Raw genomic sequence first — 108,784 nt, 5'->3', positions numbered from 1 at the left:
CGGTGCCCGAGGAGGACTGGTTGACGCCCTGGCTGTAGCAGGTGACGACGTTTTCCGTCGTTTCGAACAGGCGGAAGAAGGCGGTGATTTCCGACGGTTCGAGCCCGGTCGATTGTGCCAAGGCGGACTCGTCAAGCGCGCTCGCCGCTGCGAAGGCTTCGGCGAAGCCGCTGGTATGGGCAGCGATAAAGGACCGGTCGTTAGTGGGGCTGGCGGCCAGATGGGCGAAAAGGCCGTTGAACAGCGCCGCGTCGCCATCCGGCCGGATGGCAAGATGCATGTCGGCGATATCGGCGGTCATCGTGCGGCGCGGATCGATCACCACCACCCGCATCTCGGGCCGCGCCGCCTTTGCCGCGGCAAGGCGCTGGTAGAGCACCGGGTGGCACCAGGCGAGATTGGAGCCCGTCAGCACCACGAGATCGGCAAGCTCCAGATCCTCGTAGCAGCCCGGCACCGTGTCCGAGCCGAAGGCGCGGCGATGACCGGCGACCGAGGAGGACATGCAGAGCCGCGAATTGGTGTCGATGTTGCCCGAGCCGATGAAGCCCTTCATCAGCTTGTTGGCGACGTAATAGTCTTCGGTCAGCAACTGCCCGGAGACATAGAAGGCAACCGAATCCGGCCCATGTTCTGCGATCGTCTGAGCGAAACGTGTGGCGACGATATCGAGCGCCTCGTCCCAGCCGGCCTGCTTGCCGTCGACCTCGGGGTAAAGAAGCCTGCCGTCTAGATCGAGGGTCTCGGCCAACGCCGAGCCCTTGGAGCACAGCCTGCCGAAATTGGCAGGATGCTCGACGTCGCCGCGAACGGAGACGGCGCCGTCCTCGGCCACCGTCGCGATAACACCACAGCCGACACCGCAATAGGGACAGGTGGTTCTCGTCTCAGAGGGCATTGCCTGTCCTCCTCCGGCATCGAGGCGCTGTTGAACCGGCGCCCTGAAGCCCTTCCTCCGTCATTCCTGTGCTTGTGACAGGAATCCAATCACGCGAAATCTTTCGCGTGATGGGTCCCCTTCGCGCCGTGGACGCGGCGCTGCTGGATCCCTGTGACAAGCACAAGGATGAGGAAGAGCGTGAGGTAGCGCGCAAGAGAACAGAACGGGGAACGCAATCATCCATGCGATTACTCCGCCGCGATCAGCAGGCTTTCGAGTGCGATGAACAGCGCGCCGCCGTCGTTGCGCACCGGGATCGTGCGCACTGCGCCGTCGTCGGCGCCGAGCGCCTTGCCGGTTTCGAGCGAGATCACCCAATTGTGCAAGGGGCAGGTCACCGCCGTGCCGTGCACGATGCCTTGCGACAGCGGTCCACCCTTGTGCGGGCAATGATCCTCGATGGCGAACACCTCGTTTTCGCCCGTGCGGAACACGGCGATCTTGCCCTGGGGTGTCTTCACGCAACGCGCGCCCCTCAGCGGAATGTCGGAGATGTCGCCGATTGAGATCCAGTTCATATCCATCCCCTCACTCCGCGGCTTCTGAAAAACCGACCGTCGCCATCGGCCGGAACTCGTGCTTGTCCTTGCCGGAGACGCGCTCCGACCAGGGATCGACCTGGGCGAATTTCTGGCTGAAGACGAAGCGGTCGAAATAGGCCTTGCGCTTGTCGGCATCGCCCATGATCTGGCGGCGGATTTCGTCTAGGCCGACGCGTTTCGCCCATTTGTAGATGCGCTCGAGATAGCGGGCCTGTTCGCGGTACATCTGCGTCAGCGCCACGATATGCTCCAGCGCCTCGTCTTCGGTCTTCACCAGCCCGAGCACCTCCGTACCCTTGATGTCGAGCCCGGCAGCACCGGCGAAATGGATCTCGAAGCCGCTGTCGACGCAGACGACGCCGATGTCCTTGCAGGTGGCTTCCGCGCAATTGCGCGGACAGCCGGAGACCGCCATCTTCAGCTTGGCCGGCGTCCACGAGCCCCACATGAACTTTTCGATGCGGATGCCGAGCCCCGTCGAATCCTGGGTACCGAAGCGGCACCAGTCGGAGCCGACGCAGGTCTTCACCGTGCGCAGCCCCTTGGCATAGGCCTGACCGGAGACGAAGCCGGCCTTGCCGAGATCCGCCCAGACCGCCGGCAGGTCTTCCTTCTCGATGCCGAGCAGGTCGATGCGCTGGCCTCCCGTCACCTTGACCAGGGGGATATCGAACTTGTCGACCACGTCGGCGATCGCCCGCAATTCCCCGGAATTGGTGACGCCGCCCCACATGCGCGGCACCACCGAATAGGTGCCGTCCTTCTGGATATTGGCGTGGACGCGCTCGTTGATGAAGCGCGACTGGTAATCGTCGGCATATTCGTCCGGCCAGTCGCAGACGAGATAGTAGTTGAGCGCCGGGCGGCACTTGGCGCAGCCGCAGGAGGTCTTCCACTCCAGCTCCTGCATCACGGCGGGAATGGTCTTCAGCCCCTTGGCCTTGATCAGCCGGCGCACGTCGTCATGGCCGAGCTCGGTGCAGGTGCACATCGGCTGGACGGCAGCGGGATTGTAGGTGTCTCCGAGCGTCAGCGACATCAGTTGCTCGACGAGGCCGGTACAGGAGCCGCATGAGGCGGACGCCTTGGTATGGGCGCGCACGTCGTCGAGCGAGGTCAGGCTCTTGGTCGCGATCGTCGAGACAATCTTGCCCTTGCAGACGCCGTTGCAGCCGCAGATTTCCGCATCATCCGGCAAGGCTGCAACGGCCGCCATAGGGTCCAGCGGCGACCCTCCCTGATAGGCCTGGCCAAAGATCAGCGTGTCGCGCATTTCGGTAATGTCGGTGCCACGCTTCATCAGATCGTTGAACCAGGCGCCGTCGCCGGTCTCGCCGTAGAGCACCGTGCCGATGATGCGGTTCTCCTTGAGCACCAGCCGCTTGTAGATGCCGGCGGTAGCATCGCGAAGGACGATCTCCTCGCGTCCGTCGCCGTCGGCGAAATCGCCGACCGAATAGAGGTTGATGCCGGTCACCTTCAGTTTTGTCGGCGTATCGGAATGGACAAAGGCGGCGCTGCGATCGCCGGCCAGGTGACGCGCGGCAACCCGCGCCATCTCATACAGCGGCGCCACCAGGCCATAGACCATGCCGCCGACCTCGGCGCATTCGCCGAGCGCCATGATGTGGCCGTCGGACGTCTGCATACCGGCGTCGACGACGATGCCGCGGTTGGTGGCAAGCCCCGCCTCCTTGGCAAGGCCGACATTCGGTCGGATGCCGACCGCCATCACGACCAGTGTCGCCGGGATGATCCGGCCGTCGTCGAGTTCAATGCCCTCGACCTTCTCGTCGCCGACGATCCGCTTGGTATTCGCTTTGGTGATGACCTTGATGCCACGCTCTTCGACCGCCCTCTGCAGCAGGTAGCCGGCGGACGGGTCGAGCTGCCGCTCCATCAGCGTCGGCATGACGTGCAGGACGGTGACGTCCATGCCGCGTGCATTGAGACCGGCTGCCGCTTCGAGGCCGAGAAGACCGCCACCGATGACGACAGCCTTTTCGCGCGACTGGGCCGCAAGCAGCATCGCCTGCACATCGTCGAGATCGCGATAGGTGATGACACCGCGCAGGTCCTTGCCCGGTACCGGAATGATGAATGGCACCGAACCGGTCGCGATCACGAGCTTGTCGTAACTCTCGGTGACGCCATGGTCGGAGGTGACGGTCTTGGCGTCACGGTCGATGGCGATGATCTTGTGGCCCTTGTAGAGCGTGATCTCGTGCTTGATGTACCATCCGTCGCCGTGGATGATGATCTGCTCGTAGTCCTTCTCGCCCGAAAGCACCGGCGACAGCATGATGCGGTCGTAGTTGACGCGCGGCTCGGCGTTGAAGATCGTCACCGCGTATCGGCCCGAGGCCTTCTCGAAGAGTTCTTCCAGCATGCGGCCCGGCGCCATGCCGTTGCCGATGATCACGAGCTTTTCAGTGGTGTGTTCAGCCATGGGATCACTCCGCAGCTTCGACGAAGCGGTGGCGCTCGTAGAGGAACTTGAGCACGGCTTCGCGGCATTTGAGGTAGGTTCGGTCACCGGCAAGCTCGATGCGGCGGCGCGGGCGGGCGAGCGGCACGTCGAGGATCTCGCCGATGCGGGCCGATGGGCCGTTGGTCATCATGACGATGCGATCGGAAAGCAGCACCGCCTCATCCACGTCATGGGTGATCATCAGCACCGTGTTGCCGAGCTCGGCATGGATCTGCATCACCTGGTCCTGCAGATGCGCGCGGGTCAGCGCGTCCAGCGCACCGAAAGGCTCGTCGAGCAGCAGCACCTTCGGCTCCATGGCAAGCGCGCGGGCGATGCCGACGCGCTGCTTCATGCCGCCGGAGATTTCGGACGGGCGCTTGTCCGTCGCATGCGCCATCTGCACGAGTTCAAGATTGCGCATCGTCCAGTCGTGGCGCTCGGCCTTGCTCTTGGTGCGCGAGAAGACCTTGTCGACGCCGAGGCGGACGTTCTCGTAGACGGTCAGCCAGGGCAGCAACGAGTGGTTCTGGAAGACGACGGCGCGGTCCGGCCCCGGCTCGTCAGCGACCCGGCCGTCGAGCAGCACGACGCCGGTCGTCGCCAGCGTCAGGCCGGCAACGATGTTGAGCAAGGTCGACTTGCCGCAACCGGAATGGCCGATGATCGAGATGAACTCGCCCCTGTCCACAGAGAGCGACACCTGTTTCAGCACTTCTGTGCGCACGCCGCCGCGTTCAAAACTCTTGTCGATCAGTTCCAGCGAAAGATAGCTCTTGGTCATGGCTTTCCCCTCTCTCAAGCGGTTGCGGTGCCGCGGGTGACAACGCGGCCGACGAGGGCGATGAGGCGATCGAGCAGGAAACCGACGATGCCGACATAGATCAGCGCGACGATGATGTCGCTGATCAGCGAGGAGTTCCAAGCGTCCCAGATGAAGAAACCGATGCCGACGCCGCCGATCAGCATTTCAGCCGCGACGATCGCCAGCCAGGAGAGGCCGATGCCGATGCGCAGCCCCGTGAAGATGTAGGGGGCGGCGGCCGGCAACATGATCTTCGAAAAGTACTCAAAGGCGTTGAGGCGCAGCACCCTGGCGACGTTCTGATAATCCTGCGGGATGTTGCGGATGCCCACAGCGGTATTGATGATGATCGGCCAGATGGCGGTGATGAAGATCACGAAGATCGCCGAGGGGTTGCCGTCTTGGAAAGCAGCCAGTGACAAAGGCAGCCATGCAAGCGGCGGCACAGTGCGCAGCACCTGGAAGATCGGATCGAGCCCGCGCATGGCAAGCTGGCTCTGGCCAACCAGCGCGCCGAGCGCGATGCCGACGACCGCTGCGAGCGCATAGCCGACCGCGACGCGCTGAAGGCTCGCCGCGATATGCCAGAAGAGACCCTGGTCGACGCCCTGGCCGATATAGAAGGGATGGGCGATGAGCTCCCAGCTTTCCTCCAGCACCCGCGCCGGCGACGGCAGGCTGGAATCGGGCGCCGAACAGACAACCTGCCAGGTGATGAGGATCAGCGACAGCGTGACGATGAGCGGCGCGATGTTCGCGGCACCGGCGGCGAGCCTTTCGAGCAGCGGACGGCTGCTTCCGGGTTTCGCCGAGCGGGTAAAGGCGATCACGCGCGCGGCAGGTCGCGGCGCCGACTGGCCCTTGAGTTTGAGGTTGGTGACGGTCATGCCGTTCTCCTTGGTATTCGAAAGCGGATGCTGGCGGGCCATGCCGGCCAGCATCGGCGATGGCTCAGGCGACGCGCGAGATCGAAAGGCTCTTGAGGTAGGCTTGCGGATCCGCGGGATCGAAGATCTTGCCGTCAAAGAATTTTTCGACGCCACGCGAGGTGGAAGCCGGCACGTCGGTGACGCCCAGATCCTTGGCGGCCTCACGCCAGATATCCTCGCGGTTGACCTTGGCGACGAGCGCCTTGACGTCGGTATCGGGCGCAAACTTGCCCCAGCGGATATTCTCGGTGAGGAACCAGGTATCGTGGCTCTGGAAGGGATAGGAGGCGTGATCGCGCCAGAACTTCATGAAGTGCGGGCTCTGTTCGACGACCTTGCCATTGCCGTAGTCGTACTCGCCCTTGAGGCGATCAACGATGTCCTTCGGCGGCACGTTGAACCAGCTACGCTTGCCGACGATCTTCGCCAGTTCGTCCTTGTTCGCCATGTCGTCGCACCATTGCGCCGCCTCCTGGATCGCCATGGTAAGCGCCCTGGCAGCACGCGGATTCTTCTCCACCCAGTCGGCGCGCATGGCGAAGGACTTTTCCGGATGCTCGTTCCAGATTTCGGCGGTGTTGACGGCGGTGTAGCCGATCTTCTGGTTGACGAGCTGCTCGTTCCAGGGCTCGCCGACGCAGAAACAGTCCATGGTGCCGACCTTCATGTTGGCGACCATCTGCGGCGGCGGCACGACGATGGTTTCGACATCGCTATCGGGATCAATGCCACTGGCGGCGAGCCAGTAGCGGATCCAGAGATCGTGGGTGCCGCCGGGGAAGGTCATAGCCACCTTGGCGGCGGCACCTTCGGCCTTCTTTTTGGCGAAAGCTTCCTTGAGCGCGGATGCATCGAGGCCGACCTTGAGGTCGGCATAGGCCTGGCCGACCGAGATTGCCTGGGCATCGAGGTTGAGGCGCGCAAGGATCGCCATCGGCAGCGGCTGGTTGTTCTGAGTGACCTTGCCGGTCGAGATCAGATAGGGCATCGGCGTCAGGATATGGGCGCCGTCGATGCCGGCGCCGGCGGAGCCGAGCACCAGGTTGTCGCGGGTCGTGCCCCAGGAGGCCTGCTTGACCACCTCGACTTCGGTCATGCCGTATTTGTCGAAGAGGCCCTTCTCCTTGGCGATGATCAGCGGTGCCGAGTCGGTGAGCGCGATGAAGCCGAGCACGGCCTTGGTGGTTTCCGGCCCGGAGCCTTGCGCAAAGGCACCGGATGGGAAGGCCGACTTGACCGCGCCGAAGAGCGCAACGGTCGCGGTGGTCTTCAGCAGGCTTCGGCGGGTCAGACCGCCGGTCGAAAACTTGGTCATGCGCAGGTTCCTCTGCTGGCCGGATAACGGACATAAAAAAACGCCGCTCGGTGCTTGCGTCCGGGATCGGGAGGAACCCTCGGAAAACAAAAACCTTGCGACGTCGGTGTCGTTGGCAAACGCGATCTGGCGTTTGAGATAGCTTCAATCGCCGTTGACCGAAGCATTTCTAGAAAAGCAAGGGCCGTGCCAGTTCGCCGCCACGCCCCTTAGTGGTTTGAATTCAAATCGTAATTTCCGGATGCAGATGCGGCGCCCATAAATGCGCCTATTGTAGACTCTGCTGAATTATTGTGCGGTGCACACATTCCGCATCGGGATTCTGCACAAACATGGTGCGCCATCCTCAACCCTCCTGCTCGACCGAAACGCTCTCCGCCAAAGCGCGAACGGGGAAAGTGCGAACATAGGCCCCGATATCTGCGGGATCGAAAACGTGCCCATCCATGAAGCGTTCGCCCGGCCTCTCGCCTTCGACACGAATAGCGGGAGCGGCGGGAGCGGCGGCCTCGCCGAGCGCGTGGCGATAGAGGTCGGGGCGATAGGCGGCAGCCGCCAGCGCCTGCATCTCGGGCGATAGCCGCACCTGTCCCCAGCGCGCCATCTGGCTATAGATCCAGAGCGCCTGGCCGGGACGGGGGTAGTTGGCGTGGTCGCGATGAAAGACGAAGTAATCATCGATCACACGCCTGTTGCCGGCCGCGTCGATGGCGAACTCTCCGGCGAGAACCCGGCGGATGATTTCGATCGGGGCACCGATGTAACGGGGGGCGGCAAGCAGTTCGGCAAGCGTGCCGCGATTGTCCGGCTCATCACACCAGCGCGCCGCCTGGTCGAGCGCCAGAAGCAGGCGCGATACGGTCTCGGCGTTGCTCTCCGCCCATTCGGGCCGCATGCCGATCACCTTTTCCGGCGCCAATGGCCAAATGTCCTGCTTGGCGGCGACGATGCGCCCGAGTCCACGCTCGGAGGCCACCATGTTCCAGGGCGCGCCGACGCAGAAACCATCGATGGCGCCGGCGGCAAGGGCATCCGAGGTCAACGGCGGCGGTACCACCACAAGCTTGACGTCGCGGTCCGGATCGATGCCGCCTGCGGCAAGCCAGTAGCGGACCTCGTAATTGTGTGAGGAGAAGGGATAGGTGACGCCGAGCCTTGGCGCCGCCTCGCCGCTTTGGCGCATGCGGGCAAGCACCGCGGCGAGCGCACGCGCATGGGCGAGCGCATCCTCTACTTCGCCAAGGGCGCCTTCCTCCTGCATGCGGGCGAAGAGCCGGTTGGAAAGCGTGATCGCATTGCCGCCGCGCCCGAGCGAGAAAGGGGCGATCGTCGGCGAAGGATTGGAGCCGAGGCCGAGCATGGCGGCGACCGGCATCGGCGAGAGCATATGGGCGATATCGAACTGACGAAAGGCGAGGCGGTCGCGTACATTGGCCCAGGAGACATCCTTGACGAGATCAAGCGTCAGCCCCTCCTTGCGCGCGAAGCCAAGTTCCGCCGCCACGATCAGCACGGCGGCATCGACCAGCGGAATGAAGCCGGCGCGGATCGTCCGTGCCCCCTCGCCGCCCAGTCTCACCGGCGCCGGCAGCCCGTCACCCATCGCCGCTCCGGGTCGCGAATTGTCGATGGTCGTCATGATGTTCACTCCGGTGTCTCCTTCCGACAGCATCGGAAACCGCGCTCTCACATCAGCAGGCCCGCGGCCGTCACCACGCTCTGCGCGATCTCCGACATCTTCTTCTTTTCGTTCATCGCCGTCTGGCGCAGCAGTGCGAAGGCCTCGTCCTCTGAAAGCCCGCGCATCTTCATCAGGATGCCCTTGGCGCGCTCGATCACCTTTCGCTCTTCCAGCGCCGATTTCGCATCGGCGAGCTCGCGCTGCAGCCGGCTGAAGGCATTAAAGCGGCTGACGGCCATGTCGAGGATCGGTTTGACGCGTTCCTTCTTCAGCCCGTCGACCACATAGGCGGAGACGCCCGCCTCCACCGCCGCCTCTATCGACGCCGTATCGGAGCGGTCGACGAACATGGCGATCGGCCGCCCGACGGTGCGGGTGAGCTGGAACAGATGCTCCATCATGTCGCGGTTGGGGTTTTCGATATCGATGACGATGACATCGGGCCTGAGCGTGTCGATGGCGCGCGCGACGCCCTGGACCTCGTGAATGACTGTGACCTTGCGATGACCGGCCTCATGCAAGCCTTCCTCGATGATCGAGGCGCGGATGGCGTTCTCGTCAATCACGAGAATGGTGAGGTCCCGGTGCGTCATCGCTCGATCATGATGCAGCGCAGCATTTTTCGCAACAGGATTTGCCTAATGTTTTGACATTTGTATTAGATGCATAAAATTTAGGCGAAACGCCAATCGATTGGGCGAGGTTGAGGACGATAGCGGGATGCGGTCGGACGATGTAAAAGACGTCGTAGTAAAAGGAGCGGCGCGCGGATGGCAAAGGGTCAGTTCAGGATGCTGCGCAGCGCTACCGCGGGCATTGACGCGGTGGAGGCGGAAACGCGCCATTCCTTCGCCCGCCATACCCACGACCAGTTCGGCATCGGCCTCATCTACCAGGGCGCACAGAAATCGCTCAGCGGCCGCGGCATGGTCGAGGCCGGCGCCGGCGACATGATCACCGTCAACCCCGGCGAGGTGCACGACGGCGCACCGATCGGTGACGCCGGCCGTTCCTGGCGCATACTCTATTTCGATCCTTCCGTCATTGCCACCGCCGCCGCGGATATCAGCCAGGGCCGCTCGGACGCTGGAGAATTTGCCTCACCGGCTTTTAAGGACGCCGAAGCGGCAAACCAGTTCCGGGCACTGTTCACGGCGATCACCGGTCCCGAAGCAGAGGATGAGACGATCCGGCGCGAGGAGCAGCTTCTGCTGCTGCTTGCGAACGTTCTTGGCACCGGGAAACCCCAGCATCACGAAAGGCCGGCAACCGTCACCGCTGCAAAAACGATGATCGACGACGATCCGACGGCGACGATCACGCTTACCGACCTCGCCGCCGAGGCGAGGCTCAGCCGCTTCCAGCTGGTGCGCAACTTCGCGAAAGCGGTCGGCCTGACGCCGCATGCCTATATCGTCCAGCGCCGCATCGATCTCGCCCGCCGACTGATCGGCGCAGGCACACCGCTGGCAGAGGCCGCATTCGCGGCCGGCTTTGCCGACCAGAGCCACATGACGCGCGTCTTCGTCAGCAAATACGGCCTCTCGCCCGGCACCTATGCCGAGGCCAGGAAGTAACACCCGCAATTCCGTTCAAGACCCGTCTCCCCCTCCGGCGCATTGCTCAACCTGCGCATCGACAGCGCGGCACTGCAACGGAGAACGGACATGTCGGAAAAATTTCAGGGCTATCTCTATCTGTCGCTGGCGATGATCCTCGTCGGCAGCACGGTGATCGCCAGCAAGATCATTGCCGCCGGGCTTGCGCCCTTCACCGCGACAGCTCTGCGCTTCGCCATCGCCTTCCCGCTGTTCCTGCTCTTGATGCGACTGACCAAGACGCCCTGGCCGAAACTCGGGTGGCGCGACTGGCTGATCCTCATCGCCCAGGCGGGTGCCGGTAGCGTCGGCTACACCACCCTGCTGATCGCCGGCCTGAGCCTGACGTCCGCAACCGACGCAGGCGTGGTGATCGGGACCCTGCCGATCGTTTCCGCCGCAATCGCCATCCTGCTTCTCGGCGAGCGCCCCGACCGCCGGATGCTTGCGGCGATCGTGCTCGCCGCTGCCGGCGTGCTTACCATCGTCTTCAAGCCCGGCGAAGGCGCCGCGCACTCCCCGTTCGGCATCGCCCTCATCTTCGGCGCCGTCATCTGCGAGGGCCTGTTCATCCTCATCAACAAGCGCGTCAGGGCCGAGATCTCTCCGCTTGCCCTTTCGACGCTGATGGCAGGTCTCGGCCTCGCCGTCGCCCTCATCCCCGCGCTCTTCGAGGCACCTTCGGCCGCACGGATCGACAAGGGCGCGATCGTTGCGGTTCTCTACTATGCGCTCATTCCGACGGTGGTGGGCTTCGTGCTCTGGTATGCCGGCTCCGCAAGGGTGAGCGGCACCGAGGCTTCCGTCTTCACGGCGCTGGCGCCTGTCTCTGCCGTGCTCTTTGCCTTTCTTCTGCTCGGCGAACCGGTCGGCACCCATCAGTTGCTTGGGATCGGCTGCGTGCTCGCCGCCGTACTTGGCCTGACCGTGCCCCAGATCCGCGCCAGCCGAAGGACAGCGCGCGCCTTTCAGGCAGGGAAGGCTTGAGCCAGAATGAACGCATCTAATCCGAGGGCCTCCATGCACTTCCAACACGCAGACGATATCTGGCGCGACTTCCCGGAGCTCAACGTCGGCGCACTCTTCATCGACAACGTACGCAGCGAAGTTTCGGTCGAGGACCATGTTCGCCGCTTCCAGGCGATCGCAGAGGACCGCCTCGGCGCCGGATCGGAAAGCGATCTGCCGGAAATCCAGGCATGGCGCCGAACCTTTGCCAGGATGGGGCTGAAGCCGACACAGTATCGCTCCGCCTCCGAGGCGCTGCTCCGGCGCTTCCGGAAAGAAGGCAGCCTGCCGGCGATCCATCCGCTGATCGATCTGTGCAACGCCGCCTCGCTCGCCTCCGCGATTCCCATCGCGGTCTTCGACCTTTCGAACGTCAGCGATTTTCTGCACGTCCGCCGCGCGGTCGGCAACGAGACCTATCTGACCTTCGCAGACGAAACGGAAAACCCGGAACCCGGCGAAGTGATCTTCGCGGATGCCGAAGGACGGGCCCATGCCCGGCGCTGGACCAACCGGCAGAGCGGCCATTCGGCGATCCGGCCGCAGACGGCGCATGCGCTGATCGTTGCCGAAGCCATGCACGAAACGGCGCGAGAGGACGTCGCGCGTTTGATGACTGCGCTTTCGGAAGCGATCTCTGCAGCTTGGAGCACTCGCCCGAGCATGGCCATGCTGGATCGCTCGTCACCGCGTTTCGATTTTTCGATTTAGGGAAGTCGTTCCGACACGGCGCGGCAGGCGCCGGAAAACCGGCCGATGCCTCAGGCACCGGCCGGACGAGAAATCGATCACGCCGCCTTGGCGACGTGATACTCCTTGATCGCGACCATCTTAATCGCCGGATAGCGTTCCGCCTCGTAGCGCAGCGAGAAGCTGTCCTGCGCCAGGAACACCGGGTCGCCATCGAGGTCGCGGGCGATGTCGCCGCGACGGGCCGTGACGAACTTGTCGAGTTCGGCAGGCTGATCAGCCGAGATCCAGCGGCAGACCGAGAAGCGCGACATTTCGAAGGAAACCGGCAGGCCGTATTCGGCGCTGAGGCGCTCCTTCAACACGTCGAGCTGCAGCGCGCCGACGACGCCGACGATTGCCGGCGAGCCGTCTTCGGGCGAGAAGAGCTGCACGACGCCCTCTTCCGCCATCTGCTGCAGCGCTTCCTTCAGCTTCTTGGCCTTCATTGCATCTTCCAGACGCACGCGGCGCAGGATTTCCGGCGAAAAATTCGGCACGCCCTGGAACACCAGCGACTCGCCCTCGGTCAGCGTGTCGCCGATCCGGAGCGTGCCGTGGTTGGGGATACCGACGACGTCGCCGGCATAGGCGGTGTCGGCGAGCTGGCGCTGCGACGCGAAGAAGAACTGCGGGGCACTGAGGCCCAACTGCTTGCCGGTGCGCGACAGCCGCGCCTTCATGCCGCGCTCCAGCTTGCCGGAGCAGACGCGGGCAAAGGCGATACGGTCGCGATGGTTCGGGTCCATGTTGGCCTGGATCTTGAAGACGAAGGCCGTCATCTTGTCGTCGGTGGCGTGCACGGTGCGGATATCGGCCACCTGGTCACGCGGCGGCGGTGCGATGTCGCCGAGCGCGTTGATGAGATCGCGCACACCGAAGTTGCGCAGCGCCGAACCGAAGAACACCGGCGTCAGGTGACCTTCGAGGAAAGCCTTCTTGTCGAAGGGCTTGCAGGCCTCGATCGCCAGCGTCAGCTCGTCGGTGAAGACGTCGCGCTCGTTTTCCGGCAGGCGATGGGAGGCCATCTCCGGACCGTTGACTTTGGTCGGGATTTCCTGCGTGTCGGAGCCGCGCACGGTGTCGTGGGCGAGATTGTAGGAGCCGCAGAAGGTCTTCGAGCGGCCGATCGGCCAGGTGACGGGCGCGCAGTCGAGCGCCAGCTTTTCCTCGACCTCGTCCAGGATCTCGAAGGGATCGCGGCTTTCGCGGTCCATCTTGTTGACGAAGGTGATGATCGGAATATCGCGCATGCGGCAGACTTCGAAAAGCTTCAGCGTGCGCGGCTCGATACCCTTGGCGGCGTCGATGACCATGACCGCGGCATCCACCGCCGTCAGCGTGCGGTAGGTGTCGTCGGCGAAGTCTTCGTGACCGGGCGTATCGAGAATGTTGAAGACGTTGCCGCCATATTCGAAGGTCATCACCGAGGTGACGACCGAGATGCCGCGCTCGCGCTCGATCTTCATCCAGTCCGAACGGGTCTGGATCCGATCCTTCTTGGCCTTGACCTCGCCGGCGAGCTGGATGGCGCCGCCGAACAGCAGCAATTTTTCGGTGAGCGTGGTCTTACCGGCGTCCGGGTGGGCGATAATCGCAAATGTGCGGCGGCGGGAGACCGCCTCGGCGAGAGTTTCAGCCATGTCGTAGAATCCTGTGAGTTGCCGCGTCCTTTACAGGCTCGGCCCCGATTATGCAATTGACCGAGGCGCCCGCCGCCCGGCTTATGCGGTCATGAGCACGCACCCATCCGAATCCCGCCCGACCCTCAACCTTGTTCGCCTGCCGCATGGCGAAGGCCTCGAGTTGCCCGCCTATGAGACGGCAGGCGCCGCCGGCATGGATCTGCGCGCAGCCGTTCCCGGCGATCGGCCGCTCATGCTCACCCCGGGCAAACGCGCCCTCGTTCCGACCGGCTTCATCTTCGAGGTTCCCGTGGGCTATGAAGCGCAGATCCGCCCGCGCTCGGGCCTCGCCTTCAAGCACGGCATCACCTGCCTCAACACACCCGGCACCATCGACAGCGACTATCGCGGCGAGGTGAAGGTGCTGCTCATCAATCTCGCTGACGAAGACTTCATCATCGAGCGCGGCATGCGCATTGCCCAGATGGTGATCGCGCCGGTCACGCAGGTGACTGTCCGCGAGAGCGACAATGCCAGCGAGACGACGCGCGGCGCCGGCGGCTTCGGCTCGACCGGGGTTTAATCTACGCAATTCCGGACGGAAAACCGCCTCACACTTTTCCTGGAATTGCTCTCGTCTACGCAATTCCGGACGGAAAACCGCTTCACACTTTTCCTGGAATTGCTCTCTTAAATTAACGGCGGCAAGCGGCGCTTGACCGGCGACGACTTGACGATCGAAGTGTTGGTCTGCGCCTTCTCGGCGATCCGGTCGAGGATCGTGTCGAGCTGCGCCATGTCGCGCACGAAGAGCTTGGCGATGAAGCAATCGTCGCCGGTGACCTTGTCGCATTCTACGATTTCGGGCGTGTCCTGGATCAGCCGCTCAACGATGTGCAGCATGCCCGGCATCGGCCGCACGCGGATGACCGCCTGCAGGGGATAGCCGACCTTCTGGGGATTGAGGGCGATGGTGAAGCCATCGAGAACGCCGCGCTCTTCCAGCTTGCGCAGACGATCCGCAGCACTCGGCGAGGAAAGGCCTGCCTCCTGCGCCAGCTCCTTCAGCGATACCCGGGCATTGGCTGCCAGAATGTCTAGGATCCGTCGGTCAATCTCGTCCAGCATCACGGCACCATAAGTCATAGTAACGAACAGAACTTCGATAATTAGGCAATATAACACAATTGCCTTCGTTCATCCATGGGAAAGGCTGCAAGCACCGGCTATTCTCCGATCACCAACATGGAGCGGCGAACATGAATACCGAACTCAAACGCGGCAGCATCGAGATGACAGCCGCGATGCTGATTTCCGGAACCATCGGCTGGTTCGTGCTGAAGTCGGGGCAGCCGGTGACGAGCGTCGTCTTCTGGCGCTGTGTCTTCGGCGCCGTGACACTCGTCGGCATTGCCTGGTTTCTCGGTCTGTTCGATCGCCGCCACTTCAGCCGACGGATGCTGCTGCTTTCGATCGTCGGCGGCGTCGCGATCGTCGTCAACTGGCTGCTGCTCTTCGCCGCCTATTCCCACGCCTCGATCTCGATCGCGACGATGGTCTACAACACCCAGCCCTTCATGCTCTTGGGGCTCGGTGCGCTCTTCCTCGGCGAGAAGATCACGGCCACCAAGATCTTCTGGCTGTCGGTCTCGTTTGCCGGCATGCTGGCGATCATTTCGGCCAAACCCGGCCACGGCTTCGCGCCGGAAAGCTATCTGACGGGTGTTGCGCTGGCGATCGGCGCGGCCTTCTTCTACGCGATCGCAGCGATCGCGACGAAGCTGCTCAAGGGTACGCCGCCGCATCTGATCGCGCTGATCCAGGTGATCACAGGCACCTTGATGCTGGCGCCGATGGCGCTCGCGGCGCCCGCCCCGTCTGGTGCCGCGCAATGGTCGATCCTGGTCACGGTCGGCATCGTCCACACGGGGCTGATGTATGTGCTGCTCTATGGCGCGATCCAGCGACTGCCGACGCATATGACCGGCGCGCTCTCCTTCGTCTACCCGATCGCCGCCATCGTCGTCGATCGCATCGCCTTCGGCCATCAGTTGCAACCGATCCAGATCCTCGGCTCGATCGCCATCCTCATTGCCGCCGCCGGCATGAATCTCGGCTGGAAACTTCGCCTGCCCTCTTCTATCAAGCGGGAGCGCGAAGGGAGAACCGCATGATCACCTGCTACCTGAAATACGTCATCGACCCCTACAAGGCCGCCGAGTTCGAGCACTATGCCAAGCTCTGGATTCCGCTCGTCAACCGTCTCGGCGGCACGCATCACGGCTATTTCATGCCGCATGAAGGGGCAAACAACATCGCGCTCGCGCTCTTCAGCTTTCCGAGCCTTGCGGCCTATGAAAGCTACCGCCAGGAAATGGCCGCGGATCCGGAATGCCAGGAAGCCTTCGCCTATGCCGAGAAGACGCGCTGCATCGTCAGCTATGAGCGCAGCTTCATGCGGCCGGTCTTCGAATAGTCCCTGGTCGATAAAGCGCGGATTAACGCCGCGCCTCCGATGCCATGCTCAGCGCGAAGCCGAAAAGCGCCGTACCCATGGCCCAGCGCTGCACCACCATGAACAGCGGTCGCCCGGCGAGGAAGGCCGCGATGCCGCTGGCGGCAAGCGCGATCATCGCGTTGACGGTAACGCTGGTCATGATCTGAATCGACCCGAAGACCAGCGACTGGCCGAGCACATTGCCGAGTTCCGGCCGGATGAACTGCGGCAGCAACGAGAGATAGAGCACCGCCACCTTGGGATTGAGCAGGCTCGTCAGAAACCCCATGACGAACAGCTTCTTCGGCCCATCCTTCGGCAGATGGCGGACCTGAAACGGCGAACGCCCGCCAGGCCGCACAGCCTGCCAGGCGAGATAGAGAAGGTAGCCGGCGCCGGCAATTCTCAGCGCATCATAGGCAAAGGGAACGGCGAGAAGCAGCGCGGTGATGCCGAGTGCGGCCGAAATCATGTAGACGACGAAACCGAGCGCAACGCCGCCGAGCGAGATCAATCCGGCGCCCGGCCCCTGGCTGATCGAACGCGAGATCAGGTAGATCATGTTCGGCCCCGGCGTCAGCACCATGCCGAGAGCAAGGAGGGCAAAGCCGATCATATCTTTCAACTCGGGCATGGAGAGGCGCCTTTCGCTCGTTTTCTGCAAGCTCTACCGATCCCGCGTCGGCGGACAACGCCAGACTTGTCACCCGATCAATTTTGTCGTCAGGCGCCTATCGGTCGTCGTTCCTTGATTTCCCTTTTTTGTCCGTCTGCGCTAGAAATCGGCATCACCATCGGAAGGAATGTCCATGACGCTCGCGGCTCTCGTTGCCTATAGCGGCGCACTCTTCATCGCTGCGGCCATACCGGGTCCCGGCGTGACGGCGCTCGTCGCCCGTGCGCTCGGCTCCGGTTTCCGCGAAACCTTCTTCATGGGTCTTGGCATCGTACTCGGCGACATTATCTACCTGACGGCTGTCGTGCTCGGGCTGGCGCTGATCGCCCAGACCTTCACCACGGTCTTCCTGGTCGTGAAATTTGCAGGCGTCCTCTATCTCGGCTACATCGCCTGGAAACTCTGGACCGCGGGGCTGCTGCCCGAGGATATCAAAGCGAAGCCGTCGACGAGTCCGGTGATGTCCTTCCTGTCCGGCCTGCTCGTCACCCTCGGCAACCCGAAGACGATGCTGTTCTATGTGGCGCTGGTGCCGACGCTGATCGACATCGCAGACATCGGCCCCCGCGACTACGGCCTTTTGCTGACGGCAACCTTCCTGGTGCTGTTGGCCGTGCTGGTTCCCTATATGCTGCTCGCGGCGCGCGCACGTCTGCTGCTCAAGCAGCCAAAGGCGCTCCGAACACTGAACCGGGTCGCAGCCAGCGTGTTGGCGGGAACGGCCGCCTATATCGCCGTCCGCGCGAGCTGAAAAAACTTTTCCTGAACAACAACTTCGCCGGTGCTTTTTCCTCCGGCGAATCGTCGCTGCGTGTTTGTCGTTCTGGAATTGAGCAGTCATTGTTCCTATTCTCATAGCTGACAGTTCACGCCCAAGGGAGAAACCCATGTCCGACACACGCAAGCCCGGCCGCGGCCGCGTCTATTCCTCGATCACGGAGACGATCGGCGATACACCCATCGTGCGGCTGGACAAGCTTGCCAAGGAGAAGGGCGTCAAGGCGAACCTGCTCGCCAAGCTCGAATTCTTCAACCCGATCGCCTCGGTCAAGGACCGCATCGGCGTGGCGATGATCGAGAGCCTGGAAGCCCAGGGCAAGATTACTCCCGGCCGCACGACCCTGATCGAGCCAACCTCGGGCAACACCGGCATCGCGCTCGCCTTCGTCGCCGCCGCCAAGGGCTACAAGCTGATCCTCACCATGCCGGAAACGATGTCGGTCGAGCGCCGCAAGATGCTGGCCCTCTTTGGCGCCGAGCTGGTGCTGACGGAAGGTGCCAAGGGCATGAAGGGCGCGATCGCCAAGGCGCAGGAACTGGTCGAGACGCTGCCCGACGCCATCATTCCGCAGCAGTTCGAGAACCCGGCCAACCCGGAAATCCACCGCAAGACGACCGCCGAGGAAATCTGGAACGACACCGAAGGTGCTGTCGACATCTTCGTGTCCGGCATCGGCACCGGCGGCACGATTACCGGTGCCGGCCAGGTGCTGAAGGCGCGCAAACCCTCGATCAAGGTGATCGCGGTCGAGCCGGAAGAGTCCCCTGTGCTTTCCGGCGGCAACCCGGGCCCGCACAAGATCCAGGGCATCGGCGCGGGCTTTGCGCCGGCGATCCTCGACACCTCCGTTTATGACGAGATCGTCACCGTCAACAGCGGCGAAGCGATCGAGGCTGCTCGCCTCGTCGCCAGGCTCGAAGGCGTGCCGGTCGGCATCTCCGCCGGCGCAGCACTGACGGCGGCGATCGAGGTTGGCCAGCGCGAAGAAAACGCCGGCAAGACCATCGTCGTCATCATCCCGTCGTTTGCCGAACGCTATCTCTCGACCGCGCTGTTTGAAGGCCTCGGCGGCTGATCGACAAGCCTTCTCCCACGAAAGGAAAGGGCGCCTCGCGGCGCCCTTTTGTTTCGAACCGACCTCTACGCCGCCGCCTGCAGCCTCTCGCCGGCAATGCGGTAGGAAATCGCTTCGGCCAGATGGATGCGGCCGACCGTCTGCGCGCCATCGAGATCGGCGAGCGTGCGTGCGACCTTCAGCACACGATGATAGCCGCGCGCAGAAAATTTCATCTTCTCGGCGGCATCCCGGAGGAGTTGCAGGCCGGCCGCGTCGGGCTCGGCGATCTTCTCGATCATCGATGTCGAACACCGGGCGTTGCTCGTCAACTCCGGATGACCGAGGGCAGCGAAGCGGTCGGTCTGCAGGGCACGGGCGCGGGCAACCCGACGGGCGACGACCTCACTGCTTTCGGCTGCAGCCGGCTTCAACAGATCGGCGGCACTGACGGCAGGCACGTCGATGCGGATATCGATGCGGTCCATCAGCGGGCCGGAGATGCGCGCCTGGTAATCGGTCATGCAGCGCGGGCCGCGGGCGCAGCTGCGTCCGGGCTCGCCGGCCATGCCACAGCGACAGGGGTTCATGGCGGCGACGAGCTGGATGGCGGCGGGATAGCTCACCCGGTGATTGGCGCGGGCGATGATGCATTCCGCGGTTTCGAGCGGCTGGCGCAGTGCGTCGAGCACCTGCGGCGTGAACTCCGGAAACTCGTCCAGGAACAAGACGCCATGATGGGCGAGCGAGGCCTCGCCGGGCTTGGCGCGCAAGCCGCCACCGACCATGGCGGCCATGGTTGCGGAATGGTGCGGCGTGCGGAACGGCCGCCGGTCCGAGAGTTTGCCGCCCGGCAACTGCCCGGCGATCGAGTGGATCATCGACACTTCGAGCAGCTCGGCCGGATTGAGCGGCGGCAGGATCGACGGCAGCCGTGCGGCGAGCATCGATTTCCCCGATCCCGGCGGTCCCACCATCAACAGATTGTGGTTGCCAGCAGCAGCCACCTCCAGCGCCCGCTTGGCGCTTTCCTGTCCCTTGATGTCGGCGAGATCGGGCAGGTTGGCAGCGCCCGAGCGGATCGCGGCCTGGGGCCGCGACAGCACCTGCGTGCCGCGGAAATGATTGGCGATCGCGATCAGGCTGCGCGGCGCGAGAATGTCGATCTCCGCACCTGCCCAGGCCGCCTCCGCCCCGCTTTCGGCCGGGCAGATCAGCCCCTTGCCGAGCGCATTGGCGCCGATGGCGGCGGGAAGCGCGCCGGCAACGGCGGCAATGCTGCCGTCGAGATTGAGCTCGCCGATCACGACATAGGGCGCCAGCGCATCGCCGGGGATGGCCCCGAGCGCCGCCATCAGGCCGAGCGCGATCGCAAGATCGAAGTGGCTGCCCTCCTTCGGCAGATCGGCGGGGGCGAGATTGACGGTGACGCGCTTGGCCGGCAGCGCCAGACCCGAAGCATGAAGCGCTGCCTGCACCCGCTCGCGGCTTTCGGCCACCGCCTTGTCCGGCAGGCCGACGATCTGCATGCCGACTTTGCCCGGCGCGATCATCACCTGAACGTCGACCGGCAGACCCTCGATACCCTGAAATGCGACCGTGCTGACGCGCGCGACCATGGTTGCTCCCTCGCCCCGGGCGTCCCGTCATTACGGGCGCCGCAACCGCCTTGGGTTGCAAGACGGAGCCTTGCACGGTTCACGCACAAAAACAAGAACAATTACGGAACATCTGAGGCAAGACCTACGCGCTGCCGTTGGCAAGGGCGCACCCCCGCAGCCGCGGGCGGAAGCCGCGGCAATCTCCGTCATCCGGAGACAGGTTCTACCGGAAGCGCCGGATCAGGCGCGTTTGCGCTCGATCGCGTCCCAGAGCAGGCTCGCAACATCGGCGCCGCCAAACTTCTTGACTTCGCGGATGCCGGTCGGCGACGTGACGTTGATCTCGGTCATGTAGTCGCCGATGACGTCGATGCCGACGAAGAGGAAGCCGCGGGCTTTCAGCGCCGGAGCGATGCGGGCGCAGATTTCCCTTTCGCGCGCCGTAAGCTCGGTCGCCTCCGGCCGACCGCCGGCATGCATGTTGGAGCGCGCATCATGTTCGGCCGGAACGCGGTTGATGGCGCCGACCGGCTCACCGTCGACGAGCAGGATGCGCTTGTCGCCCTTGCGTACCGCCGGCAGGTATTCCTGGGCGATGAAGGGCTCACGGAACATCTGGCCGAACATTTCCAGAAGGGAAGACAGGTTGCGGTCGTCACGGGTCGAATGGAAGACACCGGCGCCGCCATTGCCGTAGAGCGGCTTCAGGATGATGTCGCCCATCTCCTGGCGGAAGCTGGCGATCTCCTGGGGGTCGCGGGTGATCAGCGTCTTCGGCATCAGGTCGGCGAATTCGGTGACGAAGATCTTCTCCGGCGAATTGCGCACCCAGGCCGGATCGTTGACAACCAGCGTCTTCGGATGCAGGCGTTCCAGAAGATGCGTCGAGGTGATGTAGCCCATGTCAAAGGGCGGATCTTGGCGGAGCAGGATGACGTCCATGGTCGACAGATCGACGCGTTCGGCTTCGCCAAGCGTGAAGTGATCGCCCTTGACGTCGCGCAGCGTCATCTGCTGCACGCTCGCATAGACCTTGCCGTCGCGCAGCGACAGTTTTTCGGGCGTGTAGTGGAAAAGGCGGTAGCCGCGCGACTGTGCCTCGAGGCTCATGGCGAAGGTAGAATCACCCGCAATATTGATGCCCGACACATGGTCCATCTGGACCCCGACATTGACGATTTTCGCCATCTTCCCGTCCCCTGTGGATCACGCCAAGCGTGATCGATTTCAAATCGTCAGAACGGAAGAGGACGAGAAAACCGCTGCCCTCTCCCGCACTGGAAAAGCCCTCGACATGTAGAATGCGGGCGTGCCTTAGGCAAGGAGAGCTGAGCCTATTCGAAGCCTTCGACCACGCAGGTGATGAGATCGTGATCCGAAAGCGGCCGGCCGGTTTCATCGAGCGAGGGAATGATCCTGGTTTCGCCGATCTTCAGGCCGCGCGCGAGGAACCAGTCGAGCTTCATCGCGCGCTCCGGCCAACGGGTGATCAGGCTCGGCCGGGTGGTCATCACCTCAAGTGGTCCACCGTGACGGGTGAAGCCGCGGGCAGCGCTCATCGCAAAGAGCCCTTCGGCTTCGAAGTCGCCGCCAGCATGGTTGCCGGTGTTGAGATCGCCGCCGATCAGCACCGGCAGACCGGGAAAGGCTTCGTCGAGCGCATCGATCAATTCCCTGACCTGGCGTTCGCGGTAGGCCGCGGTCGTCGCGCTTTCAAGATGGGTGGAGACGGCGACGAAGGGGCCTGACTCGGTCTCGATAACGGCACCGATCGCGAAACGCTCGCCGAGACGCGGCTGTTCGCCATCGGTGAACCAGAGACGCTCGCCCCAGAGGCGCAGCATGAAGGGCCGGCCGAGCGGCACCGAAGCCATCAGCGCATTGCCGTGAAAGCCCCTGGCGTTGAAATCATCCTCGCAGAACGCGCGCTCGGTATCGGAGCCGAGGCCCATCTCAATGAATTCGATGCCATAGGCATATTGCATGCCGAGTATAGCAGCGACTTCGGCGGTCGGATGGCGCTGGCCGGTGCGGGCCATGCCGTTGTCCATTTCCGATAGCAGCACGACTGGGGCCTTGGTTGCTGCGAGATGTCCAGCACTTTCCGGTGCGAACAGGCAGCGCTCCAGGTTCCAGGCAGCGACGGTGAAGGGAAAGGCGAGCGGCGCGGTCGAGGACGGCGCGGCGCCGACCTCGATGCTGTTCATTTCCGGTCGCGCGGCCATGGCGGCGTCATGGGCCGCAATGGTGCGCAGCATCGAAGCAAATCCTGCACGCAGTTCGAGCGATGGAACGGCAAGCTGCTCAACGGCTTCATGGATCACGATGCCGTCTCCAGCCGAAGGTTCTGCGCCGGTGCATCACCGGCAAAAGACGTGCCCCGTTCCAGCCGCTTGCCGGTTTCGGGCGAGAAGAAGTGCAGGCGGTCGACGGCAATCGTCACGGCGAGATCACCGGAAAGCGGCATTTCCGGAGAGAGCGCTATCGTCAGAGGTTGGCCCTCGATGGTGCCGTGCACGAGCCGCTGAGCACCGAGCTCCTCGACATAGTCGACCTGGAACAGCATCGCATCCTCGCCGACACCGGCAAGCCGGAGGTCCTCGGCGCGCAGGCCGACGGTCACAGCGCCTTCGACCGGGGCGCGGCTGCCAAGCTCAATCCTGTAGAGGCCGATCTGCAGGCTGCCGCCCTCGATCTGGCCCTTGATCAGGTTCATCGCCGGCGAGCCGATGAAGCTCGCGACGAAGGTCGAGGCCGGACGGTGGTAGACGTCGAGCGGACGGCCGATCTGCTCGATCCGGCCGCCGTTCAGCACCACCAGCCGGTCGGCGAGCGTCATCGCTTCGAGCTGGTCGTGGGTGACGTAGAGCGAGGTCGTGCCGAGGCGCTTCTGCAGGCGCTTGATCTCGCCGCGCATCGAGACGCGCAGCTTGGCGTCGAGGTTGGAGAGCGGCTCGTCGAACAGGAAGGCCGCCGGCTTGCGCACGATCGCGCGGCCCATGGCGACGCGCTGACGCTGGCCACCGGAAAGGGCGCGCGGCTTGCGCGCGAGATAGGGCTCGATTTCCAGCATCCGCGCGGCTTCGGCGACGCGGGCATCGATCTCGGCCTTGGGCGTCTTGCGGTTCTTCAGGCCATAGGCGAGGTTGTCGTAGACGGTCATGTGCGGATAGAGCGCATAGTTCTGGAAGACCATGGCGATGTCGCGCTCGGCCGGATCGACGTCGTTGATGACGCGCGAACCGATGGTCACCGTGCCCTTCGAAATCGTCTCGAGCCCGGCGACCATGCGCAAAAGCGTGGACTTGCCGCAGCCGGACGGGCCGACCAGCACGATGAACTCGCCGTCCTCGATATCGATCGAGACGGATTTCACCGCCTCGACATTGCCGTGATAGATCTTCGAGACCTCGGCGATGGTAATGGCCGCCATGGCTGCCTCCGTTAAAATGGTACCGTTTCAGAAGCGGGCGGGACAGTTGTCCCGCCTCCACTCCGCTTACTTGTCGCTTTCGGTCAGGCCCTTGATGAACCAGCGCTGGAAGATCACGACGATCATCACAGGCGGCAGCATGGCGAGGATCGCCAGTGCAAAGGCCTCGTTGTAGTCGGGGATGTTCGAGCCGACCCAGACAAGCAGGATCTGCTTGATGCCGCGAACCAGGGTGAAGAAGCCTTCGTCGGTGGTCATCAATGTGGGCCAGAGGTACTGGTTCCAGCCGTAGACGAACATGATGATGAAGATCGCCGCCATCATGGTGCGCGACAGTGGCACGAGCACGTCGATGAAGAACTTGAACGGCCCGGCGCCATCGATGCGCGCCGCCTCAAGCAGCTCGTCCGGCACCGACTTGAAGAACTGCCGGAAGTAGAACGTACCCGTCGCCGAGGCGAGCAGCGGCACGATCAGGCCGGTGTAGGTGTTGGTCAGCTTCAGCGTGTTCATCACTTCGTAGGACGGAAGGATGCGCACTTCGAGCGGAAGCAACAGCGTGGTGAAGATTACCCAGAAGAAGAAGGTCGCCAGCGGAAAGCGGAAATAGACCAGCGCATAGGCCGCGAGCATCGAGAGCACGATCTTGCCGACGGCGAAACCTAAGCCGAGGATCATCGAGTTCAGCATCATGTTGAAGCCGGTGATCTTGCCGGTGAAGCCGCCTTGACGGGTCAAGACCGTCTGGTAGGTCTCGACGAAATGGCCGCCCCAGGTGAGGCTGAGGCCATTGCGGTGGATATCGGCTGCCTCGTGCGTCGAGGTCATGAAGGCGACGACGACCGGCGCCACCATGATGAAGACGCCGAAGAGCAGGATGACGTGGTCGAAAATCTTGGTGCGATACATCGGCGCCGCCTCAGTTGTAGTGCACGCGCCGCTCGATGAAGCGGAACTGGAAGATGGTGAGAACGAAGACGATCAGCATCAGGATCACCGACTGGGCCGAAGAGCCGCCGAGATCGTTGCCGCGGAAACCGTCCATGTAGACCTTGTAGACAAGGGTGATCGGGTTGTTGGCGGCCTTGTCCTTCACCATCACGTCGATGACGCCGAAGGTATCGAACAGCGCATAGGTGACATTGATGATCAACAGGAAGAAGGCGGTCGGCGCCAAGAGCGGCAGGATCACCGTCCAGAAGCGGCGGAAGCCGGAGCGGCAATCGATCGCCGCCGCCTCGCGCACCGAGACCGGGATGCCCTGCAGGCCCGAGAGGAAGAAGATGAAGTTATACGGGATCTGCTTCCAGACGGAGACGACCACCATGGAAAAGGCGGTGTCGAAGTAATTCAGACCGACCTTGATGTCCCAGCCGAACCAGCGGGCGAGTTCGACGATCGGGCCGATATGCTGGTCGAAGAACATCATGCCGATGAGGCCGGCGACCGGCGGCGCGATGGCATAGACCCATATGAGCAGCGTCTTGTAGGCGGCGTTGCCGCGGATGACGCCATCGGCCTTGACGGCGAGCAGCAAGCCGATCGACAGCGCGAAGAAGGTGACGAGCGCCGTGAAGACGGCAGTGAAGCGGGCGATTCCGAGATACTCGCCCGATTTCAGCACGTCGGTATAGTTCGTCATGCCGACGAAGGTCGAGCCGAAGCCGAAGGGGTCTTCCAGATAGAAGGACGACTGGATCGCCTGAACCGACGGCCAGTAGAAGAAGATGAAGATGATCGCGAGCTGTGGCGCGAGGAAGAGGTAGGGCAGGAACGGCGAGGAGAACTGAACGCGCTTGGCAACGCCTTCTCCTCCGCTCTTCGACTGGCCACCGAAAAACCGGAAGGCGCCGAAGCGACGCCCGCCGGTTTGGGTTCCGGTTCCTCCCCGCGAGGCGGGGAGGAGATCTGTCGCGGTCGACATGGAGATCAGCCGGCCGTCTTGGCGAAGCGAGCGAGCAGCTCGTTGCCTTCCTTTTCGATCGTGTCGAAAGCGTCCTTGACGGTCGTTTCGCCCGAGAAGATGCGGCCGTATTCGCGTTCCATGATTTCGCGGATCTGCGGGTAGAAGCCGAGGCGGTAGCCCTTCGACCAGTCACCGGCCGGCAGCAGCAGCTGCTTGATGCCGACTTCAGCAACCGGCTTTTCCTTGTAGTAGCCGTCCTTCTGGGCGAGCTCGTAGGCTGCCTTGGTGATGGCAACGTAACCGGTGGCCTTGTGGTAGAAGTACTGGATTTCCGGCGAGGTCAGGAACTGGAAGAAGTCGGCAACGCAGTTGTTCTCTTCATCCGACTTGCCGGACATGGCAAACAGTGCCGCGCCGCCGATGAAAGAATTGGTGCCGGCACCCTTGATCGAGCCCCAATAGGGCAGGAAGGTTGCCGAGAACGGCATCTGCGCCGTCTTCTGCAGGCCGCCGAAGGAGCCCGACGAACCGATCCAGAACGCAGCCTTGCCTTCTTCGAAGACCTTCTGGTTGTCGTTCCAGCCGGCGCCGTAGAAAGCGAAGTAGCCTTCGTCCTTCCAGGCCTTGAGCTTGTCGAACATCATGATGAGGTTCGGGTCGGTGACCTTCAGCTGCGTGTCGACGACGGCGTCATAGCCGTTGTTGTTGGTGGCGAACTGGATGTTGTTGCGGGAGAAGAAGTTCTCCGTGAACTGCCAGGTGAGCTGCGACTGGACGAGCGGGATGTAGCCGGCTTCCTTCAGCTTCGGGGCAACCGCTTCAAACTCTTCCCAGGTCTTCGGCGCTTCGACGCCGGCCTTCTTCAGGGCCTCGTCGTTGATGTACATGATCGGCGCGGAGGAATTGAACGGCATGCCGACGAACTTGCCCTCGCTGTCGGCGTAAAAGTAGCGCACGCCGTCAATGAAGGCGTTGCGGTCGAAGTTGTGGCCAGCCTTGATGATCAGGTCTTCGGCCGGAATGACCGCGCCCTTGGCGTTGATGATCGTGGCGGCGCCGGCGTCGAAGACCTGCAGGATGTTCGGCTGTTCGCCCGAACGGAATGCGGCGATGCCGGAAGCGAGCGCTTCCTCGTAAGTGCCCTTGGAAACCGGGGTCAGCGCGCAGGCGCTTTGGGCTTCGTTGAACTTCTTGGAAACTTCATTGATGACTTCGCCGTTGCGGCCGGCCATGCCGTGCCACCAGGTGATATTGGTCGCGGCAAATGATGACGTCGCGGAAAAAGCGAAGCTAAGGGCTGCGAATGAAAACTTCTTGAACATGACTTGGTCCCTCTCCACCGGGTTGCGGATGGCTTGGACTAGTGACGTTCAATGACAGGCCCGTAACGCTTTTATGTCGGAACGATTACAAATTCGCGATTTTGTTCCAAGGCGGGATGCGGGCGGAACACCGCAATCATTTTCCCTCATCCCGCGCCGGTTCAGAAGGCATCCGGCAGATGCCGCGGCCAGCCCCAAGGGGTCACCGTGATGATGTCGTAGCGCACGGAAAGCCTGTTGAAGTCCGGTTGCCTGGCCAGCCAGAGATCGCTCGCAGCGCGAATGCGTTTTTGCGCCGTGGCCGTCACCGCGAATACGCCGTCCTCGGCCGAGCGGCGCGCCTTGACCTCGACGCAGGCAATGAGATCGCCGCGCCGGGCGATGATGTCGATCTCGCCGAGCTTGGTGCGATGGCGCATGGCGACGATGCGGTAGCCCTTCAGCAGCAGGCAGAGCGCCGCGCGGTATTCGGCGAGTTGCCCCCGCCTCAGCGCTTTCAGCTTCCGCCGGTCGCTGCCGTCAGCCGTCATGGCGCTTCTTCAGCTGCAGCAGCCGGTCATAGAGCTCCTTGCGCGGCACGCCCGTCTGGCGGGCGGCTTCGGTCGCCGCCTTGCCGGCCGGCATGTCGGCGACAAGGCTCAGCAGCAGGGCGTCGACATCGGCCGCTTCCGGCTCGGGTGCGGCATCCGGCGGCCCGATGACGAGCACGATCTCGCCTTTGACGGCGCCAGCTTCTCCATAATGTGCAGCAAGCTCGCCGAGCGTGCCGCGGCGGAACTCCTCGAAGGTCTTGGTGAGCTCGCGGCAGACGGCAGCCCGCCTACCCTCGCCCAGCACCTCGGCTGCGGCCGCCACTGTCGCGGCGATGCGGTGCGGCGATTCAAAGAACATGATTGTCGCCGGCACGGCCGCTAATTCCCTGAGGCGATCGCGTTTCGCCTTGTCCTTGGTCGGCAGGAAACCGGCAAAGAGGAAGGCATCGTTTGGCAGGCCGGAGCCGACGAGTGCTGCAAGCGGCGCCGAGGCGCCCGGGATCGGCACGACGCGATGACCGGCTTCGATCGCAAGCTGCCCCAGCCGGTAGCCCGGGTCGGAAACCAGCGGTGTTCCGGCGTCGGAAACGAGCGCCACCGATCGCCCTTCGGCGAGTGCTGCAAGCAGCCGGGGGCCGGCTTCGTCGGCATTGTGCTCGTGATAGGCGTAGGGCCGGTTCACGATGCCATAGCGGTCGAGCAGCACGCGCGTAACCCTCGTGTCCTCGCAGGCGAGCACATCGGCGCCGGCAAGCGTTTCCAGTGCGCGCAGCGTAATGTCGCCGAGATTGCCGATCGGGGTCGCCACCAGATAGAGCGCCGCATCGAGGGGCCGGGCCGGAACGCTGACATTGTGCAGGCGATAGCTACGCTCTCTCTGCCCGCCCGATGCTTCCGATGTCTTCTGCTTTTCCACCTGTAACGTCCTGATCGTGCTCACCGATGCGTCGGTCCGGTCTTTATGAGTGAGCCGGCAGGGCAGGGCAAGGGCAAGGCAATGGTCCAGCGCGCTGCATCTGGGGACAGAAGCCCTTAAACCCCTTGCGTTCCGGGCGCTGTTTCTGCCATTTTGCCGGTCCACATATTTCCGGTCGGTCGGCCGGGACACTCGCAGTTGACGCTCAGGCGGACGCCTCGTCTGCCGGGCAATGGTTGAAAGCGGCATCCCATGCGCATTACTCTCGAGCGGTCCAACCTCCTGAAATCGCTGAACCACGTGCACCGCGTGGTCGAGCGGCGAAACACGATCCCGATCCTCTCGAACGTGCTCTTGCGTTCCGACGGTGCGAGCCTCGAAATGAAGGCGACCGACCTCGACCTCGAAATCACCGAGGCGACACCGGCGCAGGTGGAACAGTCGGGCGCGACCACGGTGCCGGCGCATCTGCTCTACGACATCGTGCGCAAGCTGCCTGACGGTTCGGAAGTGCTGCTCGCCACCAATGCCGAGGGCACGGCGATGACCGTTGCCTCGGGCCGTTCGAAATTCTCGCTGCAGTGCCTGCCGCAGTCCGACTTCCCGGATCTCACCGCCGGCAGCTTCTCGCACTCCTTCCGCCTCAAGGCGACCGACCTCAAGATGTTGATCGATCGCACCCAGTTTGCGATCTCAACCGAGGAAACCCGCTACTATCTCAACGGCATTTTCGTGCACACCGTCGAGAGCAAGGGCGAACTGAAGCTGCGCGCCGTCGCCACGGACGGTCACCGCCTCGCCCGCGCTGACGTTGAAGCCCCGTCCGGCTCCGAAGGCATGCCGGGCATCATCATCCCGCGCAAGACCGTCAGCGAACTGCAGAAGCTGCTCGACAACCCGGACCTCGTCGTCACCGTCGAAGTCTCGGACGCCAAGATCCGACTGACGATGGGTTCGATCGTCATGACCTCGAAGCTGATCGACGGCACCTTCCCGGATTACCAGCGCGTGATCCCGGCCAACAACGACAAGGAACTGCGCGTCGATTGCCAGTCCTTCGCCCAGGCCGTCGACCGCGTTTCGACGATCTCGTCGGAGCGCGGCCGCGCCGTCAAGCTGGCGCTGAACGAAGGCCAGATGACGCTGACGGTCAACAATCCGGATTCGGGTAGCGCCACGGAAGAACTGCCCGTCGGCTACGACCACGACCCGCTCGAAATCGGCTTCAACGCCAAGTATCTGCTCGACATCACCTCGCAGCTGACCGGCACCGATGCGATTTTCATGCTGGCCGATCCGGGCTCGCCGACGCTCGTTCGCGATCTTGCTGCCGAGGATGCACTTTACGTGCTCATGCCGATGCGCGTGTAACCGGGCCTGACGCGGCGCGAAATGCCAACCCGTCACGCCCGCTCGTGACGGGTTTTTTGTTGATCGATCCATCCGGCGGCTGTTGATAAGCCGACGCTTTCAGGCGCAGACAGACTTGTTTTTGCCGCAGATGGGGACACATTATGATTGCCGCCGCCCGGACCGGCTCGAATCAGCGAGCCGGGATTACAGCGGGCGGCCCGTATGAGGAGAGGACGACGGTTTTGAGGGGTTCAATGAATTTGCGCGTGAAGGTGAAGGAACGGCTCGGACGGAAGTTCGATGAGGAAATTCGCTTTTTCAAGGGATGGATGAGCAATGCCAAGGCTGTCGGCGCAATCCTGCCGACCTCTTCCATAACCGCGCGCCGAATGGCGAGCGTCATCAATCCCGCTTCGGGCCTGCCGGTTCTTGAGCTGGGCCCGGGCACGGGTGTCATCACGAAGGCAATTCTGGAACGCGGCCTGCCCGCATCGAGCCTTGTCTCGGTCGAATATTCGACCGACTTCTATAACCAGCTCAGGGCCAACTTCGCCGGCGTCAATTTCGTCAATGGCGATGCTTTCGATCTGGAACATACGCTCGGCGAGCTGAAGGGACAGACCTTCGACAGTGTCGTCTCGGCAGTGCCGCTCTTGAACTTCCCGATGCATCGGCGCGTCGAGCTGATCGACGACCTGCTCTCGCGCATTCCGGCCGGCCGGCCGGTCGTGCAGATTTCCTATGGGCCGCTCTCGCCCGTCGTCGCCATGCCGGACCGCTACAGCATCCAGCATCTCGACTTCGTCGTGCGCAACATCCCGCCGGCACAGCTTTGGGTCTATCGTCGGGCGCACTGACGGGATGTTCGGCGTCTACGTCACCCATCCGCAGGTCTGGATCGATCCGGACGTGCCCGTCCCGCAATGGGGACTTTCCGCTGTTGGCCGCGATCGTGCGGCCCTGACGGCGGCGTTGCCGTGGGTGCGCTCGCTCGGGAGGATCGTCTCGAGCGACGAAACCAAGGCGATCGAAACGGCCCAGCTGCTTGCCGATGCCGCCGGCCTGACGGTCGAAATTCACCATGACATGGGCGAGAACGATCGCTCCGCCACCGGCTTCCTACCGCCGCCGGAATTCGAGAAGGCGGCCGACTGGTTCTTCGCCCATCCGGCGGAAAGTTTTAAGGGCTGGGAGCGCGCGATCGACGCCCAGACGCGGATCTCGGACGCAGTGTTCCGTGTCCTCGAAGGGCACGACACCAAGATCCCAATCGCCTTCGTCGGCCATGGCGGCGTCGGCACCCTTTTGAAGTGCCGGCTGCTCGGCGCGCCGATTGCCCGCAGTTCCGACCAGAAGGGCGGTGGCGGCGGCAACGTCTTCGCTTTCCGCCTTGCGGATCGCGCCGTCGCATGCGACTGGACCCCGATGGAAAACTGGCAGGGGATCTAGACGATGACCGAAACCGCGCGCGACAGATTGATCGTAGGCCTCGACCTTCCGACGATCGCCGATGCCCAGAGGATCGTGTCGACGCTCGGGAACGACGTCTCCTTCTACAAGATCGGCTATCAGCTGGTCTTTGCCGGCGGGCTCGAATTCGCGCGCGACCTTGCCGCCAGCGGCAAGAACGTCTTCCTCGACATGAAGCTGCTCGATATCGACAACACGGTTGCCAAGGGTGTCGAGAACATCGTCAAGATGGGCATGTCGATGTTGACCCTGCACGCCTATCCGAAGGCGATGAAGGCGGCCGTCGAAGCCGCTAGAGGTTCCGATCTCTGCCTCCTCGGCGTCACCGTGCTCACCTCGATGGACGAGCAGGACGTGATCGATGCCGGCTACGAATACGACCCGCACACGCTGGTGCTGCGCCGGGCCGAACAGGCGCGCGCCGCCGGCATGGGCGGCATCGTCTGCTCGGCGGAAGAATCCGCAGCGGTCCGCAAGATCATCGGACCGAACATGGCGCTGGTGACGCCGGGTATCCGCCCTGCCGGCGCCGACAAGGGCGACCAGAAGCGGGTGATGACGCCGGCCGAAGCCTTGAAGGCCGGATCCAGCCACCTCGTCGTCGCGCGCCCAATCGTCGCAGCCGCGGAGCCGCTTGCGGCCGCCCGCGCCATTCTCGCGGAAATGAACGGCGCGCTTGCCCGCTGATGCGGGCGGCGCCAGGAACCCATCGCGATCCGCTTGACCTCAATCAAAATTTGCCGGAAGTAAGTCTCGCGTCAGCCTTCAGCGGTGCAAGACGAGGAGCTCACTATGGCCAAGGGATACTGGATCGCACGGGTCGATGTCCGCGACCCCGAGCGCTACAAGGATTATGTGACGGCAGCAAAGCCGGCCTTCGAGAAATACGGCGCGAATTTTCTCGCGCGCGGCGGCGAACATCATCGCCTTGAGGGCGGCGTGCGCGCGCGCAACGTCGTCATCGAATTTCCGTCGCTGCAGGCAGCGGTCGACTGTTACAACTCGCCCGAATACCAGATTGCCGCCGCGATCCGCCAGGAAGTCGCCGACGCGGAGATGGTCGTCGTCGAAGGCGTCTGACGACCCGGCATCCCCATCTTCCGACAGACCCGACAAGCCGCGTGGATTGGCCTTCACCTCTCGCGGCTGTTGGGCTATGTAGCAATCAATTCTTTCCTCTGCGATCAGGAGTGCGTTTCCCATGACCTTGTCCAACCTTCCGCCGCTGGTGACGATTTTCGGCGGATCCGGGTTCGTCGGCCGTCATGTCGTGCGCGCACTCGCCAAGCGCGGCTACCGCATTCGCGTTGCCGTTCGCCGGCCCGACCTTGCCGGCCACCTGCAGCCGCTCGGCAATGTCGGCCAGATCTCCTTTGTCCAGGCGAACTTGCGGTACCGGAAATCCGTCGATCGCGCCGTCGAAGGCTCCGACCACGTCATCAACTGCGTCGGCGTGCTGTTTGAAAAAGGCCGCAACACGTTTGACGCCGTCCAGGATTTCGGCGCGCGCGCGGTGGCAGAAGCGGCACGTAGCGTCGGCGCCACGCTGACGCACATTTCGGCGATCGGCGCGGACGCTTCCTCGCCGTCGCAATACGCCCGCAGCAAGGGCCGCGCCGAGGCGGCGATCCTGGAAACGAAGCCTGACGCGATCATCCTGCGTCCGTCGATCGTCTTCGGTCCCGAGGACGGCTTCTTCAACAAGTTCGCCAACATGGCCCGCTTCTCGCCGGTCCTGCCGCTGATCGGCGGCGGCCACACCAAGTTCCAGCCCGTCTACGTGACCGATGTCGCCGAGGCCGTGGCGCGCGCCGTCGACGGCAAGATCACCAAGGGCAAGATCTACGAACTCGGCGGCCCGGATGTCTTAAGCTTCCGCGACTGTCTCGAGATCATGCTGAACACGATCGACCGCAAGCGCACGCTCGTCTCGCTGCCCTTCGGCGTCGCATCCTTCATCGGCAGCATCGCGTCGATGGTCCCCTTCATCACGCCGCCGCTCACCCCCGACCAGGTGGTGTTGCTGAAATCCGACAATGTCGTCTCGGCAAAGGCGGTTTCCGAGGGACGTACGTTCGCCGGCATTGGCATCGATCCGACCATGTTGGAGTCGATCCTGCCGACCTATCTGGTGCGCTATCGCCCGCAGGGCCAGTACACGCGCAGCGGCCGCGGCGCCTGATCGCCGCAAAGCCCATCTTATTTTGAACGGCCGCCGGTACCCACGGGCGGCCGTTTGCTGTGGTATCCAGGCAACAGCGTTGCAGTTCTGCCGCAGTTAAGAAAGCGAATGGCATTTACCGCAAATTCAACATGTCCTGATATTGATCATGTCATATCCAGCGACTAAACACCGCCTCGCGCCCCGATCGCAAGGCATGACGGCGGGCGGCAGCAGCAATCTCGAAAGGCATAGCGTCCATGGGCAAGTCGATCGCAATCTTTTTTGCGTCTGCGGCACTGATCATTCTGGCTGGCTCATTCATCGCGCCGAACACGGTCGCGAGCAGCGGCAAGGGTTGCGCGCCGGCCTATGGCGTCGATCCGTGCACGACGGCATCGATCGATCTTTCCGGCAACTAAGGCCGGCGCCCTTTAGATCAGGCGTTTCCGGACGGAAAGCGGCTTCGCGCTTTTCCTGGAATTGCTTTGGAAGGGCATAGTTAGAGTTATTGGCGGGGGCCAGTGGCCGCGTGCGTTTCACCTTGAGACGCACGCGGCTTTGTTTTTGAGGCCTTATCCGAGTTCGAAGAAGACTGAGGTCAAAGAAAAAGGCGCGTCCAGAACGCGCCTTTTTCATTTGAGATCGTTGATCCCGAGATCAGCCGAGCAACCAGAGGCCGATCAGGCCGGCCGTGCCGACGACGATGCGCCAGATGGCGAAGGGCGTGAAACCGCGCCGCGAGACGAAATCGAGCAACGAACGCACGACGAAGATGCCGGCGACGAACGCCGCGATGAAGCCGACGGCGATCAGGGTGAAATCGTCGAAGGAGAGCGCGTCGCGGTTCTTATAGAGGTCCAGCGTGAAGGCGCCGAGCATGGTCGGCATCGCCAGGAAGAACGAGAACTCCGCGGCCGAGCGCTTGTCGGTCCCCATCAGCAGGGCGCCGGCGATCGTCGCGCCGGAACGCGAGGTGCCGGGGATCATCGCCAGGCACTGGAACAGGCCGATCTTCAGCGCCAGCGACGGCGGATAGTCCATGACGTCAGTGTAGCGCGGCTTCAGCGGCAGGTGGTCGATCGCGTAGAGGATGAAGCCGCCGACGATCAGCACGACACAGATGAGCATCGGCGTTTCGAACAGCACCGTCTTGATGAAATCATGGGCGATTGCGCCGATGACGGCCGCCGGCAGGAAGGCGATCAAAACGGACAGGACGAAGCGGCGCGCCTTGATGCTCGTCGGCAGCGCCAGCGCGATCGACAGAAGCTTCTGGAAATAGACGAGCAGGATGGCCAGAATGGCGCCGAGCTGGATGAGGACGGCGAAGGTGTTGCCCGGCGACCTGAAGCCGAGGAAGTGGCCGGCAAGGAGGACGTGCGCCGTCGACGAAACAGGGATAAACTCCGTCAAGCCCTCGATGAGTCCGAGGACAAGCGCGCTGATGATCGATTGATCCGCCATATATGAGATTTTCCTGACAAGTTTTGGAGTGGGAGGAAAAGGCTGATTCGCTTGTGTTTGCCACCACAAATTTCTATAGCTCTATCACAGGAGCCGTGGCCAGACGCTTGCGCCGCCACGCTGACGCCCCCAGCAAAAAGACTCTGAGAAGCCAGATCATCGATGCCGACACTGTATCATCACCCCATGTCCTCCGCTTCACGGTTCGTTCGCCTTATCCTCTCGGAATATGGCTATCAGACGGAATTGTCCGAGGAACAGCCCTGGGAGAACCGGCGCGACTTCCTGGCCTTGAACCCGGCCGGGACGCTACCGGTCTATGTTGACGACAGTATGAGAGCGCTCTGTGGCGCCACGATCATCTCGGAATATCTCGACGAAACGAACGGAATCATGAAGCGGGATCGCCGGCTTCTGGCCGAGGACCCGTTCCAGCGGGCGGAAATCCGCCGCCTGGTCGAGTGGTTCCTGCACAAGATGGAAGCGGACGTGACGCGGCCGCTGGTGCGCGAGCGGATCTTCAAGCTGCAAATGACACCGGACCAGGGCGGCGGCGCGCCCGACAGCAAGGTCCTGCGCACCTCGCGCGCCAATATCCGCCAGCATATGAAGTATCTCTCCTGGCTCGCCGGTTCGCGCACCTGGCTTGCCGGCGACCGCATCTCCTATGCGGATCTCGCCGCGGCCGCGACGGTGTCCGTGCTCGACTATCTCGGCGAGATCGACTGGTCGGATGCCCCGACCGCCAAGGAGTGGTACCAGCGGCTGAAGTCCCGCCCCTCCTTCCGCCCGCTGCTTGCCGAGCGTGTGCGCGGCGTGACTCCGGTTCCGCACTATGCGGACCTCGACTTCTGAGGATGAATCCGTGCCCGGCATCGCTGCCAAGGCTGACAATGGGGATCGACGGCGGCTGAAGCTGACCGAATTCCTGAAAGCCGAGGCGGCAGACAAGGGCTTCGATCTCTGTCGCATCACCCGCCCTGACGCCATTCCCGAGGCGCCGGCTCGGCTCCAGGACTTCCTCGACGACGGCTTCCACGGCACGATGGACTGGCTGGCCGAGACTGCCGAGCGACGCTCCGATCCGCGCACGCTCTGGAGCGACGTGCGCTCGGTGGTGATGTTCGCGATGAATTACGGGCCGGAAGACGATCCGCGCGGGATTCTCGAAAAGACCGATCGCGGCGCGATCTCGGTCTATGCCCAGAACCGCGACTATCATGACATCATCAAGGGCAAGCTCAAGGAAGTCGCGACCCGCTTCGCCGCGCGCGCCGGCGAGGACGTCAAGGTCTTTGTCGACACCGCCCCGGTGATGGAGAAACCACTCTCGGAGAAGGCCGGCCTCGGCTGGCAGGGCAAGCACACCAATCTCGTCAGTCGCGAATTCGGCTCCTGGCTGTTTCTCGGCAGCTTGTTCACCACGGCGGACCTCGTCATCGACGAGCCGGAGCGCGACCATTGCGGCTCCTGCCGCGCCTGCCTCGATGCCTGCCCGACCGGCGCTTTTCCTGCGCCCTATCAGATCGACGCGCGGCGCTGCATTTCCTACCTGACCATCGAGCACAAGGGTCCAATCGACCCGGAGCTGCGCCCGTTGATGGGCAACCGCATCTATGGCTGCGACGACTGTCTCGCCGCCTGCCCCTGGAACAAGTTCGCGCAGGCAGCCTCCGAAATGAAGCTGAAGGCGCGCGAGGACCTGAAGGCGCCATCGCTGGAAGCTTTGCTCGGCCTCGACGACCCGGCCTTCCGCAGCCTGTTCTCGGGCTCGCCGGTCAAGCGCATCGGCCGCGACCGTTTCGTGCGCAACGTGCTGATCGCCGCCGGAAACTCCGGCGACCAGGCGCTCGTGCCTGCGGTCAGGGCGCGCATCGGCGATACCTCGCCCGTGGTGCGGGCGATGGCGGTCTGGGCGCTGTCACGATTGGTCGCGCCGGCGGCGCTTGCGGAATTTGCCGAACAATGCGAGCCAGAGACCGACGAAGACGTCCTCAACGAATGGCAAATGGCGGGAGTGAGCCGATGCAAGTCCTGATCCTTGGCGCCGGTTACTCCGGTATGGCAATCGCGCGGACCATGGCCCCGACGGCGACAAGCGTTGTCGGCACCACCCGCACCGAGGAGAAGGCAACGAAGCTTGAAAAGGCCGGCATCCGCCCGATCCTCTTCGACGGCGAAACGGTCTCCGGCGAACTCGCTGCTGCGCTTGGCCAGGCGACGCACCTGATCCAGTCGATCGCGCCCGGCCGCGACGGCGATCCAATGTTTCGCCCTTCCAGCCCGGATCTCGCGCAACTGGCGCCGAACCTCAAGTGGATCGGTTATCTCTCGACCGTCGGCGTCTATGGCGACCACGGCGGCGAATGGGTCACCGAGGACATGCTGCGCAAACCGGTCTCGGCCCGCTCGGTCGAGCGGGTGGAGGCGGAGGATGCCTGGATCGCCTTCGGCGCGAAGCAGAGCATTCCGGTTGCCGTGTTGAGGCTTGCCGGCATCTACGGCCCCGGACGCAACGCCTTCTGCAATCTCGCAAACGGCACGGCCCGGCGCCTGATCAAGCCTGGGCAGGTGTTCAACCGCATCCGGGTCGAAGATATCGGCGCGGCCACCCTGTTCCTCGCCAACAACGGCACGAGCGGCGTCTTCAACATCACCGACAACGAGCCGGCGCCACCACAGGACGTGGTGCTTGAGGCCGCGCGGCTGATGGGCGTCGAACCGCCGCCGGAAATTCCCTTCGAGCAGGCGGAGCTGTCACCGATGGCCCGCTCCTTCTATGGCGAGAACAAGCGGGTATCGAACGCCCGCATGCGCGCCACCGGTTTCGAGTTCGCGTATCCGGATTATCGCGTTTCGCTTGCGCAGCTCTGGCAATCCGGCACATGGCGCAACGCCTGAAACGCAACTCGGCGCTCAATCAATAACATAACCCGAAATGCTTATAGAAAGCCGATAGTCAGTCCATCAGTAATGGCGGCGGCAGCGCCGCCAGAATTGTGACTTTCTCTGGATATTCATTCGATACTTGACGAATTGAATACAACCTGTGCGCTAGTAACGAGTTTTCGACCATCCGGATTCCGGAAATTTCGTCCAATTCGAAATTTTTAATGAAATTTTTCGTTTACCACTGAGTTGCGCCTGCGTGCGGAAGGCTGTGAGCGTTCAACCGCTGATTCCAAAGAACTTCCTGGCTCCATTTAAACTATTTCAAACAATCTTCGTTTTTGAATTTTCGTCATTTTTTAATAAATCCTAATAGATCGTAAATGGTTGAAGCACGTTTTCGCCATTTTTCGCCCCAATTAGCGGTTCCCAGAAGATTTTTATTCAACCATTTGACCGAGGGGATCGCCAGTTGACGCCAGCGAAGATCAAGGCTGCTGCCGCTGCAGCGCTGTTCACGACCGCTATCGGTCTCGTTTCCGTTTCCGATAGCCATGCAGCCGGCGCCGGCTGCGGCGGCGCGTCCTGGTACGCGCTGAGCTCCAAGACCGCCTCCGGCGAGCGCATGAATGCCGCCCGCCTGACCGCCGCCCACCGCAGCCTGAAGTTCGGAACCAAGGTTCAGGTCACCAACAAGCGCAACGGCAAGAGCGTGATCGTTCGGATCAACGACCGTGGGCCATTCATTCGTGGCCGCGTGATCGACCTTTCCAAGGCTGCAGCCTCGCAGATCGGCATGATCCGCTCCGGCCACGCCAGCATCTGTTATCGCGTCATCAATTCCTGATTTTTGAAATACTGCCATCCGACCGATCGTCGGGTGGGTTTACTTGAGAAAGACCATTCTCGGCGGTTAATCTTCTCCGCCGTCTTGCTCTTCGATGCCATCGCCGTTACCACGGCGAAAAAGGAGTTGATCGAAGATGCGTTTGGGCGGCAGGCTCGCTGGAGCCATTGAGGTTCTTGAGGATATCGAAAAGCGGAAGCGCCCGGTCGCCGACGCGCTCAAGGATTGGGGCCTCTCCCATCGCTTCGCCGGATCCGGCGATCGCTCGGCGATCGGCAACATCGTCTACGACGCCCTTCGCATGAAACTCTCGCACGCCTTCCTGATGGACAGCGACAGCGCGTCGGCGCTCGGCCATGCCGTGATGTACCGGCAATGGGGCTTCACCCCGGAAGCGCTCGCTGCCGAACTCGACGGCGACAAATTTGCGCCTGAGATGCCGTCAGCCGAGATGGCGCAAGCCTTCGCCACGCGCCGCCTCGAAGACGCCGCAGCCCACATCCAGGGCGACATTCCCGAATGGGTCCAGGCCTCCTTCGAGGAAAACTTCTCCGACGATTGGCTCGATGAAGCGAAGGCCCTCGCCGGCCGGCCGACGCTCGACCTGCGTGCCAATACGCTGAAGGCCTCGCGCGCCAAGGTGCTGAAGGCGCTGGAGCGCAGCGGCGCCGAACCGGCGACGATCGCCCGCAACGGCATTCGCATTCCGGCCGGCGAAGGCGCCTCGCGCCTGCCGAACGTGACGGCGGAGCTTTCCTTTCAGAAGGGCTGGTTCGAAGTCCAGGACGAAGGCTCGCAGATCGTTGCCGATCTCGCCTTTCCGCAGGAAGGCGAACAGGTGCTCGACTATTGCGCCGGCGGTGGCGGCAAGACGCTCGCCATGTCGGCGGCGATGAACAACAAGGGCCAGGTGCACGCCTACGACACCGACCGCAAACGCCTCGCGCCGATCATCGAACGGCTGAAGCGCGCCGGCACCCGCAATGTCCAGGTGCATGAATCCACCGACAGCCTCGCGCCGCTCGCCGGCCGCTTCGACCGGGTGCTGGTCGATGCGCCCTGCACCGGCACCGGCACCTGGCGCCGCCGGCCCGACACGAAATGGCGCCTCAACCAGAAGAATCTTGAAGAGCGCATCTCCCAGCAGGAGGAAGCGCTGGCGAGCGCTGCCCAGTTCGTCCGCCCGGGCGGCCACCTCATCTATGTCACCTGCTCGGTACTGCCTGAGGAAAACGAGGCCCAGGTCTACGGCTTCTGCGAAGACAACCCGGAATTCGAGATCCTGTCGGCAGCCGACATCTGGGCGACGCTCTTTGGAACCGACAAGCCGCAACCCTGGTCGGCCGACATGAAGACGGTGACGCTGACGCCCGCCTCGACCGGCACGGACGGCTTCTTCTTCTGCCTGATGCAACGCAAGGGCTGATGCCCTTCGCATGCCGCCGAGGACCCGGCATCAGATTGAAAACGTTCTAAACTATACACTTTGACACAAGTTTGCTTTTGGTTCATGAGAGGCAGGCCCGGCCGGGGCCTTTTCTCATGGCCCGACGCCTGAACGATGCCGCGTTTGCGGGCTCGATCGGCTGCGCCGAAGGAAGCAACAGGAGAGGGTCATGACCAAGAAATTCATCCGCGGCGCCGCGCTGGCGTTCATGACGGCAACGTCGGCGCTGGCCCTGCAGCCGGCCCACGCCGCAACCGATGCCGCCGCCGTGGTGAAGCACTACACCGCCGTCGCCCATGCCAAGTTCGAAGATGCGCTGACGACGGCCGAGGCACTCGACAAGGCGGTCGACGCGCTGATCGCGACGCCGAGCGAAGAAACGCTGAAGGCCGCGCGCGACGCCTGGCGGAAGGCCCGCAACCCCTACCAGGAAACCGAAGTCTACCGCTTCGGCAACGCGATCGTCGACGAGTGGGAAGGCAAGGTCAACGCCTGGCCGCTGGACGAAGGCCTGATCGACTATGTCGACCCGAGCTACGGCAGCGAAAGCGACGAGAACGCGCTGTTCACCGCCAACGTCATCGCCAACAAGACGATCAAGATCGACGGCAAGGACGTCGATGCCAGCAACATCACGCCGGAATTCCTGGCGGGCACGCTGCAGGAAGCCGGCGGCATCGAGGCGAACGTCGCCACCGGCTACCACGCGATCGAATTCCTGCTCTGGGGCCAGGACCTGAACGGCACCAAGGCTGGCGCCGGAAACCGCCCCTATACCGACTACGACACCAAGGCCTGCACCGGTGGCAATTGCGACCGCCGCGCCGCCTATCTGAAGGCCGCGACCGAGCTCGTGGTTTCCGACCTCAAGGAAATGGTCGCCAACTGGACACCGGACGGTGCCGCAACCAAGGCCGTCGAGGCCGATCCGAAGGCTGGTCTCGTCGCCATCCTCACCGGCATGGGTTCACTCTCCTATGGCGAACTTGCCGGCGAGCGCATGAAGCTCGGCCTGCTGCTGCACGATCCGGAAGAAGAGCATGATTGCTTCTCCGACAACACGCACAACTCGCATCTGCACGACGCGATCGGCATCCAGTCGGCCTATACGGGCGAGTACATCCGCGTCGACGGCACCAAGATGACCGGCCCGTCGCTTTCGGAACTCGTTGCCGCCAAGGACGCAGCGCTCGACAAGGAAATGACCGGCAACCTTTCGACTACAGTCGAGAAGATGCAGGCGATGGCCAAGCGCGCGGAGACCACCGAGGCCTACGACCAGATGATCGGCGAAGGCAATGCCGAGGGCAACGCCACGGTGCAGGCAGCGATCGACGGCCTGATCGCCCAGGCAAAGACCGTTCAGCGCGTCATTGCGTCGCTGGATCTCGGCACGATCGAGCTTGAAGGTTCCGACAGCCTGGACAATCCTAACGCCGTCTTCCAATAAGCTGAAAAGGCGGGCCGCCCGAAACCGGTGCGGCCCGATCCTCTACCGATGAAACTTGGCGCTCCTCGCCTTTTCGCGCTTCTTTTTGCGCAGGCGCTCTTTCTCGCCTTGCCCGCCGCCGCGGGCGACGATCTTCCGACCAAACGTATCGACCTGAGCAACACCGACCGCGATCGCGTCGCAACGGTGACGCGACCGACTGCGGATTTTTCCAAGGCGGAAAGCTTCGAGGCCATGTCCGGCGGTGCTGCGACCTCGATCGCGCCCGTCAATGCCGACAGCTTCTCGCAGTTTTCGGCCAATCTCAGCTTCCAGGAAGAGGAAGGCTTCAAGCTCGGCAACGCGCTGTTTCGCAAGCTCTGGGTCTCCTCGCCCTCCTCGACCCAGGCATCCGACGGGCTCGGCCCGCTCTACAACGCCCGCGCCTGCCAGAGCTGCCACCTGAAGGACGGACGCGGACGCCCGCCGGAGGGCTCCACCGATACGACTTCGATGTTCTTCCGTCTGGCGCGCCCGCCGCGCGACGACAAAGAGCGCCGGTCGATCGAGGCGCATCAGGCCGTGAATTTCCCCGATCCGGTCTATGGCGCCCAGCTTCAGGATAGCGCCGTGCCGGGCCTTGCTGCCGAAGGCCATCTGAAGGTCAGTTACACCGAGCAACCCTTCACCTTCCCCGACGGCGAGACCGTTTCACTGCGCCGGCCGCGCTACTCGGTGACCGACCTTGCCTACGGACCGCTCGATCCGGCAACGACGCTCTCACCGCGCGTGGCCCAGCCGATGATCGGGCTCGGCCTCATCGAGGCGATCCAAGAGGCGGACATCCTCGCGCTTGCCGATCCTGACGACGCCGACGGCGACGGGATCAGCGGCCGCCCGGCGCTCAGACGTGACGCGAAGTCCGGCAGGCTGACCATCGGACGTTTCGGCTGGAAGGCGCAGAATGCCACCGTGCGGCAGCAGAGCGCCGATGCCTTTGCCACCGATATCGGCATCTCCTCCCCCGACGCCGACCGGCCGCATGGCGACTGCACAGCCGCCCAAGCGAAATGCCTCACCATGGCGACCGGTGTGCAGGAACGGCTTGGTCCGACCGAAGCGCCCGATCCGGTGCTTAACCTCGTGACCTTCTATTCGGAGAACCTTGCCGTTCCGGCGCGTCGCAAGGCGAGCTTTGCCGAAACACTTCGTGGCAAGAAGGTCTTCTACGACCTCGGCTGCACGAGCTGCCACACGCCGAAATTCGTCACCCGCCGGGATGCCGCAAACAAGGCGCAGTCCTTCCAGCTCATCTGGCCCTATTCCGATTTCCTGCTGCACGACATGGGCGAAGGTCTCGCGGACGGCCAGGAAGTGGGCGTCGCCACCGGCCGAGAATGGCGCACCCCGCCGCTTTGGGGCATCGGCTTGACGAAGACCGTCAGTGGGCACACTTTCCTGCTGCACGACGGACGCGCCCGCAATTTCACCGAAGCGATCCTCTGGCATGGCGGCGAAGGGCAGAAGGCCCGCGATGCTTTCGCCGCCCTTGCCGCAAGCGATCGCCGCGATCTCCTTGCCTTCCTGGAGTCACTCTGATGCCCTCTACGCATACGCTCACCCTCGCGTTCTCCCTGGCGCTGACGACCGCATTGCCCGCAATAGCTCAGGAGGGGAGCGCGCTCTCGCCGCGCGTCGTCAACGAGGCCGCCGTGCCCGCCGTCATGGCCAAGGCCGTCGACGACTTCATCATTCCCGGCTACCGCAACCTGTCGGAAAAGACCGCCGCTGCAAGGCAAGCGACGGCGAAGCTCTGCGAGGCGCCGTCGCAGCCGGCACTCAAGAACGCGCAGAGTGCGTTCTCCGACCTGGTCGCCGCCTGGTCGGCGATCGAGGTCGTGAGGCTTGGTCCGGCTCTCGAACAGAACCGCTTCGAACGCTTCCTCTTCTACCCCGATCGCAAGAGCACCGGGCTCAAGCAGGTGCAGGCGATCCTTTCGAAGGCGGACGAAAGCGCAACGGACGAAGCCAAGCTCAAGGGCAAGAGCGTCGCGGCGCAAGGGCTGGGCGCACTCGAATATGTTCTCTATGGCACCGGCGCCGAGGCGCTTTCGGGCAAGGAGGGTGACTTCCGCTGCCGCTATGGCCTGGCGATCACTGGGAACCTCGACACGATCGCCAACGAATTTTTGGCCGCCTGGCAGAAGCCGGAGGGAATCCAGGCCGCTTGGAAACACCCAGGCCCCGACAATCCCGAATTCCGCGACAATCGCGAGGCGACGACCGAACTGCTCGGCATTCTCGTCCATGGCGTCGAGACGGTGAAGGACCAGCGGCTGAAGCCGTTCTACGAAGGCAAGGACGACAAGGGGCATCCGAAACTTGCGATCTACTGGCGCTCCGGCAACACCATGGCCTCGATCGCCGGCAACGTGCGCGGGCTCAAGACGCTGTTCGATGTCGCTGACATGCAAAGCCTGCTGCCGGAAGACAGCCGCTCCGTGGCGGGTTCGGCCGACTTCGTCTTCAAGTCGGTGATCGGCATGGCCGGCAACATCGACGGGCCGATCGATGCCGCGCTCACTGACGACGACAAGCGCGCCAAGCTCGCCTTCCTGTCGCTCAACACCAACGACCTCCTCAACCGTCTGAACAAGGATTTCGGAGGCGCGATCGGGCTTGGCGCCGGCTTCTCCTTCGCCGACGGTGACTAGAGCATCCCGCTCGCAGGTGTAGGCACTGGAGCGGAAAAGATGCTCTCGCATCAAAGTGCTGGAGCGTCCTTAGTGCGTTCAATTGAACGCACGCGCTCCAGAGCGGGATGAGGAAAAGTGTGCGCGGTTTCCGCCCGCATCCCGCTCAAACTCAGAGTGTTGACAATCAAGGCTTTTAGGCGCAAAGCGCTTCCCGTGTCCGCTCTCGCGGGCACGTTTCACCACAAGGACCAACTCACAATGAACCCCGACAGTCGAAGTCGAGCCTTCACGCTCACGGCCGTCCGGTCCTGATTTGATCAGGGCTCCGTGGCGGTCGGATGACTCGCCCTATGGAGCCCTATATGCTGCGCATCTACAAAAGCCAGAACAGCCACCTCGTGCTCGTCGACATGCTTGACGGCATCGCATCGCCGACGCCCGCCATCTGGTTCGACCTCTTCAATCCGTCCGTTGAGGAAACGCGCCTCGTCGAGGGCCAGCTCGGCATCGAGATCCCGACCCGTGACGAGATGCAGGAAATCGAGCTTTCCGACCGCCTCTACCAGGAGGACGGCGCCGAGTTCATGACGATGACGGCCACCGCCAAGCTCGACAGCGACTATCCGGTCAAGGTGCCGGTGACCTTCATCCTCAAGGGCGCGACGCTGGTCACGGTACGCCATGCCGACCCCAAGCCGTTTCAGACCTTTTCCAACCGCATCCAGAAGGCCAACGGCCAGATCTGCGAGACCGGCGAACTGGTGATGCTCGGCCTGCTGGAAGCGATCATCGATCGCACGGCGGACGCGCTGGAGCGCGCCGGCAGCGAGGTCGACGCGATTTCGCGCGAAGTGTTCCGCAAGACGAATGCCAGCGCCACCAAGAAGACGCGCGACCTGCAGTCGCTGATCGAGCAGATCGGCCAGAAGGGCGACCTCCTGACGGTCATCCGCGAAAGCCTCGTCAGCATCGGTCGGCTCGTTGCCTATCACGTGGCGCTCGAAGGCATGGGGCCACGCAAGGCAGGAAAGGAAAGCCGGCAGCGGATCAAGCTGATCCAACGGGATGCAACTTCGCTTGGCGACCACGCGCTGTTCCTGTCGAACAAGATCAACTTCCTGCTCGACGCGACGCTCGGCCTCATCAATCTCGAGCAGAACCAGATCATCAAGATCTTCTCGGTCGCCGCCGTCGTCTTCCTGCCGCCGACGCTGGTCGCCTCGATCTATGGCATGAACTTCGGCGTGATGCCGGAGCTGCAGTGGGAGTTCGGCTATCCTGCGGCACTGATGCTGATGGTGATATCGGCGATCGTGCCCTATTTCTACTTCAAGCGCCGGGGCTGGCTCTGACCCCGCAACCTGCTATATCGCAGCCCTGAGCGGCACCTCCGTTCAGGGCTGCAGATTTCCACGACGAGCGAGGATGGCATGACAGCCGCCACGGGTCTGATCGACCGGCGCAGTTTCCTGAAAATGGCAGGCGCAGCCTGGGTGGCAAGCCTGGCGCTTGACCGGGCTTTCGCCCTAGGCAGAGCCGATGCCGTCTTCGCCTCGGCCTTCATGGCGCCGGATGGAAGCTATGGCGTTGCAACGCTGACGGAAGCCGGCGAGATCATCGACCGTACGACGCTTCCGGCGCGCGCGCATGGCATGGCCTATTCGCCCGTCAGCCATCGAGCGGTCGCCTTCGCCCGCCGGCCCGGCACCTATGCGATGATCCTTTCGACCGACGGCTCGGCGGAACCAGTGGTCATCGCTGCAGCAGAGGGCCGGCACTTTTACGGTCACGGCTGTTTCTCGGCGGATGGCAAGCTGCTCTATGCTACCGAGAACGACTTTGCCGGCAATCGCGGCATGGTCGGCATCTATGACGGCACCGACAACTTCGCCCGCATCGGCGAATTCCCGACCTATGGCATCGGTCCGCACGACATGACGCTCGCTGCCGACGGACGCCTGCTCGCGATCGCCAATGGCGGCATCGAAACCCACCCGGACTTCGGCCGCACCAAGCTCAATCTCGACCATATGGAGCCGAGCCTGACGCTGGTGGACACGAAAACCGGCGCGCTCGTACAGAGGCACGGTCTGCCTGCTGAACTCAGCCGTCTTTCGACGCGCCACGTCGACATCGGCCCGAAGGGCGAGATCTGGTTTGCCTGCCAGTACGAAGGCGCGCGCAACGACCTGCCGCCGTTGGTCGGATCCTTCTCCAAGGGCGAGGACCTGAAATTCCTGTCGCTGCCCGAACGCACGACGGAAGCGCTGGCGAACTATGTCGGCGCGATCGCCGTCAACCGGCACGAAGGGCTGATCGGCCTGACCTCACCGAAGGGCAACGTGGCCGTGACGCTCGATGCCCGCACCGGCGCTGTTTTGAAGGAAGAGCGCGTCGTCGATGCAGCAGGGGTCGCCACAGCCGACCACGGTTTTGCCGTTTCGTCCTATGACGGCCACTTCAAGGAGCGCCAAAGCCGGGTCGCCTGGGATCAGCACATCGTTCGTTTGGCATAGGCCGGAGACATGCCTCAGGCCGAAAAGCGGCCCGCGCCGGAGAGCTTTGCCAAGTCGTCCCAGCGATAGGCCATCTGGTCGTGGTTTTCACCGCCGAGGCTTACCTGACCCTGGCCGACGGCAACCGCACCCAGATGCTCATAGAACGCCCTGTTCGGATTGCTGGAAAGCACCCAGGCAAACAGGGACTTGCCGCCCAGTTCCCGGCAATGGGCGGCAACGCTGCGCACCAGTGCCGAGCCGATGCCGGCGCCTTGGAATTCCTTGAGGATATAGAGCGCGTAGAGCTCGCGATCGAAACGCGGCGGCATCGAGCGGGCTTTTCCATAATTGGCAAAACCGATCACCTTGTTCGTGCTCATGTCGACCGCGACCAGATGAAAGACATCGGCGACGCGCATGCGCCTTGCGTGGCGCAGCGCCTGCTCTTCGACGCTCATCCCATCGAGGAAGGCGTCGGAAATCAGTCCGCGGAACGTCGATCGCCAGCTTTCGACGATGACGGAGGCGATCATCATGATGTCATCCGGACCGGCCGGCCGGATGTCGATGCGTCTGAAGCTCTTCATGGCACATGATATAGGTGGCAGATCACGGCTTCAAAACGGCAGCCCCCATGGAAAGCCAGAAAGTCTGTTTTATCTGTCGAGGCCATGAACAGAACGATCGTGTGCGCAGTCCTATTCGCCACTGGTCTCGGTCTCGCGCCGCCATGCGATTGTGGCTGGCGCAGATGTTCCTCAACTTCCTCTGGTCGCCGCTGTTCTTCGGGATTGAGGACATCTCCTCGGGCCTGATCATCGCGCTATTGATTGCAGTCGCCGGTTTCGTCGTCGCAAGCCGGCGGCGGGATCGCGTTTCGGCCCTGCTGTTCCTGGTCCTATCTCGCCTGGGTTGCGTTTGCGACGACGCTCAACAGCTCGATTTTGCTCATGAATTGAACTTGTCGGACCTTCACGAGCGTGCCACTGTCCCGCAGGCATAATGATGCCACCCGACAAAAAAAGGCCATGTGGACTGATGGACGACCGTGATCCCCCCGATTTCCGAAAGCGCATCCGTGAGAGTTTCGCGCGGCAGGCGGCAATGCGCACGGTCGGCGCCGAACTGACGCTCGTTGAACAGGGCACGGTCGAGATCGAACTGCCGTTCGACGACAAGCTGACGCAGCAGCATGGCTTCCTGCATGCGGGCGTGATCTCGGCGGCGCTGGATTCGGCCGGCACCTATGCCGCCTATTCGGTGATCGACCCGGATGCCTCGATCCTGACGATCGAGTTCAAGGTCAACCTGCTTTCGCCGGGGCGCGGCGAGCGTTTCCTGTTTCGCGGTGAAGTGACCAAACCCGGCTCGACGATCATCGTCTCCGACGGGCGCGGCTACGCGATCCGCGCCGATGGGCCGGCGAAGCTGATCGCCTCGATGACCGGGACGATGATGGTGGTACGCGGACGCCAGGGGATCGAAGGATGAGTTTTGCCGTCAAAACCGTTGCCGGACGCAGGGTTCTCTACGTCATGGCCGTGGATGCCGAATACGGGACGCACCTCAAGCAGCGGATCAAACCGCTGATGACCGGCGTCGGCCCGGTCGAGGCCGCCGTGGTGCTGACGCGAACGCTCGCGGAGCTCGCCGCGGAGCGAGCCCTGCCCGATCTGGTCGTTTCGCTCGGGTCCGCCGGTGCCGCCAGGCTGGAACAGACGGAGGTCTACCAGGCCGTTTCCGTCGGCTATCGCGACATGGATGCCTCGCCGCTCGGCTTCGAGAAGGGCGCAACGCCGTTTCTCGACCTGCCGGCCGCGGTGCCGCTGCCGCTCAGGATTCCCGGCGTGCCGGAGGCCCGGCTTTCGACCGGCGCCAACATCGTCTCGGGCGCGGCGTACGAGACGATCGACGCCGACATGGTGGAGATGGAGACCTTTGCGGTCCTGCGCGCCTGCCAGTCCTTCGGGGTTCCGCTAATTGCGCTTCGCGGCATTTCCGACGGCAAGGCCGAGCTCAAGCACGTCAGCGACTGGACGGAATATTTGCACGTCATCGACGAGAAGCTTGCAGCCGTGATCGACCGGTTGGAGAATGCGATCTCAAGCGGCGCGATCCGGCTCTAATGTGATCGTAAGTCAGAGCGGGATGCGGTCGGAAAACCGCACACACTTTTCCTCATCCCGCTCTGAAACCCCGGAATTGTCGGGGTGCAATTGAATCGTTGCGCTGATGACGGCCTTTCATTAAAGGCTCGCCATGATCAAGCTTGTTTGAAGGCCCCCAATGACCCAGACAGCCCATCCCGATACCGTCCTCATCGTCGATTTCGGCAGCCAGGTGACGCAGCTCATCGCCCGGCGCGTGCGCGAAACCGGTGTCTATTGCGAAATCGTGCCGTTCCAGTCGGGGGAGGAAGGCTTCCGCCAGCTGAAGCCGAAGGCCGTCATTCTCTCCGGCAGCCCCGCCTCGACGCTCGACATCGGCTCGCCGCGCGCGGCCTCGGTTATCTTCGATTCCGGCCTGCCGGTCTTCGGCATCTGCTATGGCCAGCAGACCATGTGCGCCCAGCTTGGCGGCAAGGTCGAGAGCGGACATCACCGCGAATTCGGCCGCGCCTTCCTGGAAGTCGAAAAGGACTGCCCGCTGTTTGAAGGCCTCTGGTCCGTCGGCTCGCGCCACCAGGTCTGGATGTCGCATGGCGACCGCGTCACCGCGATCCCCGAGGGCTTCGAGGTCGTCGCGACCTCGGCCAACGCGCCCTTCGCCTTCATCGCCGACGAGAAGCGCAAATATTACGCCGTGCAGTTCCACCCCGAAGTGGTGCACACCCCCGACGGGGCCAAGCTGATTGCCAACTTCGTGCACAAGATCGCCGGCATCAAGGGCGACTGGTCGATGTCGGCCTACCGCGCCAAGGCGGTCGAGGCGATCCGCAACCAGGTCGGTGACAAGAAGGTGATCTGCGCGCTTTCGGGCGGCGTCGACAGCTCGGTCGCGGCACTCCTCATCCATGAGGCTGTCGGCGACCAACTCACCTGCATCCTCGTCGACCACGGCCTGATGCGCAAGGACGAGGCGAAGAACGTCGTTGCGATGTTCGAGGAGCATTACAACCTGCACCTCCTGCACGTCGACGCGTCCGACCGCTTCATCGGCGAACTCGAAGGCGTCAGCGACCCCGAGACCAAGCGCAAGATCATCGGCCGCCTGTTCATCGAAGTGTTCGAGGAAGAGGCGAAGAAGCTCGGCGGCGCGGACTTCCTTGCCCAGGGCACGCTCTATCCCGATGTGATCGAAAGCGTCTCGTTTACCGGCGGCCCGTCGGTGACGATCAAGTCGCACCACAATGTCGGCGGCCTGCCGGAGCGCATGAATATGCAGCTCGTCGAGCCGCTGCGCGAACTGTTCAAGGACGAAGTCCGCGTGCTCGGCCGCGAGCTCGGCCTGCCCGACAGCTTCATCGGCCGCCACCCCTTCCCGGGCCCGGGCCTTGCCATCCGCTGCCCGGGCGGCATCAGCCGCGAGAAGCTCGAGATCCTGCGCGAGGCTGATGCGATCTATCTCGACGAGATCCGCAAGGCCGGCCTCTACGACGCCATCTGGCAAGCGTTTGCCGTGCTTCTGCCGGTGCAGACCGTCGGTGTCATGGGCGACGGCCGCACCTATGAGTTCGTCTGTGCGCTGCGTGCCGTCACCTCGGTCGACGGCATGACGGCCGACTTCTACCACTACGACATGGAATTCCTCGGCCGCGCGGCAACGCGCATCATCAACGAGGTCCGCGGCATCAACCGTGTCGTCTACGACGTCACCTCGAAGCCGCCGGGCACGATCGAGTGGGAATAAGCAGTCATCTCGATGCCGTCAGACAAGCTCTATAGCGATCCAAGCCTTGTAGAGTTCTACGACATCGAGAACGGCTGGACCGCTGATTCCGAATATCTGAAGACCATGGCCGCTGGGCGCACCTCGATCCTCGATCTGGGGTGCGGCACCGGCCTGTTGGCTGCTGCTCTTGCTGTGAGTGGCAAACGGGTCGTCGGCGTCGATCCGGCGGCCGCGATGCTCGATGTCGCGAGGTCACGACCCGGCGGCGACCGGGTGCGTTGGGTCGAGGGCGACGGGCGGACCATCCGCCTCGACGAGACCTTCGATATGGTGCTGCTCAGCGGCCATGCCTTCCAGGTCTTCCTGACCAGGGAGGATCAGCTCGCCGCACTCAAGACCATCGCAGCGCATCTGGCTCCCGACGGGCGCTTCATTTTCGACAGCCGCAATCCGCTGGTCGAAGAATGGCGGGAGTGGACCGCGGCCGAATCCGAACGGGACATCGTTCATCCGGTCCTAGGCCAGGTTCTCGCCTGGAACGACGTGCAGCATGATCCGGCGACGGGTATCGTGGAATACGGAACTTTCTATCGGATCGCAGCCGACGGACGCACTTACGCGGCCCAGTCGAAAATCGCCTTCCCTTCCCATGAAGACCTCGTCGCGATGATGGACGAGGCCGGGCTCGTCGTCGAACAGTGGCTCGGCGGCTGGGACGGCAGTTCGTTCGAAACTTCCGCGCCCGAGATCATTCCGATCGGCCGGCTGAGATAGCCGCTTGCCCGGTGCCCGGAAAGCGATCGCGATGCGTCTGATCTATGCAAGCGCATCAAAAAAGAGATAGACGGCGGCGATCTTGCCATCCCGGGCGATGATGAAATCGGTCCCGGCATAGGCCGCTGTTTTGCCGGGACTGCCTGACACCCACCGGACCCGGCCGCCATTGCCTATTTCCTCAGCTGGGGCGATCGGCTGGTATTGAAAGTCGGGATGTGTGGCCTTGATCACGCCCGCGATCCGATCAATCTCGTCGCGGCCGCGGAAGATACCGCCATTGGGGTCATAGAACACGGCGTCTTCATGGAAGATCTCGTCGATCGCGGCACGCCGGCGCTCAGCGTCAATCTCACCGAACACGTCGTGGAGGTTGCGAAGCAACAAGGTCGAAACGGGGAAAGACATCACATTTCTCCGGTTGGGGTCGGGCCGATTGCCGGAAGCGTGAGGACAGGGCACAGGGTCAGGTCTGGATCGCTCAGCCCGGTGGCAACATCCGCCGATCCGGCATTGGCTGACTAATGGGCGGCAACCGCCGCGCCTGTGCCCGGCTCGCCGGCCTGGTGCCGATTGTCGATGCTGAAAGCACCGGCGCCGAATGCAGCGATCTGAAGAAGCCCACCCGCCATCATGACGTTCTTGAGGAAATGGATCATCTGGTTCTGATCGGCGAAATTGCTATGAAACGAGAAGGCCGTTGCGAGGGAGAACAGCGCGAGAGCAGCCGCCACGGAGCGGGTGCGATAGCCGGCAATGAGAAGCAGACCTCCACCAAGCTCGACAAGCACTGCCACGGTGAAGGCCAGCGGTGGAAAAGGCAGCCCGACGGCATCGATCATGCCGGTCGTGGCGCTGTAGGCGCCGAGTTTGCTGAAACCACTCATGGCGAAGGGAAGGCCGATCAGCAGCCGGCCGACAAAGGGAAGATAACGGGTCGCAGACATTGAACGTCTCCTTGACGTGGACTTCGCAATTCGTTGCGGACCAGGCCATGATGTTGCAACTCCGCTCTTTTCGAAATAGAAATGATTGAAAGTCATCATTGCAGAATTGTCGATGTCCAAGCTGCCCGATTTCGAAGCGCTGGCGATGTTTGCCAAGGTGGCGGAGGAGCGTTCCTTCGCTGCGGCGGCACGGACGATGGGGGTTTCGGTCGCAACCGTATCGCGCGCCGTCACCCGTCTCGAAGAGCGACTTGGCGGTCGTCTGCTCAATAGAACATCGCGCCGACTTGCCCTGACCGACTACGGCCACATGCTGGCCGAACGGGCGTCCAGGATCTTCGCGGATGCCGAAGAGGCGGAGGACCTGGCGCGCGAGGCCGCCAGCCGTCCGCGAGGGCTGGTGAAGCTAGCGGCGCCGCTGTCCTTCGGCACGCGCTGGGTCGCTCCCCTTCTGCCGGAATTCTTTCGGCGCTACCCCGAGATTGCAGTCGACCTTCACTTGACCGATGCGCAGACGGACCTCATCGGCGATGGCTTCGACGCTGCGCTGCGCATCGCCGTGCTGGAGGATTCATCGCTCGTCGCGCGGCTGATCGCACCTGTCCAACGGTTCGTCGTCGCTTCGCCGGCTTACCTTGAAACAAATGGCCGCCCGCAGCACCCGCACGACCTTATCGCCCACCAGTGTCTGAGCTACGCCAACCGGGCGAAACGGGACGTCTGGCGCTTCACCCATCACGAGACCGGCGAGGAAGTGGCGGTTGCGCCCAGGGGGTTGCTGCGAGGGACGAGCGCGGAGGCCTTGCTGCCGACAGTACTCGAAGGGCTGGCGATGACCGAGCTCCCCGAGTTCATCGCCACCCAGTATTTTCCGGACGGACGGTTGGAACCTGTTCTCACCGACTGGCGTCTACCGGAAGGCGGACTGTACTTCGTGACGCCGACGGCCCGCGCGCGACCCGCCAAGGTCTCTGCCCTGGCTGATTTCCTGATCGCCGGGCTGACGGATGCGGGTTGGAGCGCGGAAGCGGTGATGGGCTGGAAACGACCGCACCAGCGAAGAAAGCAGACATAGCCCGGCGCCCAACCGCGTCGCAATGCTCGCCCGCCTCTACGCCTTGGCTGCGTCCCGCATTCCGTTGCGCAACTTCTGGACCCTTTCGTTCAGATCGATCATCTCCGGTACGGTGAAACCCGAATGCTCCAGCAGGGAGGCCGTCAAGCATCCGGTCTTCACGTGGAGATCCCGACCCTTGGCGGTGAGGTGAACCTCGACCAGGCGTTCGTCGACCATGCTGCGATGCCGGCCGACGAAACCGGCGGCCTCCAACCGCTTGACCGCCGGCGTAATGGTGCTGGATTCAAGGCTCAGCCGATCGGCGATCGCCGAGATCGTCAGGCCGTCCTTTTCCCAAAGCGTACTCAGGACGAGATACTGCGTGTAGGTCACACCCAGCGCATCGAGCATGGGCTTGTAGACGCGGTTGATGGCGATCGACGCCGAATAGATCGAAAAACAGAGCTGGCTGTCCAGTGGCAGGGTGGGTGCATCAGACATCGTAGTCTCCTTGGCGCAGTTCGAACCTTGTGCTGCGAAAATCAATATCGCGATAAAAAGTATCTTTACAACGAAATCGAGTCGGCGTATACGATGATTATCGCGATAACGATTTTCGCGGAAACCAACTCAACCAAGGAGACCCGAAAATGATCAAGACCCTCATCACTGCCGCCGCTTTCGCCCTCTCCGCAAGCGCGCTCACACCGGCTGAGGCCGCCCCCGCCACCAAGAATGTCGTGCTCGTTCACGGCGGCTTCGTCGATGGCTCCGGCTGGCAGGGCGTCTACAACATCCTCAAGAAGGACGGCTACAACGTCACCATCGTCCAGAACCCGACCCTGTCGCTTGCAGACGACGTTGCCGTCACCAAGCGCGCGATCGCCGCACAGGATGGCCCGGTCGTACTCGTCGGTCATTCCTATGGCGGCGTGGTCGTCTCGGAAGCCGGTACCGACGAAAAGGTGAAGTCCGTCGTCTATATCGCCGCCTTCGCGCCGGATAAGGGCGAGTCCGTTTCCACGCTGATCGCCAACCCGCCGGCCGGCGCCTCCGTTCCGCCGATCCTGCCGCCGGTCGATGGTTTCCTGGCGCTCGACAAGGCGAAGTTCGCCGCCGCCTTCGCGGCCGACGTCGATCCCGAGATTGCAGCCTTCATGGCCGACTCCCAGGTGCCGTGGGGCGTGGAAGCGGCAGCCGGTGCCGTCACCGCGCCGGCCTGGAAGGAAAAGCCGAGCTTCTATCTGGTCGCCACCGACGACCACATGATCCCGCCGGCCGCCCAGCGCCAGATGGCAAAACGCGCCGGCTCCACCGTCGTCGAAACATCCGGCAGCCACGCCGTCTACGTCTCGAAGCCCGATGCCGTCGCAGCGCTTATCGAACAGGCCGCTCAAGCCAGCGAATAAGCAACCTCAACCGACAACAATACAAAGGGGCGCACCTTGGGTGGCGCCCCTTTTTCTCGTCTCGAACCCAAACTCGGACGACAGCCTTATCGTTTCAGGAGCGCCGGGCGAAACAAATAGCGTTGACTAATCAATCAGCCTACACTAATGATTTAGCCATGATGATTGAAACCGCCCCCATCACCGCCGTCATGCGCGCCCTTGCCGACCCGACAAGGCGCGCCGTCTTCGAGCGCATCGCCAATGCCGAGGAAATCACCGTGGTCGAGCTCACCCGCGGCAGCGGCGTGACGCAGGGCGCGATTTCCCAGCACCTCAAATCGCTGAAGCAGGCGGGTCTCGTCGCCGAGCGTCCGGAGGGCCGCAACGTCTATTACCGCGCCGAGCCCGAAGGCCTGGCGCCGCTCGTCGACTGGATGAGCCACTACGGCACCTTCTGGCGCGAGCGCTTTGCCGACCTACGCACACTTCTCAAGGAGATTGATCCATGACCGACGCAGCAGTTCTGAAGTCCGGGACGCAAGACATCGTCGTCGACGAGGTGTTTCCGCATACGCCCGAGACGATCTGGAAGACGCTGACCAACGGCGACCTGATGGGCCGATGGATCATGCCGCCGACGGGCTTTCAACCCGTGGAGGGCACGCATTTCACCTTCCAGACGACGCCGGCCGGCGCCTGGGACGGGACGATCCGTTGCCAGGTGCTGGAGGTGCGTCCGCATGAGCGCTTCGTCTACTCCTGGCAGGGCGGGCACGAGGGCAATACCGGCTACGGCTCCCGCCTCGATACGGTCGTCACCTGGACGCTGGCAAAGGTCGACAACGGCACCCGTCTTCGCCTTGTGCATTCCGGCTTCGTCACGCCGAAGAACGACAGCGCCTACAAGAACATGAGCGAGGGCTGGACGAAGGTCCTGTCGCGCCTCGGCTCTGTCACCGACGAACAGCACTAAATGCTAAAGCCGGATCGTCACGGCAATCCGGCACCTCACCAACCCGAACGAGCAAAGAGAATGGTCGGCGTCGCCCTTACGGCCGCGCGCCAGGCTTTGCCGTGCCCGAAACAGGAGGAATGTATGAGCAAGTCCTATATCGGCGGATGCGCCTGCGGTGCGATCCGCTACGAAATCTCCGGAGAACCGGTTTTCTCCAACGACTGCCAGTGCCGCGACTGCCAGCAGGAGAGCGGAACCGGGCATGGTTCACATATGACGTTCCGCCGCGACGGGGTGAAGCTCGAAGGTGAAGCGACGCACTGGGACATGGTCGCCGATAGTGGCCATGTGAAGACGCGCGGCTTCTGTCCCACCTGCGGCTCACCCGTCTACATGACCTTCTCGGCCATGCCGGAGTTCTTCAGTGTTCGCGCGGCAAGCCTCGACGATCCCAGCCGCTACAAGCCTCAGGTCGTGACCTACGGCATACGCGGCCATGCCTGGGACCATCTCGATCCGGCCCTGACCAAATTCGAGACCATGCCGCCGGCTTAGGATCGGCAACGGAAGGTTTCGCAGGGCGGGCCTTGGAGTGCCCGCCCACACTCATCTGGTCGCTACCCCGGCGGGAACGCGAACAAGACCGCACAGCGTTCGGCAAAGGCGAACAATAACTCCGCTTTTCGGCTACTAGTTCGAACAACTATCCAATGTCATTTTCTGCTTATCGAAACGCCTTTTGGCACATACCGACAAACAGGAGAGACAGAATGCTCCGTTCCCTCATTGCCGGCGCAGCCATCGCCCTTGCCGCCCCGGCCCTGGCCGACGTTCAGCGCAACCACCGCGTCATCGTGCCCGACCTCAGGGGCATGGGGCTCTCTGAGAAACCGGCAACCGGCTACGACAAGAAGAACGAAGCAAAGGATATCGCCGGCGTGCTCGACGCCTTGAAGGCGGAAAAAGTCGACGTTGTCGCGCACGACATCGGCAACATGGTCGGCTACCAATTTGCCGCGCAGTACCCGTCCCGGACGACAAAACTTGTGCTCATGGATGCGCCGCTTCCCGGCATCGGCCCTTGGGAAGAGATCCTCAAGAACCCGCTGCTCTGGCACTTCCGTTTTGGCGGGCCTGACATGGAGCGCCTGGTTGCCGGCCGCGAGCGCATCTATCTCGATCGCTTCTGGAACGAATTCTCCGCCGACCCGAAGAAGTGGGACGAAGCATCGCGCGAACACTACGCCAAGCTCTATGCCCAGCCGGGGGCGATGCGCGCCGGTTTCGCCCAGTTCGCAGCCTTCGACCAGGACGCGACCGACAACCAGGCCCTCCTGAAGCAAGGCAAACTCGGCATGCCGGTTCTGGCCGTTGGCGGCGAAAAATCCTTCGGCCCCACGATGGCCGTCGTTGCCAGCGCGGCTGCCGAAAACGTCACGGGAGTGGTCATTCCGGCATCCGGCCACTGGCTGATAGAGGAGCAACCAGGGGCCACGGTGAAAGCGATCCGCAGCTTCCTCGATGCCGAGTAGCCGGAGCGCCTGAAGCCAGCCAGCATTGCCGATCGAGATCGCCGCGCGTCCTCTCCGACGCGCGGCATTGCTGCACTTTGCCGCTCGCCGGATCGCGCCGAAGCCTCAAGCCGGCGGAATGAAAGGCTGGCTGATCGTCTGGAACACCGGGAGCGCTTCCAGCTTCTGCGCATGTGCCTGCAGATGAGGGTAGTTCGAGATCGCCACAAGATCGGCATGCACGTCGTTAAGGAACCGCAGGACGACCGCAACGACGATATCGACATGACCGATGCGCTCCGAGAGCCAGTATTCGCTCTGGCCTTGCGCACGGCTCGCCTCGAGCACGCCGAGCGTTTCCTCGATCTGGCGGCGGCAGCGATCGACCCAGAGCGCCGAGACCTCACCGTGCAGGCGTTTCTCGTAAAACAGGCTGACCGCCTTGTCGCCAAGGCCGGTGGCGAGCGTGGCGATCCGGAGTGCCCGATGTCGTGCCGGCTCGGTTCGCGGGAACATGACCTGATCGTCGGAAACGAGGCTATCGAGATAGTCGAGGATGATGTGGCTGTCGGTGAGCGCCAGCCCATCGTCCAGCACCAGGGTCGGCACGCGCGTCAGCGGATTGTGGGCGCGAATCTCGTCGGCGTTGCCGAAGGACGACCAGGGGCAGTGTTCGAAGGGGATACCGTAGAGCGTGAGCGCGATGCCCACGCGACGAACGAACGGAGAGTCGTATTGGCCGATCAGGATCATTTTGCCGTCTCCTGCCTGTGCCGCTGCATGTTTCCTTTAATCGTCGCCGATTATAAGGACAAAAACATGCAGCACTTCAAAGTGCTACAGCGACCTTTGCGCGTCTCATAAGACGCGCGGCGCTGTAGCGGTTTCTGGGAACAATAGGCCTTCCCCGGCGGTCAAAGCCAGAGCGACTTCGGCGCAACCCGATTCCGCACCCCGGTTCTTAGCGACTTGCGGAGCGCCGTTGGAATGCCGATAAGCGCCACCAACAAAACGATACGGGAGGAGCCCATGGACATTTCCGAAATCATCATCGCCGGCGATACGTCCGGCATCGAATGGCGCCTGCCTGTCTACCGCTTCAAGGGCAGGAATGCCGCGGCACCGAAGACCTATATCCAGGCGGCGCTGCACGCCAACGAGCTGCCGGGCACGGCGCTGGCGCATTTCCTTCTGCAAAGATTGCAGCAGGCAGAAAAAGACGGCGCCATCCTCGGCGACATCACAGTCGTACCGCAGGCGAACCCGATCGGCACGGCGCAATCGCATTTCGGCGAGTTGCAGGGCCGCTTCGACCTCGGCTCACGCACCAACTTCAACCGCGATTTTCCGCTGATCTCGCTTGCCGACCGGGACTACCTCATCGAGGATCTCGATCGCTATTCGGCGACCGACCGGTTGAAGCGCCAGCTGCTGCATATGGCGCTCGGCGCCGACCTGATGCTCGACCTTCACTGCGACGACGAGGCGCTGCAATACGCCTATATCGACGACGCCTTCTGGCCGGAGGCGGGCGACCTCGCTTCTGCGCTCGACATGGAAGCGGTCTTCCTCTCGGACGGCGAAAGTTCCGCCTTCGAGGAGGCTGTCGCCTATGCCTGGAAGTATGAGACCGGGCAGAAGAAGGCGCGTCTTCCCGGACGCCTCTCGGTCACGGTCGAGCTTCGCGGCACGCGCGACGTCTATCCGGAGCTTGCCCGTAAGGACGCAGAGGGTGTCTTCCGCTTCCTCGTCGCCCGTGGCGTCGTTACCGGTGACGAAGAGGCGATCGCGCCGTTCTCTGGCATCGTCGCGCCCCTCGACAACATCGAGATGATCCGCGCGCCGGAGGCGGGCGCCATCCTGTTTCATCGCGACATCGGCGAAAGCGTAAAGGCCGGTGACCTGCTCGCGACCATTCTCACCCGTCCCGGCCGGCTCGACGGCTCGCTCGACGTGCGCGCGCCGCAGGATGGGCTGATCGTCACCCGCGTCTCGACCCGCCTTGCACGCCGACGTTCGGACCTGATGAAGATCGCCTGCGCTCAGCCCTCCAACGCCCTGCGCAAGCCGGGACCGCTCGAAGCCTAAGCGCAATCCCGAGAACGCGCGAAGCCATCCCCAATCGGCTCATTCAGCGGCCGTCACCCAAGGTGGCGGCCGTCATCTTCGGGCTATCGAGAAGGATGGTCGAGCGCAGCGTCTTGATCTCGGCAATCTGTTCGAACTCGCTCCATAGCAGGCGCTTGTAGTCGGCGACGTCGCGCACCGCGATCTTCAGGAGAAAATCGAAGTCGCCGGCGACCGTGTGGCATTCCACCACCTCCGGCATGCGCGAGACCAACTCGATGAAACGGTGACCGACCTTGCTTGCGGTGCGCTCCAGCGTCACTTCGACGAAAGCCTGGAAGCCGACACCGGCCGCCTTCGGATCGACCACGACCTGCTGGCGGATGACGCCCGTCGCATAGAGCCTGGCGAGGCGGCGCGACAGTGGCGCCGGCGAGAGACCGACCCGGGCCGCGAGCTCGTTGTTGCTCAACGACGCATCCTCGACGAGCAGACGGATGATGCGTCGGTCGACCTGATCCAGCTCCATCGCCACCTTTTCAACCATAACCAAGCTCCAACGCGCAAATCAGCAAATCAATTGCAGAGTTTTGCGCAAATAGCACGCTGTCGATATTGCTTCTGCGGCAAAAATCGCATCGATTTTGCGCTGATCCTGACTTAAGAAGGAAGTCGCAGGGCAAGCCGGAGGAACGGCGGCCGGCAGGCATTCTCGACCGATAACGCATCGCTGCCACTCAAGGGGGATTTTCCGGCATGTTCGACGCACTGACCCGCCAACCCGACGATCCGTTGCTCGCCCTGATCGGGCTCTACCGCAAGGACGAGCGCCCCGGAAAGGTCGATCTCGGCGTCGGCGTCTACCGCGACGAAACCGGCCACACGCCGATCTTCCGCGCCGTCAAGGCGGCCGAGAAGCGGTTGCTCGAAACCCAGGACAGCAAGGCCTATGTCGGCCCGGAAGGCGACCTCGTCTTTATCGATCATCTCTGGACGCTGGTCGGCGGCGATACCATCGATCGCAGCCACATTGCCGGCGTGCAGACGCCGGGGGGGTCCGGCGCTCTCAGGCTCGCGGCCGACCTCATCCATCAGATGGGCGGCAAGCGCATCTGGATCGGCCTGCCGAGCTGGCCGAACCATGCGAGCATCTTCAAGACGGCCGGCCTTGAACCCGCCGGCTACCCGTTCTTCGATGTACCAACACAGACGGTGCTCTTCGACAACATGATCACCGCGCTGCAGGGAGCCTCTGCCGGCGACGCCGTATTGCTGCATGCGAGCTGCCACAACCCGAGCGGCGGCGTGATTACCGAAGCACAGTGGATGGAGCTTGCCGCCGTCATCGCCGAGCGCAGCCTACTGCCGCTCGTCGATCTCGCCTATCAGGGTTTCGGCCGTGGCCTCGACGAGGATGTCGCCGGCCTTCGCCACCTGATCGGCGTCGTGCCCGAGGCGCTGGTTGCCGTCTCCTGCTCCAAGTCCTTCGGCCTCTATCGCGAGCGCGCCGGCGCGATCTTCGCGGTGACGACCTCGTCCTCCTCGGCCGATACGGTCCGCTCCAACCTCGCCGGCCTCGCGCGCACCAGCTATTCGATGCCGCCGGATCATGGCGCCGCCATCGTGCGTTTGATCCTTTCCGACGCCGACCTTAAGCGCGACTGGAAGGAAGAACTCGAAACCATGCGGTTGCGTATCACCAACATCCGACGGGCGCTGGCCGAGGGCCTGCGCGATCGCTGGCAGGCGCTCGGCGCGGTCGCCAGCCAGGAAGGCATGTTCTCGCTGCTGCCACTCACAGAGGCCGATGTCATGCGGCTCCGCAACGAGCACGGCATCTACATGCCCGGCTCCGGCCGCATCAACATCGCCGGCCTGAAGACGGCCGAAGTCGAGGGCGTCATCGCCAAGTTCAAAAGCCTCTGAGGATAAGATGGCCGAGCGCAGTATCGACGTGTCCGAAGCCCCGGTAGAACGCCATCGCCTCTATGAGGATGCGCTGGCGATTCTCATGGGCACGCTGATCATGTCGCTCGGCGTCATCATCTACAGCAAGGCGATGCTCTTGAGCGGCAGCACATCGGGCCTGGCGCTGCTCCTGCAATATGCGACCGGCGCCGAGTTCTGGCTGGTCTTCTCCCTCGTCAACCTGCCCTTCTACATTTTGGCGGTCAAACGGCTCGGCTGGATGTTTGCGCTGCGCACCTTCATCGCCGTCAGCCTCGTCTCGCTGTTTTCGCGGCTAACGGCCGGGTGGGTAGAGATCGCCCGGCTCGATCCCATCTATGCGGCGGTTGTCGGCGGCGGACTGATGGGCACGGGCCTGCTCATCCTCTTCCGCCATCGCACCGGGCTCGGCGGCATCAACATCGTAGCGATCTATCTTCAGGAAAAGTTCGGCGTCCGCGCCGGTTACTTCCAGCTCGCGGTCGATCTCGCCATCCTTGCCGCCGCCTACTTCGTGCTGCCACCCGCAAACCTCGTGCTTTCGGTCGTGGGTGCGGCCGTCGTCAACATGACGCTGGCGATCAACCACAGGCCGGGCCGCTACGCCGGCGTGACCTGAAGCAAGGTCGGCGTCTTCCCTCGGGCTCGCCGGGACGCTATCACTCCTGCCACGCTTTGAAATTGTGCGATTCCGGATGGTTTCCCGGAGTTGCTCACGACGATGTTGGGGCATGGAATGACGGTTACGATCTACGGCATCAAGAACTGCGACACGATGAAGAAAGCGCGCACCTGGCTCGAAGGCCGGGGCATTGACTATCGCTTTCACGACTACAAGGCCGAGGGGATCGACCGCCCGCACCTCGAACGCTGGTGCAAGGAAGCCGGGTGGGAAACGGTGCTGAACCGCGCCGGCACGACCTTCCGCAAGCTCGACGACGCCGACAAACAGGACCTTGACCAGGAAAAGGCAATTGCGCTGATGCTGGCGCAGCCCTCGATGATCAAGCGCCCGGTGCTCGAGGCCGACGGCAATCTCTTGATCGGCTTCAAGCCTGACCTCTACGAGGCCGCGCTGTAGCACCTGAGCCGGAGCCAAACGATGTCGAAGACCACGCGCGCCACGCAGATGCTTTCGAAGGCCGGCGTCGCCTTCAGCGTGCACAGCTATGACTACGATCCCAGTGCCGAGCGCGTCGGCCTGCAGGCGGCGGAAGCGCTCGGCGAAGATCCGAGCCGGGTGCTGAAGACCCTGATGGCAGAAGTGGACGGTAAGCCGGTCTGCTGCGTCGTGCCCTCCGACCGCGAAGTCAGCATGAAGAAGCTTGCTAGCGCCTTTGGCGGCAAGTCGGCCGCCATGATGAAGCCGGCCGATGCCGAACGGCTGACCGGCTACCATGTCGGCGGCATCAGCCCGTTCGGCCAGAAAAAGCTCGTGCCGACGGCGATCGAGGAGGCAGCGCTTGCCGAGGCTGAGGTCTATATCAATGGCGGCCAGCGCGGGCTGCAGGTCCGGCTCGCGCCGCGCGACGCACAGGCCGCACTGAAGGCGATCGCGGCAGCGCTGATCGCCTGAAACGCCCGCCATCAAAATATCGCAGATGCCTTATACGTGCCGCAGAAGCGGGATGAAACTGTGCAACTTTCGCATGCACGTCCGCTCACGAACGGCGTCGGGTCTGTCTCATGGCATCTGCAGGGTTTCTCACCGCGAAGCGTCTTTTGAAACGCCTCGTCGTCGTCACGGGTGCGCTTGGTGCAGCCTTGGCGCTCTATCTCGTCGGCCTGCAATGGACCGGCAACTTCCACACGCTCGTCGCTGGTGAGGTCTATCGTTCGGCGCAGCCAAGCCCTGAGGCGATCGCCGCCTATTCCAAGGGCTACGGTATCCGCACCATTCTCAACCTGCGTGGCGAGAAACCGAATGAGCGCTGGTACCGCGACGAGGTTGCTGCCGCCGAGCGCAACGGTATCCGGCTCATCAACTTTCCCATGTCCGCCTCGGCGGAGATCGACGCCAAGGAAACCGACGCGCTGATGGCGATCCTCCGGGACGCGCCGAAGCCGCTCTTGATCCACTGCAAGGCCGGCGCCGACCGCACCGGGCTCGTCTCGACGATCTACCTGCAACAGATCGCCGGCGTCGACGAGGAGACGGCCGAGTGGCAGCTTTCGCCGCTCTATGGCCATGTCGCGCTCCCCTATCTCTCGGGCACGTTTGCCATGGACGAAACCTGGGAAGCCCTCGAAAAATCTTTTGGTCTCAATAGTTGAGGACGGCGCTTGCTGCCCCTCATCCGGCCTGCCGGCCACCTTCTCCCCGCAGGCGGGGCGAAGGAGACTCGCGACAACCGCTCACCTCAACAGCAAGTATCTCCCTCGATTTCCTCCTCACAGTGTCTCCGTTCGACAGCGTTGCGAGCGGGGCACGTCCTCTCTCCCCGCCTGCGGGGAGAGGGCTAGGGTGAGGGGCAAACTTGCGCACAGGCGGCAGTCCGATTACCTGGCATTGCGAAGACGCGAAGCCGTTGCACGCTTGAAACGCCCTACCTGAGCTTCGCCAGCAGCGCCGCCAGTTGCCGCGCCTCTGCTTCGGTCAGTCTCGCGCCGACATGGGCCTCGATCGATGGGCCATATGTCTGCCACATGCGTTCGCGCATCACCCGGCCCGCCTGCGTGATCACTACCCATTGGCCGCGTCCGTCGGCGTCGAAGGCTTCGCGGCGGACCAGGCCTTCCTTCACCAGCCGATCGATCAGGCGCGAGAGATTGTATTGCGCAAGCAGCGTGCGCGCCTCGATCTCGAAGGGACGCAGACGACCACCTTCCGCTTGAACCAGCTCCCACAACACGTCGTACCAGCCGAGCGGCGGCAAGCCTGAAGCCTTGAAATCGGCCTCGATCCGCGCAAGCACGCGCTCACGCGCGCGCATCAACCCGATCCAGGCTTCCGTGGTTTCCGGTTCGGGACGCTTTCCGTCGTTTCTTGTCTCAGTGGTCATAGATGCAATTACATCCATCTTGAAAATCGAATCAAGCCCACATACATGCAAATGCATCTACTTGTTCAACCGGGAGACTGCCATGCTTACCCTCGTCAGCCACCACCTCTGCCCCTATGTGCAACGTGCGTCGATCGCGCTCGACGAAAAAGGCGTTCGGTTCGAGCGGACCTATATCGACCTCAAGGCCAAGCCCGACTGGTTCCTGAAGATCTCACCGCTCGGCAAGGTGCCGCTGCTGCAGGTGCCGCAGCAAGGCGGCGAAGCCGTGCTGTTCGAAAGCTCCGTTATCGCCGAGTACGTCGAGGAAAGCCAAGCCGGCCCGAAGCTTCACCCTGAAGATGCGCTGGAGCGCGCCCGGCATCGCGGCTGGATGGAGTTTGGTTCGAAGATCCTTTCGGATCTCTGGGGCTTCGAGACTGCCAAGGACCAGGAAACCTACGAGCAGAAGCGCAAGGCGCTCGCCAGCAAGTTTGCGACCATCGAGGCGGCATTGCGCGACGGCCCTTATTTCGCCGGCGCCGGCTTTTCACTGGTCGATGCGGTCTTCGCGCCGATCTTCCGCTATTTCGATCTTTTCGACACACTCGCCGATCACGGCATCTTCGACGGGCTCGATCGCGTCCGTGTCTGGCGCAAGGCGCTCTCCGAGCGACCGAGCGTCAAAGCGGCGGTGACGGCCGATTACGGCGAGCGGCTGATGGTGTTCCTCAGGGATCACGACGCCTATCTGCTCAACGCCCGGCAGGCGTAGGCCGATAAGTCTATCATGTCGTCCTTCAGTTTGGCTTGGGACTGCCCTATGACAGTGCCCAAGCCCTGCTGGAGGAGCGCAACGTGACGGACATGACTTCGACCTTGACGATCCTGGAGCCCTACCCCGGCGTCTTTGCCTATTACGACGGGCGTGTCGCTGGCGTACGGCTTCATTCGGAGGCGCCGAACTGGCTCGACGACGGCGCCTATGAACTGGGCGTCGCCTCCTATGCCATCGTCGATGGCCGCGAGGCGCTGGTCTATGACACGCATATCTCGCTCGACCATGCCCGGGCGATCCGCAATCACCTCGAAAGCCTCGGCGTCACCTCGATCCGCGTGGTGCTCAGCCATTGGCACAAGGACCATGTCGCCGGAAACGCTGTCTTTGCCGATTGCGAGATCATCGCGCTGAAGCTGACGGCGGAGAGACTTCACGAAAACCGCGAAAAGATCGAAACAGCGACGCCACCGATCCGGCCCCTCGTCATGCCGAACCGGCTGTTCGAACGGACGCTCGCGCTCACTGTCGGCGAACGTCGAGTCGAGCTGCACCACTTCGCCATCCACAGTGCCGACGGCAACGTCATCTGGCTCCCCGAGGAAAAATTGCTGCTTGCCGGCGATACGCTCGAGGATACAACGACCTATATCAGCGAGGCTGACCAGACGGCGACGCATGTCGCCGAACTCGTGCGCCTGCGGCAATGGCCGATCGAAAGGATCCTGCCTGCTCACGGCGACCGCCAGAGGATAGCTGATGGCGGCTACGGGCCGGAGCTCATCGATGCCAATCGCCTCTACATCGAACGGCTGACCGATGCGATCGCGACCGGCGCCCCTATCGGCACGCTCAAGGATTTCGCCGCCGAGGAGATCGCCTCAGGCGCGATCCTCTATTTCGAACCCTACGAGGCGGTGCACCGGAGCAATGTCGAACGGGTGCGGGCTGCCCGCGCGGCACGCTGATCACCGGACGAAGCTCTGGCGTTCAGCCTTCATTTTCGCCGCAAAGCGCTCTAAATCTTCTTCTTCCGATTCAATAGACAGGCAGATCATGACCTATCCCGCCAATACGCCCACTCCCATCGATCCGGTGAAACTCGACAAGCTTGCGGAAGTCGCGATCCAGGTCGGCCTGCAGCTCCAGCGCGGCCAGGACCTGGTGATGACCGCGCCGGTGGCGGCAATGCCACTCGTCCGCCTCATCACCAAGCACGCCTACAAGGCGGGTGCCGGACTGGTGACGACACTCTACTCCGATGAAGACACGACGCTTTCGCGCTATGCCTACGCTCCCGACGAAAGCTTCGACCGGGCGAGCGACTGGCTCTTCGACGGCATGGCCAAGGCCTTTGCCGGCGGTGCGGCGCGCCTCGCAATCTCCGGCGACAATCCGATGATGCTGTCGGCGCAGGACCCGGCCAAGGTCGCGCGCGCCAACAAGGCGAACTCGATCGCCTACAAGCCGGCGCTCGAAAAGATCTCGAACTTCGACATCAACTGGAACATCGTTTCCTACCCGAACCCGTCCTGGGCAAAGCTCGTCTTCCCGAACGATCCGGAAGACGTTGCCGTCGAGAAGCTTGCGAACGCCATTTTCGCCGCCTCGCGCGTCGATGTCGCCGATCCGGTTGCGGCCTGGAAAGAGCACAATGCCAATCTTGCCCGGCGCTCGGCCTGGCTGAATGGCGAGCGTTTCGCAGCACTGCACTTCACCGGCCCCGGCACCGACCTGACCGTGGGCTTGGCCGATGGTCATCTGTGGTGCGGCGGCGCGTCGGAAGCCAAGAACGGCGTTACCTGCAACCCGAACATCCCGACCGAAGAAGTGTTCACGACGCCGCATGCGCTGCGCGTCGAGGGCCATGTCTCCTCGACCAAGCCGCTGTCGCACCAGGGAACGCTGATCGACAATATCCAGGTGCGCTTCGAAGGCGGCCGCATCGTCGAGGCGAAGGCCTCGCGCGGCGAAGAGGTGCTGAACAAGGTGCTCGACACAGATGAGGGTGCACGCCGGCTTGGCGAAGTGGCGCTGGTGCCGCATTCCTCGCCGATCTCGGCAAGCGGTATCCTCTTCTACAACACGCTGTTCGATGAAAACGCCTCCTGCCACATCGCGCTCGGCCAGTGCTATTCCGGCTGCTTCGTCGACGATGCCAAGCTGACGCCGGAACAGATCCGCGCCCAGGGCGGCAATTCAAGCTTGATCCATATCGACTGGATGATCGGCTCGGGTGAGGTGGACATCGACGGCGTGCGCGCCGACGGCAGCCGCGTTCCGGTCATGCGGAAGGGCGAGTGGGCCTGATCACGGCTTCTCCCCCGACTCGGGCATTCTGAAAGTTTCGGTGGCCGTCGCTAAAAATGCGGCGGCCTTTCCTTTGGAGAGTTGACCCCGTCAGCCGTTGGCAACGCGTTTCAGACGCGGCATCTCCGCCGACTGGTAGAGCGACAGCACGTGGCCATCTGGATCGGCGAATTCCGCCGACCAGCCGCCTGGCGCGTGGCTCACCGGCGTGACGATCGTGGTGCCCTTTTCGGCAAGTCCACCGACCACATCGTCGATGCCACCCTCGGCGAGATCGAAGACGACGATCGGTGAATTGCCGGGCTTGCTTTCGGCGACAAAGAAGATCAGCTCGACATTGCTTTCGATGGTGGCCATCAGCCAGACGCCGGCTTCATCGTCATCCATCCGCTGCACCTCAAGACCAAGCACATCGCGATAGAAGGCTTCCGTCCGGATGATATCAGAGACGTAGTAGCAGATGGCTCCGATACGTGGTTTCGACAGCATTGGTTGCTCCCTTTCTGTTGGTTACACCGGCTTGTTGCCGCCGGCCGCCGTTTCGTGAGACGCACGCAAAGAAAAATTGACCGCGAAGAGGTGACCATCGGGATCGTGGCTAGCAAAGGCGGCACGGCCGCTGCGCGTCACCGGCAGGAGCGCCTGGCGGATGCGGCCGCTATCCAGCGGATAACGCAGCCCGGTCAGTTCCAGATTGGTCTCGAGGTGGCCGGCATCGCGCCAGGCTCGGCGCAGCAGCAGGATGCGCTGACGCAGCGCCTCGTCGGAAATCTTGAGGAGATGGCGGATCTCCAGTCGGTTATGACCCGCAATGGCGAGCAGCATCACGATCCTGAGACTGGGCGCGAGCGTGGCCGCAAAGCTTAGAGGATCGCTCGACGCCGCCGCGCCCTGCGTTTCCGGCTCAGGCGCCTGTCGCTCGCGCCGAAGACGACGAGCGGCCGTGCGCGCCTGCATCGCGGCGAGCTTGCGAATGACACCGCGGAACCAGGCGCGATCACCAACGTGGGGAAGCGCTTTGCCTTGAGCGCCACGATCAACGCTTCATGCAGCAAATCCTCCGCTTCGGCCGCACGGCGGGTCTGGCGCTTGGCGAAGCGGAGGAGATCGAAATAGTGCGCCGGCGTCAGGTGCTCGGTCATCAGGGCTCAGGGATTGAGGTTCCCGGCAATGTGAAGCGCTTGCCCTATGGTTGCAAGACCACGCTCAGGCGCGGGCCGGTCGTACCTTCGGCATCAATTGTGCGCGCTGGCTGAGCCAGACACTGGCGAAGACGACGAGGATACCGAGGGCCTGGACCGACGTCAGATGCTCGCCAAGCACGCCCCAGCCGAGCAGGATGGCAACGACCGGGCTCAGGAAGCCGAGCGGCGATACGGCTGACGGTTCGAGGCGCGACAGGCCGCGGAACCAGAGCAGATAGGTGAAGGCGGCGCCGATCAGGCCGAGATAGGCAAGCCCGAGGACGTTGGCCGTGGTCAGCGGCGGTAGCGACGGCTCGAAGAACAGCGCCACCGGCACGAGCAGCAGACCACCCGCCGCCAATTGCCAGGCGGTGAAGGTGAGCGGCGGCACCGGTGGCGCCCAATGACGGCTCAGCACCGTGCCAAAGGCCATGGAGACGGCACCGGCGAGGCCAGCAAGAACGCCGAGCGGATCGAGCACGGCGCCGGGCGTCAGCACCAGGAGGGCGACGCCGGCAATGCCGGCCAGACCGGCAACAACACTGAGTACGCGGATCGGCGAGCCGAGAAAGACGCGCGACAGTAGGATGACGATCAGCGGCTGGACGGCGCCTACCGTTGCGGCGACGCCGCCCGGTAGCCTGTAAGCAGAGACGAACAGCATCGCCCAGAAGAAGGAGAAGTTGAGAGCGCCCAGGATAAAGGTACGCGGCCACCAGATGCCTTCAGGGAGGCGCCGGACGATGAGCAACAGGAGAAGCCCGGCTGGCAGCGCGCGCAGCATGGCGACCGTAAACGGATAGCCCGATGGCAGAAACTCGGTCGTTACGAGGTAAGTGCTGCCCCAGATGGCCGGCGCGAGTGCGGTCAAGGCGAGATCGACGTTACGGTTCCTGCTCATATCTTTATCTCAAGAATCTCTATATCAAGATAAATCGAGGCTACCATAGTTTATCTCTACGTCAAGATACCCTATAGCTGGCGAAACGATGGAGGCTTCGGATGGATCGCGTTGACAGGATATTGGCCCAGTGGCACCGGGAACGGCCGGATCTCGACGTGTCGGCCATGGGCCTGCTTGGCCGTCTGTCACGGGTTTCGACCCATATCGCCCGGGAAATCGAGAAGTCGTTTTCCGAACGCGGCCTCTCGGCCTCGAGCTTCGACGTGCTGGCAACACTGCGCCGCTCCGGCGCACCCTATCGGCTCTCGCCCGGCGAACTTCTGGATACGACCATGGTCAGCTCCGGAACCATGACCAACCGCATCGACCAGCTGGAGAAGGCGGGACTGGTCGAGCGGATCGCCAATCCAGAGGACCGGCGCAGCGTCATCATCGCCCTGACGGACGAAGGGCTGCGCCGCGTCGACGAAGCGGCAACCGCCCATGTGGCGAACCAGCATCGCGTCGTTTCAGAGCTCTCGCCGGAGGAACGCGCGACGCTTGATGGGCTGCTGCGCAAGTATCTCGCGGCTTTCGAGTAGCTGCGGCTAGATACGGGCGACGAGCCGACGGACACGCGCCAGGTGCGCCTTGCGTTTGGCGTCAGTCGCCCTGTCCATGTCGTGCAGGCTGAGCATGCGGAAATTCAGCCTCTTGGCGCAAAAGGCGGCGATGCCGCGTTTCAGCAGCCGCTTCACCGGATTGCCCATATAGAGGTGCACCACCCACCAGGGCGAACCTGTCGTGGTCAGCGCCCAGAAGACCTTGATGTTGTGGAGGCGCGGGATGATGCGGCCTCCGGCCGGGTCGTTGTCGAAGGCGACGCCCGGTGCGAAGACCCGGTCGAAGAACCCCTTGAGGATCGCCGGGAAATTGAACCACCATTGCGGAAAGACAAGGACCATGCCATCGGCTGCCTGCAGCCGCTTTATCCAGTCGGCGGCTGCCGATCGATCATAGGCGTCGGTGAAATAGCTGCCGCGCTCCGCCATGCTCAGGCGCGGATCGAAATCCTCGCGATAGAGATCGAGCAGGTCGACGGAATGGCCGCTCGCCTCCAAAGCAGCACGCGCTTCACGCGCCACGTTCGCGGCAAAACTGTCTTCGAGCGGGTGAGCAAGCACGAGCAGAATATGCATCTGTTGTTCCTCATTCGTAGGCTGGGGCCGAAAACGAAGGCAAGCTTTTGCCCGGCTAACGAGGCGGAACGGCCTTTTTCGATCGAGCCTTGAGAGCGAGTTCATCGAAGACGGATGGCGACCGGCGCAACGTCCAGGCGGAGATGAGCTTAGCCGCGTTGTCTTCGGCCGCGTCTCGCGAATGAAGCTGAAGGTCGTAGCGCTGCCCCTCATGAATGCGGTGAAAGTCGTCTGCGGCGCTGCCAATTGGTCGATCGGCCCGAAGCGTTTCTCGTCGCACGAGTTCCGCAAGCTCACAGTGAAGCGCGACAAAGAAGACATCGAAGGGCTCGAACATCACCGCCAGCTCAGCCGCCCAGCCGGGCTCCTCGAGAATATGCTCCAGCAGGAGATTGTTGCCGGCCGAAGCATAGGCAACCAGCGAGCGATGGAACCCTTCGAAGAAACGGGCACGATGGTCCCTCCAGCGAAAATCTCCGCGCCGAAATCTTTCCATCGGCAGCATGCCCGAGTCGCGCAGATGGTCGATCGAGACGTGCCAGAACGGTTCGCCGATCTGCGCCTGGACCGCGCGCGCCAGCGTGGATTTGCCGCTGCTGGAGGCACCATGGATGAAGATGATCTTGGCTCGTTCGACCATATCCGACTCAATCTCCGAGGGAGCGAACGCTGGCGTTATGCCACCTCCGTGACAGCAGGATGAAACGCTCTAGAACAGGCTACCCTGCTTTGGCGGGTCTGCCGCCGGCTCCGTGGGCTTCTGCTGCTTCTTGCGCGGCGCCGACGGCGGAGAAACCGGTTCGCTCTCCCCCTCGCCCGCAATCGCCGAAACGCGGCCATCGGCGAATTCCAGGCTGAGTGCCATGCCGGCGGAGACGGCCGCCGCTTGGCGCACAGGACCGCCATCGGCATCGCGAACCAGCGCGAAACCGCGCTGCAGGACGTTGCGATAGGAGAGCGACTGCAGGATGCGGTCCTGGGCGACGATGACGCTGCGAAGGCGGCGCACGTCGGCGCGCACGGCAACGTCGGACCGGGCGGCAAGGCCTCCGACGCGGTCCGAGGCGCGATGGATCTGGCCGATGAGGCGTGAGGGCAGCGCGCGCAGCGCCGCATCCGCCGCCTGGACCCGCGCCTCGCCGCGATGCACCTGCCGCTCGACGATGCGCTCGGCCTTGTTCATGGCATCGACCAGACGCTGGCGGCGCTCCGAGAATTTGCCTTTGAGAAGATCGGCACGCAGCTCAGACGAGACGCGCTCGAACTGGCGGCGCTTGTTGGCGGTGTTCATCTGCAGGCCACGGCCGAGGCCGAGGGCGGCCTCGTCGAAGCGGCGGCGCGGCAAAGCCAACAACTGATCGAGCGACGGCAGGGCGCGCGCCAGTGAACGCACCGCCTGGCGGCGATTGTCCATCTGCCGCCCGACCGCCGCCTTGAGGCGGGCCGAGAGGCCGGAGACCCCGGCTTCGAGATCGGCCTTGACCGGCACCGCCATTTCCGCCGCACCCGTCGGCGTCGGCGCCCGCTGGTCGGCGGCGTGATCGATCAGCGTCCAGTCGGTCTCGTGACCGACGGCGGAAATTAGCGGGATCTCGGAAGCCGCCGCAGCCCGGACCACCGCCTCGTCATTGAAGCCCCAGAGGTCCTCAAGGCTGCCACCGCCGCGGGCAACGATCAGCACGTCCGGCCGGGCGATCGGCCCACCGGGCTCGATCGCATTGAAGCCGCGGATCGCTGCCGCTACCTCGTCACCGGAACCGTCGCCCTGGACCCGAACGGGCCAGACGACGACATGAACCGGAAAGCGGTCGGCGATGCGGTGCAGGATATCGCGAATGACAGCGCCCGTCGGCGAGGTCACGACGCCGATCACCTTGGGCATGTAGGGCAGCGACCGCTTGCGGTTGGCATCAAACAGCCCTTCCGCAGCCAGCTTGCGCTTGCGCTCTTCGAGGAGCGCCATCAACGCGCCGGCACCGGCCGGCTCCATCGATTCGATAACGATCTGGTACTTCGACGAGCCCGGGAAGGTCGTGACCTTGCCGGTCGCGATCACCTCCATGCCCTCTTCCGGGCGGAAGCGCAGGCGCGAGAAAGTGCCTTTCCAGATCACCGCATCGATGCGCGCCCGGTCGTCCTTGAGCGCGAAATAGGCATGGCCCGACGAGTGCGGGCCGCGATAGCCCGAGATCTCGCCGCGTACGCGCACCTGATCGAAGGCCTGCTCGACCGTTCGCTTGATCGAGCCCGAAAGCTCGGACACCGAATATTCGGTGAGGTTGCTCGGAGAATCGCTGTCGAAGAAAGAAGCCATGGCTTCTTTTACCGCACCCTTCGCCGAAGGCCAGCACATCCGTTGCGCTTTCCAACGCCCCAAGCGGCCGACGCCGCTTACGGTTTCAGCGCATAGAGGCGAATGGGCGAACCCTCGGAAACCGGAAGGGGCGAAAGGAACGCCGGCACGCGCCCGGCGGCAAGCTCAGCATAGAAGCCTTGTGGCGCCCGCGCGGCGATCATTCGCGCCTGCACGTCCGCAGCGCAGAAGGCCAGGACCGGATGTCCGAGCTGGCGCAACATGGCCGCCGCGTCCTCGGCCGGTGCCAGACCGATCTTCAGCTCCATGAGCATGCCGGCGGCATTGCGATGGTAGGGTGCGCTCAGCACGCGGTGCTGGGTGCGGCGAAGCAGGGTTGCACCGATATCCGATGGCCCGACAATGAACGACGGCGGCAAGCCTTCCAGATCGGTCAGCGATGACGTTGTCAGGCACGCCTTACCGTTCGAGGTTGCGGTTTCACCCGCCACAACTCCTCCGATTCCCTTGTCGACAAGAACCCCGGCAATGGCCCAAACCGCTGGAACCGAAATGAGAAGCGTGCCGACATAGAGCAGAGACGCGCCCACGCCTGCCGTTCCGCCGTTTGAGCGGGCACGCAGATTCGAGAGCAGCAACGCGATCGGTACGATCGCCAGGAGATTGGAAAAGGCCATTCCGCGTACCTGGATGAGCGCAATCATCAGGTTCGAAAACACAAGCGCGAAGAGGATGAGGTTGAGATCGACCCTATCGCGGCGCCAGATGCGCCAGGCACAGAGAAGCGCGGCAAAGGCACCGGTGAAATAGTAGGCGCCGATGCTCGCGGGTTCCCCCGTTGCAACGGCTGCGAAAGAGCGCGCTTCGGTGACGTTGTCGAGCCACAGCTCGCGGAGCAGCGGGTCAAGTGCTGCCAAGGGATTGCCCAGGCATTGCGGCGCCACCAACAGTGCCACGGCAATGACCCCCAGGCCGCAAGCGCCAAGGGCAAAACACCGGACGACCGTCGACCGATGGCTTAGCGTGGCGGCGGCAAGCGCCAGCAGGCCGCCTCCGGTCAGCGCCAGCGAATAGAAGGCGATCGAGAGGTTGTCGCAGGTTGCAGCCAGGTAGAGGCGCGGCGGTACCGTCACGAAGAAGAAGAGGCTCAGGCTTGCAGCGAGCGAAAGGCCAAAGGCAACGGTAGCCTGCGAAGCCTGTCGGCCGACCCAAACCCACTGGCAGGCAACGACCGCGCAGACCACGGCCACAAACGGCGTCGTTTCCGCACCAATGGCAATCGCCAGCGCCGCCGCCAATCCTGCAATGGCGTAGCTCGACGCGCGAAACTCTCGATCGACCAGCGTTGCTGCCATGGCTGCGACGAGTACCAACTGCACGTTGTGGTGATCGATCGAGCCGCCAAGGAAGCGATTGGTGGTGACGATGAAGATCGTGGTGAGTCCCAGGCAGAAATGCATCGCCGCCACGCCACCGGCACGACGGCCGGCCAGGCCCATGGCCGCCAGCAACGGGATCGCAAGCGAAATCGGCCAGAACCCCAAGGCCAAAGTTTCAGCCTGCGCCGTCCCGACGAACGGCCTGAAGACGGAAATGAGTGCGGCGATCGGCAGGTCGATGAGGCGCGACCAGTGCATCAGCGTGCCGCCTTCCAGGCCGAGGCGGGCTTGCGTCAGGTCGAACCAGCTCTGGCCAGCGAGGAGATCGCGGACCTGAACCAGACGCATGACATCATCATTGTCGCGGCCAACATAGTCGGACGCCATCAGGAACCGGGCGACAAGGACGAGGATGGTGGGAGCGCCGTAGACGAACACCATCGAACGCAGGCTCGACCAGAACGGCCTCGGCGCGTTCTTCGAAATCGCCTCAGAAAGCGTCGCCGTCCCGTTCGCCATGGATCCTCGCCCGTCTCGATCACATCGCAACCTAACGACGAGCGCTCAAAAAAGCGTAAAGCCCGCGACAATTTGGGGGGTTGCGCGCACGGACGCGGCCCTTGGCGTCTTGTTAACACCCTGATGCCTATGATGACGCCGACCCAACATGAGCCGAGCCACCCGGATGTTCGACCGTTTCAACATCGCCGTTCTGCTGCCTTGCTACAACGAAGCGTCGACCATCGGGCAAGTGGTTCAGGGCTTCCAGGCGGCACTGCCGACGGCGCAGATCTATGTCTACGACAACAATTCGACGGACGGCACGGCGCTGAAGGCCATGCTTGCCGGTGCGACCGTCGTGCGCGAGCGCCGGCAGGGCAAGGGGCACGTGGTGCGCCGGATGCTCGCCGATATCGATGCCGACATCTATGTGATGGCCGACGGCGACAGCACCTATTGTCCGACGGATGCGGAAGATCTGATCCGCACCTTGATCACAGAGCGCGCTGACATGGTCGTCGGGACGCGGCGCGGCGTCCACAACGACGCGGGCAGACAGGGTCATGCGCTCGGCAACAGGCTCTTCAACCTTCTCTACCGATCGATGTTCGGTACGGATTTCAACGACATCTTCTCCGGCTACCGGGTCTTTTCGCGGCGGTTCGCCAAGAGCTTCCCTGCCGTTTCGAACGGCTTCGAGATCGAGACGGAGATGTCGGTCCATGCCTCGCGGCTGAAACTGCCGGTCGCAGAGCTTGAACTGGACTATGGCCGAAGACCCGACGGCTCCCATTCCAAGCTGTCGACATACAGGGACGGCGCCAAGATCCTCTGGACCTTCGCAATGCTCATGAAAGAAACGCGGCCTTTCACGTTCTTCGGACTGATCGGCATGGCTTTCCTCTCGACGAGCGTCGGTTTCATGATGCCGGTGCTGCTCGAGTATTTCGCCACCGGGCTCGTGCCGCGCATGCCGACCTGGGTCTTCGCGCTGGCCATGCTGATGGTGTCGATCATCATGTTCACGGCGGGCCTGATCCTCGATTCCGTCTCACGGGCCCGGACCGAGCAGCTTCGTCTTCACTATATCGCAACCGCCGCACGGGCCGCTCCCCTCGACAGCGCGAAGGGCGGCCTCGCTTTGTCCCAGACCGAGGACTTGGTGATCGGAACGCAGGCACGGATCGTTCGGGAACATCACGGATGAACCGGGAAACAACCAACCGCATACGCTTCATCATCGAAGACGTCATACCGCCGATCCTCAGGGATTCGCGCCTGTTCAAGGGCATGGCGAGCCTCGCCTGGGGCAAGCACATCGCGCATCTCGCGGAGTTTCGCGCACGGGCGCCGTTCCTGTCGGCACGCGAATACGAAGACCTCTATCGGCGCCATCCGAGGGTTCACGAGGGAACGGACAATTCCGAAGCCTGCGTACGCAAGATCGCCGCAAGCATCGCCGGCGACAGCGTCTGCGACGTCGGCTGCGGAACCGGCGTTCTGTTGAAACGGATCCGCGCTGCCAATCCCGAGGTCAAGCGCCTGACAGGCGTCGACTTCGCCATCGACGACGCGGCCCGGATCGAGGGCGTGGAATATCACGCGGCGATGATCGAGGACCTGCCATTTGCGGATGGCGAGTTCGACACCGTCGTCTGCACCCATGTCATCGAACATATCCTCGACTATCGCAAAGCGATCTCCGAACTTCGACGGATTGCCCGCCGGCGCCTGATCATTGTCGTGCCACGCGAGCGCGAGTATCGCTACACCTTCAATCCGCACTTCAATTTCTTCCCCTATACCCACTCCTTCCTTCGCGCGGTGCATCCGGTGCCAGCCGAGCACGAGTGCATCGATATCGGCCGCGACATCTACTATCGCGAAGACAAAGCTCTGGCGGTGTGAGACGTGGCGATGAACCTCAATCTTCAGCCCGCCGTCTGGTTCGGACTGTTCTTCACGCCGGTGCTGATTTCGGCCGGTCAGATCCTCTTCAAGCTGACAAGCGCCAAGACCGGGGATGCCAACGCGCAAGGGCTGCTGGCGCTGGCCCTTAACCCGACATTGCTCACCGCCTTGGCCGTCTACGGCATCGGCACGATCATCTGGATCTTCACGATCAAGTCCGTGCCGCTGACGATCGCCTATTCGTTCATGGCGCTCACCTTCTGCATTGTGCCGCTGCTTGCCGCCGTCTTTCTCGGCGAGGCGGTAACGCTGCGCTACGCCCTCGGTGCCGCGCTGATCATCGGCGGCATGATCATCATCAACTCGTAAGGATACCCGGGACCATGATCGTCACCGCCTCCTTCCTCCTCGGCATCATCACATGCGGTCTGCGCTCTGCGCGTGTCTGCCTGCTGGTCGGTGCGGTGTTGCTGGCTTTGGCGGGTGCCAGCGGCAGCTGGGTCGAAGCGGCGGCAGCGATCGGCGCCTATAATATGGGCGTCGCGTTGATGCTATGCGGCGCCATCGCAGTCGGCCTGCAGCGCGACAGCCGCTAGAGCGCCGCGCGTTCAGACGAACGCACAAAGGACGCTTTAGCACTTATCCTTTTCGCTCGAAAAACGCCTTGGTCTCCTCGTCCGCAGGGAAGAAGGATTCGATCAGCACACCCTCCACCAGCGCATCCTGGGTCGAGCCGAAGGTCTGCAGCGTGGTGATGAAGCTCAGCCGCAGGCCGCCGACATCGAGTTCGATTGGAAGAACGGGAAAGCGGTCAGTATCCGGATGGTTCTCGACCGCGCGCACCACCGCAGGATTGGAGGCGACCTTCTCCAGGCGTTTGCCGAGGCCGCTGCGCGGTCCTTGCAGCCAGGCCTCCGTGCGCACGCGCTGGACGAGATCGGCGGCCGCCGGCTCCCAATTGACGACCAGCTTGCGCACATTGTCGTTGCCGAGGAAGGTGTCGAGGAAATTTTCTCCCGGCTGGAACGGAATGTCGGCCGCCGTGGCGAGGCTCGCCAGCGCCGGGTTGACCACCAGCAACGTATATTCGTGGTCGAGCACCAGGCCGGGATAGGGATCGTGGCGCGCCAGGATGAGCCTGATGGCATTGGCGACGGCCGGCGGCATGGCGTCCAGGCCTGCGGCCGGCCGCGTCGCCATGCGCGGTCGATAGCCGGCTGCCGAAAACAGTGTCCCCTGGTCGCGGGCCGGGACTTCCAGTACCGAGGCCAACCGCAGGATCATGCCTTCCGACGGTTTCGAGCGGCCGGTTTCGAGGAACGAGAGGTGACGCGCCGAAATGCCGGCGGCAACCGCTAGGTCGAGCTGGCTCATGCGGCGGTGTCCGCGCCATTCCTTCAGATGTTCGCCAAACTGCATGTGTCGTGATTCTCCATTTGTCCGTAAAACTGGCGCGCGGGCCGAGTAAAATCCATTCCGTCAGAGGTAATTGGTTTGATGACGTCATCGGCGCAACATCCGGCCATCGACAAACGGATGGAGCCGAAGATGACCCTCTCGAACCGCAGCCTGCTCAACAAGACCTTCCTCGCCGACGGCGCCTTCTCACTCGCCTCCGGTGCCGTGCTGATCCTCGCAGCAGTGCCGCTGGCTGCACTGGTCAATGCCGCCGCAACGCCCTTCATCACGCCTGTCATGTTGAAGGCGTTGGGTGCCGGTCTGTTGATCTGGGGGATATTCCACCTCTCGGCGGCGCGCAATGGCGGCCCGGTGGCGGCCTCGGCGCGCATCAGCATTGCCGGTGACGTGCTCTGGCAGGTGGCCAGCCTGGCGCTGCTGCTCACGGCCTATGCCAATCTTTCCGCCGCCGGCATTGCCCTCGTCGTCATCGGCATGATCGGCGTCGCCGACTTCCTGTTCTTCAAGCTGCGCGGTCTGGCGCAGGAGCGCGCGGCGATCGCCTGACGATGGTCTCAAGAGATCGCGAAAGGCGTCCGCCGGTCATACCGGCGGACCTTCTCGTCTTCTTCGATGGCCTCAGATGGTCTCCCAGCCATCCTTGGCGCTGGCGCGATAGATCGCGTCGATGAATTTCTGATTGAGACGCGAATTCTCGAGCGTCACCACTTCCTCGTCCTCACCCTTGGCGGCGCGCGAGAAGGCTTCCGCCTGAAGCTTGTACTGGCGGGCATCCTGGAAGCGGAAGAGCTGGGACTGGGCGTGGTTCTGGTTCGTGAGTTCCACCTCCTCACGGCCGTAACGATCGGCGTTGAAGGGCGACTTCACCTCGATGAAGCCCTTGTCGCCATGGAAGACCATGACCTGGCGGGCGGCGAGCTGGGTGGAGATATAGAAGCTCAGCTCGAAATCGCCGAAGTCTGCCCGCACGCTCGAATAGATGTCCGTGCCGAATTCCGGATCGCGATCGGTGCTTGCCTGCACCCGCAGCGGCTCCTTGGCCGTGACGAAGCGGGTGGTGATCGTCGGGTACACACCGATATCCGGCAGGCCACCGCCGCCGAGCGCCGGAATATTGCGCATGTTGTTGGGGTCGCGGTTGAAATAGGTGAAGGCGCCCTGGACGTGGCGCAGCCGGCCGATCGCGCCTTCGGCCAGCAGCGAGCGCACCTTGCGCCAGACGGGGCTGTAGGTGACCATGAAGGCTTCGGCGATCACGACACCGTTGCGGTCGCGGGCGGCAATCAGCGTATCGATCTCGGAGGCCCGCAGCGCAATCGGCTTTTCGCACAGCACGTGTTTTCCGGCGTCGGCCGCCTTGATCGACCATTCCACGTGCTGTGCCGTCGGCACCGGAATATAGACCGCATCGATCACGTCGGACGCCAGCATCTCCTCGTAGGAACCGAAGGCATGCGGTGCGGAGAAGCGGTCTGCCATCGCCCGGGCTTTTGCGAAGTCGCGGCTGGCTACAGCCGAAACGACACAGTTTTCCGCGTCCTGAATGGCCGGCACGACGAGGTCGCGGCCGATCCGGGCCGTGGACAGAATTCCGAAACGTAACATGGTGAAGCTCCCTGATTTTGCGGCCGAGACTAGCGCCGAGGTACGTACCTATCAAGCGATTGATACCGTTCCGGCCGAGATTCGCGTTTCGCAGAAAAAACCCGGCAGACGGGTGACAATGTCAGCTTTTCTGCCCTATCTTTCCCTTCGCAATCCTCCCGATCGCGTTATGCTTTCATCCAGTCCAATGGAGCGAAACCATGGAAAAACTGAGACTTGGCCGTACCGACCTGACAATTGCGCCCCTTGTCTTCGGCGGCAATGTCTTCGGCTGGACCGCCGACGAAAAGACCTCCTTTGCGCTGCTCGACGCCTTTTTCGATGCCGGATTCAACGCCATCGATACTGCTGATGTCTACTCCTCCTGGGCGCCGGGCAATCAGGGCGGCGAATCCGAGACGATCATCGGCAAATGGCTGAAACAGTCGGGACGGTCGCGCGACAAGGCCGTCATCGTCACCAAGGTCGGCTCCGAACTCGGGCCCGACCGCAAGGGGCTTTCGCGCCGCTGGATCCTGCAGGCGGTCGAGGATTCGCTGCAGCGGCTGCAAACCGACCATATCGATCTCTATCTCTCCCACTGGCCCGATCCGGAAACGCCCTACGAGGAGACGCTGGCGGCCTACGACCAATTGCTGACCGAGGGCAAGGTCCGGGCCATCGGCGCCTCCAACCTGAACTCGCTGCAACTGCGCGAGGCGCTCGACGTATCCGCAAACCAGGGCCTGCCGCGCTATCAGGTGTTGCAGCCGGAATACAATCTCTACGACCGCGACGCGTTCGAAGGGCCGCTGCGCGATCTCTGCATTGCCGAGGAGATCGGCGTCATCAGCTATTTCGGGCTGGCGCGCGGCTTTCTCTCGGGAAAGTACCGGACGCACAAGGACCTCGAAGGCTCGGCACGCGGCAGCGGCGTCGAGAAATATCTTGACGGGCGCGGCATGCGCATCCTCGGCGTGCTCGACGACATCGCCGCCGACACCGGAGCGACCCAGGCGGAAATCGCGCTCGCCTGGATCCGGACGCGCAAGGGCGTCACGGCGCCGATCGCCAGCGCCACCAGCCTCGCGCAATTGGAGAGCCTCATTCGTTCTGCCGCACTGGAGCTGTCGGATGAAGCGATCCGGAAGCTCAACGATGTGGGCGAATGACGGGAGCAAAACCAACCCGATGGCATTGACGACACGCGCTGCGACAGCCGGCGACGAGGCGGACTGGCGCCGCCTCTGGGCCGGCTATGTCGCCTTTTCCGGCACCGATCTCGCCGGGGACATCATCGACCTCACCTGGAAGAGGCTGACCGATCCCTCGACGCCGCTTTTCGCGCGCTTGGCGATCCTCGACGAAAAGACGGTGGGCTTTGCCATCTGCCAGGAGCAGCTCGCCACCTTCTTCCGGCAACCGATCTGCTACATCGAGGATCTCTATGTCGATCCCGCCGCACGCGGCCAGGGCGTGGCACGGGCAATGATCGACGATCTCATCGCGCATTGTCAGGAGAAAGGCTGGGACCGGCTCTACTGGTACACCGAGGCCGACAATGCCATGGCGCGGCGGCTCTACGACCGCTACTCCGGGACCGACGACCACGTGCGCTACAAGGTCAATTTCGGCACGTTCCTCAAATCCGGAAATCCGGCATAGGCCTCCGCATGGCTACCGGCCTGATTTGCCATGCCGGCCTTCGTCAGCAGCCCGCGCGGTTGGATAAAACTCGATATCCGACGCGCCGGCCGCTCGTGCCACTGGATGTTGAAGGCCCATAACTTCGGGAAAAAGCAAAGCGAGGCATAGGGCAGATGGTCGTGGATCCACCAGGCGATCGACTGCCAGCCGCCGATATCGCCGCGGCGATCCCAGACCCAGGGGATGACGATGCAGGCGCTGGCGCCGATGCATCCGTCGGCATCGCGCATGTCCCAGATATGGTCGGCGGCCGAAGCGGCATTGGTCGAGCAGTTGAGACCATTGGCATTGCCGAAGCCGTTGACGGCGCGGTTGCGGTAGCCTGAGCGAATGACGAGGCGACCGAAGGTCGCCTCTAGCGGCTCCAGCAACTCCTCGCAGAGGCGGCGCCCGGCCTCGATCGCGAGATCCGGATCGTCAGGAATGTTCGGGATGCGATAGAAATCGGCGATCTCCGAATGCAGAAAGTCGCGGAAGAAGAAATTCCTGGACAACCGTACCCGGCCGAGATCTTCGAGACCCTTCATCGAACCGGGCTTCTTCATCGTTTTCCTTTCTCATCCGAACAAACGGAGTGCGAGACCAATGGCATTCCAAATCCGGCCCAACGGCGCCACCCGTTTCCACACCGCGGCTATCTGCTGTGCCGGAAGAAATCGATGAAGGCGCGCAGTGCCGGCCGCATCTGCCTGCGGCTTGGATAATAAAGATAGGGGCCGGCATAGGGTGCGCACCAGTCTTCCATGACACGCTCCAGCCGTCCTTCGGCGATCGCCGTTTCCACCCGCGACAGGAAGAGATAGGCAAGGCCGGCGCCGCCCATCGCCGCCTTGATGATCGGCCGGTCCTCGCCGAGGATCAGCGGGCCCTCGACCGATACCGTCAGCTCCTCGCCGCCCTTCTCGAACTCCCAGCGATAAAGCGTGCCGTTGGAGAAGCGTCGGCGGATACAACGATGCTCCGCCAGGTCGCGTGGGTGCTGCGGCCGGCCGTGGCGCTCGAAGTAGTCGGGCGAAGCGACGACGGCGCTTTCCAGCTCAGGCCCAACTTTGACGGCGATCATATCGGCTTCCAGGCTTTCGCCGAGCCTGATGCCAGCGTCGAAGCCTTCTTCGACAATATCGGTGAAGCCATCCTCATTGGCGATCTCCAGGACGATCTCCGGATAGAGGTCCAGGAACGCGCCGAGCCTTGGCGCGAGGATCAGATCTGCTGCAAACCGCGGCGCCGTGATGCGCAGATTGCCGGCGGGACGCTCGCGGGCGTCGGCGGCCGCTTCCAGCGCATGGGCGATCTCTTCCAGCGCCGGCGCCAGCCTTTCCAGCAGCCGGCGCCCCACCTCGGTCGGCGCGACGCTGCGTGTGGTGCGCGCCAGCAGGCGAATGCCGAGGCTCGCCTCGAGGCTGCCGACGGCGTGGCTGACGGCCGACGGCGCCACGCCGAGTTCTCGGGCGGCCCCGCGAAAACTGCCATGGGCGGCAACGGCGGCCAATACCGCGAGTTGAGAGAGCTGCGTTCTGTTCATTGATCGAAATAATAGAACAGCCCGTGAGAATTGACAGTGATTTTCAGCCGCCGCGTATGGCCCTATTCTTCAATCGTCGCCAACGTCTGGACGAAGCGAGGAGCTCGTCTGCGATGGCAACGAGGAACCGTCGCCCGCCATTCAGGCGCATCGGCGGTGTCCAGCCACCAATTCATGCCTCGGACGATAGACGCGCCCTCCCAGCGCGTTCGTTCCGACGCGTGACAGCCAGACAAAGGAAACGACATGAAGACCCGCAAACTCGGGAACGACCTTACCGTCTCCACCATCGGCCTCGGCTGCATGGGCATGAGTTTCGCCTATGGCGCAGCCGATGAGGCGGAATCGATACGCACCCTTCACCGCGCCGTCGACCTCGGCATCACCTTCTTCGACACAGCCGAAGTCTATGGTCCTTTCGAAAACGAGAAACTGCTCGGCAAGGCGCTCGGTTCCATGCGCGACAAGGTGACGATCGCCACCAAATTCGGCTTCCGCATCGAAGCCGGGGTGCCGGCGGCCCAGGCGATCAAGGGCGTCGACGGACGGCCGGAGCACGCGAAGGCGGTGGCCGAAGCCTCGCTCAAGCGGCTCGGAACCGATGTCATCGATCTCTATTACCAGCATCGTGTCGACCCGGAGGTTCCGATCGAGGATACCGTCGGCGCCATGGCCGAATTGGTGCGCGAGGGCAAGGTGCGGGCCCTCGGCCTTTCCGAAGCGAGTGCCGCCACCATCCGTCGGGCCCACAAGGTTCATCCGATCGCCGCTGTCCAAAGCGAGTATTCTCTGTGGTCGCGTGACCCGGAAGCGGACGTGCTCGCCACCTGCCGCGAACTCGGCATCGGCTTCGTGCCCTACAGTCCGCTCGGGCGCGGCATGCTGACCGGCGCGCTGCGCAAGGCCGATGATCTGGAAGCCGACGATTTCCGGCGCTCGCTGCCGCGTTTCCAGGCGGAGAATTTCGACGCCAACGTCCGGCTGGTCGAAACGCTTCAAGCGCTGGCTGAGGAAAAAGGCGTGACCGCGGCTCAACTCGCGCTCGCCTGGGTCATCAACCAGAGTGATTTCATCGTGCCTATCCCGGGCGCCCGCAAGCTCGACCATCTGGAGCAGAATGCGGCCGCGGCAGGCATCCCGCTCAGTGCCGAGGAATCCAGCCGCCTCGCCGAAGCGCTATCGCCGGCACTTGTCGCCGGCAATCGCTACACGGACGCCTCGCTGGCGCTCACCAACCGTTGACCTTGAGCGTTTCCAGGGAGAAACGGAGTCTTGGAAACACTCTATCTCTGTGATTTCACCGCATTTCCTGACGGAAAACCGCTTCGCACTTTTCCTGGAATGCTCCATTTCTCCCCGCCTCCCGTGAAGGGCGGGGAGATTCCCATCGAAATTCACGCCGGACGCACTACCTCTCAACCAACGGCAACAAATCCGGAGGAGCGGGAATGTCCGACGAGCAGGCGATCAGCGCGGTGGTGCACCTCTATGTCGACGGCATGGCCTTTGCCAACGAGGGCGCGCTGCGCAAGGCGTTTCACCCCGATGCGGCGATTATCGGCAACTACAAGGGCGCGCTCGAATGGACGACGCGCGACGGCTTCATCAAGACGATCATCGAGACGGGTGCAGCCCCCCCTGGAACCCAGCCGGAGATGGACGTGCAGAAGATCGATATCACCGGTGACACTGCAACCGTGAGGGTGGTCGACAGTTTCGCCGGCGAACGCTATTCCGATCATCTGTCGCTGGTGAAGATCGACGGGCGCTGGGTGATCGTCAACAAGGTCTTCCATCAGCACGCGTGATGACGGCACCCCCAGAGAAACCCGAGCCGACGGGCAGGCTCATCGGCATCGACCATATCCAGCGTGCCATGCCGGCGGGTGCCGAACCGGCGGCACGCGGCTTCTACAGCGGTCTCCTCGGCCTCTCGGAGGTGAGCAAGCCGGCCAATCTTCTCGCGCGTGGCGGCTGCTGGTTCGAACAGGGCAGCATCCGCCTGCATCTCGGCATCGACCAAGACTTCAGGCCGGCACGCAAGGCCCACCCGGCCTTTCTCGTCGACAATCTCGACCGCCTGACGCTGCGGCTCGAAGCGGCCGGTGTGACGATCGCCCAGGACGAGCCGCTTGCCGGCTACCGCAGATGTTATGTCCACGATCCCTTCGGAAATCGCATCGAACTGATGCAGCGCGTGGATTGAACCGCAAAACGAAAAGGGCCGCTGGATCGCAGCGGCCCTTTCGATTGATACGTGCTTGAGCCGGTTACGCCCGCAGAACGCCGCCCGTCGACTTCGTCACATTGGCGACGATCTTGGCGGTGAGCGCTTCAAAATCCTCGTCGGTCAGCGTGCGCTCGACCGGCTGGATGGTGACCTCGATGGCGATCGACTTCTTGCCTTCGCCGAGCGAAGCGCCCTCGAAGACGTCGAAGACGCTGACGCCGGTGACCAGCTTGCGGTCGGCGCCGGAAGCGGCGCGCAGGATGGCGCCGGCCTCGACCGCCTTGTCGACGACGAAGGCGAAGTCGCGCTTGACCGCCTGGAACGGCGAGAGATCGAGCGCCGGCTTGGTGCGGGTCGCCTTCTTCTTCGGTTCGGGCATGGCGTCGACATAGATCTCGAAGCCGCAGAGCGCGCCGGAGACGTCGAGCGCTTCCAGCGTCTTCGGATGGAACTCGCCGAAGGTGCCGAGAACGATCTTCGGGCCGAGCTTGATCGTGCCGGAGCGGCCCGGATGGTACCAGGCGGGACCACCCGGCTCGAACTGGACGTTGCCCATCGCCACACCGCAGGCTTCGAGCACCGCAATCGCATCAGCCTTGGCGTCGAAAACGTCGACCGCCTTGCCACCGCCCTTGGCCGCGTTCGACCACAGACGGCCGGCGCCGTTCAGCGAGGCGGTGCCGCGGCGGATGCCGCCAGCGACGCGGCGCTGGGCGTCCGGCGTATCGCCTTCATAGGTGCCGGATACCTCGAAGATCGCGACGTCGCCAAAACCCTTGTCGGCATTGCGCTGGGCGGCCGTCAACAGACCCGGCAGCAGCGACGGGCGCATGTCCGACATGTCCGAGGCAATCGGATTGGCGAGCTTGAGCGCCGGCGCACCGCCGCCGAAGAGCTTTGCCTGATCCTCGGAGATGAACGACCAGGTGACCGCTTCCAGCATGCCGCGGCTTGCAAGCGTACGCTTGGCAAGGCGGGTGCGGATCTGCAGCGTCGTCAGGATCTTGCCGTTGACCGTGCCATGGCTCGGCAGCGGGGCGGCGACGATGTTGTCGACGCCGTGGATGCGCATGACCTCTTCGACGAGATCGGCCTTGCCGTCGACATCCGGACGCCAGGATGGAACCGAAACCTTGAAGCGTTCACCCGAACCCTCGACACCGAAGCCGAGCTTCTTCAGGATCGAGACGCTTTCTTCCGAAGAAACCTCGAGGCCGGTCAGGCGCTTCACCTCGGAAACCGGGAAATCGACGATCTTCGGCTGATAGCCGGCATAGCCGACCACTTCCGCCTTGGCGGCCTTGCCACCGCAGAGCTCGAGCACGAGCTCGGTGGTGCGCTCAAGGCCGGGCACCATGTATTCCGGGTCGACACCACGCTCGAAACGGTAACGCGCATCGGTGATGATGCCGAGCGTGCGGCCGGTCTTGGCGATGTTCATCGGATCCCAGAGCGCCGATTCGATCAGCACGTCGGTGGTGTTCTCGTCGCAGCCGGAATGCTCGCCGCCCATGACGCCGCCGATCGATTCGATCGCCTTTTCGTCCGATATGACGACGTTGTTGGGGCCGAGCTTGTATTCGCGCTGGTCGAGCGCCAGCACCGTCTCGCCGTCCCTGGCGCGGCGGACCGTCAGGTTGCCCTTGACCTTGGCGGCGTCGAAGACGTGCATCGGTCGGCCCTGGTCGAAGGTCATGTAGTTGGTGATGTCGACCAAAGCGTTGATCGGGCGAAGGCCGATCGCCAGCAGCCGCTGCTGCATCCACTTCGGCGACGGGCCGTTCTTGACGCCGCGCACGAGCCGCAACGAGAAGCCGGGGCACAAGTGCCTGTCTTCGCCGAGGTCGAGCGTCAGCTTCACCGGCGTTTCGCCTTCGACGGCGAAGGAGGGCGCAGGCCGTGCTTTCAGCGTGCCGAGGCCGGAGGCCGCGAGGTCACGGGCAATGCCGTAGACACTGGTGCAGTCCGGGCGGTTCGGCGTCAGGTTGATCTCGATCATCGGATCGTCGAGACCGGCATAGGCGGCGTAGCTCGTACCGACCGGCGCGTCAGCCGGCAGGTCGATGATGCCGTTGTGGTCTTCGGAGATCTGCAGCTCCTTTTCCGAGCACATCATGCCGCGGCTTTCGACACCGCGGATGGTGCCGACGGCGAGCGTCACGTCGATGCCGGGCACGTAGGTTCCGGGAGCGGCAAAGGCGCCGACGAGGCCGGTGCGCGCATTCGGCGCGCCGCAGACGACCTGGATCGGGGCGCCCGAGCCGGTGTCGACCATCAACACGCGCAGTTTGTCGGCATTCGGATGCTGCTCGGCCGAGACGACCTTGGCGATGACGAAGGGCTTGAAGGCGGCCTTGTCGTCGACGTCCTCGACCTCGAGCCCGATCATCGTCAGCCGCGCGCAGATCTCTTCCAGCGAAGCGTCGGTATCAAGGTGGTCCTTGAGCCAGGAAAGCGTGAATTTCATGATTTCACCTGTGTCCTAGAGCATTTTGCAGTCAGGTGGCATCACCTGACGTCGCACAAATGCGGCAAAACAAAAAGAAAGAGCGGAAGCGCGAACGAATGTGAGCGCATCCACTCTGATCAGCTGCGCGATCAGGCCGAGAGACCGCCGAACAGCGTCGGCATGTCGAGCGGGCGGAAGCCGTAATGGGTCATCCAGCGGACGTCCGCATTGAAGAAGTCACGCAGGTCAGGCATGCCGTATTTCAGCATGGCGATGCGGTCGAGGCCCATGCCCCAGGCAAAACCCTGGTACTCGTCAGGATCGAGCCCGCCCGAGCGCAGCACGTTCGGGTGCACCATGCCGCAGCCGAGGATTTCCATCCAGTCGGTGCCTTCGCCGAACTTCACGATCGGACCGGAGCGGTCGCACTGGATATCGACCTCGAAGGACGGCTCGGTGAAGGGGAAGAACGACGGACGGAAGCGCATCGTCACCTGGTCGACCTCGAAGAAGGCCTTGCAGAACTCTTCCAGCACCCAGCGCATGTTGGCGACATTCGCCGCCTTGTCGATCACCAGGCCTTCGACCTGGTGGAACATCGGCGAATGGGTCGCGTCGGAATCCTGGCGATAGGTCTTGCCGGGGATGATGATGCGGATCGGCGGCTGCTGCGCTTCCATGGTGCGGATCTGCACCGGCGAGGTGTGCGTGCGCAGCACCTTGCGGTCGCCCTTCTCATCCGGATTGAAGAAGAAGGTGTCGTGCATCTCGCGGGCCGGGTGGCCCTCCGGGAAATTCAGCGCCGTGAAGTTGTAGTAGTCGGTCTCGATATCCGGACCTTCGGCAATCGAGAAACCCATGTCGCCGAAGATCGCGGTGATCTCGTCGACGATCTGGCTGATCGGATGAATGCGGCCGCGCTCGGCGGGCGACGAGCGGACCGGCAGGCTGATGTCGACGGTCTCTCGCGCCAGGCGCTCGGCGATCGCCTGATCCTTCAGCGCCGACTTGCGGGCGGCGATCGCGTCGGCGACCGTGGTCTTCAGCGCGTTGATCTGCGCACCGCGGGTCTGGCGCTCTTCCGGCGTCATGGTGCCCAGCGTCTTCAGGAGCTCGGAGATCGAGCCCTTCTTGCCGAGCGCGTTGACGCGCACGGCCTCGATCGATCCCTCATCACCTGCGGCATCGATGTCCGCCAGCAGTATCCGTTCCAGTGTTTCCAGTTCGCTCATTCTGTCCTGCCTCGATGCGGGAATGGGTTCGGTTCTATATCGGCTCAAGTCTTCAGGAATGTGATCGCGCCGCGGTCGCAAAGAATGCCAGTGCAAAGACGCAGGGACGACGAAGCCGGAGGCCCGGCTGAAGCGTCGTCGGAAGGTGGAACCGGGGCAGTTCCTTTCGATCGTCTCGCACGTTCATCTCGCGAAATAAGAAAAACCCGCGCTAGCCCTGCCAGCGCGGGTTTCCCAACGAATTTTAAGTACGGTTTTGGGAAAACGCTGGCTTAACGGACAGCGCTTTCAAACTCGTTTGTCGTGCCGGCTTCCTTGAGGTAGGCAAGCGCCTTCTTGGAAGCTTCGACGAGGGCGCCGAATGCTGCCGGCTCATGGATAGCCATGTCGGACAGAACCTTGCGGTCGACTTCGATGCCAGCCTTGTTCAGGCCGTCGATGAAGCGGCCGTAGGTCAGGCCGAATTCGCGGACGGCAGCGTTGATGCGCTGGATCCAGAGAGCGCGGAAGTTGCGCTTGTTGACCTTGCGGTCGCGGTAAGCGAACTGCTTCGAACGATCAACCGCAGCCTTCGCAGCGCGGATGGTGTTCTTGCGGCGGCCGTAGAAGCCCTTGGCTGCCTTGAGTGTCTTCTTGTGCTTGGCGTGAGCGGTTACGCCGCGTTTTACACGTGCCATGTCATGATCTCCTTAACGTGTCCAAAATGCCTGAAAGTCTTAGAGACCGTTGGGCAGGTAGTTCTTGATGACCTTCTTGCCATCAGGCTCCGCGAGAACCATGGTTCCACGTGCGTCGCGGATGAACTTGTTGGAACGCTTGATCATGCCGTGGCGCTTGCCAGCAGCTGCTGCACGAACCTTGCCAGTAGCGGTGATCTTGAACCGCTTCTTGGCAGACGATTTCGTCTTCATCTTGGGCATTTTGCTACTCCATTTTTCTTAAGAATTCGAAACGGACAGACGAGGTCCATTTCCAGCGTTAAGAACGGCCACGGCATGCCCTGCCGGACCGTTCGGACGGGGGCTTATAACCGCACATGCCGAAAAGCGCAACTGGGGAATCGAAGATGGCGCTGCAAGCGGTGGCCGAACGCTTCCCCATACACCTCTAGCACGTTCGTCAGCGCATGCTCCAGGCGGGAGCGCGATCTGCGGCGGCCGCCGCCAGCCTCGAAGAAAAAAGCCGCCCGGAAGGCGGCTTTCATCAATTTGGTCTTACGACTGACGGCAGCGGCGGCTTAGCGCGGCGCCAGAACCATCATCATCTGGCGGCCTTCGAGCTTCGGCTCGGCCTCCACCTTGGCGATCGCCTGGGTATCATCCTTGACCTGGAGCAGAAGCTTCATGCCCAGTTCCTGGTGGGCCATTTCGCGGCCGCGGAACTTCAGCGTGACCTTGACCTTGTCGCCGTCCTCGAAGAACCGGTTCATCGCCTTCATCTTCACGTCATAGTCATGCGTGTCGATGTTCGGGCGCATCTTGATTTCTTTGATTTCGACGATCTTCTGCTTCTTGCGCGCTTCGGCCGCCTTCTTCTGGTTGGCGTATTTCAGCTTGCCAAGATCCAGAATCTTGCACACCGGCGGTTCGGAGTTCGGTGCGATCTCTACCAGATCAAGACCTGCTTCTTCCGCCATGCGGAGCGCCTGGTCGATCGGGACGGCACCGATATTCTGGCCTTCGGCATCGATAAGCTGAACCCGGGGCACCCGGATTTCCTTGTTTGAGCGCGGTCCCTCCTTGACGGGGGCGTCCGTTTTGAACGGTCTGCGAATGGTCGTACTCTCCTCGAGCTATTTCCGAAATGTTGTTTAATTCGTTCGCCGGCGCGATCACAAACGAAGCGCCTGAATCTGTCACCGACGGCAATGTGTGAATTGCGGCGCGAGAGTCAATAGCACGGCTTTCAAGGAAAATCACCACCTGTCGATACCAAGGCGAATCTGTTTTAGAAAGAAAATCGCCAGTTAAACGGGCTTTTGGAGATTACGGGCATGCACAATACGCCAGCCGAGACGGAAATCAGCTTCATCGAGGTCGGCACGGATGCGGCTCAGCGCAGGATCGCGATGCGCGTGCGCCACCCGGAGAAGCCATCGGGACAGCCGACGCTCGTCTGGCTCGGCGGCTACCGTTCGGACATGACCGGCACCAAGGCGGTCGAGGTCGAGCGCTATGCCATGGAACGGGGCGCGGCCTGCGTGCGCTTCGACTATTCCGGCCACGGCGCCTCCGGCGGCGCCTTCACTGATGGCACGATCTCGCGCTGGCTCGAGGAGAGCCTTGCGGTCATTGATCGGGCGGCGCCGGGCCGCGTCGTGCTGATCGGCTCGTCGATGGGCTGCTGGATTGCGCTGCGGGTCATCCAGGAGCTCAGGCAGCGTGGCGACGGAAACCGTGTCGCCGGCCTGGTGCTGATTGCGCCGGCGCCGGATTTCACCGCCGAACTGATCGAACCCAACCTGACCGAAGCGGAGAGGGCCTCGCTTGCCGAACGCGGCTTTTTCGAGGAACCCTCCGAGTACAGCCCGGAGCCGAACATCTTCACCCGCGCCCTCATCGAAGACGGGCGCGTGAACCGGGTGCTTGAGGGCACGATCACCACCGGCTGTCCGGTGCACATTCTGCAAGGCATGCGCGACCCCGACGTTCCCTATACCCATGCGCTGCGGCTGATGGAGCACCTGCCCTCCGACGATGTCGTCATGACACTCATCCGCGATGGCGACCATCGCCTTTCGCGTGAAGAAGACATCGCTAAAATGAAGCAGGCCATCGGCACGATGCTCGCCTGAGCCCGGGCGGGAGAACGCCCCGCCCCTTCCGCCGCAAATTGCCCCAAAACCGCGCTGCCCCGTGGACCGCCCACGATGCAAGGGTTTTCGTGCGCGTGGTCTCGCTTTTAACCATAAAATCCGATGTCCCGATTCCGGCGATTGACTCTGCCGCGCCGACGCTATTAACTCTTTATTAACGATTAGAGCAGCGACGGGGACGAACCTAAAGAAGCTGCCTTCAACTCAGGATTGCGCGAATACGTCCGGACAGGAAGAGCCCGGCATACCGCGTTGCAGGGGACTTGTATGGCGTCTTGGACTGGAGTTAAGGGAAGTATCGCGGCGTTCTGCGCACTTTTCATTTCAGCAAACACGGCAATTCCTGCACAGGCAGGTTCTTCTCCATGGATGCAGACCGGCTCGGCGACATCGCAGCCGATCGGCCACTACGAATTCTGCCAGAAGTACAAGAGCGAATGCAATGTGCGCTCCAAGGGAACGGTTGCTCCGCGCGTGACCGAACGCGGCTGGGCCGCCATCCGGCAGGTGAATGCTGCGGTCAATCGCGAGATCACGCCGGTCACCGACCTGGAACTGCACGGCAGGGACGAAGTCTGGTCCTATCCGGACAACGCCGGCGACTGCGAGGACTTCGTGCTTGAGAAGCGCAAGCGCCTGATGAGCAAGGGCTTCCCGGCGAGCGATCTCCTGATCACCGTCGTTCGCAAGCCCGATGGCGAAGGCCATGCGGTGTTGACCGTGCGCACGGCGCAGGGCGACTTCATTCTCGACAATCTCGAAAACGGCGTAAGGCTCTGGACCAACACGCCCTACCGCTACCTGAAGCGCCAGGCCTCGAACCACAGCGGCCGTTGGGTCACCATCCAGAACGGCGCCGAAGTCGTCGTCGGCTCGGTCGGCAACTGATCCAAAGCAAAGTAAAGAGTTTCAAAAAGGGCCGGTCAGACCGGCCCTTTTTCGTATTTGCCGCTCACCCGTCACGCGTTGCCGATCAGGATGCCGGCCGCGAGCACCAGGCCACCGCCGAGCACCACCTGGAATGCCGCCCGCAGGAACGGTGTTTCCATATAGCGGTTCTGGATGAAGGCGATCGCCCAGAGTTCGAAGAAGACGATCACCGCCGCCGTGGCGGTCGCCGTCCAGAAATGCGGGATCAGATAGGGGAGCGCGTGGCCGAGGCCGCCGAGTGCGGTCATGATGCCGGAGGCAAGGCCGCGCTTGATCGGCGAACCGCGGCCGGAGAGCTTGCCGTCATCGTGGGCCGCCTCGGTGAAGCCCATGGAGATGCCGGCGCCGACGGAGGCCGAGAGACCGACGAGGAAGGTCTGCCAGGTATCCTGGGTCGCGAAGGCGGCGGCAAAGATCGGCGCCAGCGTCGAAACCGAACCATCCATCAGGCCGGCAAGGCCGGGCTGTACGTAAGTGAGGATGAACTGGCGGCGCGACGTCTGGTCCTCTTCGGCGCGCACGTCCTCGGGCGTGTGCTCTTCGCCAAGCCGCCGGGCGAGCGATTCATGCGATTTTTCCGCGATCGCGAGATCGCCGAGCAGCTTGCGGGTGGCGGCATCCTGGGTTCTCGCCGCGGCCTCGACATAGAAACGGTGCGCCGCTTCCTCCATCGCTTCGGCTTCCTCGCGCGCCTTTTCGATCGGCATTTCGGCAATCAGCCAGTCGGGCTTGCGCTCGGGGAAGTCGCGCACGTGTTCGCGCCGGACAAGGGGAATGCGGCTGCCGAAGCGCTGGACGTGCAGATCGATCAACCACTGCCTGTGGTGGCTTTCTTCCTCCGCCATCTCCTCAAACACTTTTGCCGAATGGGGATATTGCTGCCGGAGCGCATCGGCATAGGCGAGATAGATGCGTCCGTCGTCCTCTTCGGACGAGATCGCGAGCGCCAGGATTTCCTGCTCGCTTAAGGAAAGAAAGGGACGTTTGGAACGGGAGAAGAGGCGCGAAAACATTGGGAGAAAACCTTCTTTAGAATAATTCTAAAAATAGAAAACCGAGACGGCACCGTCAAGGCCAAAGCCATGCAATCATGCGACAATCTCTCGACAGAGTGTTGCGGCTGAGCCACGATGAAGGCTCTCGCGAATTCCCTTCATTTCCGGAGCGATCGCCTCGATGAGGACCATCTATCCGCTTTCCGAAAGCAAGGACACGTTACTGGATCGGCTTGGAGCCAGGCTTGCCGCGCGGCTGCAAGCGCAGACATCCGGCTACGAGCCCTACACCCCTTCCGATCAGGAAACCCTGGCGCGCACGCTGCGCCCGGGCGACGTTCTCCTGATCGAGGGCAACCAGAGGGTTTCGGCGGCGATCAAGTATCTGACGCAATCGACCTGGTCACACGCCGCGTTCTTTGCCGGCGACCAGATGCCGTTGACGCTCGACCAGGCAACGCTGCCGGTCATCGAGCGGCCACAACTCATCGAGGTCAATATCGGCGAGGGTTGTGTTGCGGTGCCGCTGAAGAAATACGCGTCGTTCAACACGCGCATCTGCCGGCCGATCGCGCTGACGCCGGATGATCGCACGGCGCTCGTCGGCTTCATGATCTCGCGGCTCGGGATGAAGTATGACCTGAAGAACATCCTCGACATGCTGCGCTACTTCATGCCGACCCCGCCGGTGCCGGTGCGCTGGCGGCGGCGCCTGCTTGCCTTCGGCTCCGGCGATCCGACGCGGGCGATCTGCTCGACGCTGATTGCTGCCGCCTTCGAGCAGATCCGCTATCCGATCCTGCCGGAAGTCACACGCGCGCCCGGGCGGGCGGCGGCGACCTCGACCTATTCGCGCGAGGAGATCCTGCACATCCGGCACCACTCGCTCTATACGCCCAGGGATTTCGACCTCTCGCCCTTCTTCGCGATCGTCAAGCCGACGCTCGAATTCGGCTTCGACTACAAGCGGCTGCGCTGGAACGGCGACGGCGATCACCCGTTCAAAGGTTGAGGGCGAGCGCCTGTTCGCGGGCCATGAAATCGCGCTGACGATCGGTGATGTAATCGCGCACGATCGGCGCCGCATCGCGCGAGCGCGAGAGCTGCATGTGAAAGACGAGCTGGCTGCCGGTGCGGAACATCATCTCGGCGCTGATCAGATAGAACTCCCACATGCGGGCGAAGCGCTCGTCATAAAGCCCGATCACCTTGTCGCGGTTGGCCTCGAAGCGCGCGCCCCAATGGGCGAGCGTCGTGGCGTAGTGCACCCGCAAGAATTCGAGATCCGTGACCCAAAGACTGTTGCGCTCGACCACCTCGAAGACCTCCGAGAGCGCCGGCGAATAGGCGCCCGGGAAGATGTATTTCCGAAGCCAGGAGCTCGCCATGCCGGGGGGGCTCATGTGACCGATCGAATGCAGCACCGCGAGGCCGTCATCCGGCATCAGCGCATTCAGCTTCTTGAAGAACTCGTCATAGTGATGCACGCCGACATGTTCGAACATGCCGACCGAAACGATGCGGTCGAAGGGCCCCTGGACATCGCGGTAATCCTTAAGCTCGAAACGCACCCGGTCCCCTAGACCTGCCTTCCGCGCCCGTTCGGTGGCAAGCGCCTGCTGCTCCTTGGAAAGCGTCACGCCGAGCACCTGCACATCCGCGAGCTCGGCAAGGTACATCGCGAGATCGCCCCAGCCGCAGCCGATATCCAGCACCTTCATGCCGGGTTCCAGGCAGAGCTTGGAGGCGAGCAGCCTCAGCTTGTTGCGCTGGGCCTTTTCGAGCGTCTCGTTGGGCTCGCGGAAATAGGCGCAGGAGTAGAGCATGTTCTCGTCGAGGAACAGCTTGTAGAATTCGTTGCCGAGATCGTAGTGATGCGCGACGTTCTGCTGCGCCTTGCCCTTGGGATTGGCCTGCTGCCGCTTGCGGAACCGCATCTTCACCGCCCGCAGAAGTTTCTGGATCGGATAGGACCCGAGCGACAGCCGATTGATCGAGAAAAGCGTCAGGAAGTCCCTGAGCGTCGAGCCCTCCTCGAAGCGCATGGTGCCGTCCATATAGGCTTCGCCGGCGGCGAGTTCAGCGTTGAAGACGAGGCTGCGGTAGAGCTTCTTGTCCGTGAGCCGCATCGTCACCTCCGGTCCGGGCGTGCCGGAAAAGACGTGGCGCTTGCCGTCGGCGTCGATCACCGTCAGGCGACCCTTGCGAATGAACGACTTCATCATATGCGACAATGGGAACATGCAGGCCCTCTTGAGACAACTGTCGTATCAGCGCCGGCATCCTAGCACCCGTTTTTCGAAATGCTCCCCTTAAATTTCTGGTTGCTCATCAAGCTCTTCCCGGAACGAAAACGGGGACGGCAGCCTTCGCCACCGTCCCCGTTCAACTGTTATTCGGCGTTAGCCTCAGTCCTTGGCGCGCTCGACGTAGGAACCGTCTTCCGTCGCGATGACGACGCGGGTGCCGGCCTGGATGTGCGGCGGAACCAGCGTGCGGACGCCGTTCGAGAGAACCGCCGGCTTGTAGGACGACGATGCCGTCTGGCCCTTGACGACCGGCTCGGTCTCGGTGATTTCGAGCGTCACGTGACGCGGCAGGTCGATGGCGATCGCCAGACCTTCGTGCACCGAAAGAATGCAGGCCATGCCTTCCTGCAGGTAGGCCTTGAGGTCGCCGATGTCGTCGGTGCTCATGACCAGCTGGTCATAGCTTTCCGGGTTCATGAAGTGGAAGCCTTCGGCATCTTCATAGAGGAAGGTGTGCTCGCGGTCTTCGACGAAGGCGCGCTCGACCTGTTCGGTCGTGCGGTAGCGCTCGGAGACCTTCACGCCGTCGGAAATGCGGCGCATGTCGACCTGGGTCACCGGCGTGCCCTTGCCCGGGTGGAAGTTCTGGGCGGTAAGCACGACATAGAGCTTGCCGTCGACGTCGAGAACGTTGCCCTTACGGACAGATGAAGCGATGACCTTGACCATTAGTCTTCCTTGTAACAGAGGTATGCGCGACACCGCGGGCCGGAAACACTGGCCCTGAAGGACGCGGAAAGAAGGATTTCGCGCCGCAACTACCCTAATTTCGTGCAAATAGCCAGCCTGAGCCGCTGTCTGCGCGAAGAAAGCCTGGACTGAACCGATCATGTCGCATGCCTCACCCTGGTGGACACCCGATGTCCATGCCGACCGGCGCCCGTTTCTTCTCGGCCGCAACCGGATCCAATCGGCCCTGCGCCGGTTCTTCGAGACACGCGATTTCATCGAGGTGGACACGGCGACGCTGCAGGTCTCGCCCGGCAACGAGGCGCATCTGCACGCCTTCGCGACGGAGGCTCTCCATCACGACGGATCGAGCCATCCACTCTATCTGCACACCTCGCCGGAATTTGCCTGCAAGAAGCTGCTTTCCGCCGGCGAACGGCGCATCGCCTGTTTCGCCCATGTCTACCGCAACCGCGAGCGTGGACCGCTGCATCACCCTGAATTCACCATGCTCGAATGGTACCGCGCCGGCGAAAGCTACGAGGCGCTGATGCGCGACTGCGCCGAGATCCTCGCTCTTGCGGCAGAGACCACCGGGGCCAAACAATTCACCTTCCAGGGACACATCTGCGACCCCTTCGCCAAGCCCGAGCGGCTGAGCGTCGCGGACGCCTTCGAGCGCTTTGCCGGCATCGACCTGCTGACCTCGGTCGCCGCCGACGGCGAGACCGACCGCGAGCGCCTCGCCGCAGCTATGACCGCAGCCGGACTTCGGGTCGCCTCCGACGACACCTGGGCCGATCTCTTCAGCCGCGTGCTCGTGGAAAAGGTCGAGCCGCATCTCGGCTTCGGCCGTGCGACGATCCTCGACGAATACCCGACTGCCGAAGCGGCGCTGGCGCGACCGGCCGCGCGCGACCGGCGCGTCGCCGAGCGCTTCGAGCTCTATGCCTGCGGCGTCGAGCTCGCCAATGCCTTCGGCGAGTTGACGGATGCCGCCGAACAACGCCGGCGCTTCGAGATGGAAATGGCGGAAAAGGCGCGTGTCTACGGCGAGACCTACCCGCTCGACGAGGATTTCCTGGCAGCACTCGCGATCATGCCCGAAGCGAGCGGCATTGCGCTTGGCTTCGACCGGCTGGTGATGCTTGCAACCGGTGCGTCGCGTATCGACCAGGTGCTCTGGGCACCGGTGGCGGAGACGCAGCCGTGAACGTACATCGCCCGATCAAGACTGCGCGAGAGCTCGTTGAGGCAGGTCTCGTCGACCGCAGCAATGAGGCCGCGGTTGCCGCCGTCGCCGAGCGTTATGCGGTTGCGATCAGCCCTGTCATTGCCGGCCTCATCGATCCCACCGATCCCGCCGATCCGATCGCCCGGCAGTTCGTGCCCGATGCCGCCGAGCTGACGCTGCTTCCCGAAGAGCGCGAAGACCCGATCGGCGACAAGCCGCACAGTCCCGTTGCCGGCATCGTCCATCGCTATCCGGATCGGGTGCTCTTGAAGGCCGTGCATGTCTGCCCGGTCTATTGCCGCTTCTGCTTCCGCCGCGAGATGGTCGGGCCGCAGGGGCTCGGCACGCTGACACCCGCCGAACTCGATGCGGCGATCGCCTACATCGCCGAACACGAGGAAATCTGGGAGGTGATCCTCACCGGCGGCGATCCCCTGGTGCTGTCGCCGCGGCGGCTCACCGAGCTCATGGAACGGCTGAAACCGATCCCGCATGTGAAGATCGTCCGCTTCCACACCCGCGTACCGGTGGTCGAGCCGTCGCGCATCGACGCCGAATTGATCGCTGCACTGAAGGCTAACGGCAAGGCGACCTATGTGGCTCTGCACGCCAACCACCCGCGCGAGCTGACTGAAGAGGCGCGCGCCGCCTCGGCACGACTGATCGATGCCGGCATCGTCATGGTCAGCCAGTCGGTGCTCTTGAGGGGCGTCAACGACGACGCGGATGTGCTGGCTAGCCTGATGCGCGCCTTCGTCGAGACACGGATCAAGCCCTATTATCTTCATCACCCGGATCTGGCCCCTGGCACCAGCCATTTCCGTCTGTCGATCGAGGAAGGCCAGGCGCTGGTCGCAGCCCTGCGCGGCCGGGTCTCCGGCCTTTGCCAGCCGACCTACATCCTCGACATTCCAGGTGGTCACGGCAAGGCGGTCATCAGCGCCGCGACGATCGCGGCCGATGGCGGCGGCTGCTACACGGTCACCGATTTTCGCGGCGGCGAGCACAGCTACCCGCCGAAAGCCTGATACGCCGCGAGAAATCGCGTCTCGCCAACACATTGAAATTTCATCTAAATATTGCGGACCTGTATTTTTCTTGGCGATTTTCGAGAAAAATCGTAGAGCCGCGTCACAGGCTTTCGACGTCAATCGTCACATGGTCATAGGCAACACAACAACGATGGAGTTGAGACCATGACCGATACGAAAGCCGTCCGCTACGAACAGGAAATCCCGGATGTGCTCGGCGCGCTCGCCGATGTGCACAAGACCATGGACCTGCACGGGCTCGACCGGACGATCCACAATCTCGTGCAGCTGCGCGCCTCGCAGATCAACCGCTGCGGCTTCTGCGTGAAGATGCACACCAAGGAATCCCGCGCCGAGGGCGAGAGCAACGAACGGCTCGACCGAATCATCGTCTGGGACCAGGTGAATGATTTCACACCGCGCGAGAAGGCAGCGCTTGCCTGGACCGAAGCGCTGACCGAACTCGAACCGCGCACCGACTTCGCACCGCTCCGCGCCGAGCTGCGCCAGCACTTCAGCGAGAAGGAGATCAGCGTCATCACCTCGACGGTGGCGATGATCAACCTTTGGAACCGCATCCAGATTTCGAGGCACTGACATGAATGACAGGCAGCACATGCAGATCTTCGAGGAGGCGCGCCCGCGCCTCCTCGGCCTTGCCTACCGCATCCTCGGCTCGCGCGCCGATGCAGAAGACGCGGTGCAAGACACGTTCCTGAAATGGCAGGAGGTCGACAGGGCATCGATCGAAACGCCGGCGGCTTGGCTGACGACCGCCTGCACGCGCCGCTGCCTGGATCTGCTGAAGGCCGCGCACCGCAAACGCGTCGACTATGTCGGCGCGTGGCTGCCCGAGCCGATCCACACGACAAGCGACGACAATGCCGAGGAGAAGCTGGCGCTGACCTCCTCGCTCACCACCGCATTCCTTTTGATGCTCGAGCGGCTGACACCGAAGGAGCGCGCAGCGTATCTGCTGCACGAGATTTTCGGCCAGCCCTATGACGAGGTGGCGGAAACCCTGGACATGCAGGAGACGGCCGCCCGCAAGCTGGTATCGCGCGCCAAGACGAATATCGGCCTGGAGAAAACCCGGCACCAGACCCCGCGCGAGCGCCAGGATGAGCTGCTATCCGCGTTCCACCAGGCAATCCACGGCGGCAACGTCGCCGGACTTACGACGCTGCTTTCGGCCGACGTGAAGCTGACGGCCGACGGCGGCGGCAAGGTGGCGACCGTGCTTGGCGTGCTCTCCGGCAAGGAGACCGTGCTCGCCTTCATCATCGATCGGCTTACCGAATACTGGGCGCATTACGTCTGGGAAATCGGCGACATCAATGGCGGTCGCGGCATCGTGCTTCGGGACGAGGCGAAAAACGAGATCGCCGCGACGGTCGCCTTCGGCTATGACCGTGACGGAAACGTCAACGACATCTTCATCATGCGCAACCCGGACAAGCTCACGCATTTTGGCGAGGCTGCGCTCCACTGACATAGCGGCACCGCCGAGCGAACGCGATCTTCCGATACCGGATGAGCCGGTGCGCGTTCGCTTGCGATGTCCTGCGTGAGGTACTGACATGCTTGAAAAAACTCCCGCTCCCCCACAGGAAGCCGGCTGGCGCGCGCTGCTGACGGGCGAAAACGCCGTGCATTCGCTGGTGCTCAGCGGCGGCGTCGCGCTGCATGCGCTCAACATCTACGTGGTGACGACGATCATGCCGTCGATCGTGCGCGAGATCGGCGGGCTCGAATATTATGCCTGGAGCACCACCGTCTTCGTCGCGACTTCGATCCTCGGCGCCGCATTGTCGGCGCGGCTGCTCGGCGCCGTCGGCGCCGGCGGCGCCTATGCGATCGGCGCGCTCGTCTTCGGCCTGGGGACGCTCTTCTGCGCCACAGCCCCTTCGATGGCGATGCTGCTTGCCGGCCGCGCGATCCAGGGCTTCGGCGGCGGCCTGCTCTATGCGCTCGCCTACGGCGTGATCCGGCAGGTCTTCCGGCCCGAACTCTGGACCCGCGCCATCGGGCTGATTTCGGCAACCTGGGGAACGGCGACCTTGATCGGGCCCGCGATCGGCGGCATGTTTGCCGAGTTCTCCACCTGGCGCGTTGCCTTCTGGTCTCTCCTGCCGCTGACGGCGCTGCTTGCCGCACTCGCCTTCTCGACGCTGCCGCGCAAGGCCACCGGCGAAGAGGAGCGCACGCCGCTCCCTCTGCTGCAACTCCTGCTCCTCGTCGGCATCGTACTTGCGCTTTCGGTCGCGAGCACGCGCACGATGGCCTCGGAGCAGATCGGCTGCGTCGGCGTTGCGATCCTCCTGTTCCTGAGCCTTCTATTCGTCGAACGTCGAGTGACGGGCAAGCTTCTGCCCTCCGGCAGCTTCACACTCACCTCCCCGCTGGCCGCCCTTTATGCTACGATCACCCTGCTGATGGTCGGCCTGCAGCCGGAGATCTATGTGCCGTACCTGCTGCAAGAATTGCATGGGCTATCGCCACTGGTGGCCGGCTATATCGCTGCGCTGATGTCGATCGGCTGGACGGCGGGATCGATGACAAGTGCTCATTGGCACGGAGAACGGGCGAAACAGACAATCTTTGCCGGTCCGGCCTTCGGTTTTATCGGCCTGGCCCTGATCGCCCTGTTCATGCCGATGGCAGGCGCAGAGTTCCTGGTGATCGCCGCGCCGCTCTGCGTCGGCATCATCGCGGTCGGCTTCGGCATGGGCTTTGCCTGGCCGCATATCGTTACCGCCGTCTACGAATTCGCGCCGGAGGGCGAAGCGGAGAAGGCATCGAGCTCGATCACCACTGTCCAGCTCTTTGCCGCTGCACTCGGCGCAGCGCTTGCCGGACTGACTGCCAACCTCGCCGGGATCGAGGCGTCGTCGGAGGGTGGCGTGGCGCTCGCGACGACCTGGCTTTTCGGTCTGTTCGCGCTGCTGCCCGTGCTGGCAGTGCTGACCGCCAGGCGCGTACGGCGCGCGAGACGCACGGTGGCGTGAGCCTATCGGGCAATGCGGCCCGCCGAAACGACGGCGGGTCGCAACGAAAAGACTGCGGCGTCCCGACTCATTCGATGGAGCGCGGTCAGGAGGAAACGATGGAAGCCGAGGGCATCGGCCTTCATGGCGTGCGCGAAACGCTGCTGATCACGCTTCGAGCGAAGGCTGCGGAGAGCGCACTACCCGATTCTCTTCTGCACGATCGCTTTGCTGCCGAGCTGTTGCGGCGCCTCGACGGCAAGGCGAAAGCGCCTGATGTCGGTCACGACATGACGATCGGCATCGCGATGCGCGCCTATCTGCTCGACCGATGGACCAGGGCTTTCATCGCGAGCCATCCGGATGCGATCGTGCTCAACCTCGGCTGCGGCCTCGACACGCGGATCCTGCGGCTCGATCCGCCTTCCTCCGTCGCCTGGTTCGACGTCGACTTTCCGGATGTCATCGCCTTGCGGCAGCGCCTCTTTCCCGATCGCGTCGGCTGCACTGCAATCGCCTCCTCCATTACCGAGCGGGACTGGATCGACCGCATCCCCGACAATCGGCCGACGATCGTCGTCGCCGAAGGGGTGCTGCCCTATCTTCGCGATCAGGAAGTGCGGGACCTCCTGCGACGGGTCGTCACCTGCCTTGCCGGCGGCGAGATCGTCTTCGACGCCTACAGCCATCTCGGCATCGAACTGCTGCGCTTCAACCCGTCCTTGCGTGCAACAGGTGCTGAGCTTCGTTGGGGGATCGAGGACGCACGGTCGCTGGAGAGGGGCGTGCCCGGGCTGACACTGCTCGAAGACATTTACAACTACGATGCCGCGCAGATCGCGCGCATGTCACCGATGGCGCGGATCGCGATCCAGTTCTTCAGCGCGGTCCCGATGCTGCGCCGTATGGGGCGCCTGCTGCGCTACCGTTTCAAGCAGACATGAAAAAGGCCGCGCCTCGCGGCGCAGCCCCTTGCAAGCAATCGATGTCTGCCGATCAGGCCTTGATCGGCGCGATCGAGATTTCGACGCGGCGGTTCTGCGCGCGGCCGGACTCGGTCGCGTTGGAAGCGATCGGACGCTCCTTGCCGTAGCCCATGGCCGACATGCGGCGCTGGTCGACGCCCTGGCCTGCCAGGTAGTTGGCCACCGAGGCGGCACGGCGCTCGGAGAGGCCCTGGTTGTAGGAGGCGCTGCCGGTCGCATCGGTGTGACCGTCGACGTCGATCATCGTCTTGTTGAACTTGCGCAGCACGATCGCTACCGAGTTCAGCGTGTCGTAGAAGGCCGGGATCACCTGGTCGCGGTCGGTCGCAAAGGTGATGTTCGACGGCATGTTGAGGATGATGCGGTCGCCGGCGCGGGTGACCGAAACGCCGGTGCCCTGAAGCTGGGCGCGCAGTTCCGCTTCCTGGCTGTCCATGTAGTTGCCGATCAGGCCGCCGCCGAGGCCGCCGATTGCGGCGCCCACAAGCGCCGAGTCGCGCCGTCCGGCAGCACTGCCGCCAACGAGCAGACCGGTCGCTGCACCGAGGCCCGCGCCGATCAGCGCGCCGCCGGCGGTGTTCGACATCTTCTGCTCACCCGTATAGGGATCGGTGGTCGTGCATCCCGAAAGATAGATGGCCGCAACAGCCAGAATGGCGCATTTCTTGATCATGGAATCAGTTGTCCCCATTGGTGCTCAAAGGTGCTTCATACTAGCGATTGCGGCAGGAAGATGAAGAGGCGTCCCAATCACGCCATGGTTTACCGGCAAATGCCGGTTTGCTCGGACCGGGTGTGCCGGTCGGGCCACTATAACCGATCCTTCACATGCCCTTGATAGGACGGACATCTAGCGACCAGGATAAATGTGTGCGGCTTTCCGCCGCCGCTCATTGATAAAGACGAGGCAGATTTGATGGCAATCGAGTTCGGCGACACGCAACGCAGTCTCAGCGACACGCTCAACGGCATGATTGCCTCCATTCGCGGCGAGACGATCACGCTGCGCGAACTGATGACCGAGATCGGCGAACAGGGATTTCTGTTGCTCTGCGCCCTGCTGACGCTGCCGTTCCTGTTGCCGGTGTCGATCCCCGGCGTCAGCACCGTTTTCGGCGCCGCAATCATCCTGATCTCCGTATCGATCACCCTCAACCGCCTGCCCTGGGTGCCGCAACGCATTCTCGACCGCAAGATCGAGACAGAAAAGCTAGTTCCGACCCTGCAAAAGGGGGCGAGCATCGTCTCCAAGCTCGATCGCTACGTCCGCCCGCGCCTGGGTTTCCTGACGCAGGGCGCGGTGATGAACCGCTTCAACGGGCTGATGATCATGGCCGGCGGCGTGCTGTTGATGTTCCCGCTCGGGCTCATCCCTCTGTCGAACACACTGCCGGGAATCGCGATCCTGCTGCTCTCGCTCGGCATCATCCAGCGCGACGGGCTGATGGTCGCCGGCGGCTACCTATTCCTGATCGCAACGACTGTCTATTTCACCGTGCTTGCCTACATGGCCTTCGCCGCCGGTCAGGGACTGTCGTCTTTCTTCGTCTCCTGACGAAACTCGTTCCGTGACATTGGGTGAGCCCGGCTGACTGCCGGGCCATTCGTTTTTCAAGCAGCCAGACCGCCGAAGGCCCGGTAGCTGGCGAAGTCGGTGCGGATGCCGAGCGTCTTCATCATTGCCTCGCGATCGAGGCCGAGCTGGCGGTCGAACTCGCCGAGTGCAGCGGCGACCTTGGGCGCGACGTCGGCATTGGCGAACTCGATCATGGTGATGAAATCGAATTGGCCCGGGCCGGCATGCTGTTCCAGGAACAGGTCCTTCACATAGCCATCCTGCTTGCGGATGACGGCCAGCGTCTTGTCCACCAGTTCGACGAACTGCTGCCGCGCCTCGACCGGCACGGTGTACTTGTTGATGCGGTAAAGCGGCGCGACAACGGACGTATTCGATAGGCTGCTCATTACTCTTTTCCTCTGATCTCTTTTGAACAGGAGCAGTCGTACGACCTCAAGTAAAGTTGAGGTCAATAGAGGGCACTGCTGTTTTTCAACAACGAGTGCTCAGCCGGAGAGGCCCGTCAGCACATTGGCAACGTTGAGCCCGATTTCCGGCACGCCGTAGCCGCCCTCCATGCAGACGACGACCGGCAAGCCTGAGCGTTTCAGGGCCTCGCCCATGCGGATGTAGTCTTCAGACGTCAGCCGGAAGAACGAGATCGGGTCGCGCTCGAAAGTGTCGACGCCGAGCGAGACGACCAGCGCCTCAGCACCGAAGGCGGCGATGCGTGACAGCGCGTCGGCCATGGCATCCGACCAGACATCGTAGCCGGTACGACGCGGCAAGGGATAGTTCTTCGTCGTGCCAAGCCCCTCGCCGGCGCCCTCCTCGTCAGCAAAGCCGAGGAAATAGGGGAAGGCATCGACGGGATCGCCGTGGAGCGAGGCGAAATAGACGTCTCCGCGCTCGTAGAAGATATCCTGGGTGCCATTGCCGTGGTGGAAGTCGACGTCAAGCACCGCAACCTTGCGGGCGCCGTGATCGCGCAGGCGCTGGGCGGCACAGGCGGCATTGTTGATGAAGGAATAGCCGCCATAAAGATCGATCGCCGCATGGTGACCGGGCGGACGGCAGAGCGCGAAGGCGGCGCGGTTGCCCGCATGGATGTGGTCGGCAGCCGAGATGGCGCAGTCCATCGCCGCCCGTGCAGCTGCATAGGTGCCTTCGGTGATCGCCGTTTCCGCCGCGAAGGAATAGTAGCCGAGCGCACCGTCGATATCTTTCGGCGGGTGCTGGCGCATGCGTCGGGCCGGGAAACAGGTCGCGATCGCTTCGCCGCGATAGCCGTCGGCGACCCAACGCGACCAGGCGGTTTCGAGGAACTCGAGATAATCGGGCGCGTGCAGCTTAAGGGCGACCTCGAGCTCGTGACGCTCCGGCGAGACGACATCTTTGAAACCCGCTTCCCTTACCGCCGCGAGAATCCATTCGGCACGGAACGGCGCCTCGAAGGGCGGCACGAGTTCGCCACCGAAGAGCTCGGTCTTAGCGTCGCGGAGCTTATGATCCTCGGTGTAGAAGATGCGCATGGGGAGGTGTCCTGAAAGGCAATCGACGGGTGCCGGTACCGTACCCAAGGTTTCGGACTTCGCAACCTCGACGGGGCCCCTCATCCTGCCTGCCGGCCACCTTCTCCCCGCCAGCGGGGCGAAGGAGACTCGCGGCACCCGCTCGCGGGCGACAATAGGCATCGCACCGTGAACCTCCCCCTCACCACGGCTCGGTGCAACAATACTGTGAGGCGGGCTCGTCCCCTCTCCCCGCCCCGCGGGGAGAGGGTTAGGGTGAGGGGCAATTTCACCAATGTCGATCACTCGCTCAACGCGATCCGCTTGTAGAAGAACGTGGTGGCGCAGAGCCCGCCTTCCGGCCACATCGCATAATCGGGAATGACGCCAACGCGCTCCCAGCCCAGGCGCGGATAGATCGCCTCCGCCTCGCTGCCGGTCGCCGTATCGAGCACCAGCAGCGTCTTGCCGCGCGCCGCCGCTTCGCGTTCGACAGCCTCCATCAACCGCCGCGCCAGGCCCTTGCCGCGGGCTGCGCGATGAACGAGCAGCTTCTTCAGATCGCCGCGGTGCGGCTGGTTCGGCATCTGTGCAACGCCGACCTGCACGGTGCCGAGGATGCGGCCCGCTTCCTCCGCCACCATCAGCAGCGTGTCGCCGCCGGCAACCGCTTCGGCGACGCCCTGCCAATAGGCAACCGCGCATTCCGGCGGATAGGGCTGCATGAAACCGACCGAGGCGCCACCCTCGACGCAATCGGACAGTACCTCGGCAAGCGCCGGCATGGCGGCGCGGGCCTGGGTTTCATCGAGCAGACGGATCTGGATATCGGACATGATCAAACCTTGGTGCGGCAGAGGACGACGGCATAGTGAGCCGGCTCATCGTGAGGGTTGTGGAAGATGTGGCCAGCCCCCAGCCCCATGAACAGGCAGTCGCCTGCTTCCAGCGAATGGGAGCCGGATTCGGTTGTCAGTTCCAGCCGACCGGAGAAGAGCCAGAGGTGTTGGGTAATCCCTCGGTCAGACGGCTGCCGCTCGAAGACGACGCGCGCACCCGGCGGAAACTCGACCTCGACGATATCGACCGGCGAGCCGAGGCCATCCGGCGAGACGGAGCGGCGCAGATAGCCGGATTCCGGATCGCGCCAGAGGCGCTGGTCTGCACGCCTTGCAAGCGGAGATGCTTCCTTAGCCTCGAAGGCGAAGAGCGCTGAAAGCGTGGTGCTGAGCGCGCTGCAGAGCTTGGCGAGGAGCTGGGCCGTCGGGCTCGCTTCACCACGCTCGATACGCGAGATCATCGCCCGGCTGACGCCGGAGCTGGTGGCGAGTTCGTCGAGCGTCAGATTCTGCTCCGTGCGCAGGGTGCGAATGCGCTCGCCGATGGCATGTTCGAGGGGGTCGGTGATGTTTTCCATTATTTGAGATTGCATTTCTCATATAGTGGAGTCAAGACTGGGAAAGACTGAAAATACGGGCATGCGATGCCGCTTTGGCGACAGCGCATCGACGGCCTTTCGGCTATCATGGCAGCTTCGTGAGCAGAAACGAGAAAAGCTTACACTTCAATACTTTAGATAGTCCTCATCCATCACGCCAGCGCGCCCGAAGGCGCGGCCTTCCATCGACAGGTTGGACATGACAACGCAGCCCTCCTCGCTGACCTCGATCGCCAGTATCGTTGCCTCGATGACTTCGGTCGCGATCGGCAACGGCATGATGCTCGCCTATGTGCCCTTCGCGCTGACGCGCTCGGACGCGCCGGACTGGGTGCCGGGTGCGGCCGTGACGATGATCGCCTTCGGCGGGCTCGTCGGCTGCGTCATCGCGGGGCCGATGATCCGCCGCGTCGGCCATGCCCGCGCCTTCTCCTGCTCGATGGCGCTTGTCATCCTCTCGGCACTGACGATCGCGCTCGGCATGCACCCGCTTCTCTGGGTACTCGCCCGCGGCATTTATGGTGCATCCGGCAACACCAACTTCATTATCGCCCAGAGCTGGCTGAACCATGCGAGTGAGAACCACTGGCGCGGCAAGGCGATGGCGCTGTTCTACATGGCCTATGTCATCGGGCTCGGCACCGGCGCCTGGCTGTTCGGGCAGATCCCGGCCGATGGCAACCTGCCGCCGCTCGTGACCATCTTTTTCACCGCCCTTGCGCTTCTGCCGATCGGCCTGACGCGGCTGCCGACGCCGCCGGCACCGGCCAAGGTCAGCATCGATATCCCGATGGTCTGGCGCAATTCCCCCGTTGCCTTCATCGGCGTGCTTGCCGCCGGCGGCCTGTCGATGGTGGTGCAGGGCTTCACGCCGATCTATGCGGCCGCCAATGATGTCAGCCAGCGCGACGTCGCCAATCTGATGTTCGTCATGCAGTTTGGGCTCATCGCCATCCAGTATCCGATGGGCACGCTGTCGGACCGGATCGACCGACGCCTTGTGCTGATCGGCACCTGCCTGTTGATCCTTGTCGCCGGTTTCTTCGCGCTCTCCGCCTCCTTCAGCAATCTGATCCTCTTGATGCTGGTCTTTGCGCTCTTTGCCGGCGCGATCGAGACGGTCTATTCGATCGCCAACGCCCATGCCAACGACCGTACGGATCCCGCCGATTTCGTGCCGCTTGCCAGCACCATGCTGGTCGCCTGGTCGATCGCCGCGACCGTCGTGCCGATGCTGGTGACACTGCTGACACCGGTGTTCGGGCAGCGCACTTTCATCTATGCGGCGATGGCGGTTGCAGCACTTTATGCGCTCTTCGTGCTCATGCGACTGAGGAAACGCGACGAGGTGCCAGCAGCCGAGCGCGAAAGCTTCGAGATCAGGAGCGCACAGGTGCCGAATGCCGGCGCGCTCGTCGATGCTGAGGCAGGCGCCGAATAGCCCGATTTATAGTGAACGAAGCCTTCATTTCCCGCTTTGCGGCGGTTGAAGGCACTGCTATATGCGGCCCATGAGCACAACATCTTCGAAGACGCCCCTTTCGCATATCCGCAACTTCTCGATCGTGGCCCACATCGACCACGGCAAGTCGACGCTTGCCGACCGGCTGATCCAGTCCACCGGCGGCCTCGCCGAG

The 108,784-nt window shown here is 63.1% G+C and carries 121 protein-coding genes (2 of these 121 running past the window's edge); 68 read left to right on the top strand and 53 right to left on the bottom strand.

The features are described 5' to 3' along the window. From ASE60_RS01440 to ASE60_RS01405, 8 genes are all read right to left on the bottom strand, one after another. A protein-coding gene (locus ASE60_RS01440; RefSeq protein ID WP_057247952.1) for a nitrate reductase crosses the window boundary here: on the bottom strand, window positions 1–898 show its 5' portion. It extends 1,760 nt beyond the left edge of the window; the window shows 898 of its 2,658 coding nt (coding positions 1–898); it begins with the start codon at window positions 896–898; its stop codon lies beyond the left edge, outside the window. Window positions 899–1,128: 230 nt separating this feature from the next. Beyond that, window positions 1,129–1,464 carry a nitrite reductase small subunit NirD gene (nirD, locus tag ASE60_RS01435; protein ID WP_057247951.1) on the bottom strand — a complete coding sequence of 112 codons (336 nt, stop codon included), beginning with the start codon at window positions 1,462–1,464 and terminating at the stop codon, window positions 1,129–1,131. Window positions 1,465–1,468: 4 nt separating this feature from the next. Continuing rightward, window positions 1,469–3,931 (bottom strand): nitrite reductase large subunit NirB, encoded by a 2,463-nt coding sequence (gene nirB, locus ASE60_RS01430; protein ID WP_057247950.1) that lies wholly within the window; start codon window positions 3,929–3,931, stop codon window positions 1,469–1,471. Window positions 3,932–3,935: 4 nt separating this feature from the next. Further along, window positions 3,936–4,736: an ABC transporter ATP-binding protein gene (locus ASE60_RS01425; protein ID WP_057247949.1), complete on the bottom strand. Its 801-nt coding sequence runs from the start codon at window positions 4,734–4,736 to the stop codon at window positions 3,936–3,938. Between the two features lie 14 nt (window positions 4,737–4,750). After that, window positions 4,751–5,644 (bottom strand): nitrate ABC transporter permease, encoded by an 894-nt coding sequence (gene ntrB / locus ASE60_RS01420; RefSeq protein WP_082615709.1) that lies wholly within the window; start codon window positions 5,642–5,644, stop codon window positions 4,751–4,753. Window positions 5,645–5,708: 64 nt separating this feature from the next. Beyond that, the gene (locus ASE60_RS01415) at window positions 5,709–7,001 is read right to left on the bottom strand and encodes a CmpA/NrtA family ABC transporter substrate-binding protein (RefSeq protein ID WP_057247948.1); all 1,293 of its coding nucleotides are present in this window, start codon (window positions 6,999–7,001) and stop codon (window positions 5,709–5,711) included. 346 nt (window positions 7,002–7,347) lie between these two features. Further along, entirely contained in the window at window positions 7,348–8,640 is a 1,293-nt protein-coding gene (locus ASE60_RS01410; protein WP_057248243.1) for a CmpA/NrtA family ABC transporter substrate-binding protein, read from the bottom strand. A 47-nt stretch (window positions 8,641–8,687) separates the two neighbouring features. Continuing rightward, window positions 8,688–9,275 (bottom strand): ANTAR domain-containing response regulator, encoded by a 588-nt coding sequence (locus ASE60_RS01405; RefSeq protein WP_057247947.1) that lies wholly within the window; start codon window positions 9,273–9,275, stop codon window positions 8,688–8,690. Between the two features lie 177 nt (window positions 9,276–9,452). Between ASE60_RS01405 and ASE60_RS01400 the strand changes: the two genes are divergently transcribed. The 3 genes from ASE60_RS01400 (at window position 9,453) to ASE60_RS01390 (ending at window position 11,999) form a co-directional block, all read left to right on the top strand. Next, a complete protein-coding gene (locus ASE60_RS01400; protein WP_057247946.1) occupies window positions 9,453–10,259 on the top strand; it encodes an AraC family transcriptional regulator in 807 nt (268 codons plus the stop codon). 90 nt (window positions 10,260–10,349) lie between these two features. Further along, on the top strand, window positions 10,350–11,267 hold the full coding sequence (locus tag ASE60_RS01395) for a DMT family transporter (protein ID WP_057247945.1): 918 nt from the start codon (window positions 10,350–10,352) through the stop codon (window positions 11,265–11,267). Between the two features lie 33 nt (window positions 11,268–11,300). Next, on the top strand, window positions 11,301–11,999 hold the full coding sequence (locus ASE60_RS01390; protein WP_057247944.1) for a phenylalanine--tRNA ligase beta subunit-related protein: 699 nt from the start codon (window positions 11,301–11,303) through the stop codon (window positions 11,997–11,999). Window positions 12,000–12,076: 77 nt separating this feature from the next. On the opposite strand, the gene ASE60_RS01385 is transcribed toward ASE60_RS01390, so the two are convergent. Next, window positions 12,077–13,660, bottom strand: a complete 1,584-nt coding sequence (locus ASE60_RS01385) for a peptide chain release factor 3 (protein ID WP_057247943.1) — start codon at window positions 13,658–13,660, stop codon at window positions 12,077–12,079. A gap of 91 nt (window positions 13,661–13,751) precedes the next feature. Here ASE60_RS01385 and dut point away from each other — a divergent pair, with 91 nt between their 5' ends. Then, window positions 13,752–14,225, top strand: coding sequence for a dUTP diphosphatase (gene dut / locus ASE60_RS01380; protein ID WP_057247942.1), 474 nt, complete (start codon window positions 13,752–13,754; stop codon window positions 14,223–14,225). 107 nt (window positions 14,226–14,332) lie between these two features. Here the strand turns inward: dut and ASE60_RS01375 are convergent, their stop codons facing one another. Beyond that, window positions 14,333–14,770, bottom strand: coding sequence for an Lrp/AsnC family transcriptional regulator (locus ASE60_RS01375; protein WP_057248242.1), 438 nt, complete (start codon window positions 14,768–14,770; stop codon window positions 14,333–14,335). Window positions 14,771–14,901: 131 nt separating this feature from the next. On the opposite strand from ASE60_RS01375, the gene ASE60_RS01370 reads away from it, so the two are divergent. Both ASE60_RS01370 and ASE60_RS01365 read left to right on the top strand, forming a co-directional pair. Next, window positions 14,902–15,816 (top strand): DMT family transporter, encoded by a 915-nt coding sequence (locus ASE60_RS01370; protein WP_057247941.1) that lies wholly within the window; start codon window positions 14,902–14,904, stop codon window positions 15,814–15,816. After that, window positions 15,813–16,118, top strand: a complete 306-nt coding sequence (locus tag ASE60_RS01365) for an NIPSNAP family protein (protein ID WP_057247940.1) — start codon at window positions 15,813–15,815, stop codon at window positions 16,116–16,118. Before ASE60_RS01370 ends, ASE60_RS01365 begins: the two co-directional genes overlap by 4 nt. A 22-nt stretch (window positions 16,119–16,140) precedes the next feature. Here ASE60_RS01365 and ASE60_RS01360 read toward each other — a convergent pair whose 3' ends face one another. Next, a complete protein-coding gene (locus ASE60_RS01360; protein WP_057247939.1) occupies window positions 16,141–16,773 on the bottom strand; it encodes a LysE family translocator in 633 nt (210 codons plus the stop codon). 175 nt (window positions 16,774–16,948) lie between these two features. Here ASE60_RS01360 and ASE60_RS01355 point away from each other — a divergent pair, with 175 nt between their 5' ends. Both ASE60_RS01355 and cysK read left to right on the top strand, forming a co-directional pair. Then, window positions 16,949–17,566: a LysE family translocator gene (locus tag ASE60_RS01355; RefSeq protein WP_057247938.1), complete on the top strand. Its 618-nt coding sequence runs from the start codon at window positions 16,949–16,951 to the stop codon at window positions 17,564–17,566. A 136-nt stretch (window positions 17,567–17,702) separates the two neighbouring features. Further along, on the top strand, window positions 17,703–18,671 hold the full coding sequence (gene cysK / locus ASE60_RS01350) for a cysteine synthase A (RefSeq protein WP_057247937.1): 969 nt from the start codon (window positions 17,703–17,705) through the stop codon (window positions 18,669–18,671). A 65-nt stretch (window positions 18,672–18,736) separates the two neighbouring features. Here the strand turns inward: cysK and ASE60_RS01345 are convergent, their stop codons facing one another. From ASE60_RS01345 to rsmI, 9 genes are all read right to left on the bottom strand, one after another. After that, a complete protein-coding gene (locus ASE60_RS01345) occupies window positions 18,737–20,269 on the bottom strand; it encodes a YifB family Mg chelatase-like AAA ATPase (RefSeq protein ID WP_057247936.1) in 1,533 nt (510 codons plus the stop codon). A 222-nt stretch (window positions 20,270–20,491) separates the two neighbouring features. Beyond that, the gene (gene gshB, locus ASE60_RS01340) at window positions 20,492–21,439 is read right to left on the bottom strand and encodes a glutathione synthase (protein ID WP_057247935.1); all 948 of its coding nucleotides are present in this window, start codon (window positions 21,437–21,439) and stop codon (window positions 20,492–20,494) included. 146 nt (window positions 21,440–21,585) lie between these two features. Beyond that, entirely contained in the window at window positions 21,586–22,509 is a 924-nt protein-coding gene (locus ASE60_RS01335) for an endonuclease (RefSeq protein WP_113479382.1), read from the bottom strand. A 62-nt stretch (window positions 22,510–22,571) separates the two neighbouring features. After that, window positions 22,572–23,684, bottom strand: coding sequence for a sn-glycerol-3-phosphate import ATP-binding protein UgpC (locus tag ASE60_RS01330; RefSeq protein WP_057247933.1), 1,113 nt, complete (start codon window positions 23,682–23,684; stop codon window positions 22,572–22,574). A gap of 66 nt (window positions 23,685–23,750) precedes the next feature. Then, window positions 23,751–24,593 (bottom strand): sn-glycerol-3-phosphate ABC transporter permease UgpE, encoded by an 843-nt coding sequence (ugpE, locus tag ASE60_RS01325; protein WP_057247932.1) that lies wholly within the window; start codon window positions 24,591–24,593, stop codon window positions 23,751–23,753. Between the two features lie 10 nt (window positions 24,594–24,603). After that, window positions 24,604–25,608, bottom strand: a complete 1,005-nt coding sequence (locus tag ASE60_RS01320) for an ABC transporter permease subunit (protein WP_244495502.1) — start codon at window positions 25,606–25,608, stop codon at window positions 24,604–24,606. A 5-nt stretch (window positions 25,609–25,613) separates the two neighbouring features. After that, entirely contained in the window at window positions 25,614–26,912 is a 1,299-nt protein-coding gene (locus ASE60_RS01315) for an extracellular solute-binding protein (protein WP_057247931.1), read from the bottom strand. Between the two features lie 161 nt (window positions 26,913–27,073). Next, complete coding sequence (locus tag ASE60_RS01310) at window positions 27,074–27,442, bottom strand: YraN family protein (protein WP_057247930.1); 369 nt, start codon at window positions 27,440–27,442, stop codon at window positions 27,074–27,076. After that, window positions 27,432–28,361: a 16S rRNA (cytidine(1402)-2'-O)-methyltransferase gene (rsmI, locus tag ASE60_RS01305; protein WP_057247929.1), complete on the bottom strand. Its 930-nt coding sequence runs from the start codon at window positions 28,359–28,361 to the stop codon at window positions 27,432–27,434. The genes ASE60_RS01310 and rsmI overlap by 11 nt, the downstream gene beginning before the upstream one ends. Before the next feature lie 252 nt (window positions 28,362–28,613). On the opposite strand from rsmI, the gene dnaN reads away from it, so the two are divergent. The 7 genes from dnaN (at window position 28,614) to ASE60_RS35100 (ending at window position 33,767) form a co-directional block, all read left to right on the top strand. After that, window positions 28,614–29,732, top strand: coding sequence for a DNA polymerase III subunit beta (gene dnaN / locus ASE60_RS01300; RefSeq protein ID WP_057247928.1), 1,119 nt, complete (start codon window positions 28,614–28,616; stop codon window positions 29,730–29,732). Between the two features lie 236 nt (window positions 29,733–29,968). Next, window positions 29,969–30,571, top strand: a complete 603-nt coding sequence (gene pmtA, locus ASE60_RS01295) for a phospholipid N-methyltransferase PmtA (RefSeq protein WP_082615696.1) — start codon at window positions 29,969–29,971, stop codon at window positions 30,569–30,571. 4 nt (window positions 30,572–30,575) lie between these two features. Further along, window positions 30,576–31,163, top strand: coding sequence for a histidine phosphatase family protein (locus ASE60_RS01290; RefSeq protein ID WP_057247927.1), 588 nt, complete (start codon window positions 30,576–30,578; stop codon window positions 31,161–31,163). Between the two features lie 3 nt (window positions 31,164–31,166). Continuing rightward, entirely contained in the window at window positions 31,167–31,871 is a 705-nt protein-coding gene (pyrF, locus tag ASE60_RS01285) for an orotidine-5'-phosphate decarboxylase (protein ID WP_057247926.1), read from the top strand. Between the two features lie 105 nt (window positions 31,872–31,976). After that, a complete protein-coding gene (locus tag ASE60_RS01280) occupies window positions 31,977–32,264 on the top strand; it encodes a DUF1330 domain-containing protein (protein WP_057247925.1) in 288 nt (95 codons plus the stop codon). Window positions 32,265–32,385: 121 nt separating this feature from the next. Next, the gene (locus ASE60_RS01275) at window positions 32,386–33,366 is read left to right on the top strand and encodes a complex I NDUFA9 subunit family protein (RefSeq protein ID WP_057247924.1); all 981 of its coding nucleotides are present in this window, start codon (window positions 32,386–32,388) and stop codon (window positions 33,364–33,366) included. 239 nt (window positions 33,367–33,605) lie between these two features. Beyond that, window positions 33,606–33,767 carry a hypothetical protein gene (locus ASE60_RS35100; protein WP_093236169.1) on the top strand — a complete coding sequence of 54 codons (162 nt, stop codon included), beginning with the start codon at window positions 33,606–33,608 and terminating at the stop codon, window positions 33,765–33,767. A gap of 238 nt (window positions 33,768–34,005) precedes the next feature. Here the strand turns inward: ASE60_RS35100 and ASE60_RS01270 are convergent, their stop codons facing one another. After that, window positions 34,006–34,812, bottom strand: coding sequence for an undecaprenyl-diphosphate phosphatase (locus tag ASE60_RS01270; protein ID WP_057247923.1), 807 nt, complete (start codon window positions 34,810–34,812; stop codon window positions 34,006–34,008). A 162-nt stretch (window positions 34,813–34,974) separates the two neighbouring features. Between ASE60_RS01270 and ASE60_RS01265 the strand changes: the two genes are divergently transcribed. The 10 genes from ASE60_RS01265 to ASE60_RS01220 all read left to right on the top strand — a co-directional run bounded on the left by ASE60_RS01265 (window position 34,975) and on the right by ASE60_RS01220 (window position 46,636). Beyond that, a complete protein-coding gene (locus tag ASE60_RS01265) occupies window positions 34,975–35,667 on the top strand; it encodes a glutathione S-transferase family protein (RefSeq protein WP_057247922.1) in 693 nt (230 codons plus the stop codon). 10 nt (window positions 35,668–35,677) lie between these two features. Beyond that, window positions 35,678–36,850 (top strand): tRNA epoxyqueuosine(34) reductase QueG, encoded by a 1,173-nt coding sequence (gene queG, locus ASE60_RS01260; protein ID WP_110877856.1) that lies wholly within the window; start codon window positions 35,678–35,680, stop codon window positions 36,848–36,850. After that, the gene (locus ASE60_RS01255) at window positions 36,838–37,713 is read left to right on the top strand and encodes an SDR family oxidoreductase (protein ID WP_057247920.1); all 876 of its coding nucleotides are present in this window, start codon (window positions 36,838–36,840) and stop codon (window positions 37,711–37,713) included. The genes queG and ASE60_RS01255 overlap by 13 nt, the downstream gene beginning before the upstream one ends. Window positions 37,714–38,173: 460 nt before the next feature. Next, window positions 38,174–38,548: a septal ring lytic transglycosylase RlpA family protein gene (locus ASE60_RS01250; protein WP_057247919.1), complete on the top strand. Its 375-nt coding sequence runs from the start codon at window positions 38,174–38,176 to the stop codon at window positions 38,546–38,548. A 136-nt stretch (window positions 38,549–38,684) separates the two neighbouring features. Next, entirely contained in the window at window positions 38,685–39,974 is a 1,290-nt protein-coding gene (locus ASE60_RS01245; RefSeq protein ID WP_057247918.1) for an RsmB/NOP family class I SAM-dependent RNA methyltransferase, read from the top strand. A 190-nt stretch (window positions 39,975–40,164) separates the two neighbouring features. After that, window positions 40,165–41,445 (top strand): imelysin family protein, encoded by a 1,281-nt coding sequence (locus ASE60_RS01240; RefSeq protein ID WP_057247917.1) that lies wholly within the window; start codon window positions 40,165–40,167, stop codon window positions 41,443–41,445. A 48-nt stretch (window positions 41,446–41,493) separates the two neighbouring features. Next, window positions 41,494–43,023: a di-heme oxidoredictase family protein gene (locus tag ASE60_RS01235; RefSeq protein WP_057247916.1), complete on the top strand. Its 1,530-nt coding sequence runs from the start codon at window positions 41,494–41,496 to the stop codon at window positions 43,021–43,023. After that, complete coding sequence (locus ASE60_RS01230; RefSeq protein WP_057247915.1) at window positions 43,023–44,138, top strand: imelysin family protein; 1,116 nt, start codon at window positions 43,023–43,025, stop codon at window positions 44,136–44,138. The genes ASE60_RS01235 and ASE60_RS01230 overlap by 1 nt, the downstream gene beginning before the upstream one ends. Window positions 44,139–44,482: 344 nt before the next feature. Beyond that, complete coding sequence (locus ASE60_RS01225; RefSeq protein WP_057248240.1) at window positions 44,483–45,472, top strand: magnesium transporter CorA family protein; 990 nt, start codon at window positions 44,483–44,485, stop codon at window positions 45,470–45,472. Between the two features lie 78 nt (window positions 45,473–45,550). After that, complete coding sequence (locus ASE60_RS01220) at window positions 45,551–46,636, top strand: DUF1513 domain-containing protein (RefSeq protein ID WP_057247914.1); 1,086 nt, start codon at window positions 45,551–45,553, stop codon at window positions 46,634–46,636. A gap of 14 nt (window positions 46,637–46,650) precedes the next feature. On the opposite strand, the gene ASE60_RS01215 is transcribed toward ASE60_RS01220, so the two are convergent. Further along, a complete protein-coding gene (locus ASE60_RS01215; RefSeq protein ID WP_057247913.1) occupies window positions 46,651–47,205 on the bottom strand; it encodes a GNAT family N-acetyltransferase in 555 nt (184 codons plus the stop codon). A 47-nt stretch (window positions 47,206–47,252) separates the two neighbouring features. On the opposite strand from ASE60_RS01215, the gene ASE60_RS01210 reads away from it, so the two are divergent. The 5 genes from ASE60_RS01210 (at window position 47,253) to ASE60_RS01190 (ending at window position 51,223) form a co-directional block, all read left to right on the top strand. Next, a complete protein-coding gene (locus tag ASE60_RS01210; protein WP_244495501.1) occupies window positions 47,253–47,621 on the top strand; it encodes a TspO/MBR family protein in 369 nt (122 codons plus the stop codon). 35 nt (window positions 47,622–47,656) lie between these two features. Continuing rightward, window positions 47,657–48,109: a PaaI family thioesterase gene (locus ASE60_RS01205; RefSeq protein ID WP_057247911.1), complete on the top strand. Its 453-nt coding sequence runs from the start codon at window positions 47,657–47,659 to the stop codon at window positions 48,107–48,109. Then, complete coding sequence (locus tag ASE60_RS01200; protein WP_057247910.1) at window positions 48,106–48,744, top strand: 5'-methylthioadenosine/S-adenosylhomocysteine nucleosidase; 639 nt, start codon at window positions 48,106–48,108, stop codon at window positions 48,742–48,744. Before ASE60_RS01205 ends, ASE60_RS01200 begins: the two co-directional genes overlap by 4 nt. Window positions 48,745–48,904: 160 nt before the next feature. Continuing rightward, complete coding sequence (gene guaA, locus ASE60_RS01195; RefSeq protein WP_057247909.1) at window positions 48,905–50,467, top strand: glutamine-hydrolyzing GMP synthase; 1,563 nt, start codon at window positions 48,905–48,907, stop codon at window positions 50,465–50,467. A gap of 12 nt (window positions 50,468–50,479) precedes the next feature. After that, window positions 50,480–51,223, top strand: coding sequence for a class I SAM-dependent methyltransferase (locus ASE60_RS01190; protein WP_057247908.1), 744 nt, complete (start codon window positions 50,480–50,482; stop codon window positions 51,221–51,223). Window positions 51,224–51,265: 42 nt separating this feature from the next. Here ASE60_RS01190 and ASE60_RS01185 read toward each other — a convergent pair whose 3' ends face one another. Both ASE60_RS01185 and ASE60_RS01180 read right to left on the bottom strand, forming a co-directional pair. Next, window positions 51,266–51,631, bottom strand: coding sequence for a nuclear transport factor 2 family protein (locus ASE60_RS01185; RefSeq protein ID WP_057247907.1), 366 nt, complete (start codon window positions 51,629–51,631; stop codon window positions 51,266–51,268). A gap of 113 nt (window positions 51,632–51,744) precedes the next feature. Then, window positions 51,745–52,170, bottom strand: a complete 426-nt coding sequence (locus ASE60_RS01180) for a DoxX family protein (RefSeq protein WP_057247906.1) — start codon at window positions 52,168–52,170, stop codon at window positions 51,745–51,747. 112 nt (window positions 52,171–52,282) lie between these two features. Between ASE60_RS01180 and ASE60_RS01175 the strand changes: the two genes are divergently transcribed. Further along, window positions 52,283–53,245: a LysR family transcriptional regulator gene (locus ASE60_RS01175; protein WP_057247905.1), complete on the top strand. Its 963-nt coding sequence runs from the start codon at window positions 52,283–52,285 to the stop codon at window positions 53,243–53,245. Between the two features lie 36 nt (window positions 53,246–53,281). Here ASE60_RS01175 and ASE60_RS01170 read toward each other — a convergent pair whose 3' ends face one another. Further along, window positions 53,282–53,728: a MarR family transcriptional regulator gene (locus ASE60_RS01170; RefSeq protein WP_057247904.1), complete on the bottom strand. Its 447-nt coding sequence runs from the start codon at window positions 53,726–53,728 to the stop codon at window positions 53,282–53,284. 149 nt (window positions 53,729–53,877) lie between these two features. Here ASE60_RS01170 and ASE60_RS01165 point away from each other — a divergent pair, with 149 nt between their 5' ends. From ASE60_RS01165 to ASE60_RS01145, 5 genes are all read left to right on the top strand, one after another. Next, window positions 53,878–54,636 (top strand): alpha/beta hydrolase, encoded by a 759-nt coding sequence (locus ASE60_RS01165; protein ID WP_057247903.1) that lies wholly within the window; start codon window positions 53,878–53,880, stop codon window positions 54,634–54,636. Window positions 54,637–54,797: 161 nt separating this feature from the next. Further along, a complete protein-coding gene (locus ASE60_RS01160) occupies window positions 54,798–55,127 on the top strand; it encodes a metalloregulator ArsR/SmtB family transcription factor (protein WP_057248239.1) in 330 nt (109 codons plus the stop codon). Next, window positions 55,124–55,591 (top strand): SRPBCC domain-containing protein, encoded by a 468-nt coding sequence (locus tag ASE60_RS01155; RefSeq protein WP_057247902.1) that lies wholly within the window; start codon window positions 55,124–55,126, stop codon window positions 55,589–55,591. Before ASE60_RS01160 ends, ASE60_RS01155 begins: the two co-directional genes overlap by 4 nt. Window positions 55,592–55,714: 123 nt before the next feature. Next, window positions 55,715–56,128 carry a GFA family protein gene (locus ASE60_RS01150; protein WP_057247901.1) on the top strand — a complete coding sequence of 138 codons (414 nt, stop codon included), beginning with the start codon at window positions 55,715–55,717 and terminating at the stop codon, window positions 56,126–56,128. Window positions 56,129–56,343: 215 nt separating this feature from the next. Continuing rightward, window positions 56,344–57,105, top strand: coding sequence for an alpha/beta hydrolase (locus ASE60_RS01145; protein WP_057247900.1), 762 nt, complete (start codon window positions 56,344–56,346; stop codon window positions 57,103–57,105). Between the two features lie 105 nt (window positions 57,106–57,210). Here the strand turns inward: ASE60_RS01145 and ASE60_RS01140 are convergent, their stop codons facing one another. Beyond that, window positions 57,211–57,837 carry a glutathione S-transferase family protein gene (locus ASE60_RS01140; protein WP_057247899.1) on the bottom strand — a complete coding sequence of 209 codons (627 nt, stop codon included), beginning with the start codon at window positions 57,835–57,837 and terminating at the stop codon, window positions 57,211–57,213. A gap of 276 nt (window positions 57,838–58,113) precedes the next feature. Here ASE60_RS01140 and ASE60_RS01135 point away from each other — a divergent pair, with 276 nt between their 5' ends. Beyond that, window positions 58,114–59,172 carry a succinylglutamate desuccinylase/aspartoacylase family protein gene (locus ASE60_RS01135; protein WP_057247898.1) on the top strand — a complete coding sequence of 353 codons (1,059 nt, stop codon included), beginning with the start codon at window positions 58,114–58,116 and terminating at the stop codon, window positions 59,170–59,172. Between the two features lie 43 nt (window positions 59,173–59,215). Here ASE60_RS01135 and ASE60_RS01130 read toward each other — a convergent pair whose 3' ends face one another. Next, on the bottom strand, window positions 59,216–59,698 hold the full coding sequence (locus ASE60_RS01130; RefSeq protein WP_057247897.1) for an Lrp/AsnC family transcriptional regulator: 483 nt from the start codon (window positions 59,696–59,698) through the stop codon (window positions 59,216–59,218). A 209-nt stretch (window positions 59,699–59,907) separates the two neighbouring features. Here ASE60_RS01130 and tatA point away from each other — a divergent pair, with 209 nt between their 5' ends. The 5 genes from tatA to ASE60_RS01105 all read left to right on the top strand — a co-directional run bounded on the left by tatA (window position 59,908) and on the right by ASE60_RS01105 (window position 63,372). Then, window positions 59,908–61,077 carry a tyrosine aminotransferase gene (gene tatA / locus ASE60_RS01125; RefSeq protein ID WP_057247896.1) on the top strand — a complete coding sequence of 390 codons (1,170 nt, stop codon included), beginning with the start codon at window positions 59,908–59,910 and terminating at the stop codon, window positions 61,075–61,077. Window positions 61,078–61,084: 7 nt separating this feature from the next. After that, complete coding sequence (locus ASE60_RS01120) at window positions 61,085–61,717, top strand: YitT family protein (protein WP_057247895.1); 633 nt, start codon at window positions 61,085–61,087, stop codon at window positions 61,715–61,717. Between the two features lie 117 nt (window positions 61,718–61,834). After that, window positions 61,835–62,179, top strand: coding sequence for an ArsC family reductase (locus ASE60_RS01115; protein ID WP_057247894.1), 345 nt, complete (start codon window positions 61,835–61,837; stop codon window positions 62,177–62,179). Between the two features lie 21 nt (window positions 62,180–62,200). Next, the gene (ybaK, locus tag ASE60_RS01110; protein ID WP_057247893.1) at window positions 62,201–62,674 is read left to right on the top strand and encodes a Cys-tRNA(Pro) deacylase; all 474 of its coding nucleotides are present in this window, start codon (window positions 62,201–62,203) and stop codon (window positions 62,672–62,674) included. 110 nt (window positions 62,675–62,784) lie between these two features. After that, window positions 62,785–63,372 (top strand): dual specificity protein phosphatase family protein, encoded by a 588-nt coding sequence (locus tag ASE60_RS01105; RefSeq protein ID WP_082615695.1) that lies wholly within the window; start codon window positions 62,785–62,787, stop codon window positions 63,370–63,372. A gap of 272 nt (window positions 63,373–63,644) precedes the next feature. On the opposite strand, the gene ASE60_RS01100 is transcribed toward ASE60_RS01105, so the two are convergent. Then, a complete protein-coding gene (locus ASE60_RS01100) occupies window positions 63,645–64,100 on the bottom strand; it encodes a MarR family transcriptional regulator (RefSeq protein ID WP_057247892.1) in 456 nt (151 codons plus the stop codon). 82 nt (window positions 64,101–64,182) lie between these two features. Between ASE60_RS01100 and ASE60_RS01095 the strand changes: the two genes are divergently transcribed. The 3 genes from ASE60_RS01095 (at window position 64,183) to ASE60_RS01085 (ending at window position 67,167) form a co-directional block, all read left to right on the top strand. Beyond that, a complete protein-coding gene (locus tag ASE60_RS01095; RefSeq protein WP_057247891.1) occupies window positions 64,183–64,854 on the top strand; it encodes a glutathione S-transferase family protein in 672 nt (223 codons plus the stop codon). A 92-nt stretch (window positions 64,855–64,946) separates the two neighbouring features. Beyond that, the gene (locus tag ASE60_RS01090; protein WP_057247890.1) at window positions 64,947–65,825 is read left to right on the top strand and encodes an MBL fold metallo-hydrolase; all 879 of its coding nucleotides are present in this window, start codon (window positions 64,947–64,949) and stop codon (window positions 65,823–65,825) included. A gap of 88 nt (window positions 65,826–65,913) precedes the next feature. Then, window positions 65,914–67,167 carry an aminopeptidase gene (locus tag ASE60_RS01085; protein ID WP_057247889.1) on the top strand — a complete coding sequence of 418 codons (1,254 nt, stop codon included), beginning with the start codon at window positions 65,914–65,916 and terminating at the stop codon, window positions 67,165–67,167. A gap of 90 nt (window positions 67,168–67,257) precedes the next feature. Here ASE60_RS01085 and ASE60_RS01080 read toward each other — a convergent pair whose 3' ends face one another. From ASE60_RS01080 to ASE60_RS01070, 4 genes are all read right to left on the bottom strand, one after another. Further along, window positions 67,258–67,656 (bottom strand): VOC family protein, encoded by a 399-nt coding sequence (locus tag ASE60_RS01080; protein ID WP_057247888.1) that lies wholly within the window; start codon window positions 67,654–67,656, stop codon window positions 67,258–67,260. A gap of 21 nt (window positions 67,657–67,677) precedes the next feature. Then, the gene (locus ASE60_RS35405; RefSeq protein ID WP_244495500.1) at window positions 67,678–67,992 is read right to left on the bottom strand and encodes a hypothetical protein; all 315 of its coding nucleotides are present in this window, start codon (window positions 67,990–67,992) and stop codon (window positions 67,678–67,680) included. 38 nt (window positions 67,993–68,030) lie between these two features. Then, complete coding sequence (locus ASE60_RS35400) at window positions 68,031–68,309, bottom strand: sigma factor (RefSeq protein ID WP_244495499.1); 279 nt, start codon at window positions 68,307–68,309, stop codon at window positions 68,031–68,033. A 64-nt stretch (window positions 68,310–68,373) separates the two neighbouring features. Next, window positions 68,374–69,252: an EamA family transporter gene (locus ASE60_RS01070; RefSeq protein ID WP_057247887.1), complete on the bottom strand. Its 879-nt coding sequence runs from the start codon at window positions 69,250–69,252 to the stop codon at window positions 68,374–68,376. A gap of 101 nt (window positions 69,253–69,353) precedes the next feature. Here ASE60_RS01070 and ASE60_RS01065 point away from each other — a divergent pair, with 101 nt between their 5' ends. Further along, the gene (locus ASE60_RS01065; protein WP_057247886.1) at window positions 69,354–69,836 is read left to right on the top strand and encodes a MarR family transcriptional regulator; all 483 of its coding nucleotides are present in this window, start codon (window positions 69,354–69,356) and stop codon (window positions 69,834–69,836) included. A 6-nt stretch (window positions 69,837–69,842) separates the two neighbouring features. Here ASE60_RS01065 and ASE60_RS01060 read toward each other — a convergent pair whose 3' ends face one another. The 4 genes from ASE60_RS01060 to ASE60_RS01045 form a co-directional block, all read right to left on the bottom strand. Continuing rightward, complete coding sequence (locus ASE60_RS01060; RefSeq protein ID WP_057247885.1) at window positions 69,843–70,433, bottom strand: NAD(P)H-dependent oxidoreductase; 591 nt, start codon at window positions 70,431–70,433, stop codon at window positions 69,843–69,845. Window positions 70,434–70,488: 55 nt separating this feature from the next. After that, entirely contained in the window at window positions 70,489–71,073 is a 585-nt protein-coding gene (locus ASE60_RS01055; RefSeq protein ID WP_057247884.1) for an AAA family ATPase, read from the bottom strand. Between the two features lie 69 nt (window positions 71,074–71,142). Continuing rightward, window positions 71,143–72,747: an exodeoxyribonuclease VII large subunit gene (xseA, locus tag ASE60_RS01050; RefSeq protein ID WP_057248237.1), complete on the bottom strand. Its 1,605-nt coding sequence runs from the start codon at window positions 72,745–72,747 to the stop codon at window positions 71,143–71,145. A 77-nt stretch (window positions 72,748–72,824) separates the two neighbouring features. After that, window positions 72,825–74,645: a hypothetical protein gene (locus ASE60_RS01045; protein WP_082615693.1), complete on the bottom strand. Its 1,821-nt coding sequence runs from the start codon at window positions 74,643–74,645 to the stop codon at window positions 72,825–72,827. Window positions 74,646–74,793: 148 nt separating this feature from the next. Here ASE60_RS01045 and ASE60_RS01040 point away from each other — a divergent pair, with 148 nt between their 5' ends. From ASE60_RS01040 to ASE60_RS01025, 4 genes are read left to right on the top strand one after another with little or no spacing between them, the layout of a single operon-like run. Beyond that, complete coding sequence (locus ASE60_RS01040) at window positions 74,794–75,834, top strand: glycosyltransferase family 2 protein (protein ID WP_082615692.1); 1,041 nt, start codon at window positions 74,794–74,796, stop codon at window positions 75,832–75,834. After that, window positions 75,831–76,535: a class I SAM-dependent methyltransferase gene (locus ASE60_RS01035; RefSeq protein ID WP_057247883.1), complete on the top strand. Its 705-nt coding sequence runs from the start codon at window positions 75,831–75,833 to the stop codon at window positions 76,533–76,535. The genes ASE60_RS01040 and ASE60_RS01035 overlap by 4 nt, the downstream gene beginning before the upstream one ends. Window positions 76,536–76,544: 9 nt before the next feature. Beyond that, window positions 76,545–76,907 (top strand): hypothetical protein, encoded by a 363-nt coding sequence (locus ASE60_RS01030; RefSeq protein WP_057247882.1) that lies wholly within the window; start codon window positions 76,545–76,547, stop codon window positions 76,905–76,907. 14 nt (window positions 76,908–76,921) lie between these two features. After that, window positions 76,922–77,134 (top strand): hypothetical protein, encoded by a 213-nt coding sequence (locus ASE60_RS01025; protein ID WP_057247881.1) that lies wholly within the window; start codon window positions 76,922–76,924, stop codon window positions 77,132–77,134. 43 nt (window positions 77,135–77,177) lie between these two features. Here the strand turns inward: ASE60_RS01025 and ASE60_RS01020 are convergent, their stop codons facing one another. After that, window positions 77,178–77,957: a helix-turn-helix domain-containing protein gene (locus ASE60_RS01020; RefSeq protein ID WP_057247880.1), complete on the bottom strand. Its 780-nt coding sequence runs from the start codon at window positions 77,955–77,957 to the stop codon at window positions 77,178–77,180. Between the two features lie 129 nt (window positions 77,958–78,086). Between ASE60_RS01020 and ASE60_RS01015 the strand changes: the two genes are divergently transcribed. Further along, entirely contained in the window at window positions 78,087–78,503 is a 417-nt protein-coding gene (locus ASE60_RS01015) for a hypothetical protein (RefSeq protein WP_244495498.1), read from the top strand. Between the two features lie 72 nt (window positions 78,504–78,575). Here the strand turns inward: ASE60_RS01015 and ASE60_RS01010 are convergent, their stop codons facing one another. Continuing rightward, on the bottom strand, window positions 78,576–79,562 hold the full coding sequence (locus tag ASE60_RS01010) for a Gfo/Idh/MocA family oxidoreductase (RefSeq protein WP_057247878.1): 987 nt from the start codon (window positions 79,560–79,562) through the stop codon (window positions 78,576–78,578). A gap of 200 nt (window positions 79,563–79,762) precedes the next feature. Between ASE60_RS01010 and ASE60_RS01005 the strand changes: the two genes are divergently transcribed. Continuing rightward, the gene (locus ASE60_RS01005) at window positions 79,763–80,713 is read left to right on the top strand and encodes an aldo/keto reductase (protein ID WP_057247877.1); all 951 of its coding nucleotides are present in this window, start codon (window positions 79,763–79,765) and stop codon (window positions 80,711–80,713) included. 19 nt (window positions 80,714–80,732) lie between these two features. Continuing rightward, the gene (locus ASE60_RS01000) at window positions 80,733–81,206 is read left to right on the top strand and encodes a GNAT family N-acetyltransferase (RefSeq protein ID WP_057248235.1); all 474 of its coding nucleotides are present in this window, start codon (window positions 80,733–80,735) and stop codon (window positions 81,204–81,206) included. On the opposite strand, the gene ASE60_RS00995 is transcribed toward ASE60_RS01000, so the two are convergent. Together ASE60_RS00995 and ASE60_RS00990 are read right to left on the bottom strand one after the other, a co-directional pair. Next, complete coding sequence (locus ASE60_RS00995) at window positions 81,158–81,793, bottom strand: hypothetical protein (RefSeq protein WP_057247876.1); 636 nt, start codon at window positions 81,791–81,793, stop codon at window positions 81,158–81,160. The two genes, ASE60_RS01000 and ASE60_RS00995, sit on opposite strands and share 49 nt — an antisense overlap. Window positions 81,794–81,882: 89 nt before the next feature. Then, entirely contained in the window at window positions 81,883–82,773 is an 891-nt protein-coding gene (locus ASE60_RS00990) for a LysR family transcriptional regulator (RefSeq protein WP_057247875.1), read from the bottom strand. Between the two features lie 246 nt (window positions 82,774–83,019). Between ASE60_RS00990 and ASE60_RS00985 the strand changes: the two genes are divergently transcribed. The 3 genes from ASE60_RS00985 (at window position 83,020) to ASE60_RS00975 (ending at window position 84,979) form a co-directional block, all read left to right on the top strand. Further along, complete coding sequence (locus ASE60_RS00985; protein ID WP_057247874.1) at window positions 83,020–84,015, top strand: aldo/keto reductase; 996 nt, start codon at window positions 83,020–83,022, stop codon at window positions 84,013–84,015. A gap of 206 nt (window positions 84,016–84,221) precedes the next feature. Further along, window positions 84,222–84,581, top strand: a complete 360-nt coding sequence (locus ASE60_RS00980) for a nuclear transport factor 2 family protein (RefSeq protein WP_057247873.1) — start codon at window positions 84,222–84,224, stop codon at window positions 84,579–84,581. Then, complete coding sequence (locus ASE60_RS00975; RefSeq protein ID WP_057247872.1) at window positions 84,581–84,979, top strand: VOC family protein; 399 nt, start codon at window positions 84,581–84,583, stop codon at window positions 84,977–84,979. Before ASE60_RS00980 ends, ASE60_RS00975 begins: the two co-directional genes overlap by 1 nt. A 64-nt stretch (window positions 84,980–85,043) precedes the next feature. Here ASE60_RS00975 and pheT read toward each other — a convergent pair whose 3' ends face one another. From pheT to infC, 5 genes are all read right to left on the bottom strand, one after another. Beyond that, a complete protein-coding gene (gene pheT, locus ASE60_RS00970; protein WP_057247871.1) occupies window positions 85,044–87,470 on the bottom strand; it encodes a phenylalanine--tRNA ligase subunit beta in 2,427 nt (808 codons plus the stop codon). Window positions 87,471–87,601: 131 nt separating this feature from the next. After that, window positions 87,602–88,684: a phenylalanine--tRNA ligase subunit alpha gene (gene pheS, locus ASE60_RS00965; protein ID WP_057247870.1), complete on the bottom strand. Its 1,083-nt coding sequence runs from the start codon at window positions 88,682–88,684 to the stop codon at window positions 87,602–87,604. Between the two features lie 272 nt (window positions 88,685–88,956). Beyond that, window positions 88,957–89,361: a 50S ribosomal protein L20 gene (gene rplT / locus ASE60_RS00960; protein WP_025425551.1), complete on the bottom strand. Its 405-nt coding sequence runs from the start codon at window positions 89,359–89,361 to the stop codon at window positions 88,957–88,959. A 39-nt stretch (window positions 89,362–89,400) separates the two neighbouring features. After that, a complete protein-coding gene (gene rpmI, locus ASE60_RS00955) occupies window positions 89,401–89,604 on the bottom strand; it encodes a 50S ribosomal protein L35 (RefSeq protein ID WP_025425550.1) in 204 nt (67 codons plus the stop codon). A 317-nt stretch (window positions 89,605–89,921) separates the two neighbouring features. Next, window positions 89,922–90,458: a translation initiation factor IF-3 gene (infC, locus tag ASE60_RS00950; protein ID WP_057247869.1), complete on the bottom strand. Its 537-nt coding sequence runs from the start codon at window positions 90,456–90,458 to the stop codon at window positions 89,922–89,924. Window positions 90,459–90,677: 219 nt separating this feature from the next. Here infC and ASE60_RS00945 point away from each other — a divergent pair, with 219 nt between their 5' ends. Then, window positions 90,678–91,478, top strand: coding sequence for an alpha/beta hydrolase (locus ASE60_RS00945; protein WP_057247868.1), 801 nt, complete (start codon window positions 90,678–90,680; stop codon window positions 91,476–91,478). 288 nt (window positions 91,479–91,766) lie between these two features. After that, window positions 91,767–92,387, top strand: coding sequence for a transglutaminase-like cysteine peptidase (locus ASE60_RS00940; RefSeq protein ID WP_057247867.1), 621 nt, complete (start codon window positions 91,767–91,769; stop codon window positions 92,385–92,387). A gap of 71 nt (window positions 92,388–92,458) precedes the next feature. Here ASE60_RS00940 and mbfA read toward each other — a convergent pair whose 3' ends face one another. Further along, the gene (gene mbfA, locus ASE60_RS00935; protein WP_057247866.1) at window positions 92,459–93,442 is read right to left on the bottom strand and encodes an iron exporter MbfA; all 984 of its coding nucleotides are present in this window, start codon (window positions 93,440–93,442) and stop codon (window positions 92,459–92,461) included. A gap of 163 nt (window positions 93,443–93,605) precedes the next feature. Here mbfA and ASE60_RS00930 point away from each other — a divergent pair, with 163 nt between their 5' ends. Beyond that, window positions 93,606–94,436, top strand: a complete 831-nt coding sequence (locus ASE60_RS00930) for a lipo-like protein (RefSeq protein ID WP_057247865.1) — start codon at window positions 93,606–93,608, stop codon at window positions 94,434–94,436. Here the strand turns inward: ASE60_RS00930 and ASE60_RS00925 are convergent. Together ASE60_RS00925 and efp are read right to left on the bottom strand one after the other, a co-directional pair. After that, complete coding sequence (locus tag ASE60_RS00925) at window positions 94,426–95,667, bottom strand: cyclopropane-fatty-acyl-phospholipid synthase family protein (protein WP_057247864.1); 1,242 nt, start codon at window positions 95,665–95,667, stop codon at window positions 94,426–94,428. The genes ASE60_RS00930 and ASE60_RS00925 overlap by 11 nt on opposite strands. Window positions 95,668–95,832: 165 nt before the next feature. After that, entirely contained in the window at window positions 95,833–96,402 is a 570-nt protein-coding gene (gene efp, locus ASE60_RS00920; protein ID WP_057247863.1) for an elongation factor P, read from the bottom strand. A gap of 160 nt (window positions 96,403–96,562) precedes the next feature. Here efp and epmA point away from each other — a divergent pair, with 160 nt between their 5' ends. The 6 genes from epmA to ASE60_RS00890 all read left to right on the top strand — a co-directional run bounded on the left by epmA (window position 96,563) and on the right by ASE60_RS00890 (window position 102,598). Next, the gene (gene epmA / locus ASE60_RS00915) at window positions 96,563–97,615 is read left to right on the top strand and encodes an EF-P lysine aminoacylase EpmA (RefSeq protein ID WP_057247862.1); all 1,053 of its coding nucleotides are present in this window, start codon (window positions 96,563–96,565) and stop codon (window positions 97,613–97,615) included. Next, complete coding sequence (locus ASE60_RS00910) at window positions 97,612–98,664, top strand: lysine-2,3-aminomutase-like protein (RefSeq protein WP_057247861.1); 1,053 nt, start codon at window positions 97,612–97,614, stop codon at window positions 98,662–98,664. The genes epmA and ASE60_RS00910 overlap by 4 nt, the downstream gene beginning before the upstream one ends. Before the next feature lie 168 nt (window positions 98,665–98,832). Then, window positions 98,833–99,264: a carboxymuconolactone decarboxylase family protein gene (locus ASE60_RS00905; RefSeq protein WP_057247860.1), complete on the top strand. Its 432-nt coding sequence runs from the start codon at window positions 98,833–98,835 to the stop codon at window positions 99,262–99,264. Between the two features lies 1 nt (window position 99,265). Continuing rightward, window positions 99,266–100,159 (top strand): RNA polymerase sigma factor SigJ, encoded by an 894-nt coding sequence (gene sigJ, locus ASE60_RS00900; protein WP_057247859.1) that lies wholly within the window; start codon window positions 99,266–99,268, stop codon window positions 100,157–100,159. An 88-nt stretch (window positions 100,160–100,247) separates the two neighbouring features. Then, window positions 100,248–101,675: an MFS transporter gene (locus tag ASE60_RS00895; protein ID WP_082615691.1), complete on the top strand. Its 1,428-nt coding sequence runs from the start codon at window positions 100,248–100,250 to the stop codon at window positions 101,673–101,675. Window positions 101,676–101,773: 98 nt separating this feature from the next. Then, on the top strand, window positions 101,774–102,598 hold the full coding sequence (locus ASE60_RS00890) for a class I SAM-dependent methyltransferase (protein WP_057248233.1): 825 nt from the start codon (window positions 101,774–101,776) through the stop codon (window positions 102,596–102,598). Between the two features lie 52 nt (window positions 102,599–102,650). Here ASE60_RS00890 and ASE60_RS00885 read toward each other — a convergent pair whose 3' ends face one another. Continuing rightward, window positions 102,651–103,313: an OmpA family protein gene (locus ASE60_RS00885; RefSeq protein ID WP_057247858.1), complete on the bottom strand. Its 663-nt coding sequence runs from the start codon at window positions 103,311–103,313 to the stop codon at window positions 102,651–102,653. Window positions 103,314–103,556: 243 nt separating this feature from the next. Between ASE60_RS00885 and ASE60_RS00880 the strand changes: the two genes are divergently transcribed. Continuing rightward, on the top strand, window positions 103,557–104,195 hold the full coding sequence (locus ASE60_RS00880) for an exopolysaccharide biosynthesis protein (protein ID WP_057247857.1): 639 nt from the start codon (window positions 103,557–103,559) through the stop codon (window positions 104,193–104,195). 56 nt (window positions 104,196–104,251) lie between these two features. Here the strand turns inward: ASE60_RS00880 and ASE60_RS00875 are convergent, their stop codons facing one another. The 4 genes from ASE60_RS00875 to ASE60_RS00860 form a co-directional block, all read right to left on the bottom strand. Next, a complete protein-coding gene (locus tag ASE60_RS00875; protein WP_057247856.1) occupies window positions 104,252–104,605 on the bottom strand; it encodes a hypothetical protein in 354 nt (117 codons plus the stop codon). 99 nt (window positions 104,606–104,704) lie between these two features. Beyond that, entirely contained in the window at window positions 104,705–105,730 is a 1,026-nt protein-coding gene (locus ASE60_RS00870; RefSeq protein ID WP_057247855.1) for a histone deacetylase family protein, read from the bottom strand. Between the two features lie 281 nt (window positions 105,731–106,011). Further along, the gene (locus ASE60_RS00865; protein WP_057247854.1) at window positions 106,012–106,545 is read right to left on the bottom strand and encodes a GNAT family N-acetyltransferase; all 534 of its coding nucleotides are present in this window, start codon (window positions 106,543–106,545) and stop codon (window positions 106,012–106,014) included. Window positions 106,546–106,547: 2 nt separating this feature from the next. Continuing rightward, entirely contained in the window at window positions 106,548–107,126 is a 579-nt protein-coding gene (locus ASE60_RS00860) for a helix-turn-helix domain-containing protein (RefSeq protein ID WP_082615690.1), read from the bottom strand. A gap of 220 nt (window positions 107,127–107,346) precedes the next feature. Here ASE60_RS00860 and ASE60_RS00855 point away from each other — a divergent pair, with 220 nt between their 5' ends. Then, a complete protein-coding gene (locus ASE60_RS00855) occupies window positions 107,347–108,588 on the top strand; it encodes an MFS transporter (protein WP_057247852.1) in 1,242 nt (413 codons plus the stop codon). Window positions 108,589–108,649: 61 nt separating this feature from the next. Further along, a protein-coding gene (lepA, locus tag ASE60_RS00850; RefSeq protein WP_057247851.1) for a translation elongation factor 4 crosses the window boundary here: on the top strand, window positions 108,650–108,784 show its 5' portion. The gene runs 1,701 nt beyond the window's last position; 135 of the gene's 1,836 nt are visible here — the first part of the coding sequence; it begins with the start codon at window positions 108,650–108,652; the stop codon falls past the right edge of the window.

Origin of the sequence: Ensifer sp. Root278, assembly GCF_001429285.1 — a bacterium.
Lineage (GTDB): Bacteria > Pseudomonadota > Alphaproteobacteria > Rhizobiales > Rhizobiaceae > Ensifer.
This window is presented reverse-complemented; position numbering and strand designations above follow the sequence as displayed.

Bases quoted from the DNA above. Each gene is read 5' to 3' on its own strand.
- nirD (WP_057247951.1), bottom strand. From the start codon at position 1,464: ATGGATATGAACTGGATCTCAATCGGCGACATCTCCGACATTCCGCTG.
- nirB (WP_057247950.1), bottom strand. From the start codon at position 3,931: ATGGCTGAACACACCACTGAAAAGCTCGTGATCATCGGCAACGGCATG.
- ASE60_RS01425 (WP_057247949.1), bottom strand. From the start codon at position 4,736: ATGACCAAGAGCTATCTTTCGCTGGAACTGATCGACAAGAGTTTTGAA.
- ntrB (WP_082615709.1), bottom strand. From the start codon at position 5,644: ATGACCGTCACCAACCTCAAACTCAAGGGCCAGTCGGCGCCGCGACCT.
- ASE60_RS01415 (WP_057247948.1), bottom strand. From the start codon at position 7,001: ATGACCAAGTTTTCGACCGGCGGTCTGACCCGCCGAAGCCTGCTGAAG.
- ASE60_RS01410 (WP_057248243.1), bottom strand. From the start codon at position 8,640: ATGACGACCATCGACAATTCGCGACCCGGAGCGGCGATGGGTGACGGG.
- ASE60_RS01405 (WP_057247947.1), bottom strand. From the start codon at position 9,275: ATGACGCACCGGGACCTCACCATTCTCGTGATTGACGAGAACGCCATC.
- ASE60_RS01400 (WP_057247946.1), top strand. From the start codon at position 9,453: ATGGCAAAGGGTCAGTTCAGGATGCTGCGCAGCGCTACCGCGGGCATT.
- ASE60_RS01395 (WP_057247945.1), top strand. From the start codon at position 10,350: ATGTCGGAAAAATTTCAGGGCTATCTCTATCTGTCGCTGGCGATGATC.
- ASE60_RS01390 (WP_057247944.1), top strand. From the start codon at position 11,301: ATGCACTTCCAACACGCAGACGATATCTGGCGCGACTTCCCGGAGCTC.
- ASE60_RS01385 (WP_057247943.1), bottom strand. From the start codon at position 13,660: ATGGCTGAAACTCTCGCCGAGGCGGTCTCCCGCCGCCGCACATTTGCG.
- dut (WP_057247942.1), top strand. From the start codon at position 13,752: ATGAGCACGCACCCATCCGAATCCCGCCCGACCCTCAACCTTGTTCGC.
- ASE60_RS01375 (WP_057248242.1), bottom strand. From the start codon at position 14,770: ATGCTGGACGAGATTGACCGACGGATCCTAGACATTCTGGCAGCCAAT.
- ASE60_RS01370 (WP_057247941.1), top strand. From the start codon at position 14,902: ATGAATACCGAACTCAAACGCGGCAGCATCGAGATGACAGCCGCGATG.
- ASE60_RS01365 (WP_057247940.1), top strand. From the start codon at position 15,813: ATGATCACCTGCTACCTGAAATACGTCATCGACCCCTACAAGGCCGCC.
- ASE60_RS01360 (WP_057247939.1), bottom strand. From the start codon at position 16,773: ATGCCCGAGTTGAAAGATATGATCGGCTTTGCCCTCCTTGCTCTCGGC.
- ASE60_RS01355 (WP_057247938.1), top strand. From the start codon at position 16,949: ATGACGCTCGCGGCTCTCGTTGCCTATAGCGGCGCACTCTTCATCGCT.
- cysK (WP_057247937.1), top strand. From the start codon at position 17,703: ATGTCCGACACACGCAAGCCCGGCCGCGGCCGCGTCTATTCCTCGATC.
- ASE60_RS01345 (WP_057247936.1), bottom strand. From the start codon at position 20,269: ATGGTCGCGCGCGTCAGCACGGTCGCATTTCAGGGTATCGAGGGTCTG.
- gshB (WP_057247935.1), bottom strand. From the start codon at position 21,439: ATGGCGAAAATCGTCAATGTCGGGGTCCAGATGGACCATGTGTCGGGC.
- ASE60_RS01335 (WP_113479382.1), bottom strand. From the start codon at position 22,509: ATGCTGCGCACCATTGCGGCCCATGACGCCGCCATGGCCGCGCGACCG.
- ASE60_RS01330 (WP_057247933.1), bottom strand. From the start codon at position 23,684: ATGGCGGCCATTACCATCGCCGAGGTCTCGAAGATCTATCACGGCAAT.
- ugpE (WP_057247932.1), bottom strand. From the start codon at position 24,593: ATGTATCGCACCAAGATTTTCGACCACGTCATCCTGCTCTTCGGCGTC.
- ASE60_RS01320 (WP_244495502.1), bottom strand. From the start codon at position 25,608: ATGTCGACCGCGACAGATCTCCTCCCCGCCTCGCGGGGAGGAACCGGA.
- ASE60_RS01315 (WP_057247931.1), bottom strand. From the start codon at position 26,912: ATGTTCAAGAAGTTTTCATTCGCAGCCCTTAGCTTCGCTTTTTCCGCG.
- ASE60_RS01310 (WP_057247930.1), bottom strand. From the start codon at position 27,442: ATGACGGCTGACGGCAGCGACCGGCGGAAGCTGAAAGCGCTGAGGCGG.
- dnaN (WP_057247928.1), top strand. From the start codon at position 28,614: ATGCGCATTACTCTCGAGCGGTCCAACCTCCTGAAATCGCTGAACCAC.
- pmtA (WP_082615696.1), top strand. From the start codon at position 29,969: ATGAATTTGCGCGTGAAGGTGAAGGAACGGCTCGGACGGAAGTTCGAT.
- ASE60_RS01290 (WP_057247927.1), top strand. From the start codon at position 30,576: ATGTTCGGCGTCTACGTCACCCATCCGCAGGTCTGGATCGATCCGGAC.
- pyrF (WP_057247926.1), top strand. From the start codon at position 31,167: ATGACCGAAACCGCGCGCGACAGATTGATCGTAGGCCTCGACCTTCCG.
- ASE60_RS01280 (WP_057247925.1), top strand. From the start codon at position 31,977: ATGGCCAAGGGATACTGGATCGCACGGGTCGATGTCCGCGACCCCGAG.
- ASE60_RS01275 (WP_057247924.1), top strand. From the start codon at position 32,386: ATGACCTTGTCCAACCTTCCGCCGCTGGTGACGATTTTCGGCGGATCC.
- ASE60_RS35100 (WP_093236169.1), top strand. From the start codon at position 33,606: ATGGGCAAGTCGATCGCAATCTTTTTTGCGTCTGCGGCACTGATCATT.
- ASE60_RS01270 (WP_057247923.1), bottom strand. From the start codon at position 34,812: ATGGCGGATCAATCGATCATCAGCGCGCTTGTCCTCGGACTCATCGAG.
- ASE60_RS01265 (WP_057247922.1), top strand. From the start codon at position 34,975: ATGCCGACACTGTATCATCACCCCATGTCCTCCGCTTCACGGTTCGTT.
- ASE60_RS01255 (WP_057247920.1), top strand. From the start codon at position 36,838: ATGCAAGTCCTGATCCTTGGCGCCGGTTACTCCGGTATGGCAATCGCG.
- ASE60_RS01245 (WP_057247918.1), top strand. From the start codon at position 38,685: ATGCGTTTGGGCGGCAGGCTCGCTGGAGCCATTGAGGTTCTTGAGGAT.
- ASE60_RS01240 (WP_057247917.1), top strand. From the start codon at position 40,165: ATGACCAAGAAATTCATCCGCGGCGCCGCGCTGGCGTTCATGACGGCA.
- ASE60_RS01235 (WP_057247916.1), top strand. From the start codon at position 41,494: ATGAAACTTGGCGCTCCTCGCCTTTTCGCGCTTCTTTTTGCGCAGGCG.
- ASE60_RS01230 (WP_057247915.1), top strand. From the start codon at position 43,023: ATGCCCTCTACGCATACGCTCACCCTCGCGTTCTCCCTGGCGCTGACG.
- ASE60_RS01225 (WP_057248240.1), top strand. From the start codon at position 44,483: ATGCTGCGCATCTACAAAAGCCAGAACAGCCACCTCGTGCTCGTCGAC.
- ASE60_RS01220 (WP_057247914.1), top strand. From the start codon at position 45,551: ATGACAGCCGCCACGGGTCTGATCGACCGGCGCAGTTTCCTGAAAATG.
- ASE60_RS01215 (WP_057247913.1), bottom strand. From the start codon at position 47,205: ATGAAGAGCTTCAGACGCATCGACATCCGGCCGGCCGGTCCGGATGAC.
- ASE60_RS01210 (WP_244495501.1), top strand. From the start codon at position 47,253: ATGGAAAGCCAGAAAGTCTGTTTTATCTGTCGAGGCCATGAACAGAAC.
- ASE60_RS01205 (WP_057247911.1), top strand. From the start codon at position 47,657: ATGGACGACCGTGATCCCCCCGATTTCCGAAAGCGCATCCGTGAGAGT.
- ASE60_RS01200 (WP_057247910.1), top strand. From the start codon at position 48,106: ATGAGTTTTGCCGTCAAAACCGTTGCCGGACGCAGGGTTCTCTACGTC.
- guaA (WP_057247909.1), top strand. From the start codon at position 48,905: ATGACCCAGACAGCCCATCCCGATACCGTCCTCATCGTCGATTTCGGC.
- ASE60_RS01190 (WP_057247908.1), top strand. From the start codon at position 50,480: ATGCCGTCAGACAAGCTCTATAGCGATCCAAGCCTTGTAGAGTTCTAC.
- ASE60_RS01185 (WP_057247907.1), bottom strand. From the start codon at position 51,631: ATGTCTTTCCCCGTTTCGACCTTGTTGCTTCGCAACCTCCACGACGTG.
- ASE60_RS01180 (WP_057247906.1), bottom strand. From the start codon at position 52,170: ATGTCTGCGACCCGTTATCTTCCCTTTGTCGGCCGGCTGCTGATCGGC.
- ASE60_RS01175 (WP_057247905.1), top strand. From the start codon at position 52,283: ATGTCCAAGCTGCCCGATTTCGAAGCGCTGGCGATGTTTGCCAAGGTG.
- ASE60_RS01170 (WP_057247904.1), bottom strand. From the start codon at position 53,728: ATGTCTGATGCACCCACCCTGCCACTGGACAGCCAGCTCTGTTTTTCG.
- ASE60_RS01165 (WP_057247903.1), top strand. From the start codon at position 53,878: ATGATCAAGACCCTCATCACTGCCGCCGCTTTCGCCCTCTCCGCAAGC.
- ASE60_RS01160 (WP_057248239.1), top strand. From the start codon at position 54,798: ATGATTGAAACCGCCCCCATCACCGCCGTCATGCGCGCCCTTGCCGAC.
- ASE60_RS01155 (WP_057247902.1), top strand. From the start codon at position 55,124: ATGACCGACGCAGCAGTTCTGAAGTCCGGGACGCAAGACATCGTCGTC.
- ASE60_RS01150 (WP_057247901.1), top strand. From the start codon at position 55,715: ATGAGCAAGTCCTATATCGGCGGATGCGCCTGCGGTGCGATCCGCTAC.
- ASE60_RS01145 (WP_057247900.1), top strand. From the start codon at position 56,344: ATGCTCCGTTCCCTCATTGCCGGCGCAGCCATCGCCCTTGCCGCCCCG.
- ASE60_RS01140 (WP_057247899.1), bottom strand. From the start codon at position 57,837: ATGATCCTGATCGGCCAATACGACTCTCCGTTCGTTCGTCGCGTGGGC.
- ASE60_RS01135 (WP_057247898.1), top strand. From the start codon at position 58,114: ATGGACATTTCCGAAATCATCATCGCCGGCGATACGTCCGGCATCGAA.
- ASE60_RS01130 (WP_057247897.1), bottom strand. From the start codon at position 59,698: ATGGTTGAAAAGGTGGCGATGGAGCTGGATCAGGTCGACCGACGCATC.
- tatA (WP_057247896.1), top strand. From the start codon at position 59,908: ATGTTCGACGCACTGACCCGCCAACCCGACGATCCGTTGCTCGCCCTG.
- ASE60_RS01120 (WP_057247895.1), top strand. From the start codon at position 61,085: ATGGCCGAGCGCAGTATCGACGTGTCCGAAGCCCCGGTAGAACGCCAT.
- ASE60_RS01115 (WP_057247894.1), top strand. From the start codon at position 61,835: ATGACGGTTACGATCTACGGCATCAAGAACTGCGACACGATGAAGAAA.
- ybaK (WP_057247893.1), top strand. From the start codon at position 62,201: ATGTCGAAGACCACGCGCGCCACGCAGATGCTTTCGAAGGCCGGCGTC.
- ASE60_RS01105 (WP_082615695.1), top strand. From the start codon at position 62,785: ATGGCATCTGCAGGGTTTCTCACCGCGAAGCGTCTTTTGAAACGCCTC.
- ASE60_RS01100 (WP_057247892.1), bottom strand. From the start codon at position 64,100: ATGACCACTGAGACAAGAAACGACGGAAAGCGTCCCGAACCGGAAACC.
- ASE60_RS01095 (WP_057247891.1), top strand. From the start codon at position 64,183: ATGCTTACCCTCGTCAGCCACCACCTCTGCCCCTATGTGCAACGTGCG.
- ASE60_RS01090 (WP_057247890.1), top strand. From the start codon at position 64,947: ATGACTTCGACCTTGACGATCCTGGAGCCCTACCCCGGCGTCTTTGCC.
- ASE60_RS01085 (WP_057247889.1), top strand. From the start codon at position 65,914: ATGACCTATCCCGCCAATACGCCCACTCCCATCGATCCGGTGAAACTC.
- ASE60_RS01080 (WP_057247888.1), bottom strand. From the start codon at position 67,656: ATGCTGTCGAAACCACGTATCGGAGCCATCTGCTACTACGTCTCTGAT.
- ASE60_RS35405 (WP_244495500.1), bottom strand. From the start codon at position 67,992: ATGCTGCTCGCCATTGCGGGTCATAACCGACTGGAGATCCGCCATCTC.
- ASE60_RS35400 (WP_244495499.1), bottom strand. From the start codon at position 68,309: ATGACCGAGCACCTGACGCCGGCGCACTATTTCGATCTCCTCCGCTTC.
- ASE60_RS01070 (WP_057247887.1), bottom strand. From the start codon at position 69,252: ATGAGCAGGAACCGTAACGTCGATCTCGCCTTGACCGCACTCGCGCCG.
- ASE60_RS01065 (WP_057247886.1), top strand. From the start codon at position 69,354: ATGGATCGCGTTGACAGGATATTGGCCCAGTGGCACCGGGAACGGCCG.
- ASE60_RS01060 (WP_057247885.1), bottom strand. From the start codon at position 70,433: ATGCATATTCTGCTCGTGCTTGCTCACCCGCTCGAAGACAGTTTTGCC.
- ASE60_RS01055 (WP_057247884.1), bottom strand. From the start codon at position 71,073: ATGGTCGAACGAGCCAAGATCATCTTCATCCATGGTGCCTCCAGCAGC.
- xseA (WP_057248237.1), bottom strand. From the start codon at position 72,747: ATGGCTTCTTTCTTCGACAGCGATTCTCCGAGCAACCTCACCGAATAT.
- ASE60_RS01045 (WP_082615693.1), bottom strand. From the start codon at position 74,645: ATGGCGAACGGGACGGCGACGCTTTCTGAGGCGATTTCGAAGAACGCG.
- ASE60_RS01040 (WP_082615692.1), top strand. From the start codon at position 74,794: ATGAGCCGAGCCACCCGGATGTTCGACCGTTTCAACATCGCCGTTCTG.
- ASE60_RS01035 (WP_057247883.1), top strand. From the start codon at position 75,831: ATGAACCGGGAAACAACCAACCGCATACGCTTCATCATCGAAGACGTC.
- ASE60_RS01030 (WP_057247882.1), top strand. From the start codon at position 76,545: ATGAACCTCAATCTTCAGCCCGCCGTCTGGTTCGGACTGTTCTTCACG.
- ASE60_RS01025 (WP_057247881.1), top strand. From the start codon at position 76,922: ATGATCGTCACCGCCTCCTTCCTCCTCGGCATCATCACATGCGGTCTG.
- ASE60_RS01020 (WP_057247880.1), bottom strand. From the start codon at position 77,957: ATGCAGTTTGGCGAACATCTGAAGGAATGGCGCGGACACCGCCGCATG.
- ASE60_RS01015 (WP_244495498.1), top strand. From the start codon at position 78,087: ATGACCCTCTCGAACCGCAGCCTGCTCAACAAGACCTTCCTCGCCGAC.
- ASE60_RS01010 (WP_057247878.1), bottom strand. From the start codon at position 79,562: ATGTTACGTTTCGGAATTCTGTCCACGGCCCGGATCGGCCGCGACCTC.
- ASE60_RS01005 (WP_057247877.1), top strand. From the start codon at position 79,763: ATGGAAAAACTGAGACTTGGCCGTACCGACCTGACAATTGCGCCCCTT.
- ASE60_RS01000 (WP_057248235.1), top strand. From the start codon at position 80,733: ATGGCATTGACGACACGCGCTGCGACAGCCGGCGACGAGGCGGACTGG.
- ASE60_RS00995 (WP_057247876.1), bottom strand. From the start codon at position 81,793: ATGAAGAAGCCCGGTTCGATGAAGGGTCTCGAAGATCTCGGCCGGGTA.
- ASE60_RS00990 (WP_057247875.1), bottom strand. From the start codon at position 82,773: ATGAACAGAACGCAGCTCTCTCAACTCGCGGTATTGGCCGCCGTTGCC.
- ASE60_RS00985 (WP_057247874.1), top strand. From the start codon at position 83,020: ATGAAGACCCGCAAACTCGGGAACGACCTTACCGTCTCCACCATCGGC.
- ASE60_RS00980 (WP_057247873.1), top strand. From the start codon at position 84,222: ATGTCCGACGAGCAGGCGATCAGCGCGGTGGTGCACCTCTATGTCGAC.
- ASE60_RS00975 (WP_057247872.1), top strand. From the start codon at position 84,581: ATGACGGCACCCCCAGAGAAACCCGAGCCGACGGGCAGGCTCATCGGC.
- pheT (WP_057247871.1), bottom strand. From the start codon at position 87,470: ATGAAATTCACGCTTTCCTGGCTCAAGGACCACCTTGATACCGACGCT.
- pheS (WP_057247870.1), bottom strand. From the start codon at position 88,684: ATGAGCGAACTGGAAACACTGGAACGGATACTGCTGGCGGACATCGAT.
- rplT (WP_025425551.1), bottom strand. From the start codon at position 89,361: ATGGCACGTGTAAAACGCGGCGTAACCGCTCACGCCAAGCACAAGAAG.
- rpmI (WP_025425550.1), bottom strand. From the start codon at position 89,604: ATGCCCAAGATGAAGACGAAATCGTCTGCCAAGAAGCGGTTCAAGATC.
- ASE60_RS00945 (WP_057247868.1), top strand. From the start codon at position 90,678: ATGCACAATACGCCAGCCGAGACGGAAATCAGCTTCATCGAGGTCGGC.
- ASE60_RS00940 (WP_057247867.1), top strand. From the start codon at position 91,767: ATGGCGTCTTGGACTGGAGTTAAGGGAAGTATCGCGGCGTTCTGCGCA.
- mbfA (WP_057247866.1), bottom strand. From the start codon at position 93,442: ATGTTTTCGCGCCTCTTCTCCCGTTCCAAACGTCCCTTTCTTTCCTTA.
- ASE60_RS00930 (WP_057247865.1), top strand. From the start codon at position 93,606: ATGAGGACCATCTATCCGCTTTCCGAAAGCAAGGACACGTTACTGGAT.
- ASE60_RS00925 (WP_057247864.1), bottom strand. From the start codon at position 95,667: ATGTTCCCATTGTCGCATATGATGAAGTCGTTCATTCGCAAGGGTCGC.
- efp (WP_057247863.1), bottom strand. From the start codon at position 96,402: ATGGTCAAGGTCATCGCTTCATCTGTCCGTAAGGGCAACGTTCTCGAC.
- epmA (WP_057247862.1), top strand. From the start codon at position 96,563: ATGTCGCATGCCTCACCCTGGTGGACACCCGATGTCCATGCCGACCGG.
- ASE60_RS00905 (WP_057247860.1), top strand. From the start codon at position 98,833: ATGACCGATACGAAAGCCGTCCGCTACGAACAGGAAATCCCGGATGTG.
- sigJ (WP_057247859.1), top strand. From the start codon at position 99,266: ATGAATGACAGGCAGCACATGCAGATCTTCGAGGAGGCGCGCCCGCGC.
- ASE60_RS00895 (WP_082615691.1), top strand. From the start codon at position 100,248: ATGCTTGAAAAAACTCCCGCTCCCCCACAGGAAGCCGGCTGGCGCGCG.
- ASE60_RS00890 (WP_057248233.1), top strand. From the start codon at position 101,774: ATGGAAGCCGAGGGCATCGGCCTTCATGGCGTGCGCGAAACGCTGCTG.
- ASE60_RS00885 (WP_057247858.1), bottom strand. From the start codon at position 103,313: ATGATCAAGAAATGCGCCATTCTGGCTGTTGCGGCCATCTATCTTTCG.
- ASE60_RS00880 (WP_057247857.1), top strand. From the start codon at position 103,557: ATGGCAATCGAGTTCGGCGACACGCAACGCAGTCTCAGCGACACGCTC.
- ASE60_RS00875 (WP_057247856.1), bottom strand. From the start codon at position 104,605: ATGAGCAGCCTATCGAATACGTCCGTTGTCGCGCCGCTTTACCGCATC.
- ASE60_RS00870 (WP_057247855.1), bottom strand. From the start codon at position 105,730: ATGCGCATCTTCTACACCGAGGATCATAAGCTCCGCGACGCTAAGACC.
- ASE60_RS00865 (WP_057247854.1), bottom strand. From the start codon at position 106,545: ATGTCCGATATCCAGATCCGTCTGCTCGATGAAACCCAGGCCCGCGCC.
- ASE60_RS00860 (WP_082615690.1), bottom strand. From the start codon at position 107,126: ATGGAAAACATCACCGACCCCCTCGAACATGCCATCGGCGAGCGCATT.
- ASE60_RS00855 (WP_057247852.1), top strand. From the start codon at position 107,347: ATGACAACGCAGCCCTCCTCGCTGACCTCGATCGCCAGTATCGTTGCC.